A 114,094-nucleotide genomic window follows, 5' to 3' on the forward strand; every position below is an offset into this window, starting at 1 on the left:
CCAGGCCCTCTACAAGACGGCTCAAGAGTCCATAGGAGTAACCGAAGGATTAACCGGAGCCCGACACAGGTTAAACGCCTGCCTGGACGAAATAGCCTTTTACCAGAAGCAGATCGAGCAAACAGAAGCAGCCATGGCCGCCATCCTAGCAGGAATAGATATCGCAGGCAATTTATTAAGCATCCCCGGTATAGGCCTGGTAACAGTAGCCGGCTTTTTAGGCGAAATAGGCGAACCCCAAAATTACGAGCACTGGAAGCAAATCCAGAAACTCGCCGGGCTGAACTTAAGCGAACAAAGTTCCGGGAAAAAGAACGGGCAAAGCAAGATATCCAAACGCGGGCGAGCCGAATTAAGGAACCTGTTATACCAGGCCAGTATAACTCTGGTAGCCAAAAACCGTGAATTTAAAGCTCTATACCACTACTTCCTGACCAGGCGGGAAAACCCCTTAAAAAAGAAGCAGGCCTTAATAGCCATAGCCGTAAAATTACTGCGGGTAATGTACGGCCTGGCCAGGAAGAAAGAAAACTACGACCCTGACAAAGTATTAGGTGACTATCGCCGCGCCCAATTACAGCAAGCAGCTTAAAAATAAAAACCCAAACACAAGGTAAAAAGTCTTGGGTGGGGGAAGCCTTAATTCCCACCATAAGGGCATAGACCCTGCTCACAAGTACCAGGCATAACCCATCCGCCCTCAAAAGGCCGAACGAAGGAATGAAACAGGGCATAGACCCCGGGAGACATGATAGGGTAGCCGAGGGCCAGGAAGTGGTGAGGTTACTACCCAAGACTTAAAGATTAAGCCATCGTCTTGTTGTTGTAGACGATGATGTAAGCTTAGTCTGCCCCCTTAGACTTTATCGTAAAAAATTGAAAATCTAAGAGAGCAGGCGATTTAACGAGATAGAAGCAAATTATTGAGATAGGTGGCAATCGTGAGGGTATAAATACATTACCACTCTAGTCTTAAATCGTAAAAAAGAAATCATTTCCTTTTAATTCCATACGTTTAGCGATATACAAGATTATAAGGCGTTAATACTCACACGGGCTGCTAGGGAAGTGCAGGTGGTATCGAACTGCCCCGCATCGGTTCTACCGTGATTGTCCCAGAGGATACCTCAAAGGTCAAACACTTTTTACGACAAAATAAATGACCAACTGGAAATTTAACTGTTGGTCATATCATACAAAGTGGTATGGTGAATGTTATTCATGGGAGTTCCTCCTTCTGAGTTTTCTTGTTTGCTCTTACTACAAGATTCGATCCAGAGGATGGTAACTCCTTTTTTTTGAATAAAATATCCGGTTTTCGAAGCCAAGGCTTTTTGCCCTGAGTTTTTAAGGGGGAACTAAATATTCCACGCTTAAAAATTTCTCATTTCGTATCTTGACAATAGGGTCCACCTTACTGGGTCAATAAGTGAACCAAGGCCATAGTTCTTTGCACCCGCCGCTGCCGCGATGCCAAGCACAGTCCAGATAATCGGAAATATGAATTTTTCCATAACGACCACATTTATGTCCTTACTTTAACGCCCACGATTTTTTCCATAATCTCTACCATGCACAGGTTGTCGTCGTCACCGCGACCTTGACTCATGGCGGTGGTGTAAGTTTGGACAACGCTTGAACCAACAGGGAGGGGCACAAGCATTTGCTGGGCAAACTCCAGGCACATGGAGATGTCCTTATGCATCAGTTTGATGCTAAAGCCAGAATTGAGGTTGTTTTTAAAAACATAATCTGGGAAGCGCTTTTCGGTAGCGTAGCTCCTACCGCTACTGGCATTTAAGACGTCGTTTACCAATTTGGGATCCAGGCCTGCCTTCGCTCCTAAGACTAAAGCCTCAGCCGTTATGATAAAGCAAGTTGAGGAGACGAGGTTGTTTAGCATTTTTAGGATATGCCCGGCGCCGATGTCGCCGACATGGTAGATGTCGGTTGCCAGAATCTGGAGGATGGGCTTACACTTCTCTAATACAGCGGCATCCCCTCCCACCATCATGGAAAGCGTCCCCTTTTCGGCGGCGGCAACACCCCGGCTTACCGGCGCATCAAGCATGCTGACGTTTTTCTTTTTAAGCTCCAAAGCTATTTTTTGTGTACTGGCGGGCCTAGAGCTGGAGAGATCGATAAAAACAGCTCCGCTCTGGCAACCCTCAATAATGCCGTCCTGCCCAAAAACCACACTTTCGACAACGTTAGAATCTGGCAGTGAAGCCAGGATAAAATCTGAATACGCAGCCAACTCCTTAGGGCTTTTAGCTTCTTTAGCCCCCAGGTCTACCACTTGTTTTAGACGATTTTTGTTTACATCAAAGGCTATAACATCGTTCCCTTCAATGAGCCTTTTGCACATCCTCCCCCCCATTTGTCCTAAACCGATAAAGCCAATTTTGTAACTCATAACTTTAACCTCCTCGGAATTTTTATATACTTGCCCTAAGGTAAATATCCTTCTGTAGTTAAATCTGTTGGTTCAATTCTGAAACGATTTCTTCTTTAGTTATTAGTCCACCCATATCCTTAACTAGCACTCCTTTTTTATTTAGAATTAATACTCTAGGCAACCCCTCCTTTAATATATCTACCATTAGGGCGTCTTGAGCGACTTCTTTCTCTTCATAAAAGTAGCAATTAATTTTTGCTTGATACTCATCCCTTATTGCTGCCACTACAGGCAACATCTTTTTAGACGTTCACTTTCCCGGCTTATCGGAGTTTTCATCGACATACAAAAATATAAGCGCCGGGACTTTACCTTGAACATATTGCCAGTAAGGACCTCGATTTTGGACATATTTGTAGCCTAGTAACGAAAGGACAATGGCAAAGCAAAGGATAATGCCCATTCTCTTGTGCATTTTTATCCCCCTTAGTGCTTAGGCATTAACAAGTTGGGAATAAAAACGGAAATCTGCGGAACTAAAATTAGGATTACAATTCCTACGAACAATATAATTAGAAAGGGGTAAAAGGATTTCATGATGTCTTCCATGGACATATTGCCAAGTCTAGCGCCCACCACTAACCCTATTCCCGCAGGAGGGATAAAAAGGCCAACACCTATGGCTGCCACCATTACTATTAAGAAATGCAGGGGATCTATTCCAAACCGATGTACTACCGGTAAAAAAACTGGGGTAAAAATAAGCGCTGCAGGCACTCCTTCTAATAAAGACCCTGCAATTATCAGGGTAATCGTGACCCCTACCATAAACACAAAGGGGCTACTGGAAATAGATAAAAAGAAATTAGTTAATAGCTGCGGTACCTTCCCCAAGGCAAGAATATAGGAAAAAATGTTGGCAAAGCCTATTAGGACCATAATACTGGCCGTGCTTACAGCGCTCTCGATCATTATTCTCCATACATCCTTTATTTTAAGTTCCCGATAAACAAAAACACCAACTATAAAAGCATAAACAACGGCTATAGCGGCAATTTCAGTAGGCGTAGCTATGCCGCCCATTATGCCGCCAAAGATAATAACGGGCATAGCCAAGGCAATTAAAGAATCGATAAAAGACTTAACTACTTCTAGAAAAGACGGCCTAGGCTCGGCTGGAAAGTTATATTTTAACGCTTGGAAATATATAAGCAACATTATCAGCAAGCCAAGAAAAACCGCAGGTAACAATCCGCCCAAGAACAATGCTCCTACCGATTCATTAGCTATTCCAGCCAAGGCGACCATGAGAATGCATGGCGGGATAAGCATCCCCATTGCCGATGCGGCACAGATGACACTTATTGAATATTGGCCTGTATAACCTGATTTTTTTAAGCTCGGCAACATCATCGAAGACATCGCCGAAACATCAGCCACGGTCGAGCCTGAAATTCCGGAAAAAAACATTTCTGCCACTACTACTACCATTGCTAGGCCACCCCTAAAGTGGCCCACCAGAACTTTAGCTAATTTAACAAGGCGATTGGCAATGCCGCCGGTATCCATAAGGGCCCCTGCCAGAATAAACATGGGTATGGCTAAATAGGTGAAAAGATCTATACCTGTCACCGTACGGCTGGGGATTTGGCTAATAGGAAGGTGACTTATATATAGTGTTACTAATGAGGCTAGTCCCATTGAAAAGGCGATAGGTACATCTAAAACGACAAGGGCCAGGAAGACTATGACCAATATAAACCCGATCATGCAGCATCACTCTTTCCATTTTTATTTAGGTAATGTAGTAGTTGTTGGCCACAATAAGTTATGATTAGTATTGCCGCAACCGGAACTGCAAGAGCGCGCCACAAAAAAGATATTCTCAGGACAGGAAAAATCATACGGGAACTGGCCCTAACATAGTCAAAGCTAAAGTATAAAAGGGCCACCGCAAAGAATATGATTGATAAATTGGCGGTTATTCGCATATATCTTTGTATTTTAGCAGGCAATTTTGTGATTAAAGCTTCAACTTGAACATGGGCCTTTGTTTTTATACCTACGCCAACCCCCAAAAAGGACAACCAGACTAACATTAGGCGGGCAACTTCATCAGTCCAGGGGAGTGGTATCTTTAACAAGTAACGAGTAATGACTTCTATAAAAAGGACTATCGTTATACCAATCATTAATAACGCGAGGATAGCTTCCGGAAGTTTAGCGATATATTTGAGCGCTTTCATGAAAACACTCCTTTAAGGATGGTATGATGCCGATTATTCGGCATCATACCATTTAATTGGAGGGCTTTACTCCTGTGCTTTAAGTATGCGTTCAATATATGCAGGCGGAATTTTGTTTTCAAACTGTTTCCAAATCATAGGTGCAATATCTTGCCACACTTTCATTTCTTCTGGGGAAAGGTCGTAAAACTTAACCCCTGCCTTTAGGGCGTTTTCTTTCGCTTTGGCCATGGCGTCGGTATTGACTTGGATATTGTATTGTTCGGCTTCTTTAGCCGCTTTTTCAACAGCGTCTTTTATGTCCTGGGGCAGGGCATTGAATTTATCAGCCCGCATTAACAAAAGCTGTACCGGCGCTCCGTAATTGATGTTGGTAGAATACTTGGCGATTTCAAAATGACGGCCGTTGTCTGCCCAAGTCAGCTGCAGTCCTTCGCCGTCTATTATCTTTTGGCTTAGTGCGGTATATACTTCGGTAAGCGGCAGCGGCGTTGGAATGGCTCCCCAGGCTTTCCAAAGGGCAATTTCTACCGGCGTATTGACGGCCCTTACTTTCATACCTTTCATGTCTTCGGGCTTTTTTACTTCCTTGGTGCCCAAATAAACCCGGAATCCGCCGTTACCAGTCATCATACCGAGGATTTTTAAATTGTTTTCCTTTTCAACTTTCTGCCTGATTTCGTCGCCTATTGGCCCAAGAAGCACTTTCTCTAACCCTTTTTGGCTTTTGATTATATAAGGCAGGTCAAGCCACAGGAAGGCATCAGTAAAAGAGCCTATATTTCCGTTAGATGTTGTTCCCAGCTCCAAACTGCCATTAAGCACGCTTTCAACACAATCCGTTTCCTGGCAAACGCTGCCCCCCAATAGGGTTTGCACTTTAGCTTTTCCTTGGCTGTATTTCTCAACTAGTTCGGCAAACTTTATATACGCTTGCCCTGCGGGTTCATTCGGTTGGGCCGACGTCCCCAAACGCATTTCTATTGGTTTAGAGTATTCTATTGGTTTAGAGTTGCTGTTTTGGTTTTTGTCGGTGTTGTTACCACACCCCGAGACTACTAAACCAAGGGTTAAGATGGCACAAAGGATAAACTTTTTCATGTTTTCCACCCCTTTATTATCCCAATGTTTTCATTAAGTTTAAGGGCTTTTTTAAACACCAAAGGATCGTGACCCGGCACTATCATCCCTACCATCGCTTTAAGCTTTTGCAAAGCCGTTAGGGATTCGGTGAGACTGTAGAATATCCCCCCTGGCAGGTCTTCCTCTAAGTTGCGATACATTGGGCATACATCGCCGGCAATAATCACCTTATTAGTTTCAATTGCAACAATCTGGCTGCCAGGCGTATGTCCTCCCATCTTAATAGCCCAGACTCCAGGAGATATCTCCATATCCCCATCAATAACCTTAATTCCCGGCAATGATTGTAAATGGTGAAGATATTCCCTCTCTGGATAAAACCTATTCGCAGAGGGATACGAAAAAAGATGGCTTTTAATATAATCAAGTTCACTTTTTTGAACATATATTGAGGAAGAAGGAAATAGCTTTAATGACGAGCTATGATCCCAGTGTAAATGCGTTAAAATTACCTTTTCCACCTGGACAGGCTCTATTTTAATCATTTTCAGTAACTCTTCCGGGGATACGCAATTTGTCGCGCCCCGGTTTTGCCCCACTTTTGGGGGAAAACCTGTATCCACGAGAATAGCCTTTCCTGAAGCAACGAGGCACCAAAAGTAGTAATAAATCTTCTTTTCTTTTCCGGGGTCAGTTAAATACATAAAATATGAACTATCAGCAACTCTCTCGGCAACCTTGAGGATATAAATCTCACAACTTTCCACAGAGTTACCCCCATAAATCCATGATGACGTCTTCTAATCCTAGTTCCCTTAGCTTTGCTTCTTTGGGTATGCCGGTTTTTAAATCCCACCCCCTTATCTGGTAGTAATCGTCCTTCATTTTCTCCAGCACTTCCGGGGTAATGTAGAGGCCCTGGCTGGGACCGGATGGTATCGGCTCGGTTAAGAAGCGATTTGGCAAAGTATCGTTTTCTCGGCGTACCCCTTCCCGGACGTTAAAGGCTCTTTCTAAGTTCCAGACACGTTCGCCAAGCTTGCGAACATCATTCAAGTCATACCCTATTCCCGTCACGCTATTAATGGCTTTAACGTGCATTTCGGTGAGGTCAAAAAACCCTAAGAAGTTTTCAGCCATGTGGCACATGATCATCGAGTCTTCAAGGGCGGTCATGTTGTTGATTTTAGCGACATACTCTCCTTTGCCGCTAGGTGTCCGGCGGTCGATCTGGCCGCTGTATTCCCCTTTAGGCCGGGGGTCATGGTGACTGCCTCCCCTGGTGCTTACGGCATAACCAAGGCCCATGCCTTTTAAACCTCGTGCTGAGTGCCCCGCCGGCTCCAAGCCCCGCATATGGATGGCTAGGCTTTCCGCACCAAGGCGTATGGCTGCCCTGGCTGTTCCTTCCGCCAGGATGTCGCCCAGGCCCTCCCTCTTAGCCATTTTCTCCAGTAAAGCGATCATGGCCTCGTGGTTTCCGAAATTAAGCTCTAGCCCGTCAGTGTCGTTACGATTAACGATGCCTTTCTCAAAGCATTCCATTGCAAAGGCTATTGCTGCCCCCGCCGAGATGCTGTCAAAGCCTAATTCATCGCACAGCCTATCACCCAAGGTAATAGCTTCCAGACTATCAATGCCGCATAGGGAACCCAAGCTAAAAAGGGTTTCATACTCAGGACCTTCAGTTAAAGCACCCTTATAGGGGCCATCTTTGACCAGGCAAAGCTTACCACACATCATGGGGCAGTTATAACAGGCCTTGGATTTGATTAAAGTTTTTTGCCGCATGGCATCGCCGTCAATTCGACTTGTGCCTTCAAACTCTTCTACTTGCCAGTTTCTGGTGCCAAGGATGCCTGCCATGTTATTTGAAGCCATGTTAGGTGTAGTCCCGTATTCATAATAGCTTTTTCCGGCCACAGGGTGCTTCCTGATTATTTCCAGGATTTCGCCGGTCAGCTTAATTAGGCCGTTAAGATCAGAAACGGTAATATCCTTTGAACCTCGCACGGCGATGGCCTTCAGTTTTTTGGCTCCCAAAACTGCTCCCAGGCCACCCCGGCCAGCTGCCCGGACGCCGAAGAACACCCCTGCTATGCGGCTTAGTTTCTCTCCCGCCGGGCCAATGCAACCTACCTGGATGCTTTCATCGCCAAGATCTTTCTTGATGGCATTTTGGGTTGCATAGGTATATCTGCCCCAGATACTTTCGGCCGGACGGAGGCTAACGTTGTCGTCATCAATCCATAAATAGACAGGACTTTTCGCTTCTCCCTCGATGATAATGCCGTCGTAACCTGCAAATTTGAGCTCAGGGGCAAAGTTACCTCCCGCGTAGCTGTCAAAAAAAAGTCCAGTCAGGGGCGACTTACTAAAGACCCCTACTCGCGAACATAATGGTAAAATTGTCCCCGCTACCGGTCCCGTAAAGATTAAGACTTTATTCTCTGGCCCTAAAGGGTCGATCCCTGGGGCTAGTTCATGATAGAGAAAGTGCGCCGCTAGTCCATTGCCACCCAAAAACTTGGACGCCATTTGCTGGTCCAGCTCTTCTTTCTTAATATCCCCGCTCGTTAAGTTAACCCTAAGGATTTTACCGGCGTAGCCACCGTAAACAAAGCTCATCCTTTAGCCTCCCTCCGCAGGAAACAGTATGATTATTTCATCGCCTTCATGGAGCTTCTTCTGATAATTATCCGGTCGCACATCCTGTTGGTTTACCAATAACAGGAACGGCCAGTAACCCCCGGCAGATTTAAGCAAAAAACGCTCCATAGGCTTGCCGTACCTTTTTAGTAAAAACGCCAGGAAATCCCCTACCGTAGCCCCGTCTTCAAGCTCGAATTCCATATGCTTTTGGCCGACAATCTCTTTTAAGTCAGCAAAGGCAGAAAACTTAATCTTCACTTTGTATCCCCCAAGAGGCCAGCATGCGCCCCAATTTCTTAGCGGCGAAAGCCTCGCGCTTTTGCTCAGCCAGCTCGTTTAATTCCTTAACTCTTTCACCTCCAGGCGAATAGGTAAGAAAGTTACGCTGACAATAAGCTACACACTGGGGGTTACCACCACATAAGTCGCATTTGATAGCGACGTTACGCTCCGGATGCAAGGTAATGGCCCCGAAGGGACAGGCTTCCACACACAATCCACAGCCGTTACAACGTTTTTCATCCACTACCCATGCCCCTGATTTTTCGTGGTAGCTTATTGCCTTTAAAGGACAAGCGTCAGCACACGAAGCATTTTTACATTGTTGGCATACTACAGGAACAGGTTGTTCAGGAAGGCCATTTAGTACAACCCGGATGCGGCTTTTTTTAGGATTCACCGCGTGCTCATGGATGACAGAACACCAGATTTCACACATGCGGCAACCGGTACAATTAACAAGGTCGATTTTTAGCCGCCCCACTTGTGAGTTCCCCCTTTATTCAAGTAAGTAGGTTCTCGGAAACTCCCATTAAGCTAAACCCTGCCTAAAAATAATCCTGATGTCCTTACGTTATTTTATACGGACCATTCCTACGATAAAACAAAAGCCAGTACACTTGGCAATAGCTTATAACCTAGGCGTACTGGCTTTTACCCCTGTTCCCGCCCCGGCACTTCCCCACCACTGGCACCGGTGGAGAAACCTTTTTGGGGCTTCAAAGTAAAAGAGTAAACTGCCTCTCCTCTGCTGAAGAAGGCTTTTATCATTTTAGTTGTTTGGCAATTTAATATATTCGACGCCCTAAACAAGATTCCTGCATAAGAATAAAAATTTTTTTCCACGTTTTTGTATAGCTAAGGCAAAGCGTCTCCTTAATCTACCTGAGCATCTAAATCACATCTTCCTTGCCTCACATGCCTTTAATTGAGGTAAATTTCTTTGCTGCATCCTTCAACGCATAAATTACTGCTCGCTGTGAACTTCCGTGAAATCGCTTCTCAATTTCCTCAATCATGATATTGAGTTCCTCAAGAAGCTTCCTACCTATAAGTACCGACTTCACAACCCGCCTAGCTATTGGGGTTGCCAGAGTACAGTATGCGTCAACTATTTGCCCCGTCTCCGGTTCAACTTCAAGCCCTATTACCACCATCTTATAAAGTTGGTACGCTGGGATATCACTAGGTGGTTGAGCGTGCCCTGTAATATACCATGTCTCTTTGCTAAAACTTTTCATAGTTTTCTGCTCACCTCCCTCAAAATGCCTGCTCAAATTAGCGATATGCAACGAAAATAAACACTTCTATGTATATAGTTTCCGATGAAAAACTATCTTTTTACGAAATGCTGGCTTGTTGGAGAACCATGGTAAAAATCAAAGTATCATTATCATCCCTTTTCTCTCCCCATCTTCGTACTCTAGCAGGTCCTCGGTTGCAGTTGTGGACCATAATTCCCTAACCCACCGATATACTGGTACCCCTGTGTCCTTTGAGCCTGCTCCTGTCTAATCCATACTTGCGTTTGAGCACACTAATAGTAGTTTCTTCCCCAGCCCGCCAGTGCATAAGCTGCCTGAACCAGCTCTGTTTCTCATAATCCTTACGTTCAGCGCTAACCCTGCCCTTGCCGGGAAGGGCTACCCTTTTTACGCCGCGACTTTCAAGGGCTTCCTCGTATCGCTTGCTGCTAAAACCACGGCCAGCTACCACTTCTTGAGGGAGCACCTAAGCTTTCGGGTAGTTCGGTCAACAGAGCCAAGGAGAAGTCTTTCATCAGGAGGGTTGCCCTCCAATACCTGGTAGTAGGGAGTTCCTTCCAGGCGGAAAATATTACAATTGGCAAATCAAGAGGTAAAGTCACTTTGGATATTCTCCAAAAGCCTGTACTTCTTGGGTGTCAACTTGGACAACTTTGGCAATAGGATAGGTGATATTAGCTTACTAAACTTCACGTATCGATAGGCTCGGCACCTGGAAAACGAGCATAGGAATTTTATTAAGATGAAAGTCTAGACACAATTTATATCAACGTAATGGCGGCATCTATCTCCACGTACAACCCAGGTGCATACTGCTATTACCTTTCCAGCGTCGTCATAGGTTATTCTCTCTAGCAGTAACGCAGGGGAATCCTTTTTTACACCCAGCAATGAAGATTCAAATTCGTTCACTAACGTGGGTTCGATATATTTTCTAATCACTTCTCACTTTCAGATTATATTTGCGTGTTAATAGTTCATAAAAAACTGGTGCAACGGAAACCTCTTTCAATGTCAGGTCAGCACAAAGTGTGCTGTGGTTCTTCATTTACCAAACGCAACCTGTACCTCACCGTCTAGCGAAAGACGGAGCCTTATGCCAATAAGGCAAAACGACTCCAAGAGGTGAGGTCTTTATGGAAGAATTAATTCAACATTTATGGGAGAAATTCCTGCTGGTTGGCGAAAAGGTATTGGACGCATTGGAAGGAAAGACTACACAGCTCCAGGAGGCCCGTTACTTCAGTGGGCCATATAAAACCATTGAGGACCAGTGGTATGACGTATTGGATTATATAGATAACCGATACGACCTGGACCAGGTAGAGCGGATCTATATTACCGGGGACGGAGCGTCCTGGATCCGCAGCGGCATAGAAATAATACCCAAATCCATATTCGTCCTCGACCCCTTTCATCTCAGCAAATATATAATAGCGGCGTGGGACCCTACCCCAAATTGCAGGCAGCCATCTGGAAGCATATAGAAGACGGGAACCTGGAAGGCGTGCTAACGGTTCTCAACGAAGCAGAGAAGACCCATCCCCAACGTCGGCAAGCGGTAGCAAGGGCCAAGCGGTATATAGAAAACCAGTGGGACGGGATAGAATCCCAAAAACGCTACCGGGAAGAATTATTGGGATGTAGCGACCCCAAACCAGTCGTCGAATACTTGAGGATCTCAAAAAGCAGGATGAGAAAGAACTGGAAGCCATGACCGAACCGGAGGATAAAGACGATCACCGTAGCTGCAATAATCCCCAGGCAGACGGCAAACCTCAAACTAATGGGGCACAAGGGGAACAGGTTTTATAAAACAATAATTTTTCCCAAGTAACTTCTATGAGAAAATCCGGCGACCCAGATTTTCACGGGGAGAAATTCAGTAACGAAACCCATCGTTCCACTACCGACCCGGAGGCGCGGCTGTTCCGTAAAGGGGCCGGTAAAGAAGCCAAACTCAGTTATTTGGTGCACGACCTGATTGATGTTCGCTCCGGCGTTATCCTAGACACCAGGGCTCCCTGGGAAATTACACCGCGGGAGACTTTCTAGCGGAAGTCATCAATCTGGGCTATCATACCCTGGTTCCTATGGTGTCGGAAAAAACGGGCAGCCAGGGTCTTGGAAAATACCAGGGCGGCGGTAGTAATGCTGCAATTAAAAGTGGATCATCTCCGGCAACTTTTGCAACTATGTTTTCAGGTGCGGCTTGCCACAATTTAAAAAGTTTCTCACAACGCAAACCAGGGAAAAATATTAGCATAAGAAAATCTTTTTCGCTTCTTGGTCCAGGAACGTTTACGTCGCAAAGCGCCGATAATTATCTTGACATGCCAGACCCCTGATTAAGCAGCGGTAGTAATAAGGAGCTGCAGTAAAAAAGGTTCCTAGCCTTCCAGGCAGGTGACCTTTTTTGTTCCCTCTCCTGAGGGCGGGCGCAAGTTGTGCCGGATTTTAAAAGGGGAAGCAGCTCCTGCCTGGCTTCTTCCAGCGTTAGAGGTATAGTTACGGGTACCCCCTCCCGGGAAAGATGGGCAAAGAGCTCCACCAGGAGGGGCGGCTCCAGGTTGGCCTGACGTAAGATATTCGGCCGGGCAAAGATTTACCGGGGGCTGCCCTGCAGCAGGATCATACCCGCCCTGGATGTTTTCCCTTTTCGACCGGGGATCCAGGCCGTCAAAAGGCAGCTACTCTAGCGGCCGGTAGCGGCTGATGATGGCTTCGGCCACCTTAAGGCCGTCGACGGCGGCGGAGACAATGCCCCCGGCGTACCCCGCCCCCTCGCCAGCCGGGTACAGGCCCCCGGTACTGGCCTCATAATTTTCATCGCGCCAGATGCGTACCGGGGAAGAGCTGCGGGTTTCCACTCCGGTCAGCACCGCTTCCGGCAGGGCAAAGCCGTAAACCTTGCGGTCAAAGACGGTTATGGCTTCCCTTAAGGTTGCCACTACATAGGCAGGCAGGCATTTTTTTAAATCCTGGAGGGTTACCCCCGGACGATAGGTGGGCCTTACCTGGCCCAGTTGTTCCGAAGGCCGCCCGGCCAGGAAGTCGCCCACCAGCTGGACCGGGGCATGGTAATTTTCCCCTCCCAGCCGGAAAGCCAGGCGTTCCCAGCGGCGCTGGAACTCGACGCCGGCCAGGGGGTGCTCGTCGCCAAAGTCCTCCGGCGTTACTCCCACCAGCAGGGCGCTGTTGGCATTCTCCCCATCACGGGCGTAGGTGCTCATACCGTTGGTCACCACACCGCCGGGTTCCGAGGCGGCAGCCACCACGGTGCCCCCTGGGCACATGCAGAAGGTATAGGCCGAGCGGCCATCAGGTGCGTGGTAGGCCAGTTTATAGTCGGCCGGCCCCAGGCCCTCCACGCCGGCAAATTTCTTATACTGGGCAACGTTAATCAGCTCCTGGGGGTGTTCAATACGTACCCCGATGGAAAAGGGTTTGGGGCCGGCCTTTATCCCTCGCTCTACCAGCAGGGCAAAGGTATCCCTGGCGCTGTGGCCGCAGGCGAGGATGGCCACCGTTGCCGGCAGCTTTTCCGTACCATTTATAACCAGGCCTTGCAGGCGGTTGTCTCCTATTTGGATATCAGTAACATGGTTGTTAAAACGGACTTCGCCCCCTAGGCGGGTTATTTCGTTACGCATATTTTTAACTACAAGCCGCAGGATATCGGTGCCGATGTGGGGCCGGTAATAATAAAGAATTTCTTCCGGTGCCCCGAATCTCACGAATTCCTCCAGGACGAAGCGGCAGCGGTGGTCGTTAATTAAAGTCGTCAGCTTGCCGTCAGAAAAAGTCCCGGCCCCGCCCTCGCCGAACTGGACGTTGCAGCCGGGATCCAGGTGGCCTTCCTGCCAGAAGCGGGCCACCACCCTGGTCCGGGTATCCACATCGGCCCCCCTTTCCAGGAGGACGGGCCGGTAACCCGTGCGGGCTAAAAGCAGCCCGGCAAAAAGGCCGGCTGGCCCGGTGCCGATAATTACGGGACGGTGCGGGAGTTTTTCCCGGCCCGGTTTGACGGGCCGGTAGACGGGGTAAGCAGCCCGGGAGATGGTTTTATCGCCGGCATGCTTCTTTAAAAGGCGGCTTTCATTCTTAACCCTGGCATCCAGGGTATAGACCCAGTAGATCATCTCTCGGGAGCGGGCATCCAGGGACTGGCGGTAAATGGTAAAACCATGTAAATCCCGGGCCGGTATGCCGAGTTTTTGCAAAAGGGCGGCCTGCAGATCCGCTACTTTATCAGTTACGGGTATCTTGATACCTGTAACTCTAAGCACTGCTTCACCTTCTTTAATTTTAGCGGTTATAATTTTATTTTACCATTTGCCTGCCAGGCTTAAATATCCGGGCAGGGATAAAAAAAGACGGTCCGGCTACCCTCGTCGAAGGGATAACCTGAGACCGCTGGCAAAAGTAAAACGTTACTCCAACTCACGGGCAAGCTTCTGCCTTAAATAGCTGCTTCACCCATTTCACCGGTACGAATACGGACGGCATTTTCTATGTTATAAATAAAGATTTTACCATCGCCGATGGAACCGGTACGGGCTTCCCTCAAGATGAGGTTAATCGCCTCATCTACATCTTTATCCAGGACAACAATTTCTACCTTAACTTTAGGTAACAAGTCAATGGTATACTGGCTGCCGCGGTAGACTTCAGTTTTGCCCTTTTGCAGGCCGCAACCGGTAACATGGGTTACGGTCATCCCATTGATGCCGTATTTACCCAGGGCCTCTTTCACAGCTTCCAGCCTGGCCGGCCGGATAATGGCCTCGATCTTTTTCATTTTTTCCCCGCCTTTCCATTGAACTACGATCCTGCCTCAGTGAACTTGCGTACCCCGCAGGACGAAATCACCGTAGGCCTGGATACCGTGCTCGTAAATATCCAACCCTTCGCTTTCCTCTTCCTCAGATACCCGCAAACCTACGGTAACTTTGATGATGGCAAAAAGGATGGCTGCTGTAACTACAGTCCAGGCAAAAACTGCTACCACGCCAATTAACTGGGTGATCAACTGGGAAACCCCACCGCCGTAGAAAAGGCCTCCCTCGACGGCAAAAAGACCGACCATAATGGTCCCAAAGGCACCGCTAAAAGCATGGACAGAAACGGCGCCAACGGGGTCATCAACCTTTAAAACCTTATCCATAAATTCCACCCCCAGGGCCGTTACGCAACCTGACAGGAAACCGATAATCACAGCTCCCAGGGGACTGACGGCAGCCGTCCCGGCCGTAATGCCCACTAGTCCACCCAGGGTACCGTTTAAAGTCAAACTGACATCGGGTTTCCCAAAACGCAGCCAGGGTAGGATGAGGCCGCCAAAGGCCCCTGCCGCCGCGGCCAGGTTAGTCGTGACGGCGATGCGGGCAATGTCCGGCGTGGTACCGGAAAGGGTACTGCCCGGGTTAAAACCGAACCAGCCGAACCAGAGTAAGAAGACGCCCAGGGCTCCCAGGGTTATGCTGTGGCCGGGAATAGCCCTCACACTACCGTCGGGGCCAAACTTGCCGCGCCGGGGACCTACCATGGCCGCACCTACCAGGGCCGTCCAGCCGCCAACCGAATGGACTACCGTAGAACCGGCAAAATCGATGAAGCCGCGCTGGGATAGCCAGCCGCCGCCCCAGGCCCAGTGGCCAACTACAGGGTAAATGACAGCACTGATCACAAAGCTATAAATCAGGTAAGCAACAAACTTTGTCCTCTCAGCCATAGCGCCGGAAACAATGGTAGCTGCTGTAGCGCAAAAGACAGTTTGGAAAATCAGGAAAGCATAGAGGGGGATCTTCAGCCCCAGGTGTTCGAAGGTACCTGTTGTACCCCAGCCGGTGGTCCCAATAAAGCCACCGGCATCAACCCCAAACATGATGGCAAAGCCAACCAGCCAGAAGATGATGGAACCGGAACAAAAGTCGATGAGGTTCTTCATGACAATATTGGCTGCATTTTTGGCCTGGGTAAAGCCGGTTTCGACCATGGCAAAACCCGCCTGCATAATGAAAACTAGAAAAGAAGCTATTAAAGTCCAGACGGTATCAAGGGCAGTCGCATTGCTGGCAGCCGTCGGCTCCTCGGCCCAGGCTACAGAAGGGAGAAATAACATTACGCTTACAACGAGGAGAACCAGACCGATTCTACGTCTTGAAATTTGCATGGTTTTACCTCCCCCAAACTTTTTTAAACGAAATTACCAGCTCTTCCTAACCTGTTTGCCCATGGCTACCCCCTCCCTGGTGTTAAAGGGTTAAAAAGTAAAAGGCGCTACCCCAGGGGGCTTTCAATCCACCCTGATTAGCGCCTTTACTTGCTCCCAACATTAGGATAGTAATAAAGCCGCTATCTTAAAAATGATAGCGGCTTCATCGCCCCGTAAGCACCATTGCTTACGTTGTTTAACTGTGTCTTTATTATAATCACCAGCAATCCCGATGTCAATAATAAATTTTAAGTGGAGAAATCAGGTATTAATGCCTGGGGGCAGCAAAACCTGCTATTTTTAACGGCGCCACCAGAAAACGGCTACAACCAGAAGGGCCAGTAAAATCCGGTACCAGGTAAACAGGAGGTAGCTCCCATAGCGCAAGTACTGGAGCAAAAACTTAATGGCTAAAAAGCCGACGACAGCTGCCGTCAGGACCCCCAGGATAAAGGGCAGGTTGATAGCAGCCAGGGTTAAATCCTTTAACTGCAGCAGGGCCGCCCCGGCAATAATCGGCACCGACATAAGGAAGGAAAAGCGGGCTGCCGTCTCGCGTTTCATCCCAGTCAAGAGACCGGCGGACATGGTAATACCGGACCGGGAGACGCCCGGGATAATGGCCAGGGCCTGGGAAATACCCACAATAATGCTGTCGGCCAGGGTAATATCCTCCATTTGCCGGGTTTTACGGCCTACCCGGTCGGCCCACCAGAGGCCGATACCCATCAGGGTAAGGGTTAAAGCAATGAGCAGGGGCGAACGGAAAACTGTCCCGACCTGGTCTTCCAGGAGATAACCAAAGATGGCCCCCGGGATGGAGGCAACAACTAGGTACCAGAAGAGGCGGCCGTCCTGGCTCCTGGGTTGAAACAAACCGCAAATAACCAGTTCTATAAGGTCTCGCCAGAAATAAGCTACCACGGCAATCAGCGTACCCAGGTGTAAGGCAACATCAAAGGTTAAACCCTGGTCGGGCCAGCGAAAAAACCAGGGAAGCAAAACCAGGTGGGCGGAACTGGAAATGGGCAAAAATTCTCCCAGCCCCTGGACCAGGCCCAGGATTACTGCCTGCACGACATTCATTGCGTAATACTCTCCTTTGGCGATACGCGTTACAAAGCAAGTTTATCCTTACCCTGCCCTTATGTCAAGCATTCTCCTGCCTACTGGACCGTTATCAAATCCTTCAGATCGGCAAATTTTTTGGAGCCAATACCGGAGACATTTTGCAGGTCTTCAATCGTCCGGAAGGGGCCTTTCTGGTTCCGGTAGTCGATGATGCGCTGGGCCAGGGTAGGGCCAATACCAGGTAAACTATCCAGCTCCGCCAGGGTAGCGGTGTTAATATTTACCTTACCCCCTGTCTTAACAGTACCGCCGGCAGTACCCCCACCGGAAATTCCCGGCCCGGAAAAATTACCATTACCGCCCACCGCCCCTGCCTCCTCCCCCTGGCGGGGGACAATGACCTGCTGACCATCATTTAAAGGCGCTGCCAGGTTCAGGGCATTAGGATTGGCCTCCGGTAATAACCCCGCCAGGCTCACGGCTTCGTTAACCCTGGCGCCTGCGTGGAGTTCATAGACGCCGGGCCTCTGCACCGCCCCGGCCACGTGGACCTGGATGGTAGCCGGCTTCGTCGCAGCAGCCGCCTCCCCCGGAGCAGCGACAGGTTTAGCGCCACTGGTGGCCCCTGCTGCCTTTGCATCCCCCGGCACAACCGCGGGAAGTTTATCTCCCACCTGCCGCTCCTGCCAGCGGCCGTACTGGAGGCCGGCGCCAAAGAGGAGGGCCGCCACCAGGCCTAAAGCCAGCCAGCGTACGCGGCCGTCCCATTCCCACACGTGCATCACCTCGAAAGAGAGATTTCCACCAATAAAAATACAATACGACTCGTCTCGTCTTATTCCTGCCTCTGCCACCAAATTCTACCACCGGTAGAAGATAAAAAAAACGCCCCCGAAGGGGCCCTGTCATAAGCTATTATCCTGCATGCACCCCTGTAAGACAATTAACGGAAAAAGATCAGGGTGTCCAGGATAAAGAGAGGGATCAAAATACCAACCGACCAGGCCATATAGCCGAAAAAGCTGGGCATGCGGATGGCGTTCTCCTCCGCTATGGACCGCACCATAAAGTTGGGAGCATTGCCGATGTAAGTATTAGCCCCCATGAACACCGCACCACAGGATATGGCCATTAACATCTTGGGGGCTATTATCCCCAGTGTAGTCGGAACACCGGTAGCCGCTCCCAGACTGGTAGCAGTAGTCAAAAATACCAGGTACGTGGGAGCGTTATCCAGGAAGCTGGAAAGAGCTCCCGTGGCCCAGAAAAATTGAGCCGGGTGGGTTAAGCCCAGTTCAGCGCCGCGGGCGTGGAGGATGGCCAGGGCCGGGATCATGGTCATAAAGATACCGGCAAAAAGGGTGGCTACTTCCTTGATAGGACCCCAGGTAAAACGATTATCTTTACGAATAACCATAGGAGTAGTTTTCCATGACAGGAAAGCTGCCAGGAGAATTGCCAGGTCGCGGATTATATTGGTATAGGGCAGCACCACTGCTTCCTCGCCGTGCCGGTACAGGGTGATGCCGTAAAGGGCACCTGTTTTCTGGTCGGCGAAGGCAGGGTTCTTGGCCAGGATGCCGCTTAAAATAACCGCACCGACAATGATGCCCAGGTAAATAAGATTCTGCAGCCCTTCGACCCTCAGGGGATCCCGCCCGGCTTTCAGCTCAGGGACATCTTCTTTGCGATAAAAATAACTATCCAGGAAATAATACAATGACAGAAGGATTATAACATTGAATCCCATGGGCACGATCAATTTCATGGTCCAGAAGAAGGGTACGCCCCTTAAATAACCAAGGAACAGGGGCGGGTCGCCCACGGGTGTCAGGGAGCCGCCGATATTGGATACAAGGAAGATAAAGAAGATAATTATATGGGCCTTGTAACGCCGCCATTCATTGGCCCGGATTACCGGCCGGATCAGGAGCATGCTTGCTCCCGTCGTCCCGATCCAGCTGGCCAGGGCGGTACCTACCAGCAGGAGTAATACGTTTACGGCTGGTTTGCCCTGCAGGGTCCCGCGGAGAATAATTCCTCCCGAAACTACAAACAAACCAAAGAGAAGAATGATAAATGGAAGGTAATCAAGTAAATACACTTCCAGAGCATGGAAGAAGGCAATTCTACTGCCATAGGCAATTAAGAAGGGAATAAAGAAAACCAGGGACCAGAACACACTTACCTTCCACATGTTGTGCTCCCACCAGTGGCTGTTCACCAGCGGCCAGATGGCAATGGACAGCAGCATACCCACAAAGGGCAATACGCTCCACAAGGGCAAAAGATAACCCAGTTCACTCCCTGCAGATGCCCACGCCACCCCGCTCAAAGAAATAAAAGAACTAAACATGAGCAATAGTAACACCATTACTCTTTTAAAACTCATCCCCATTCGTCCTCCTCTCTTTTCGCTCCACATGTACAATATTCTATCCTAAGTTCTACTATTTTTCCACCAGTTTGGTTAAGAAAATGCCACCTTTAGCTCGCCCGGCGGGCCACTACATTGACCAGCTTATCCGGTACCACGATGACCTTAACCACTTGCTGGCCGGCAAGGAGACTGGCCACCTTTTCCCGCTTTAAAATAAGCTTCTCTACCTCTTCTTCAGGCAACCCCGCCGGAACCTGCACCCGGTCCCTCACTTTACCGTTGATCTGCACCACCAGGGTTACCTCCTGCTCCACCAGGGCCCCGGGGTCATAGGCCGGCCAGGGCTCCAGGTGGACGCTTTCCCGGCCCCCCAGGCCCTGCCAGAGCTCCTCGGCGATGTGGGGAGCAAAGGGGGCCAGCAGGGTAACCAGCTTCCGCAAAACCTCACCCATCAAAGGCAGGTTTTGTTCATTTGCCGGGACGGCGTCCTGGTAACGGTAACAGCCGTTGACCAGTTCCATAATGGCACTGATGGCCGTGTTAAAGTTAAAGCGCTGCTCGATATCCTCGGTAACTTTCTTTATGGTGGCATGGAGGAGCCGCCAAAGTTCGCGGTCGGCAGGTTTCTCAAAGGCCGGGGAGCCGCCGGCCTGGCGCACGGCGCCGGCGTAAGCAGCCACCAGGCGCCAGACCCGGTTTAAGAAGCGGTAACAGCCCTTCACCCCCTGATCGCTCCACTCCAGGTCCCGCTCGGGAGGGGCAGCAAAGAGGATAAAGAGGCGGGCGGTATCGGCGCCGTAGCGGTCAATTATTTCCTCGGGGCTGACAATATTCCCCTTGGATTTGGACATCTTGCTGCCATCCTTTAAGACCATCCCCTGGGTCAGCAGGTTCTGGAAGGGCTCCTCGACCCCTACCAGGCCAAAGTCGTACAGGGCCTTGGTAAAGAAGCGGGCATACATGAGGTGGAGGATGGCGTGCTCCACCCCGCCGATATACTGGTCCACATTCATCCAGTAGTCGACTTTATCCCGTTCAAAGGCCCGCTCCTGGCTGTGGGGGCTAGTGTAGCGTAGGAAATACCAGGAAGAACATACAAAAGTATCCATGGTGTCCGTCTCCCGCTGCGCCGGGCCGCCGCACCGGGGACAGGTGGTGTTGACAAACTCGGGGCAGTTCTTTAAGGGCGATTCCCCTGTCGGTTTAAACTCTACTCCCTCGGGCAGGATGACCGGCAGGTCTTCTTCAGGTACTGGTACCAGGCCGCAGCGGTCGCAGTAAATCATGGGTATGGGCGCGCCCCAGTAACGCTGGCGGGAAATCAGCCAGTCCCGCAGGCGGTAATTCACCCGGGCCTTACCTTTACCAATGCTCTCCAGGTAGGCAGTTACCTTTCCGATGCCCTCCCGGTTGGGCAGGCCGTTGAAGGGACCGGAGTTGACCATAATGCCGTCCTCGACGTAGGCGGCCGTCATGGTGGCGCCGTCAAGTTCCTGCCCTTGGGGCTGGATAACAACCTTGACCGGCAGGTTGTACTTGCGGGCAAATTCGAAGTCCCGCTGGTCATGGGCCGGTACCCCCATGACCGCGCCGGTACCGTATTCCATAAGGACATAGTTGGCAATCCAGATGGGCACCCGCTCATTGTTAACCGGGTTTATGGCATAGGCACCGGTAAAAACGCCTTCCTTTTCCTTCTCGGTAGCCGTCCGGTCCAGGTCGCTTAAATAGCGGGCCGCCTGGACAAAGCCGGCTACTTCCTTTTCCTGGGGTTTCCCCGCTGCCAGCTTCATTACCAGGGGATGTTCGGGGGCCAGGACCATATAGGTAACCCCGTAGAGGGTGTCCGGGCGGGTGGTAAATACCGGGATTTCCTCGTCGCTGCCTTCCACCCGGAAAATAACCTCGGCGCCGGTGCTCTTGCCGATCCAGTTTTCCTGCATGATCTTTACTTTTTCCGGCCAGCCGGGCAGCTTCTGCAGGTCGCTCAAAAGCCGCTCGGCATAATCAGTGATGCGGAAAAACCACTGCTCCAGGTCTTTGCGTATAACGGGGGTATGACAGCGCTCGCAGGCGCCGTCAACTACCTGCTCGTTGGCCAGCACCGTGGCGCAGGAAGGGCACCAGTTGACAGCGGCCTTTTTGCGGTAGGCCAGGCCGTGCTTGTACATCTGCAGGAAGAGCCACTGGGTCCAGCGGTAGTAGTTGGGGTGGCAGGTAGCCACCTCCCGGTCCCAGTCGTAGCTGATACCCATGGCATGGAGCTGGCGGCGCATGTTGGCGATATTGCTCCACGTCCACTCGGCCGGTGGGATCCCCCGGTGGATGGCCGCGTTTTCGGCCGGCAGGCCAAAGGCATCCCACCCCATGGGATGGAGGACATTGTAGCCCTGCATGCGTTTAAAGCGGGCTACCACATCGCCAATGGAATAATTGCGCACATGACCCATGTGTAAATTCCCGGAAGGATAGGGAAACATCTCGAGGCAATAAAACTTGGGCTTGTCACTATCTTCCGTTACCCGGTAGAGGTCGCTTGCTTCCCAGCGGCGCTGCCATTTAGGTTCAATTTCCTTAAAATTATACCTTGCTTCCATAACCAGTCACTCCCAAAGTTTACCCTAAAATAACTGCGCACCAAGCTGGCATTGTTTTTGCTCGCTCCAAACAAATGCCAGCCCGTTATTTTAATCCTTCTGCTGGTACCGCATCAGCGGCATAGCTATCTTGTGCTAAACGGCATCTATCTTAATCACCCTGGCATCCCGCCAGAGGCGCTCCAGGTCGTAGAAACGGCGCTCTTCTTCCTGGAAGATATGTACCACCACCGCGCCATAATCAAGCAAGATCCAGCGGGCAGCATCCCAGCCTTCCCGGTGCAAGAGCTTTACCCCGGTTGCATCCAGGAGTTCCTCTACCCGGCCGGCAATGGCCTGGACCTGGGTTGCCGAGGTACCGCTGGCGATAACAAAGTAATCGGCAATGAGAGTAATCCCCCTGAGATCCAGGATGACCGGATCCAGTCCCTTCTTTTCTACCACTGCCCTGGCCGCCAGCTCAGCTACCCGGGCTGCGTCCATCAATCAATAACCTCCCCTGGCCAGTAAAATGTAGTTGCGTGCCTCCACCGTGGCCGGGTGGAGGGGCTGTTCTTTATCCAGGACGTAAATAATACTGGCTTCCAAGGCCTTCAACAAAGCCGCCTCCAGGTCAGTTGCCGCTGCTTTACGAATGCCCTGGACACCGGCAAACTGGCGCCCGGGTTCAATGACATCAGCCAGGTAAATAATTTTATCCAGCGTCGTCATGCCCGGCGCCCCTACCGTATGCCGGGCCACGGCCTGGAGAATGGCTTTATCGGTTATCCCCAGCTCCCGTTCCAGGAGCAGGGCTCCCACAGGGCCATGGAGTAAAACGGGTAGCCGCCTTTCCAGGTCGCAGGTTATGAGCCCGGCAGCCCCGGCCAGGTCCAGGAGTTCCCCTGGCGGTAAATCCCGGGCGTAATCATGTAACAGGCCCGCCAGGCGGGCCTGTTCCGGGTCAACACCGTTTTTTACTGCCAGTCCGGCTGCGGTATCAGCTACACCCAGGCTATGGCGGTAACGCCCTGCGGGCAGCCGTGCTGCCAAAAGTTGCAGGTACTTTTTCACTTTTTTAACCTCCGCCTGGCAGCTAACAAAAACCCCCTATTTGTTAAAAATAGGAGGTCAGGCTCAACTCCGGGTCTTACGAACGGGCCCGGGCTTCGTTGACGGTTAAGACGCGATTACCAAGTTCGGCGCCATTCATGGCGGCGATCATGCGGTCGGCATCGGCATCGTTAACTTCCACGAAACCGAAACCCCGGGACCGGCCCGTCTGGCGGTCGGTAATAATCCGCGCGCTCAACACTTCGCCGTGGGCCGCAAACGCCCTGGCCAGTTCTTCCTCGGTGGTGGCCCAGGGAAGGTTGCCCACGTACAGGGTACGCACCAATGCACTTCACCTCTTCTTTGATGTTAGTAGTAGTATATAGTCCTAGCTCTTTTCATATACGCCACAGTCCCGGGGCCGGTACAACCCCTGGCGGTGGATATAATCTTCTACTGCCTCCGGGAGTAGATATTTAATTGGTTTTTTATTTTGTACTCGCCAGCGGATATCAGTAGATGATATGGCCAGAGCTGGGACTTCAATGAGATGAATACGGTGCCTACCCTCAACCGGTAACATGGGTCTGGACTCCCCTAGCCGGTTCAACTGAAAACCGGGGCGCGTGGCGGCAATAAAATGGCACTCTTTGAGGAGCCTGTCGACATCCTTCCACGTCAAGATTTCCAGGATGGCGTCGGCACCGGTAATAAAGAAAAGCTGGACTTCCGGGCCGTAAAAGCGGCGAAACTCATGTACTGTATCGACGGTATAGGAATAGCCCTCCCGGTCAATCTCGCTCCGGGATACTTCAAAGTAAGGGTTGCTGGCCGTAGCCAGGACCGTCATCTGGTAGCGGTGTTCCGGGTCACTGACCCGGTAGTCCTTTTTATGGGGAGGTCGCCCGGAAGGGACAAAGACCACCTTTTCCAGGGCAAATTCCCAGCGGGCGGCTTCGGCCGTTACCAGGTGACCGAAATGAATGGGGTCAAAGGTTCCCCCCATAATACCTACCCGCCGGTAATTGTTTGAAGCCGTCATAACTCCCTCCCGGTTCCCTATGCTGATATTTTAACAATTACTGACGGATCTGTCCACTACCAAAGATAATATACTTAAAAGTTGTGAGCTGTTCCGGGCCCATGGGGCCACGGGCATGGAGCTTCTGGGTGCTGATGCCGATTTCCGCTCCGAAACCGAATTCATAACCGTCGGTGAAGCGGGTGGAAGCATTGACGTAAACGGCGGCGGCGTCAACCCGGGCCAGGAATTCCCGCGCCGTCTGGTAATCATTGGTGACGATGGCCTCCGAATGTTTGGTACCGTAGGTATGGATATGCTCCAGGGCAGCTTCCAAGCTGTCGACCACCCGGACGGCCAGGATCAGGTCCAGGTATTCGGTAGCCCAGTCTTCTTCGGTAGCCGCTTCCGCCCAGGGGACATGTTGCCGGGTGCGTTCGCACCCCCGCAAGACAACCCCCTTTTCCTTCAAGGCCTCCGCCAGGGAAGGCAGGAACTCTGCCGCCACCTTTTCATGGACCAGCAAGGTTTCCATGGCGTTGCAGACGCCGGGACGCTGGGTCTTGGCATTGATAACGATGTTTCTGGCCATCTCCAGGTCGGCTGCGGCATCGACGTAGACATGGCAGTTGCCTACACCCGTCTCAATCACCGGCACCGTAGCGTTCTCCACCACCGTCCGGATGAGGCCGGCGCCCCCCCGGGGAATCAGGACATCCAGGTATTCATTGGCCCGGAGCAACAGGTTGACGGCTTCGCGGTCAGTAGTCTCAATTAACTGGATGGCCCCCTCCGGTATGCCGGCGGCCGTTGCCGCCCGGCTGATGACCTGGGTCAGGGCCCGGTTGGAATTAAAGGCCTCCGAGCCGCCGCGCAAGATAACGGCATTACCGGTTTTCAGGCACAGGCCCGCCGCATCTACCGTCACGTTGGGCCGGGCTTCATAGATAATGCCGATCACCCCCAGGGGAACCCGCACCCGGCCAATCTGCAGGCCGTTGGGCCGCGTCCACATGGAAGTAACTTCGCCCACCGGGTCGGGCAACGCTACCAGTTCCCGCAAACTTACGGCCATGTCTTTGATGCGCTTCTCGTTTAACAGGAGGCGGTCCAGCAGGGCCCGGGAAAGGCCCTTTTCTTTGCCGGCAGCCATATCCCGGCCATTGGCCTCCAGGATGAAATCCTTTTCCTCCTCCAGGGCCCGGGCCATGGCCAGCAGGGCTTCATTTTTCCTGGCCGTGTTTAAATTAGCCAGGGTACGCGCTGCTTCCCTGGCCAGCTTACCCTTAGCCTGCACTTCTGCGGCTACATTCATGGCAGCCACTCCTTTGTATATGAGATGTGAGTTCAAACCAGGACTATCATGTTATCCCGGTGTACGATTTCATCGTAATCTTTATAGCCTAAGATTTCGACAATCTCCTTCGTTTTCCTGCCCTGGATACGGCGAATGGCTGCGGCCGCATAGTTGGACATACCCCGGGCAATTTCCTTGCCGTCCGGATCGATTATGCTGATAATGGCTCCCTGGTCAAAGTCGCCGTAAACGGCCACCACCCCCCCCGGTAAAAGGCTTTTTCCGCCCTGGCAGATGGCCCTGACGGCCCCGCCATCCACCTGGACCTGGCCCTGGGCGGCCGGCCCGTAGGCCAGCCAGCGCTTGCGGGTATGGGTGCGGTGTTCCCGGGGGATAAAGATGGTGCCTACCTCTTCCCCGCGGAGGACGGCGCTGATTCTCCCACCCTCCAGCCCGCTGGTGATCACTACCGGAATGCCGAAGCTGGTGGCCAGCCGCGCGGCCTGGAGCTTGGTGGCCATGCCGCCGGTGGACCAGGTAGAACCGGCCCCCCCGGCCAGGGCTTCAATCTCCGGCGTAATTTCTGTAACACAATGGAGCAAAGAGGCATCTTTGTGGTTGCAGGGGTTGGCGGTAAAAAGGCCGCCGGTATCCGTCAGCAGGATTAAAATATCAGCGTCAACCAGGCCGGCCACCAGGGCCGACAGGGTATCATTATCACCAACCCGGATTTCGTCTACGGCCACGGTATCATTTTCATTGACTACGGGTACCACGCCCAGGTGTAACAGGGTGGCCAGGGTGTGGCGGGAATTGAGATAACGGCGGCGGTCAGCCAGGTCGTCCCGGGTTAAGAGGACCTGGGCCACCAGCAGGCCGTAATCGCTAAAGAATTTTTCATACATGTGCATGAGCAAACCCTGGCCCACGGCGGCGGCGGCCTGCTTTTCCGGCAGTGTCCGGGGTTTTTCCTTCAGTCCCAGGCGACCCATGCCGGCCCCCACGGCTCCGGAAGTAACCAGCACTACCTGGCGGCCGGCATTGACCTGGTCCACCAGTTCCCGGACCAGGCGCTCCATGCGTTCCAGGTTTAACTTGCCTGTTTTATGGGTCAGGGTGCTGGTGCCTACTTTAACTACCAGCCTGCGGGCCTGTTGTAGAGCCTCGCGGCACTCTCTCTCCGTCAAGGCCGTCACCCTTTCAAAAATAACTCTATTGCAGGCTGGCATTGGGTTCGCTCGCTTCCGACAAATGCCAGCCCGGTATTTTATTTTTCTTCCCTGTACTCAAACTCATATTTACCTATTCTTACCGTAGCGCCGGGGAAGACGCCGGCCCGGCGCAGGGCGGCATCGAGGCCCTTGTGCTGCAGGTAAACCTGGAGACGGCGGACGGCTTCTGCGTTATCCAGGTAGGTCATGGCCACCCGGCGCTCGATTTCTCTATTTTTGACCAGGAAAACATTACCTTCCCTGGTTACTGTTATCTCTTCCGGGGCAAAGGTTGTCACCTTTTCTTCCCCTGGTTCCAGCAAAGGTGCCGGGGGTGGCAGGTTTTTGAGCATGCCTGCCAGGTGGTAAAGGAGGGCCTCAAGGCCGGCACCGGTAGCGGCGGCAATGGGAAAAATAGGGTAAGCATCGCTTAAGCGCTCTTTAAGGTAAGCCACTTTAGCTTCCCCGCCGGGAATGTCCATTTTGTTGGCGGCAATTACCTGGGGCCGCCGGGCCAGTTCCGGATTATAGTGTTCCAATTCTCTATTGACGGCCTGCCAATTATGCAGGACCTCTTCGGCCGGTAAAGATACGTCGAGGACGTGGACCAGGACCCTGGTACGCTCGATGTGGCGTAAAAACTTTAACCCCAGGCCGGCGCCCTGGTGGGCACCTTCTATCAGGCCGGGTATGTCGGCCACTACAAAGGAGTTTTCTTCACCTACCCGGACAACACCCAGATTGGGGGTCAGGGTGGTAAAGGGGTAGTCGGCAATCTTGGGCCGGGCGGCGGATATACGGGAAAGCAGGGTTGACTTGCCGGCATTGGGCATGCCGATGAGGCCGGCATCAGCCAGGAGTTTTAATTCCAGGATCAGCCAGCGTTCCTCCCCGGGTTCGCCCTTTTCGGCAAAAGTAGGCGCCCGGTCCGTCGGCGAGACAAAACGGGCATTCCCCCGGCCGCCCCGGCCGCCAGCAGCCACCACTACCCGCTGGCCGTCCTCTACCAGGTCGGCAAGGACCTGTCCGGTAGCGGCATCCCGGACTACCACCCCTACCGGTACCCGGAGGATGAGATCCGGGGCACTGCGGCCGTGTTTATTTTTCCCTTGGCCATGCTGGCCCCGCTCGGCCCGGTAATGGGAACGATAGCGGAAATCGACCAGGGTTCTTAAGGACGCATCGGCTTCCAGGATTACGCTGCCGCCGCGGCCGCCGTCGCCGCCGCTGGGGCCACCACGGGGGACATATTTCTCCCGCCGGAAGGCGACGACGCCATTACCGCCGTCGCCCCCGCGTACGTAAATTTTAGCTTCGTCGTAGAACAAAGGGAATAACATTCCTCCGAAAATAGGGTTATGCTAAAATCGGTTTTAACTGTTTCCTCAAGAGTAGTCCCATTTCTCCCTTTTCCGGTTCCCAGGTGAAGGGTATCTGCCGGCGCCCGGCCAAGCCTGCCAGGTAGTTTACTGCACCGGCAGGTACGATTGCCGGTACTACGGCTTTAAAGGACAGGTAATAGCCTTCCTCCACCTCAGTCAGGCTAACCTGGAGGGTATTTCCCTCACCGGCCAGGGCCAGGGCTAGGTCCCAGGCGGCCTCCCAGAGGGTGAGGGCCTCTTTATCATCCAAAGCCACGTTCTCCATCGCGGTATGTACGGCTATTGTTAAGGTTATGCCCCGGGCAGCAGCCTGTTCCATTTTGAGAAGGCTTGCCAGGGCCAGTTCAGGTTGTTTCAGGCGCATGAGCCGGCCCACCTGCTCGATCTGAACGATTACCTCTTGCAAATATGATAAAGCCCGGTCACTTTTTTGCAGCTGGAGATAACCGGAGATCACCTGGAGGTGATTCAAAATATCGTGTCTTTGCCAGCGCAACAATGAAATGATTTGTGCGGCCTGCCAGGTCATTGCAGACACCTCGCCCCTTATTATTTTCGCATGCCAATGGCGGGGGCACCAGCTTTGAAGGGCCGGTCCATAGCAGAAACCCCTGGATTTTTCCAGGGGTTCTTGTTAGCTGGCATAAACGCTGACCTGTTTCTTCTCGCGGCCTTTGCGTTCAAAATGGACAACGCCGTCAATCAGGGCAAAAAGGGTATCATCTTTGCCAATGCCGACGTTGCGGCCCGGGTGGATCCTGGTACCACGCTGGCGCACCAGGATATTGCCGGCCTTAACAAACTGGCCGTCCTGTCTTTTTACTCCCAGGCGTTTGGCTTCACTATCGCGGCCGTTCCGGGAACTACCTACACCTTTTTTATGGGCAAAAAGCTGTAAATCCATGATCATCTGGCCCACCCCCTTAGTTTCGGAAGTCAGATGCTTTTATATTCTACTGCTACATACTGCCTGTAATCGCTGGCTATAGCCTTCAGCCCCACTTCGATGGTTTTGAGAATCACCCGGGCCTTCTCCTGCCCGGCGGGGCTTAAGCCTGCCGGTAATCGGCAGTCCAGGACACCATCCTGGATGCTTACCACGGGTTCCTCTTCCAGATGTTCCTTCAGGCTCAAAACTGCCGTCTGGGCCAGGGCCGATACGGCGGCACAGACGATATCCTCTCCTTTAGGCCGGTAACCGGCATGGCCGGTAACGGTAAAGCCCGTGAAAGTCCCGCCCGTTCCCTGCCAGAAGACAACCCTGATCATTGCACCTCAATTTTTTCAATCCGCAATCGCGTATAGGGCTGGCGATGACCCTGCTTGCGCCGGTAGTTTTTCTTGGGCTTGTACTTGAAAACAATTATTTTCTTGCCCTTACCCTGGGCCTCTACGGTGGCGGTAACCCTGGCCCCGTTCACATAAGGGGTGCCTACCTGCAAGTCAGCGCCTTCGCCGACGGCCAGCACCTTATCCAGGACTACCTTTTCGCCTGCGGCTACCGGTAGCTTTTCTACCCGGAGGACGTCGCCCTCGCTAACCCGGTACTGCTTGCCACCGGTCATAATAATGGCATACACCTGAATCCCCCCAAGCTAAGACTCGCCACCGCCAGGTACCTGTTAGAAGGGTTTTAAAACCTGCGGCGAGCGGTTTAAAACTCTGGTGCGGCTTTCTGCAGTGTAACACATCTTCCTAGTACCTGTCAAGCATCGGCTAAGAGCCGCGCCCGGGCAAAGGTGCGGTAAACCCGGGTAACCTCTACCGGCACTTCCTGGCCGAGGTAAGATGCGCCGCCGGGTATATCCAGGACAAAGCCGTCCACCCTGGCGATGCCATCACCGCCGTTGACCGTGTGCACCCCTTCAATGGTAACTTTAAGGACCTGGCCGGCTTTGACGGGGGTGGCCAGGTTGTTGATTTCGTCCAGGTCAAAGAGCTCCCGCACGTTTACTTCTTCCAGGTGGAAATTTTCCTTGCCTTTGATGATCAGCTTTTTCCCGGCCCGCCGCTCCAGGAGGCGCAAGTGGGCTCCCCCTGAGCCAATAAGCAAAGAAGCTACAGCCGGATTGGCCTCCACCAGCAGGGCCCTGGCCCGGCTCCCTCCGGCCAGTTGCAGGACTTTTTTCCTGGCCTGGAGGGCTACCGTTTCTTCCGACAGGACCTTGCCCGTACCGTGGCAATAGGGGCAGTCCTGCTGCAGCACATTTCCCAGTTCCAGCTGGTCCTTTTTCCGGGTCATTTCCAGGAGCCCCAGGCGGGTAAAACCCAGGATCTGGGTTTTGGTTTTATCCCGGGCCAGTTCTCTTTGCAGGACTTTTATTACCTGCTCCTGGTGGGCGGGATTTTCCATATCGATGAAGTCGACGACAATGATGCCGCCGATGTTGCGCAGGCGAAGTTGCCTGGCTACTTCCACCGCTGCTTCCAGATTTGTCGTCAGGACCGTGTCGGCCAGGTTGTGGCGGCCGACATATTTACCCGTATTGACATCAATGGCCGTCAGGGCCTCCATCTGGTCAATAACCAGGTAACCGCCGCATTTAAGCCAGACTTTGCGCTTCAAAGCCTCTTCCACCTGGTTTTGCACACCATAGAGGGCAAAAAGATCGGCGCCATCCCTTAACACCACCCGGCGCCGCAGGTCTGGTGCCCGTTCGGCCAGGATCTCAATAACCCTGTTGTAGGTATCCCGGGAATTGACCAGGAGCCTGCTGACATCTTCCGTGTATAAATCCCTTAAAATACGTAAAGAGAGTTCCACATCATGGTGGAGCAGCCGCGGGGCTTTGCTCCGCCGGGCCATCTCGCGAATACGTTTCCAGGTCCGGCTTAAGGCCCTGCTGTCTTCCCGTAGTTCTTCCAGGCCGGCGCCGGCGGCTGCCGTGCGGACGATTAACCCCATGCGGCGCGGTTTAACCGCCCGGGCTAGGGTTTTCAGCCGCTCCCTTTCCTCTTCACTGCCGATGCGGCGGGAGATGCCGATATAATTAACCGTGGGCATGAGGACCAGGTAACGCCCCGGCAGGGTAATCTGGGTGGTGACCCGGGCACCCTTGCTTCCCTGGGGTTCTTTGACCACCTGGACTAGGATCTCCTGGCCTTCCCGGACGACGTCGCTGATACGTCGCCGGCTGCGGGGGGGTATTTCTCCCTCCAGGGCTTCCAGGCCGGTAGTATCATCAACAAAAAGGAAGGCGTTCTTCTCCAGGCCAATATCCACAAAGGCAGCCTGCATGCCGGGTAAAACATTGGCCACCCGGCCCTTATAAATATTGCCCACCAGGCGCGCTTTGGCGGCCCTTTCCAGGTATATCTCCATTAAGCGGCCGTCCTCCAGGACGGCCACTGCCGTCTCCTCGGCATCAACCTGGATTAAGATTTCTTTGTTCACCCATCTCTACCTTCTCATAAAGCGCTGCATTTTCGCTTCCGGGCCGGTGACCGTGGGGTTAACAAGGTCCTCCGGGGCGAGCAACCCATCGCCCCGGCGGATAAACAGGCCGGTACGGGTTACCCGGTAGGGGCCCTCCAGGGCCATGGCACTTACGACCTCTTCCGGGCGGACAACCCCCCGGGAGCTACACTCGAGGAGCATCGCCAGGGTGGCTTCCGGCTTTACGGCCAGCTGGAAAACGCCCGGGCGGATATCCTTGACCCTGGCGCCATCTCTACCCGGCCGGCTCACCTGGACCTCCGGGCGGGAGAGGAGCGCCTCAGCCTTCTGCTGCAAAATTTTTGGGTCGGGCGGCTCCTCCCAGGCGACCCGGTAAGCAGCAGCATCAATAATGGCGGTCAGGGCCGGTGCCTGGTCGGGAATGGCAAAGACCAGCAAGATTTCCAAACCTGCCGGCAGCTCGGCTTGTAGCTTTTCTTTGACTTCGGCCGGGTCAAGGACCACAGTCAATTCCATGTCCAGGTATTCCGCCAGGCTCTCTATCCCTACCGCCAGGGCCGGGCCGAAGGCCAGGCGCGGGTGGGGGTTAAAGCCGTGGCTATAGGCCAGGGGAAGCCCGGCCCGGCGCATGGCCCGTTGCCACAGGCGGAGCATCTCCAGGTGGCCCAGGAAAACCGCCCGGCCCCCCTTGCTATATTTTACCCGTAACCGCACTATCCCGGGGCCCTCCTTTCAGGATAAGGTCAACCCCCAGACCGGGACAAACGCCACAGCCGGTGCAACGCCCCGACCGGCAATCAGCCGTTACCCGGCCCTCATAGGCCCGCCGGCGTTCCCTTTGTAAGAAGTCCTTGGCTATCCCAAAGTCCAGGTGGTCCCAGGGAAATACCTCATCTTCCCGGCGTAGCCGGCAGGCATAAAAGGCCGGGTCCAGGCCTGTTTCCCTGAAGGCCGCCTCCCAGCAGCCGTAATTAAAGTATTCCGACCAGCCCTCTAATCTCGCCCCCCGGCGCCAGGCCGCCACAATCGCCTTGCTCAAGCGCCGGTCGCCCCGGGAGAGAACGGCTTCGATAAAGCTGACCTCTGCCTCATGCCAGCTAAAGCGCAGTCCCGGCCCTCTAAGGTGGGAGCGCAGCAGTTTTTGCTTTTCCTTAATTACTTCCACCCGGTCCTGGGGTTCCCACTGGAAGGCCGTCCAGGGCTTGGGGACAAAGGAGGAAACGCTGACGGTGACCGCCGGTTTTCCCCCAGGCGCCAGCCTCCTCCCCTGGTCCAGGATGCGCCGCGCCAGGTCTACAATGCCCAGGAGATCCTCTTCCCTTTCCGTGGGTAAACCCAGCATAAAGTATAGTTTGATGGCCTGCCAGCCGGCCCGGAAAGCCTCGCCGGTGGCCGTCAGGATATCTTCCTCATTCACGCCTTTATTAATGACATCCCGCAGGCGCTGGCTGCCCGCCTCGGGGGCAAAGGTGAGGGTACTTTTACGTACCCGCTGGACGGCTTCCGCCAGGCGGACGCTGAAGGCATCCACCCGCAAAGAGGGCAGGGAAACGCTGACGCCCTGATCAGCATAGGTAGCTGCCAGGGCCCGCGCTAGCTCCTCCACCCGGGAGTAGTCGGCCGTGCTTAAAGAGGTAAGGGATATCTCCTCGTGGCCGGTGTGGCGCACCAGCTCTTCCGCCTGGCGCAGGAGGATGGAGAGGTCCCGTTCCCGTACCGGGCGGTAAATGGCCCCCGCCTGGCAAAAACGGCAGCCGTGGGTGCAGCCCCGCATGACTTCCAGCATCATGCGGTCATGGATGACCTCCAGGAAGGGGACAATGGGCCGGGTGGGAAAGTAGGCCTCATCCAGGTCCGGGATCACCCGCTTGCTAATTCGGTGGGGTACCCCCTCCTCCCGGGGTACTACCGTGGCCACGGTGCCGTCGCTATTATATTCTACTTTATAAAGGGAAGGTACATAAAAGCCGGGCAGATTGGCTATGATCTTTAAAACCCGGCGGCGGTCGTTAATTGCTCCTTCTTTTTTTAACCTGCCCACCAGCGCCAGCAGTTCGGGTAGGGCCTCCTCGCCGTCACCCAGGAGAAAAGCATCAAAAAAGGGAGCCACCGGCTCCGGGTTGGCCACCCCGGGCCCCCCGCCGATAACTAAAGGATGCTCCGGGGCCCGCTCCGAAGCCATAAGGGGTATACCAGCCAGGTCAAGGATATTAAGAATTGTAGTATAACTCATTTCATACTGGAGGGTAAAGCCCAGGACGTCAAAATCAGTTAAGGGCCGGTGGGATTCCAGGCTGAAGAGGGGTAGATGTTCTTCCCGCAGCAGGGCCTCCAGGTCCGGCCCGGGAGCGAAGGCCCGCTCCATGAGCATCCCGGGCCGCTCATTGACGGCGCCGTAAAGGATGGCCAGGCCCAGGTGGGACATGCCTACTTCGTAAAGGTCGGGGTAAACAAAAGCCATGCGCACCGGATTTTCTTCCCAGTTCTTGTGAATGGCATTCCACTCCGTCCCCAGGTAACGGGCCGGTTTGGTAACCCTGGTTAACAACTTTTCCCAATCAATGTCCTGCAATTCCTTCGCCTCGCGCTGCTCAATTTCCTGGTCATTAGTATAGCAGGAAATGAGAAAAAAATATACCCTGAAGGTTTTCTATCCCGCGCGCCAGGCAATGGGTATTGTAACAAATAGAAAAAGGCGGGGCAAGGCCTGTTCTACTTCCGGAGCAGGGCATCCAGGGTATTATTCCCCCCTTCCAGGAGTTCCTGCAGGATTTCCGTTTCCGTTAAGATACCTTCCAGCCGTCCCCCTTTACCGATGACTGCTACCAGGTTGAAGGAACGGGGGGAGAAAGAGCGCGCCACCCTGGCCAGGGTAAGAGCCGGGTCGGCCACCAGCCAGAAGACCTTGCCGGCTTTAAGTTTATTTTCTTTACCCCGCTGCCGCCAGAAATCCTGCCAGAACATATAGGGCGCCACCTCCCCTTCCCGCCGGGCAGCGTAATAGATAAAGAGGGCCAGGGCCAGGCCCTGGAGATCCACCAGCCGGAAAAAAAAGCCGGCGATACTCCCCAGGCCCAGGAGGAGGGCCAGAACCTGGCCTCCGTAAACTCCTTCCACAGTCGCCCGGTACAGCCCGGTGTACTTCGCCCTTAAGGCCCGGTAGATACGCCCCCCGTCCAGGGGGAGGCCCGGCCAGAGGTTAAAAAAGCCCAGGATAAGGTTGACCTGGCGAAAAAAAAGGAGCCCGGCCGGCTCAAAGTTAAGCAACAGGCCAAAAAGGGTTATCCCCAGGGCCAGAAAGAAACTGGCCAGGGGGCCGGCCAGGGCGATTAGGGCTTCGTCCATAAAACCCCGTCCCGGAGGCCGCGTCAAGCGTGCCACCCCACCAAAGGGAAAGAGTTCCACGCTTTTGACCTGCCAGCCGAGGCGGTGGGCCACAAGGGCATGGCAGCCTTCATGCCAGGCCACAGCCGTAAACAAGAGTAAGGCCTGGGGTAAAACCCCCACGAGAAAATAAAGGCCCAGGAGGAGCAGGAAATAATCGTTGCAAATTATCTCTGCCGTCCCCAGTCGTCCGGCCCGCATGGTTTACATCTTACCGGGTGTTGTTAATAAGGTGCTGGGGTCCACCGGGCGGCCATCCTGCCGTACTTCAAAATGGAGCTGGGCCACCGGGCCTTTGGCCAGGGTGGCAATTACGCTGCCCTTTTCCACTGCCTGTCCCTGGCTTACTTTAACATGGCCCAGGGTGCCGTACACCGTGACCAGTCCCCGGCCATGATCTATTTCCACCACCAGTCCCAGGGCAGGGTCCTCCCCGGCCCTGATGACCTTCCCCGCCAGGGCGGCCCGGACAGTTGAGCCACCCGGGGCCTGGATATCGATGCCATTATGGAAATACTGCTGGCCGGCGGCAACCATCCAACCGTAGGGGCGGCTGATATTCCCCGAAAGGGGTACAGCCATGGCCGGCAGGGCCGGGCTGGCGGTCACCGGGACAGCACCTGCTCCCGGCGTGAAGGAATGGAAAACCCAGCGGTCGTAGGCATCCAGCCACATCCCTGAACGTACCAGTTGGGCTACGGCCTGGGTATAGTCCGCCGCCGGGTCGGCCAGGTAATGGCGCAATCCCAGCTGCAGGGGCTGGACCACGGGGCTGTCCAGGCGAAAAAGTATGGTTAGGGCCAGCCATAACAGGCCGGCAAAGATCCCCTGCCGCAGCCAGCGGCGGGGAAAACGCGGCGGCGGTAAGGCCCGCCCCGGTCCTGGCCAGCTACCCAGGGGTGCCCCTTTAATTTCTTCCCAGTCCCAGCTATCCCGCACCTTGCGTCCCCCCGGACAAGCATTTTTCTTTTACTATATATATGCCTGGCCGGCGGAGGTATGACTAAATGCAAGTGCTAGAAATGTAAATCAACCTCCCCCCGGCGGGTTCGCTCCAGGCGCTCCATGGTCTCCTCCCGCAAGTTGCTATCGTCAATGGTGGCCAGGGCCGTGGCAATAGCCCTTTCACCGGCAGCCTTTAACTCCGGCGGCGCTTTTGTTACCAGGTACTCCTGGAAACTTAAGATGGCATTGGGCAGGCAGAATCGCTGGATGTCACCTTCCCGCGCCAGGCCGGTAAAACGTTTACCGGTACGGCCGGAGCGGTAACAGGCGGTGCAAAAACTGGGCAGGTGACCATGTTCCAGCAGCATGGTTACCATAGTGGGCAGGGAGCGGTGGTCGCCCACTTCAAACTGGGCTGCCGGGTCTTCAGCTTCAGCGTAGCCGCCCGGGCTGACACAGGAACCGGCGGAAATCTGGGATACGCCCATATCCACCAGTTCATCGCGGAGTTCCGGCCGCTCTCTGGTAGTCAGCACCAGGCCCACATAAGGTAAGGCCAGGCGGTAAACGGCAATTACCTTGCGGAAATCGGTATCGCTTAAAGGATGGGGAACCTCAGTTAAGGCTGCCCCCAGGGCCGGCCGCAGCCGCGGTACCGACATGGTATGGGGACCGGCGCCAAAGGCCTGTTCCAGGCTGCGGGCATGGCTGATGGCCGCCAGGACTTCAAAACGGTAATTATAGAGGCCCAGGAGCGGCCCCATGCCCACATCGCCAAACCCGGCGGCCATGGCCCGGTGCATGACCGTCAGGCGCCAGCCGTAGTCGGCCTTGGTACCTGTGGGATGCATTACCCGGTAGGTAGCGGGGTGGTAGGTTTCCTGGAAACACTGGTAAACGCCGGCCCCGGCCAGCTTCAAGCGGCGAAAGCCGGCAACCGTCTGGGGAGCAACGTTAAGGTGGACAATACGCAGGGGCGAATAGCGGTAAACCGCCTCGACAGCCTGGCAGAGATAATCAACATCGGCACCCGGCCGGCCTTCCCCGGCGACCAGGAGGACGCGCTGGAAGCCCTGTTCGGCCAGGGCCCGGGCTTCTTTACCAATTTCCTCCGGGCTTAAAAGCTTGCGTTTCAGGTCCCTGTTATCCCGGCGGAAGCCGCAGTAGAGACAGTTATTACTGCAAAGGTTGCTGATATACAGGGGAGCAAAAAGAACTATTCTCCGCCCGTAAACCCGCTCTTTAACCTCGGCTGCCGCCCGGTAAACCTTTTGCAGCATGGCGGCATCTTCTAAATTAAGGATAGCGGCTGCTTCTTCCAGGCTTAAACCCTTTAAAGAGCGGGCCTTACGTAAAATGGCTTCCAGGGCCGCTCCTCCGGGGGGCGGCGTTGCCAGGAGGGCCTCGATGGCTTTCCCATCAACTATCGCCTTCAGCTCGCCCTCATATTCATAGGCCGGTACACTCACAACAATCACCTCCGTAAAACAGAAGTCAGAAACAGGAAGTCGTACTAACTGCGGCCAATCATGCCCTCGGTAGGACTGCTGGGGCTGGCATAGGTTTTCTTGGGTATCCTGCCGGCGAGATACCCCATCCGCCCGGCTATTACTGCCTGGCTCATAGCCGCGGCCATGAGGACAGGGTCGCGAGCCTCAGCAATGGCCGTATTGATCAGGCAGGCCGAGGCGCCGATTTCCATAGCCAGGGCGGCGTCGGAAGGAGCGCCGATGCCGGCATCGACTACCACCGGGACATTGACGCGGTCGATGATGAGCTTGATGGCATCAAAATTGGGCAGGCCCTGTCCCGAACCTATGGGGGAACCCAGGGGCATAACCGTAGCCGCCCCGGCTTCCCCCAGGCGCCGGGCCACGACTACGTCCTGGGTGGTATAGGGTAAAACAATAAAGCCTTCCCGGACCAGGATGCGGGTAGCCTCAATGGTAGCCACAGGGTCAGGTAAAAGGGTTTCCTGGTCGCCGATAACCTCCAGTTTAATCATATCGGAAAGGCCGGCTTCCCGGGCCAGGCGGGCCAGGCGCACTGCTTCATCGACGGTAGTGGCACCGGCGGTATTGGGTAAGAGAGTGATCTTCTTCAGGTCCAGGTAATCCAGGAGGGATGGTCCCGGGGACTGGAGATTGATCCTGCGCACGGCTACCGTTACTATTTCCGCCCCTGAGGCCGCAATGGCCTGCTGCATGAGTTCCATGGTGGCATACTTACCGGTCCCGACCATCAACCGGGAATTGAACTCCCGCCCGGCAATGACGAGTTTATCGTCCATATTTATCCTCCTTCACAAGTTTCCTTTTTTTAAAGCTGCACTTACTGGATTCCTCCGGTGGACATCAGCCTCCCCCTACAAAGCGGATGATTTCCAGCTCATCACCTTCCTCAAGAACAGTTGTCGCGTAATCCTGCCTGGGGACAACCTGCCGGTTGCGTTCCAGGGCCAGGTAACGGCTCTCGATCCCCAGTTGCCGCAGCAGTTCTGCAACCGTCAGCCCGGCTGCTACCTCCCGCTCTTCACCATTCACCTTCAGGCGCATACATATATTGCCTCCCTCATTAGTAGTCTGTGATGCCGGCTGGTACTGCACTACTCACCTCTTACTTAGGGCCTGCTTTAATTCAGCTACAGCCCGGGCCGGGTCAGGGGCAGCCATAACGGCTGACATGACGGCCACGCCCCTGGCCCCGGCAGCAAGGCACTGCGGAGCCCTGGCGGCATTGATACCGCCCAGGGCGATAATTGGTATACCAACACTGGCCACAACTTCCCGCAAGTGCCCCAGACCCCTGGGGGGAACTCCCTCCTTGGAAGCCGTGGGGAATACATGACCGAACAGCAGGTAATCAGCGCCGGCCAGCTCCGCTTCCCGGGCGGCCGCCACGCTGTGCACGGAAACCCCTACGATTTTGCCAGGCCCTAAAAGCCTGCGGGCCACGGCCGGCGGCAGGGAGTTCTCGCCCAGGTGCACCCCGTCGGCGCCGGCGGCCAGGGCCACATCCAGGCGGTCATTGACCAGCAGCCGCGTTCCCGGCGGCAGGGCCTCCTTTATATCCCGGGTCAGGTGGTAAAGCTCCCTGCGGGGTAAATCCTTTTCCCGCAGCTGCAAGTAATCGACACCGGCCAGCTTGGCAGCCAGGTCTACCAAGGACCTGGCACCCGCCAGGCGGCGGTTGGTAATGACATATAGCCAGGCCAGGGGTAACACCTCCGTAAATTCAGATGTTTTGCTCCCAATAAAAAACCGGTGTGCCTCCTTTAGGAGGTACACCGGTTGTAAACGTTCACTCTCCCTCCGCAGGCATTACCCTGATCAGGTCAACGGGTCAGGTGCTCACTAGCCCTTTCTCAGCCCCTAACAGGAGCTCCCCTGTTAAGTTTTATATAATTTTACTATTGACAGATTCTTAACGCAAGGGTTATTTAAGGTTATTTACGCCGTATATTCCCACTTTACGCAATCACGTCTCTACAGGCGGTAATTTTCACCCGCTTTTATACTTCCAAACTGGAGGATGAAAAAGCGCCTGGAGGACATCACCTCCAGGCGCTTTTCTACCTTAGTAATCCATCCCGCCGGGCGGCATGGGAGGCGTCTTTTCTTCCTTGGGTATCTCGGCTACCAGGGCCTCGGTGGTCAGCAGCATGGCAGCAATGCTGGCCGCATTCTGCAGGGCGCTGCGGGTAACCTTGGCCGGGTCAACGATACCGGCTTTCACCATGTCAACATACTGCTCGGTGACAGCATCGAAGCCGATGCCGGGCTTTTCGTTGCGCACCCGCTCCACGATAACCGAGCCTTCCAGGCCGGCGTTGGCCGCGATCTGGCGCAGGGGTTCTTCCAGGGCCCGTTTGATGATCCGCACACCCACGGCCTCATCGCCTTCGGCCTGGAGTTTTTCCACCGCCGGGATGCAGTGGACCAGGGTGGCGCCGCCGCCGGGGACAATACCTTCCTCAACAGCAGCCCGGGTAGCGGCCAGGGCGTCTTCCACGCGGTGTTTCTTCTCCTTGAGCTCGGTCTCGGTAGCCGCACCGACACGGATGACGGCTACGCCGCCGGCCATCTTGGCCAGGCGTTCCTGTAATTTCTCGCGGTCGTAATCGGAATCGGTTTCTTCAATCTGCTTCTTAATCTGGGCAATGCGGCCGTCAATGGCCTCTTTCTTGCCGTAACCTTCGACAATGGTGGTCTTTTCCTTGGCAATCTTGACCTTCTTGGCCCGGCCCAGCATGTGGAGGTCGACATTCTCCAGCTTGACACCCAGATCCTCCGAGATGAAGGTGCCACCGGTGAGAATGGCAATGTCCTCCATCATGGCTTTACGGCGATCGCCGAAGCCGGGAGCCTTGACGGCAGCGCAGTTCAGGGTGCCGCGCAGCTTGTTGACTACCAGGGTGGCCAGGGCTTCGCCCTCGACATCCTCGGCAATGATGACCAGGGGTTTACCCGTGCGGACTACCTTTTCCAGCAGGGGTAACAGGTCATTGATAGCCGAGATCTTCTTTTCATGGATAAGTAGATAGGGTTCTTCAAATTCGGCTTCCATGGCCTCGGCGTTGGTAACAAAATACGGCGATACATAACCGCGGTCGAATTCCATACCTTCCACTACTTCTACGGTAGTGGCCGTCCCTTTGGATTCTTCCACCGTGATGACGCCGTCTTTACCAACCTTCTCCATGGCGTCGGCAATGAGTTCGCCGATACCCCGCTCATTGGCGGCAATGGAGGCTACATGGGCAATGCTTTCCTTGGATTCTACCGGGATGCTCATCTTCTTAATTTCATCCACAACAGCTTCCACAGCCCGGTCAATGCCCTTCTTGATGAAAACGGGATTGGCACCGGCGGCAACATTTTTCAAGCCTTCCAGGACAATGGCCTGGGCCAGGACGGTAGCAGTGGTTGTCCCATCACCGGCAACATCATTGGTCTTGGAAGCGACTTCCCGGCAGAGCTGGGCACCCATGTTCTCATAGGGATCTTTCAGCTCAATTTCTTTAGCTACGGTAACCCCGTCCTTGGTAATGACCGGGGAACCAAACTTGCGTTCTATGACCACGTTGCGGCCCTTCGGTCCCAGGGTGACTTTCACCGCCTGGGCAACAGCGCTGACACCCCTTTCCAGGGCGCGCCTTGCTTCCGTATCAAAGGCCAGCTGTTTGGCAGCCATGATTTCTACCTCCTTTAAATTCCTTTATTTTTCCTTAATAGCCAGGATATCGCTGTCACGGATGATCAGGTATTCCTGGCCTTCGTACTTGACTTCAGTGCCACTGTACTTGGCAAAGACTACTATGTCACCGACCTTTACTTCCGGCGCTACCCGGGTACCGTTTTCCAGGATCTTGCCCGGCCCGACGGCCACTACTTCCCCTTCCTGGGGCTTTTCCTTGGCAGTATCCGGTAAAACAATACCCCCCTGGGTTTTTTCTTCGCCGGTCAGGACCTTGAGAACGACCCGGTCGGCAAGCGGTTTGAGCATGAAAACTCCTCCTTTCACAGCATTTAGGAGTTGTTAGCACTCACCTCAGGCAAGTGCTAACAGCCAATTATTAATATACACAAGGGGTTCTCCCTTGTCAATAGTAATAACCCTAAAAAAGAATTTTTTGCCGGCGCAGGTTAACATTGAGAACCAGCCCCAGGGCCAGCATATTGGCCAGCATGGCGCTCCCCCCGTAACTAAAGAGGGGCAGGGGTATCCCCGTCACGGGCATAATACCTGTGGTCATGCCCACATTAACCAGGATATGAAAGGTAAACATGGAGGCCACGCCGCCCACCAGCAAAGCGCCAAACATATCCTTGGCCTGGGCAGCAATCCGGATCATGCGATAGAGGAGCAGGAAATAAAGGGCGAGAATACCCACGGTGCGGACGAAGCCCAGCTCTTCCCCGACTACTGAGAAGATAAAGTCGGTATGGTGCTCCGGTAGGAAATTGAGCTGCACCTGGGAACCCTGGCGAAAGCCGACCCCCCACCACCCGCCGGAGCCGATGGCGATCTGGGACTGGATGACATGGTAACCGGCACCGGTACCGCCCTGGCCGTCGTTATAGGGGTTGAGGACTACCACCAGCCGGCGCAGCTGGTAATCCTGCAGGGGCAGGGGCAGGCCAAAATGGAAGTGGGCGTAAAGGGCCAGTCCCACCAGGAGGAGACCGCCGCCGGAAATTAATAATAACAGCCTGGGGTTGGCCCCTCCTACATACAACATGCCAAAAAGGATGGCCAGTAAAACCAGGGCCGTACCCAGGTCGGGCTGTTTTAAAATTAGCAGCATGGGTACAGCTACATAGGCGAAGGGTAAGATTAAATCCTGCCAGCGGTTGAGTTTGCCCTGGCGTTTATCCAGGAAGCAGGCCAGGGTAATGACCGTTATGGTCTTGGCAAATTCGGAAGGCTGCAGGAGAAAAGGCCCGAGGTTGATCCAGCGCTGGGCTCCCTTGGCTTCATGGCCAATGAGCATGACTGCGGCCAGTAAAATTAAATTCAGGACATACAGGGGCAAGTGATAGCGTTTCAGTTGCGCGTAATCGGTAAGCAGTACCAGGGTTAACCCTGTGAGGCCAATAAAAATCCACGTCAGCTGCTTTTTAACATAGTAATAGGGATCTGTTGCCACGTTGGCCGCAGCGCTGCTAAGAACAGCCAGGCTGATCAACAACAGGGCAATAATGCTGCCCACAAAATAATAATCGAGGTTACGCCAGAGCCGGCGCTCAAACATCATTTTCCCCTGCCCTTCACGGAAGTCGAATGCAGGAAGTCGGAAGCTTGGGCGGCTCATCATCATGAGGGGAGCCTCAATTATTATATAACAGCAAACCCGGTCAGGCTATAACAAAATAGGGCAACTTTAACGTCAAAAGGAAATCCCCCGGCAAATCCGGGGGATAATTTCACGCTTTAACGGCCGTCTCCGGGCTGGTCTTAAAGGTTCGCTTGACCCTCAGGATGGGGATGTTGGCCACCAGGGCCACGGAATCGTTTTCCTGATTCAGGCTGACCTCCAGCCCCGTAGTATCGATATCCAGGTATTCAGAAATGACGTTGATTAAATCGTTTTTCAGGGCTTCCAGCAGGTGGGGGGAAACACCGGCCCGGTCATGGACCAGCACCAGGCGCAGGCGTTCCTTGGCAATTTTTTTGCTGGCCGTAGTATCCCGCCCGAAAAAACGCAGTAAAAATTCTAACACCCCGCTTGCGCCCCCTTCCTAGCCCAGGCCTATCAGTTTCCGGAGCCTGGCCATGAAGCTACTCCCTGCTTCCCAGTTCAAGAAGGGAACTTCTTCTCCTAAAAGGCGGCGGGAGATATTACGGTAGGCCTGGCCGGCCCGGGAATGCCTGTCCAGAACAGCCGGTTCGCCGCGGTTGGTGGAAATAACAATATACTCATCTTCCGGCACCACGCCGATGAGGTCGATGGCCAGGATCTCCAGCATATCCTCGATATCCATCATATCGCCTTTGCGCACCATATCCGGCCGCAGGCGATTGATAATCAAGCGCGGGGCTTCCATTTCGGCTGCTTCTAAGAGCCCGATAATGCGGTCGGCATCCCGGACGGCGGCAACTTCCGGCGTTGTAACCACCAGGGCCTTTTCCGCCCCGGCGATGGCATTTTTAAAGCCCATCTCGATACCCGCCGGGCAGTCAATCAACACAAATTCATATTCCTCGCGTAACTGGGCCATCAGGTCGATCATCTGCTGGCGGCTGACGGCCGTCTTGTCCCTGGTCTGGTTGGCCGGTAAAAGGTACAGGTTCTCCAGCCTTTTATCTTTTATTAAAGCCTGCTTTAAACGGCAACGGCCCTCGACGACGTCGAGAAGATCATACACAATCCGGTTTTCCAGGCCCATGACCACATCCAGGTTTCTTAAACCAATATCCGTATCAACCAGAACAACCTTCTTCCCCAGACTGGCCAGGCCGGTACCGAGATTGGCCGTAGTAGTCGTTTTGCCAACCCCGCCTTTACCGGAAGTGATGACAATCACTTCACCCATTTTGTTCCTCCTCTTCCTGGATCATGCTCCTGCTTAGCCATCGCTTTTCACCGCCGGGCTGGTATTTTTCAATGACGACTGCTTCATCCTGGACGCGGGCGATTTCTGGTTCTCCAGTTCCATTCTGGCCTTCATCATCAGGAGCCCTGGTAATGTAGCCGGCAATCCGCAGCTGGGTGGGCTGGAGCCGGAAGGCCATGACCACGGCCTTTTCATCGCCCTCAGCCCCGGCATGGACTACTCCCCTTAAGGTGCCCATGACAATGACATGGCCGCTGGCCACTATTTCCCCGCCGGGGTGGACGTCGCCCATGACTACCACATTACCGGGGTACTTGAACCTCTGGCCGGAACGCACCGTCCGGCAGACCAGAAAGGTGTGGTTGTCCGTGTCCGCCCCCGGTTTCCCCCTGGCAGCCGGTATCACTATCCCCTCTCGGGTGCCTGCCCCGGTGTCACCACCAGTTGAAGAAAACACGCCTCTTCTCCTCCTTGGTACCGGGCGGCAGAATCCGCTTCGGCTTTATTTAATTTTCTACACTGGTGAGGTAAATCCTGCCGCAGCAGGAAAAAAGACGGGGTCTTTTTTCCCCATCTTCTCAGCAAAAAAAGACACTCGTGGACATTATTCCACGGAAACGCCGTTAAAGGGTTTATTTAAGATCTCGGTAAGACCAAAATACTGGGCCAGGACTGCCCGGGCCACCACCCCGGCGGAATCGCCGCCGTGCCGGGCGTATTCGATTACCACTGCCAGGGCAATCTGGGGGTCATCATAAGGGGCGAAGGCGACAAAGGTACCATAGAAATCACTGTTTTTGTCATCACCGGCCAGGCCCGTCTGGGCTGTACCGGTTTTGGCCGCCACCTGGATATTGGGCGGGAAATCCCGGAAAAGAAAGCCTGCCGTACCTTCGCTGGATCTGGTCACTTCCAGCATGGCTCGCCGCACCTCGGCCATGACCTCAGGAGAAATGGTCACCTTCCCGGCTATCTCAGGCTGGTACTGTTTTTTTAACGAACCGTCGGCACCAATGACCTTTTCCACCAGATAAGGCCGCCAGCGGGTGCCGCCGTTGGCCAGGGTGGCCACATAATTGGCCAGCTGGATAATGGTATAGTTATTGGCTCCCTGGCCCATGGAGGTCAGGAAGGTATCAAAGGGCTGCCAGGTAGTGTCAAACTTATAATTAATCTGGTACTGGGCTTTAACCTGGTTTAGCTCCCTTTCCTTTTGTTTAAGGAGGTTATTCTTTTCCTCCGCGCTGGCCCCGGCCAGGAGTCCAGCATATTTCTTTTCAATCGCAGCCTCCTGGTTTTTCAACCACCGGTTCCAAACAGGGGCAAAGACTTCCTTTTTCCACGCCGGCGATGGTAGAATACCCGCAGCTTCGCCCTGGAGACCGATGGCCCCGGTAGGTTCTCCCAGGCCAAACTGGCGCGCCACCTCGTCGATTTTCTCGATGCCGGTCATATCCCCCGCCCACTGGAAGTAGGTATTGCAGGAGACGGCCATGGCCCGGTATAAATTTACATTGCCGTGGACGGCCAAGCAGTTAATGCCGCCCGGTTTCCAGTAACGGCCGGCATCATAAATGGTATCCGAGGGTTTAACGACTTGGGATTCCAGGGCCGCCAGGGCAGTGATGGGTTTAAAAACGGACCCTGGCGGGTAAACCCCCTGGATGGCCCGGTTGAAAAGGGGTTTCAGGCGCGGGTCGTTATAATAGCCCTGCTTCTTAGCGTAATTGCCGTTGACAAAATCATTGGGATTCATATCCGGCTTGCTGGCCAGGGCAAGTATCGCCCCGCTCTTGACATCCAGGACCACCGCCGCCCCGCCGCCGGCTTTGGGGTTCCTTTCCTTAGTAGCCGCAATCACCTGGTCCATGGCCTTTTCCAGGGTCTGCTGGAGTTTCAAGTCAATGGTGAGCTGTACGGTATCGCCCGGGGTGGGCGGCAAGGTTACCAGGTCCCGGACTTTACGGTTATAGGCGTCTACCTCCACCTGCTCGGCGCCCTTCTTGCCGCGCAGTCCCACTTCCCGGCCGCCCTCGTTACTGTATTCCAGGAAGGCTTCAATACCGCTCTTGCCAATTTTATCGTTGAGGCCGTAATTTTCTTCTTTCCTGGCTTCAAGTTCCTGCTGGGTAATCTGGCCGACGTAACCCAGGAGGTGACCGGCCAGGGGACCGTAGGGGTAATAACGCTGGGGTTCTTCAATAATATTTACCCCCGGCAGGTCCTTGCGGTGCTCCTCCAGCCTGGTGACCGTGGCTATCGCCCGGGGATCACTGGCCGGGAGCCTTTTGATCTCCGTTGGCTGGTAACGGAAAGGGTTATTCTTGATCAATTCTTTAATAGCCGCCGGCGTCAGCTCCGGGTCCTCCAGATAGGTGGAGAGGTTATTAATGACGGCATCCATGTCCTGGTTGGGTATACTACGGATGGTAATGACATACACCGGCTGGCTGGTGGCCAGGACCTGGCCGTTCCTATCCAGGATATCACCCCGCCGGGCTTCAATGGGGTTAATGCGGATGCGGTTCTCGGCCGATTGCTTGCTGAATTCCTGGGCATTGACAATCTGGAGAAAAAACAGGCGGGAGGTTAAGAGGATAAAGATAAAGATAACGATTGCCAGGTAGCCATTAAGGCGCCTGGAGAGTTTCAGCTTCCAATTTTCCTTTTCCTGGTCCCCCATGCTGCTCCCCCTTGATAAAAGCTATACCCCAGCAGGGCCAGGCTGCCGTTATAAACGGCCATGGGTAACACAACGTTCAGTAGCCCGGCCAGCCAGGGATATTTAAAACCGGCAAGATGCCCCACTAACAAAAATAAGAAGCCCTGACCAATGGTAGCCAGGAAAGCGAGGATAGCGGGTCCCAGGAGGTTATCCTGATTCAACCAATCCTTACTTAAACCCATCAGGTACCCGCTAACCATCCTGGTCAAGGCATTAAGGCCCAGAAACTTAGCCAGGTATAAGTCCTCCAGCAGCCCGTAGATAAAACCCAGGGCAGCTCCCCGGGGTGCCCCTTTGAGAAAGGCAAAAATTGCCAGGAAAACAGTTAGCAGGTCGGCCTTTACTCCTGCCATCTTAAGGGCCGGCAGCAGGGTTGCCTCCAGGATGAGTCCTGCCAGCCCCAGGAGCACCAGCCCCAGGAACTGCATCTTCAATGCCCCCCTTGATCCGGGTAATGACCAGGACTTCTTCCAGCCGGTCAAAGTCTACCGCTGGTTGGATAATGGCCCGTTTCATAAGCCCGTCGGGCTCGGGTAAAACTTTGACCACCGTTCCCAGGAGTAAACCCTTGGGGAAAATACCGCCCAGGCCGGAAGTGACGACTACCTGATTTTCCATCACCGGGGCATCGCGGGCGATATGAATCATTTGCAGGTAGCCGCGGTAATCCGGGCTCCCCTCGACGATGCCCGGCGTCCGGTTAACCTGGACCATGCCGCCCAGGGCGCCTTCGCGGTCCAGGATCAGCAGGACTTCCGCCGTCCGGGGTGTGACGGCAATAATCCGGCCGACCACTCCCTGGGAGGTAACCACCACCTGGTCTTTTTGCAGTCCCGCCCTGGAGCCAAGGCCCAGGATAAGGGTATGGTACCAGTTGGAAGGATTGCGGCCGATGACCGGGGCCACGGCAAAGTCAAAGGCATTGCGGTTTGCTTCCGTAAATTTAAGGAGGTTGCGCAGGCGGTTGTTTTCCTGGCGGTATTCTTCCAGCTGGATGTTGGCCGCCTTTAAAGCAGCTATTTCTTGCTTCAACGCCTGGTTCTCGGCCTGGAGGCGGCTGTAATCCCTGATTGCCGCCAGCCACGCCCCGGTTTTGTTTACCACCAGGGTAATACCCCTTTCGGCCGGAGCCAGGGCATCCCGGAGGCCGCCTTCTAAAATGCTTAAGTGCCCCCGTTCCAGGGCCGTCCAGCGCATGATGACATAGAAACTTAAGGCAGCCAGCAGCAAGATGAGAGGGGTCACGAGCTTCCGCCGGTGGGAGCCCAAAGCTCCTCCCTCCCTTTAACCTGATCGCTGCGCCGGTAAGAGCACCCGTTTCAGGACTTCAATATTTTCCAGGACCTTACCCGTACCTACAGCCACGGCCGTTAAGGGGTCTTCGGCCATATTCACAGGCATGCCCGTTTCCTGGCTCACCAGGCGGTCCAGGCCCCAGAGCAAGGAGCCGCCGCCAGCCAGGACGATGCCCCGGTCCATAAGGTCGGCAGCCAGCTCGGGAGGCGTCCTTTCCAGGCAGACCTTAATAGCCTCCAGGATGGCAGCCACCGGTTCCGCCAGGGCTTCCTGGACTTCAGCTGCCGTAATCTCAATGGTCTTGGGTAACCCGGTGACCAGGTCCCGGCCGCGGACGGCATAGGTGCGTTCTTTGCGGGCGCGGTCCTCTTCAGTATCACCAAAAAAGGCCGCCCCCAGCTCGATCTTGATCTCCTCCGCCGTCCGCTCACCAATCATCAGGTTATAGGTGCGTTTGATATACTGGGTAATGGCCTCATCCATTTCATCGCCGCCAATCCGAATGGAGCGGCTGGTGACAATACCTCCCAGGGAGATAACGGCTACCTCTGTGGTACCGCCGCCAATATCAACAATCATGTTGCCCGTCGGCTCGTAAACCGGCAACCCGGCACCGATGGCTGCCGCCATGGGTTCCTCAATGAGGTAGGCTTCCTTGGCCCCGGCCTGGAAGGCAGCTTCCCTCACGGCCCGCGCTTCCACGGCCGTAACGCCGGAAGGAACACCTACTACCACCCGCGGCCGTACCAGAAATCCCTTCGAAATGGACTTCTCAATAAAGTACCGCAACATACTCTGGGTAACATCAAAATCGGCAATGACCCCGTCCTTTAAAGGACGGATGGCGACAATATTACCAGGGGTCCGGCCAATCATCCGCTTGGCTTCTTCACCAACGGCCAGGACATTCCCCGTTCCCCGCTGGATGGCTACCACCGATGGTTCCCGCAGGACAATGCCCTTGTTACGGACATGAACCAGGGTATTGGCCGTTCCCAGGTCAATCCCGAGATCCCGGGCGAAGATCATACCTTTAGCTCCTTCCTGCTTAACTCGCACCCATTATAGTACATGATCAAATTTAAGGGCAACAGGATATAAATGGTGTCGCGTTAGCGCATGAGGGTCTTGTATAGCTATACATTATAATAAATTTCGTTCCTTAAAACTAATAAAGCGACCGTCGCCGATAATCAGGTGATCCAGCACCTCGATCCCCAGGATCTGGCCGGCTTCCACCAGGCGCCGGGTAACCTGGATGTCTTCCTGGCTGGGGGTAGGATCGCCGCTGGGGTGATTATGGGCCAGGATAATGGCTGCAGCACTGCGCCGGATGGGGTCTTTAAAGACCTCGCGGGGGTGGGCCGGGGAAGAATTAAGGCTCCCTACGGAGACATTGTCTATCCCAATCACCTGGTTTTTGGTATTCAGGGAAACGGTACGGAAATTTTCCCGGTCCAGGTAGCGCATTTCGTCCATGAGCAGGCCGGCTACATCCCAGGGGTTCTTAATCACCGTCCGGGAAAGGGTAAAGGCGGCCAGGCGCCGGCCAAGTTCCAGGGCCGCTTTCAGCTCAGCTGCCTTGGCCAGGCCAATGCCTTTTTCTTTTTGCAACTCTTCCAGGGAGGCACCGGCCAGGTACTGGAGCCCCTCGGGCCGGGAGAGCAGGCGGCAGGCCACGTCGATGGCCGTCTCGGTCCTGGTGCCCGTCCTGATGAGGATGGCCAGTAGCTCGGCATTGGACAGGGCCTGGGGCCCGGCGCTCAAAAGCCTTTCCCGGGGCCGCAAATCGGCCGGCATCTCTTTGATGGTTGTCCCCTTCTCTGCTCCCCCGGTCATTCTCCCTCTCCTCCCCACACATCCACGCCGAACTCCTCCAGGAGCTCCGCCACTTTCACCAGGGGCAGGCCGACGACGTTAAAGTAGTCGCCGTTTATCCTTTCGACCAGCAGGGCGCCGCGTTCCTGGATGCCGTAAGCCCCGGCTTTATCCAGGGGTTCCCCTGTGGCTACGTAGGCGGAAATTACAGCCGGTGCCAGCTGGCGGAAGGTTACTTCGGTGCTGGCGTGGGTAAACTTTTCTTCGCCGCCCGGGGCCCTGACTACCGCCACCCCGGTATAAACGGTATGGGTACGGCCGCTTAAAAAGGCCAGCATCGCCGCGGCTTCTGCCGGTGAGGCCGGTTTGCCAAGAACCTGCCCCTGACAGACGACAATGGTATCGGCACCGATGACCAGGCCCTCTTTACATGTACCAGCCACGGCCCGGGCCTTGGCCAGGGCCAGGGCCTCTACCCTGGCCGCCGGTGGGAGGTCCCTGAAGTTGCTTTCATCCACCTGGCTGGGGCGGACGTCGAAGCTTAAACCTATGCGTTGCAAGAGTTCACGCCGTCGCGGTGAGGCCGAAGCCAGAATTAATCTCTCCACCAGGCCATTCTTCCTTTATTTTTACCTCACAACCTTCATACTCCGGCGGAAGGCCAGGTTAAAGGTGAGGAGTTCCAGGTTGACGGAAAGGTCAACATTGCGGAGTTCGATGTGCTCCGGTACATTGAGCACCCGGGGGGCAAAGTTTAATATTCCCTGGATGCTTGTCTCAACCAGCTGGTCGGCGACGTCCTGGGCATATTCCGCCGGTACGGCAATGATGGCGATCTGGGCCTTTTCCCGTTCGATAATTTCCTTCAGGCGCTCCATGGGGTAGACTTCAACGCCGTTCAAGCGGTAGCCGATTTTATGGGGAGCATTGTCAAAAATGCCTACCACCTTAAAACCGCGCTCGCGAAAGCCACCGTACATGGACAGGGCCGTACCCAGGTTGCCGGCACCGATGATGACCACCGACCAGGTGGTGTTGAGACCCAAGATCTTGATGATATGCCAGTAAAGATCTTTTACATTATACCCCACCCCACGGGTACCAAATTCGCCAAAATAGGCCAGGTCCTTGCGCACCTGGGCCGGGCTCACGCCAACACCGTCGGCTATTTCCCCCGAAGAGATGGTTGTCACTCCCCGCCGGTCGACCTGGGCCAGGTAGCGGGAATAAACTGAAAGCCGTATAATGGTTGCCTCTGGAATTTTGAGGGTCTTCACCTTAACCTGCCCCCTTGATGGCTAAATATCACCTTGCACAAGTTATATTTTAAAGATATTCGCTACCGGCAGGTAAAATCCTCTTTTTTGAGCTTCTTAAGCCATTCTCTGGCGTCTGCCACCATGTACAATGATCCTGTTACACAGATGAGGTCAGACGGCCCGGCAATATGCAAAGCGCGGTTCAGGGCTTCAGGGATACTTTCAATAACTTCTACCTGTTCAACATACCGGCGCGCAAAGCCCGCAAGGGACTGCCACTCCCCGGCGCGGGGATTATTGGGCCGGGTGACAATTACCGCTGCAGCCTTTGGGGCCAGCTCGGCCACTACCTTTTCGCGCTCTTTGTCGGCCAGCATCCCCAGGACCAGGATTAGCTGCCGGTAGGAGAATATTTCTTCCAGGGCCCGGCGGAGAGTCCCAGCCCCGTCAACGTTATGGGCGCCATCGATGACTACCATGGGTTCCCGGTGCATAATTTCCAGCCGCCCTGGCCAGGAGGCCTGCGCCAGGCCATGACGGATATGAGCCGCCGTGACCCCAAGGCCATGGTGGCGCACGGCCGCTTCGACCACAGTGACGGCTATGGCGGCATTTTCCAGCTGGTGCCTGCCCAGCAGGGGGGTTCTAAGGCCTTTATAAGTTCCCAGCAGGCCCTGCAGGTCAAACTCGCCCCCGGCCAGGGACACCCGGCGTTCCTGCCAGGTGACATCCCGGCCCACGCGGTAAAGGGTGGCCCCCTTTTCCCGGCAGGTACGGCTGATCACTTCCAGGGCCTCGGGGCGATGGGCCGCAGTCACCACGATGCCGCCTTCCTTGATAATCCCGGCCTTGACCCTGGCTATTGCAGCTATATTGTTCCCCAGGTACTGCATGTGATCCATACCCACATTGGTGATGACACTTACCAGGGCAGAATCAATAACATTGGTAGAATCAATGGCCCCCCCGAGGCCGACCTCCAGGACCGCCAGGTCAGCACCCTCCTCGGCAAAATATTTCAGGGCCGCTGCCGTACTTACTTCAAATTCCGTCGGGTGTTCATAACCTGCGGCCACCATCGCCTCTAATACTGGCTTAAACCATGTCAGGAGGGCTGCCAGGCGCTCTTCTGGGATAGGCACGCCATTAATCCGCATCCGTTCGGTATAGGAATGAAGGTGAGGAGAAGTAAAAAGACCTATCCGGTAACCGGCCTGCTCCAGGATACTGGCAACCATGGCGGCTACCGAACCCTTGCCGTTGGTCCCGCCAATATGGATAAACCGCAACCGTTCCTGGGGCGAACCGCAGCGGCGGGTGAGCTCTTTAATCCGCTCCAGGCCAAGATTACAGCCAAACTTTGTCAGCTGCCTTAGAAATTCCAGTGCTTCCCTATAGTTCACCCCCTTCGCCTCCTAACCCTGGAGGAAGCTCAGGCGCTGGCTCAAAGCCGCTACCTTGCTCTTTAATTCCGCCGCCTTGGCTTCTTCCTTGGCCACAATGGCCGCCGGGGCCTTGGTGCGGAAGTCGACCCTGGCCAGTTTCTTTTCCACCTTTTCTAGCTCGGCCCGGGTATTTTGCAGTTCCTTCTCCAGGCGGGCCTGTTCCTTTTCCAGGTCAATGAGGCCGGCCAGGGGCAGGAAGACCTGTACGCCGCCGGTGACCGCCGTTGCCGCCCGGGCGGGTGGCTGGGGTAAAGCAGCCTTCACCTCCACCGGGCTGGCTGCCGCCAGTACCTCCAGGTAACCGGAGGCCTCCTGTAAAGTTTGCCGGTCTTCGCCTGAGGCCGTTACCAGGATGACCCCGGCCGACCGTCCCGGGGGTACATTCATTTCGCTGCGCAGGTTGCGGATGGCCCTGATGACAGCCATTACGAGTTCCATGGCCTTCTCCGCGTCATTGTCATCCCGCTCCGGCAAAACCCGGGGCCAGGAGCTGATCATGATACTCTCCCTTTTCCCCGGTAAGTGCTGCCATATCTCTTCGGTAATAAAGGGCATAAAGGGATGGAGGAGCTGGAGGCTTTTACCCAGGACTTCCACCAGGACTCCCTGGGCCACCTGCCTGGCTTTTTGATCCTTGCCGTACAGGCGGGGTTTGATTAGTTCAATATACCAGTCGCAAAATTCCCCCCAGAAAAAGTCATATAGGAGCCGGGCCACCTCGCCGATTTCATAGGCCTCGAGGCCCTCCGTGACCTCGCGAATAAGCCCGTTTAAACGGCTTAAAATCCAGCGGTCGGGCAGGGCCAGATCTTTTGGCTCAAGGGGAACGGGTTTAAAGTCCTCCAGGTTCATGAGGGCAAAGCGGGCCGCATTCCAGATTTTATTGGTGAAATTGCGGGTGCCCTCTAGGCGTTCGGGGTGAAAACGCAGGTCGTTCCCCGGCGTATTGCCGGTAACCAGCATAAAGCGCAGGCAGTCGGCCCCGTATTTTTCAATTACCTCCATGGGATCGACGCCGTTACCCAGGGATTTGCTCATCTTCCGCCCTTGCGCATCCAGGACGAGGCCATGGATGAAAACCTCCCGGAAGGGCACCTGGCCCATGAACTCCAGGCCCATGAAAAGCATCCGGGCAACCCAGAAAAAGATGATATCCCGGCCTGTTACCAGGACGGAAGTAGGATAGAAAGTTTTCAGTTCCGGGGTATCTTCCGGCCAGCCCAGGGTGGAAAAGGGCCAGAGGGCGGAACTGAACCATGTATCCAGGACATCGGGATCCTGTTCCAGGGCCGTACTGCCGCAGGCGGGACACTCCTCAGGATCTGCTACGGCGCAAATTTCTTCACCGCACTGCTGGCAGTACCAGACAGGAATACGGTGGCCCCACCAGAGCTGGCGGGAAATGCACCAGTCACGGATATTCTCCAGCCAGTTCAGGTATATTTTCGTGAAGCGTTCCGGGATAAAACGGACCTTACCTTCTTTCGCCGCCTGGATGGCCGGCGCGGCCAGGGGAGCCATGCGCACGAACCACTGGGGTGAAACCAGGGGCTCCACCACGGTGCCGCAACGGTAACAATGCCCTACGGCATGGGTATGGTCTTCCACCTTGACCAGGAAGCCCTTATTTTTCAGGTCTTCAACTATTCTCTGGCGGCAGGCGTAGCGTTCCATGCCCGCGTAGGGACCGGCCTCTTCCGTCATCACCGCATCCTTGCCGATGACGGTAATGGCGGGAAGGTTATGCCGGGCCGCCACTTCAAAGTCATTGGGATCATGGGCCGGGGTTATCTTGACGGCGCCGGTGCCAAAGGAAGGATCGACGTAGCTGTCGGCGATGAGGGGGATTTCCCGGTTAACCAGGGGAAGAACCAGGGTTTTCCCGATCAACCCCCGGTAACGCTCGGCCTCGGGGTTCACGGCTACGGCCGTATCGCCCAGCATGGTTTCCGGCCGGGTGGTGGCCACGGTAATACCACCGCTGCCGTCTTTAAAGGGATAGCGGATATACCAGAGACGGCCGGCTTCCTCTTCATGCTCAACTTCAATGTCGGAAATGGTGGTGTGGCAGCGGGGGCACCAGTTGATAATATAGTTGCCCCGGTAAATAAGGCCCTTTTCATAGAGGCGGACAAAGACCTCGCGCACGGCCCGGGAACAGCCCTCGTCCATGGTAAAGCGCTCCCGGCTCCAGTCGCAGGAGGTGCCTAAGAGGCGCAGCTGCCTGGTAATGCGGTTGCCGTACTCGTTTTTCCAGGCCCAGACGCGTTCCAGGAACTTCTCCCGGCCCAGGTCATACTTGCTCAAGCCCTCTTTGGCCAGCTCTTCTTCCACCCGGGCCTGGGTGGCTATGCCGGCATGGTCGGTACCCGGCACCCACAGGGTGGCATCCCCCCGCATGCGGTGCCAGCGGGTGAGGATGTCCTGGAGGGTATTGTCCAGGGCATGGCCCAGGTGCAGGCTCCCGGTAACGTTGGGCGGGGGCATAACTATGCTGAAGGGTTGCTGGCCTGCTGCCGGCAGGGGACCGCGAAAATAGCCTGCTTCAGTCCAGTAGCGGTACCATTTTTCTTCTACGGCTTTAGGATCGTAGACCTTATCTAGCGCAGCCAAAACGCTTGCCTCCTTACCTACAAAAAACCCCCATCCGCCCGGACGGACGAGGGGAGATAAGCCATAACGGCACTCTCTACCGTACTATCTTACCGATTTCTGGCTCTTACTGTCAAGTATTGTCTGTTATTCTTCCTTCCTCACCAGGGCTTCCTTCAGGACTTCATCCATATGCTCCACCAGGATGAAGTTGAGCTTGCGCCGGATATTGGCCGGGATGTCCTCCAGGTTTTTTTCATTCTCCCGGGGGAGGATAATGTTTTTGACACCGGCCCGGTGGGCCGCCAGGACCTTTTCTTTAATACCGCCTACCGGCAACACCCGGCCGCGCAGGGTTATCTCGCCCGTCATGGCGAGATTACCCTTCACCGGTACACCGGTGAGGGCCGAGGCCATGGCCGTAGCCATGGTAATCCCCGCCGAAGGCCCGTCTTTGGGGATGGCCCCCTCGGGTACGTGGATGTGCAGGTCATGCTTCTCATGGAAGTCTGCTTCCAGCCCCAGGGTGTCGGCCCGGGAACGGATATAGCTGAAGCCGGCGTATGCGGATTCTTTCATGACATCGCCGAGTTTCCCCGTCAGGGTAAGGTTACCCTTACCCTTCATGACGGAAACTTCTACATTGAGCACCTCGCCGCCGACTTCCGTCCAGGCCAGCCCGTTGGCCACCCCTACCACCTCATTCTGGAAGGCTTCCGTGTGCCGGTAACGGGGAATACCCAGGTACTCTTCCAGATTCCCGGCGGTAATTCTAACTGCTTTAGTTTTACCGCTGACAATATCCCGGGCCGTCTTGCGGCAAATGGTGGCAATCTGCCGCTCCAGGTTGCGCACCCCGGCTTCCCGGGTGTATTCCCGTACAATCCGGCGCAGGGCATTTTCTGATATTTCCAGCTGGTCCTTTTTCAGGCCGTGTTCTTTGATTTGTTTGGGCAATAAGTGCAAAGCAGCGATTTTAACCTTTTCCTCTTCGGTATAACCCGGGATGCGGATAACCTCCATCCGGTCGAGGAGCGGGCGCGGGATGGAGTATTCGACGTTGGCCGTGGTAATAAACATGACCCTGGAGAGATCAAAGGGAGCTTCAATATAGTGATCGCTGAACATATGGTTCTGTTCCGGGTCCAGGACCTCCAGCAGGGCCGAAGCCGGGTCGCCGCGAAAGTCGCTGCTCAGTTTATCAATTTCATCCAGTAAAAAGACCGGGTTCCTGGTACCTGCCTGCTTCATGCCCTGGATTATCCGCCCCGGCAGGGCGCCCACATAGGTGCGCCGGTGGCCTCTGATCTCGGCCTCATCCCGCACCCCGCCTAAAGATATGCGCACAAACTTGCGCTGCAGGGCCCGGGCAATGGATTTGGCCAGGGACGTCTTGCCTACTCCTGGCGGCCCGACAAAGCAGATAATGGGACCTTTCATTTTCTTAGCCAGCTGGCGGATGGCCAGGTATTCCAGAATGCGGTCCTTGACTTCTTTTAAGCCATAGTGATCCTCATCAAGGATGCGCTCGGCCACCTTTACATCCAGGCGGTCCCGGGTTTGCTTGTTCCACGGCAGGCTCAAAAGCCAGTCCAGGTAGTTGCGAACAACCGTTGTCTCAGCAACCATGGGCGGCATTTTTTCCAGGCGTTCGACTTCCTTTAAAGCCCGCTCCCGCACGTCTTTGGGCAGCCTGGCTGCTTCAATTTTCTGCCGCAGTTCCTCGGCCTCGGCTACCCTTTCATCTTTTTCCCCCAGCTCTTTCTGGATGGCTTTAATCTGCTCACGCAGGTAGTACTCCTTCTGGGTCTTTTCCATCTGCTTGCGGACGCGTAAGTTGATCTTCCGTTCCAGTTCCAGGATTTCCTTTTCCTTGGCCAGGATTTCGCACAGGAGGTTCAGGCGTTCTTTAATGTCTACAGCTTCCAGCACGGCCTGTTTATCAGTCAGTTTAAGGTTAAGGTGGGAAGCCACCACATCGGCCAGCCGCCCCGGTTCCTCCAGGCTGACGACGGCCACCACCGTCTCCGGGGGTATTCTTTTGGACATCTTGACATAGGTCTCAAATTCATCGATCAGGCAGCGCATGAGGGCTTCGATTTCGCTGGAAGTTTCGGCAGGCTCCGGGGCTTCCTCAACTTCAACTTTAAGGAAGGGATCATAGCTCAAATATTCCCTGATCTTTCCCCGCCGGATACCCTCAACGAGGATGCGAATGGTGCCGCCGGGTAATTTTAATAATTGCTTTATCTCAGCTATGGTCCCGGTAGTATAAATATCATCTTCCCCGGGATCGTCATCCTGGGCCTCCTTTTGCATGGCCAGGAAAATAACCCGGTCCCTTAGCATTGCCTCCTCAATGGCACTGACCGAACGCTCCCGCCCGACATCCAGGTGAATTACCGTGTAAGGAAAAACAATAACCCCTCGCAGGGGCAACAGGGGAAGGATTCGACTCAAACTTTACACCTCCAGGGTGCTCCCTCGTATATACTTTTATCTCTCCAGGTAATTATTCGAGTATATTCTACGGCATTATTCGTCTTATTGCAATAGCTTTAGCAGCTTAACGGGCGGGAGGGCAAAGGTGAAGCGCTTAAAACCTGGGGCCGGGCTTTGAAGCTTTCATGGCCGCTGACCTTTGCCCGCGGCATTAAGGCCTGTTCCAGGACCTCGTTGACCGTCTGCACAGGCACTACCTGGATATCCGGCAAAGAGCGGTATATTTCCTGCCAGTTATCTTTAGGAATGAGCACTTTTTTCGCCCCGGCAAGGCGGGCAGCTTCTACCTTGGCAACCACACCGCCCACCGGCCGGACGGCACCCCGGATAGAAACTTCCCCGGTCATGGCAACCAGGTTGTTAACCGGTATGTCCGTAAAGGCGGAATAAGCGGCCGTTAACATGCTGATACCGGCGGAAGGCCCATCTACCGGTACTCCCCCGGGAAAATTAAGGTGAATATCATAATCCCGTACATCTACCTGTAAGAGCTTGCGTAAGACAGTCAGGACATTATCCACCGCATTGCGGGCCATGCTCCGGCGCCGCACCCGGCGGCCGTCGCTACTTCCGCTTTCTTCTTCCTCGATGACGCCCGTAACGGTAACCTGGCCGCGGCGGTGGCCGGCAAAATTAACACTGGCTTCCAGCTCGACGAGAAGGCCCATATTGGGACCGTAGACGGCCAGGGCGTTAACCACGCCCACCTGGGGCTCAACTGGAACCCGGCCGTCCTGGCGCGGGGTATACTGGCAGCTGGTTACCACCCATTCCACATCCTCGCGGGTAATCTCCTGGCGCTTTTCCGTAATGGCCAGGCCTGCTGCCAGCTGCACCATGTTAACGGCTTCGCGGCCGTTGGTGGCATACTGCTTGATTACTTCCACGGCGGCCGGGGCAATGGTTAAGTTTATCTTCCTGGCCGCATTGCGGACGATGGTGCCGATCTCTTCCGCGAGCAGGGGGCGGAAAAAGACTTCCAGGCAGCGTGAGCGGATGGCGGCCGGGATCTCCTGGGGCAAACGGGTAGTGGCTCCTACCAGGCGAAAATCGGCCGGCAGGCCGTTCCGGAAGATATCATGGATATGGCTGGGGATATTGCTGTCTTCCGAACTGTAATAAGCGCTTTCCAGGATCACTTTCCGGTCTTCCAGGACCTTGAGCAGCTTGTTAATCTGGATGGGGTGCAGTTCGCCAATTTCATCAATAAACAGGATACCTCCGTGGGCGCGGGTGACGGCCCCGGGTTTGGGCTGGGGAATACCGGCCATTCCCAGGGGGCCGGCCCCCTGGTAGATGGGGTCATGCACGGAACCAATCAGGGGATCGGCAATGCCCCGTTCATCAAAACGCGAGGTCGCCCCGTCTACTTCCACAAACTGAGCCGTCTCTTTAAAGGGGGAGTGGGGGTTTTTCTTGGCTTCTTCCAGGACCAGGCGGGCCGCTGCCGTCTTGCCTACCCCCGGCGGCCCGTAGATAATAACGTGCTGGGGGTTGGGACCACAGAGGGCGGCCCGGAGCGCTTTAAGGCCCTCCTCCTGGCCGATTATCTCCTCAAAAGTAGTGGGCCGGGTCTTTTCCGCCAGGGGTTCCGACAGGGATATTTCCCGCATCCGCTGGAGTTTCTCCAGTTCTTTACGGGACTCTTTCTCGACAGCCACCCGGTTGCCCTGCTGGTTGCGCAAAAGGTTCCAGAAATAGAGGCCGATTATCACGGCAAAAAATATCTGGATAAAGCTTAAGAATCCTCCCAGACCCTGACCCCATTCATACATTGGTCTTTACTCCTTTCCGGATATCTCTATCACCTAAAGTTTATCCGGAAAGGAAGATTTTATCCAAAAAGGCGGTGGCTTGCCCGCCACCGCCTTGCCATCAGGCCGTTTCTTCTTTTTTCTTCTTCCTTTCTACCGTCAATAGCAGGGGTTCTTCCTTACGCAGGACTACATCTTTAGTGACGATACACTTGCTGATGTTGCTCCGGGAAGGTATTTCATACATTACGTCCAGCATTATCTCTTCCAGGATCGCCCTTAAGCCCCGGGCACCGGTTTCCCGTTTCAGGGCCTCTTTAGCAATGGTCCGCAGGGCGTCTTCTTTGAATTCCAGGGTGACCCCGTCAATTTCAAACAACTTCTGGTACTGCTTCACCAGGGCGTTGCGTGGTTCTGTCAGCACCCGGACCAGGGCATCTTCGTCCAGGGCATCCAGGGTGACGATAACCGGCAGGCGGCCGACAAACTCGGGGATTAACCCGTACTTCAACAGGTCGACCGGCTGGACCTGCTTTAAGATATCGCCCACCTGGATATCCTTTTTGCCGCGGATTTCCGCACCAAAGCCCATGGTCTTCTGGGAGATGCGGTTTTTGATAATTTTATCCAGGCCGTCGAAGGCACCGCCGCAAATGAAAAGGATATTGGTGGTATCCAGCTGGATGAACTCCTGGTGGGGGTGCTTGCGTCCCCCCTGGGGAGGTACGCTGGCAATGGTCCCTTCCAGGATCTTGAGAAGGGCCTGCTGGACACCTTCACCCGACACGTCCCGGGTAATGGACGGGTTTTCCGACTTGCGGGCGATTTTATCTATTTCATCGATATAGACGATACCCTTTTCCGCCTTCTCCACATCGTAGTCGGCCGCCTGGATGAGCTTTAACAGGATGTTCTCCACATCCTCGCCCACATAGCCGGCTTCCGTGAGGGAAGTTGCGTCGGCAATGGCAAAGGGTACATTCAGGATCCTGGCCAGGGTCTGGGCCAGGAGAGTTTTACCACTACCGGTGGGCCCGAGCATGATGATGTTGCTCTTCTGGAGTTCGACGTCATCCATCTTCATGCCCAGGTTGATGCGCTTGTAGTGGTTGTAAACGGCTACGGACAGGGCCTTTTTGGCCTTATCCTGGCCGATGACGTACTGGTCGAGGATTTCCCGGATCTCTTTGGGTTTGGGCAACTCACCCATTTCCAGGTTCAGGTCCTCGCTCAACTCTTCCTCGATTATCTCATTGCATAGCTCAATGCATTCGTCGCAAATATAGACACCAGGGCCGGCGACCAGCTTTTTGACCTGGTCCTGAAGTTTACCACAGAAGGAGCACTTCAGCTGGCCCTTATCGTCGGTGTATTTATACGTGATGTTAGTTCACCTCGCTGTCCCTATTTACCGGGCAACTCGCGCTTGGTGATCACCTCATCGATTAAACCGTACTCTTTCGCTTCCTGGGCGGTCATGAAATGATCGCGGTCGGTGTCCCTGGCGATCTGTTCCACCGGTTTACCGGTAATATCGCTTAAAATACGGTTTAATGTATCCCGGATGGCCAGGATACGCCTGGCATGGATTTCGATATCCACAGCCTGCCCCTGGGTACCACCCATAGGCTGGTGAATCATGATTTCACTGTGGGGCAGGGCAAAGCGCTTACCTTTAGCGCCGGCAGCCAGGAGAAAAGCGCCCATGCTGGCTGCCAGGCCGACGCAAATAGTTGAAACATCGGGGCGGATATACTGCATGGTATCAAAGATAGCCATCCCGGCCGGGATGGAACCACCCGGACTGTTGATATACAGGTGGATATCTTTATCGGGATCTTCTGCCTCCAGGAATAGCATCTGGGCAATCACCAGGTTGGCTACATGATCGTCGATGGCGCTTCCCAGGAAGATAATCCGGTCTTTCAGCAAGCGGGAATAAATGTCGTAGGCCCGCTCGCCCCTGTTGGTCTGCTCAACTACTACTGGTACCAGGATTGACACTCCTTACCCACCTCCGTGGTAAAAATTCCTTCCACAACCTCTTCCCCTTAATAGTCTTCTTTCCCTAGCCTTCAGTTGCAGCAGTTTCTCCTGTCTCCCTGCTTTCTCCTGTCTCCCTGTCCCCGCCTTCCCGGGGTGGTACCGCCACACTGTGCTCTACCAGAAAATCAATGGTCTTTTTAATCATTATATCGTATTTCAAGAAAGACAGGTAGTCAAGATTCTGTTGCAATTCAGCTGGATCCTGGCGGGTAATCCTGGCCATCTTTTCAATTTCATCCCGGAGTTCTTCTTCTGTAGCCTCGATATTTTCCGCCCTGGCGATAGCTTCCAGCACCAGCTCGGTCTTAACGTCCTTTTCCGCCTCCGGCCGGAAGTCCTGCTCCAGCTCATCCATATTCTTTCCCGTAGCATTCAAAAATTCTTCCAGGGTTATCTTCCTTAATTGCAGGTTGCGTTCCAGTTCCCTGATGCGGGTTTCGATCCGCCGTTTAACCATGACTGCCGGTAAATCCACCGTGGCTGCCGCCACGGCCTTTTCCACTACGGCCCGCCTTACGGCAGCATCAATCTCCTGCCGCCGCCTCTCTTCCAGCCGGCGGCGGATATCCTGGCGCAGTTCGGCCAGGGTCTCGCACTCGCTGACATCTTTAGCGAATTCATCGTCCAGGGGGGCCAGCTCTTTCCGTTTAATGCCCCGGATGGTAACCTGGAAGATGGCTTCCTTGCCCGCCAGGTCTTCTTGATGGTAGTCGGCAGGGAAGGTCACATTAACGGTACGTTCCTCGTTTACCCGGGCGCCCACCAGCTGTTCTTCAAAGCCGGGGACAAAAGTACCCGAGCCCAGTTCCAGAGGGTAATTATTGCCTTCTAAACCTGGATAAGGCTCACCATCTACCGTTCCCTTAAAATCAATGCTGACAATATCCCCCACTGCCGCCGGTTCATCTTCGATAATCTTGAGGGTCGCATTGCGTTCCTGCAAGTTTTTCAGGTAGGCGTCGATATCCTCTTCGGTAACTCTTACTTCCGGCCGTTCCACTTCGAGGCCCTTGTAGGTGCCCAGGTGGACTTCCGGCTTGACTTCTACTCTGGCCTTGAAGATTAAAGGCTCGCCTTCCTCCACCTTGACTATTTCCACTTCCGGGCGATCGATGGGTTCCAGCTTGTGTTCGGCCACTGCTTCTTCATAGGCCGGTGGAATAACAATTTCCGCTGCCTCATTATAGATAGGCTCTTTGCCGATATACCGTTCCAGGATAAAACGCGGAGCCTTACCTTTCCTGAACCCCGGGATGTTTACCTGCTTTACCAGGCGGCGGTAAGCTTGATCCAGGGCTTTCTGCACCCTGGGGGCTTCCACTTCAATTTCCAGAAGTACCTGGTGCTTATCTAACTTCTCGACGGTTGCCTTCATTAATTACTTGCTCCTCCCTGCTCCCGACTACTGGACGCCATTCATTATGACCATCCATTTAGCTTAAAATACTATCAGGCTTTTATTTCGCCGCTTTGCCTGGCTTTTCCTGCCGCCCTTATGAAAAAATAAGCCAGTAGAATAACACCTCGGACAGGTAAATACCCGATCCGAGGTTGCCCAAGCCAAAAATATGGAGCGGAAGACGGGATTTGAACCCGCGACCCTCGCCTTGGCAAGGCGATGCTCTACCGCTGAGCTACTTCCGCCCGTTATTCAGGCACTACCACGCTTTCCGTAGCGATATATTAGCAGATAGCCCCGGTTCTGTCAAGTTTTCTGCCCGCCGGGCTGTGACAATTTAACTCACCGGTCAGGTTGAATAATCTCCCCATCAGCCACGTTAATCAGGCCTCTACGCTCCTCTTCAATCTCTTGTAAGAGATTGTGAACCAGGATGTTAACCTGGCCTTCGATTAACCTCAAGAGATAGTTTTTATAGGTTGCTGGCAAATTCTTGCGGCGCAGGTAATCGTCCAGGAGGGCTTCCAGTACTTCCTGGTTAACAAGTTTATCCCGGCAGGTCATCTTATTCATTAATTTACCCCTTCCCGGCAATGATCACATGCGCGCAGCAACCGTCATAAATAATAAAAAATAAAGGACAGCCCGCATCGCTAAAGGCCGCCCCTGTCTTAATGCTAAAAATATAGCAGCATCAAAGTACCGGCAGCCTGGCGATCTTAGCTCTTCCAGCCTTAGACCCATGGCTTTGCGTCCCCCCCTTTCGGTGGGGTTTGCCTTTAGCGGTAACATTTTACTACGCTATTCGACATCTATGCCTTTTTTACTGCAAAATATACCAATTTTTTGTGGCTAAAAAAATAACCCGGTGCAATCCGGGTGTGGTAAGGTATATATTTAATAAGGAGGTCAGAGGGCTTTGCTCGACTTTATAATAGCACCCCGCCGTTATAATTGTATTAAGCCCTCTTTAAAAATGAATTAAATTTAAACTAAGGCTGGATTAAGTGCCGGACTTTTGCCGGTTAACGATCCTCAATTTGCTCACCCCTGGCCAGGCTCTCTAAGAGCTTCACCCGGCCGGCGACGTTGTTGAGGTGCTCCAGCATGGCATTGCGCGCTTCCCGCGGCCGTCTTTTGCTGATGTTTTCCAATATTTTCCGGTGTTCAATCACCACCAGGTCCCGGTGCCATGGTAAGGTCCTGCCGTAGCGTAAACTTAATTGAAAATACTGCCGTATGATATGCTCGATAGTGGTAGCAGTCTGGATAAAAATAGGATTTTTGGTAGCTAAGGCTATGCTGTTATGAAACTGGTAATCAGGTTCGATGGTAATTTCTCCCCTGGTTATCTCTTCTTCCAGCCTTTTTTCTGCCGCTTCCATGGCCTCAAGGTCCGCCTCGTCGCTCCTTTCGGCTGCCAGGGCAGCAGCCTCGGCTTCTAGCGCCCGGCGAAACTCCACCCAGGAAAGGAGCTGCTGGTATTCCACTTCGTTTAATTGTGCCATCAGGTCCTCCGGTTCCAGGGGAAAGCGCTTGACATAAATGCCATTGCCGTGTCTTATCTCCAGGATGCCGCTGGAAGCCAGGACAGAGAGGCCTTCCCTTAAAGTAGGAGTGCCCACGCCAAACATTTCGCTCAATTCTTGAACGGGCGGCAAGCGGTCCCCTACTTTATACTCCCCGGTTTTGATCAACCGGGTAATGCGCTCTACCACTTCTTCATACATTTTCTTCTTGCGTATGACTAGCCCGTTTTTCATGGTTATTCACGCACCCATACCAAAATGTTCCCACTAAGACCTCGCTGTCCTCTTACCCGCAAGTTAAGGCCGCTCGCGGTGTTATGCAAGTTTAAGCCTTTGAACCAAGGTCCAGGCGACTTATAGCCGGCCTGGACCTCCCACTATAGTACTTCTAATGCTTTCTAGCCTCAACCTGCGCCAGTTTTTCGTAGAAGCGTATGATAGCCCCATGGTCCGCGTCACCCAGGCCGTCAACCTTCAAGGCCTGCAGAATTTCCATAACCACCGAAGTCAGGGGCAGAGGTACTCCCACCTCATGCCCGGCAGCCAGGGCATTGGCCAGGTCTTTGATATGCAAATTAATCCGGAAACCGGGCTTGAACTGACCGGCCAGCACCAGGGGCGCCTTAGCGTCCAGGACCGTGCTCCCGGCCAGGCCGCCGCGGATGGCCTGGTAGACCAGTTCCGGGTCGACGCCGGCTTTGGTGGCCAGGACCAGGGCCTCGGACATGGCGGCAATGTTCAGGGCGACAATGATCTGGTTGGCCAGTTTGGTCACATTGCCGGCGCCGATGTCACCGACGCGGACCACGGAAGATCCCATGGCCTTTAATATATTATAACATTCATCGAAGTCTTCCTGCTTACCTCCGACCATTATCGACAGGGTACCGTCGATGGCCTTGGGTTCACCACCGCTCACCGGCGCATCCAGCATACGCACGCCCTTTTCGGCCAGCTTACCGGCTATTTCCCTGCTGACCAGGGGGTCGATGGAGCTCATATCGATCAGGATGGAACCAGGGCGGGCTCCCTCAAGCAAGCCATCCGGCCCCAGGACAGCCTCCCTGACGTGGGGGGAATTGGGCAGCATGGTGATAAATTTATCGCAGCGTTCGGCCACCTCCCGGCAGGATACGGCCGGTTCCGCACCGGCGGCAACCACTTCTTCTACCGCTTCTCTGATGATATCATAGACCACCAGCTCATAGCCAGCCTTCAGCAGGTTTTTACTCATAGGTTTGCCCATGATGCCCAGGCCGATGAAGCCAATCTTACTCATCTTTTTACCCCTTTCGCTAGAATTTTTGCTTGCTCTTAATACCGCCAGGCGCCACCCTCTTTATGGGGGCTAACGCACTCCCCAAATTAACCCAGGCTGTACCCGTACTCCGCCACCCAGTCTAAAGATTTGCGGGTGTCCGGTACCGGAATGTATTCCAGGGACACATAACCCTTATAACCGGCGTTGTCCAGCTCCCGCAGCAAGAAAGGATAATTAATCTCGCCCGTTCCCGGCTGGTGCCGGCCGGGGTTGTCGGCGATCTGGATGTGGCCGATCTTTGGCAGATGCTCGCGCAGGATAACCGTTAGATTTCCTTCCTCTTTCTGGGCGTGATAAATGTCGTACTGTAAATAAACGTTGGGCATGTCAACCTCGGCAAGCAGTTGCAAAACCTGTCCGGTCGTGTTAAGTAAGAAACCCGGTACGTCGTAATGGTTTAAGGGTTCCACCATGAGGTTTAAGCCATGTTCTCCCAGAACTCCAGCCGCATAGCGGACGTTGTCCACGAGCGCCTGCCACTGCTCTGCAAAAGTGAAGGCGTCTAACCTCTTGCCGGCCAGGCAGTTCAACCGCGGTACACCCAGGGCGCGGGCCCAGGTGACGGCCTGCTTTACTCCTTCCCGGAACTCATCCTTGCGCTTCGGGTCAGCGGCAATGCCCCGCTCGCCAGCGGACCAGTCGCCGGCGGGCAGGTTGAAGAGCACCACCTCGAGGTTGTTTTCTTCTACCGCCCCTTTAATCGCGTCCATGCTGTACTCATACGGGAAAAGAAACTCCACTGCTTTAAAGCCTGCTTCCCTGGCGGCCTTAAAGCGCTCCGGGAAAGGCACTTCGGTGAACAGCATGGTTAGATTGGCGGCGAATTTTGGCATATTTTTAACGCCTCCTTTTAGGTTATATCTCGTCCATTTGATATGGTTCTTTACGACATTTGCTTAACCCCCTTTCACTGAAACCAGGAACCAAACGGGTATAAAAAACCCTGGTAGGGAAGTTAGCTATTCAAAAATAAACCCCGTACCGCAGTATTGCTCCGTTTAAAGCTAATATATTTTCCGCTTTGCAGTATTCCGTCAAGCCATTAGAACTGGAAATAATATAGCCTCCTCCCTTGCCCACCTTCTCGAGCTTCTCTTTGGCCTCTAATACCGTCTCTTCGGGAGTACCCATTGTTAAGGTATAATGCAGGTCCATGTTGCCAATCAGGCAGAGCTTATCTCCCCATTCTTCCTTCACCTGGAAGATATCAACGGCACCGTGCTCTAGATTGGCAATGGCACAGATGTTTAACTCTTCCACCAGATCTTTAAGCATAGGCAGAGGATTGCCATCAGTATGGTATATCCTGGGAATGGCTATATGATCAACGACCTTTTTCATATGGGGCAGCATATATTTCCGAAAGTGTTCCGGCGAAAACATCGGTCCCCATTTAAAAGCTATGTCCTCGGAAATATAGGCTGCATCGAAACCTAAATCATTGACCAGCTCAATGACCTTAATGCACCACTCGCCGATCAATTCCATACTCTCTTCGATAAAACCGGGGTCGTCATAAAGGGCATAGGAGAAGTTTTCATATCCCATGCTGTTGTACGTGTTGCTTAATCCCACCCTGATACCGGCAATGGCCGCCAGGCCGTTTTGCCGGGCAAAGGACAAAAGTTCTTCGGCACCCCTGTAAAAATCCGGATTCTCAGGGTCGGGCAGAAATTCCTTTAAAGCCTTTAAGTCGTCCCTGGTCTTGAGCAGGCCTTCCTTCAATTGTTCTACATCGCCGTTCTTTTCCATGATGGCATAAAAGGGGGGCCTGAAGTTATACGTTATGGTATCGAGGCAGAGAATTTTATATAAATCCGGTGGGGTGCGCCAGCCCGGCGGTAAATCGGTCTTGCGCCCGACAATCCTGTCGGCAAGACCCCGGTGAACGTAACTCTCAAACCACGGCACCCTGTCGGGCTGCTGTCTTTTCAATGCAGTAAGGAATCTTTCTCGGGAAGACATGGGCTTCATGGAAATATCTCCTTTCAAAAAATAAAGCTATCTACGGGAAGGGAAGGGTTACAACCTTTTATTGCAATGTTATATTCAGGTCTTTAATCAGCTTGCCGAAATAGTCATAGGCCTCTTTGAAGAATTTCTGATATTCTTCGGGACCCATATAAAGGATGGGCTGATTGAGATTCTTCATCGACTCTTTAAACTCGGGATCTTCGCTTACCTTTTTCAGCACGCCAGCCAGATAATCAACCACTTCTTTAGGAGTTCCGGCCGGAGCGGCAATACCCTTCACCGAGCCCCAACTGTAGAAGTTTATGCCCTGTTCTTTTAATGTCGGCACGTCCGGGAAGGCGGGATCGCGCTCCGGTAGATCTACAGCCAGAGGACGCAGCCTGCCAGCCTGAATATGTGGCGCCACTTCGTTGCCGGAACCGCCGCCTACGATGGCATGCCCGCCGATCAGGTCGGTAATGGCCTGGGCGCCACCCTGATGGGGTATGGGAACGATGTTAATGCCAGTAACTTTGCCGATCCCGCGCATGGTGATATTGACGTTGCCCGTAGCCGTCGATACGCTGGCGGTGACGGGCTGATTACTAGTTTTAGCCCAATCAATAAGCTCCTTCATTGATTTAAACTGGGAGTTGCCAGGGACACAAATAATGGTTGAGTGGATCGACATCCTTGCAATAGGCGTGAAATCCTTCAGAGGATCGTAGGGTACTTTTTGCAACTGGGGACCGATCAAGTCTTCCCCTGAACCGTAGCCTATCATTAAGGTGTAACCGTCGGGCTTGGAAGTTTTGACAAATTCCCGACCTACAACAGCGCCAGCGCCCGGTTTGTTAACAATCATGACGGGCTGCGGGCAGTATTTGGTCCACACCTTTTCAATGGCCCGGGCCAGGGCATCGGTAGAACCGCCTGCCGCATAAGGAACGATAATGGTGATGGGTTTTTCTGGATATTTACTGCTTGTTGCCGCAGCCCCTTCGTTCTTCTCTTGAGAAGGGGTATTGTTCTGAGTAGCAGATTTACCGCCGCAGCCGCTGGCAATAAGGAGCACCAGCAGGGCGACCATCAACAGACCCAATATTCTCCAGGCTTTCTTACGATACATTTTAATTCTCTACCCCTTTCCATTAAGTTTATTTCCCGTAGATAGCTTTACGAAGGCTGTATTAAACTTCGCCGGTGCTCATTTCCGGCGAAACCTTCGACCTTTTTCGCTGACGTAACGATTGCAGACCTTGTGCAATCACCAGAGCTATAAAGATAGCGAACAAAGTCGCCGCTATTGGTCGGGTAAAAAAGATGGCCATACTGCCGCCCGACATCAAAAGAGACTGCCTTAAAGAATTCTCAATTATGGGGGCAAGTACAAAGGCTAAAGGTAACGGACCCGGCTCAAAATCGAGTTTGCGCATAAAATAGCCCAGGAGGCCGAAGAACAGTAAGGCATATATATTGAAGGTATCGTTGGCAATGCTGTAGACGCCTACACAGGTGAACAATACCACCGCCGGTGCCAGAATCCCAAAAGGAACCTTCAAAAGTTGAACCCAGAGACCCACAAGGGGTAGATTGAGGGCCAACAACATCAGATTGCCTATATACATCGAAGCGATAACTCCCCAAAAGACGTCGGCGTGCTCTTTTACCAGGAAAGGTCCGGGTGTTACCCCCTGGATCATCAGCGCTGCAAAAATCATGGCGATAGAGGCATTACCGGGGATACCCAGGGTTAACAGGGGTATAAATGAGGCGCTAGAGGCAGCGTTATTCGCGGATTCCGGACCTGCTACACCGCAGATGGCCCCCTGGCCGAATTCTTCCGGTTTCTTGGAGCACCTCTTTTCCACGGCGTAGGACGCCAAGGAAGCAATTACGGCCCCACCGCCGGGAAGGATGCCAACGAAAAAGCCGATTAACGAACCGCGAATAATCGCCCATTTCGCTTCTATGAAATCTTTTATGGTAGGAAAAACTTTGCCGATTTTTGTAGTTACAATCTCACCTTTAATGTTTTGTTCCAGGCTATATAAAATCTCGCCGATGCCGAATACCCCCATGGCCAGAGTTACAAAATCAAAACCGCCTTGAAGGCCTATAATTCCACCGGCAAAACGGACCTTACCGGTAATGGGATCAAGACCGACGCTCGCCAGCAAAAGACCGATGAGTAAGGCAATAAGCCCCTTTACTATGGACGATCCCGAAAGAAATACCGCCAGCAAGAGCCCCACAAGGGTGAGGGCAAAGTACTCCGGGGGCCCAAAGCGCAGGGCAAATTCGGCCAGGGGAGGGGCGACTATGCTCAAACCAATCACCCCGATAGTGCCGGCGATAAAAGAGCCAATGGCGGCAATTCCCAACGCCGCTCCTGCCCGACCTTTCAAAGCCATTTTATAGCCATCTATCGCGGTAACTACCGATGCCGCCTCACCCGGCAAGTTAAGGAGAATCGAAGTCGTCGACCCGCCGTACATCGAACCGTAATAAATTCCGGCCAAAAAAATTATTGATGTCGCCGGTGAACTCATTTTATAAACTACCGGTAAGAGTAGTGATATTGTAGCCGCCGGGCCGAGGCCGGGAAGGACGCCGATGGCCGTGCCGAGCAAGCAGCCTAAAAAGGCAAATAAAAGGTTGTAGCCCTGCAGGGCAATGGAGAATCCGTTAAAAAGACCTTCAAAAATGCCCATTACTTGCCCCCCTATAGAGCGAAAATGCCTGCCGGAAGCGGGACCCCCAGCATATGCTCAAAAATTAAATATAATGAAATGGTCCCGAAGACGGAAATAACCAATGTTTTCAACCATTTTTCATGCTCCAAAAGCTTTTCCCATACCAGAAGAAATATAAAAGTAGCAAGTAAATATCCTAATTTTTCCATAATAAAGCCGTATAATCCTATAATTATGACAGCTATTAAGGGATTTACCCATTGCAGGGGTTCCCAAAAAGGTTGCGGCCGGTCATCAGCACCCAAATTACTGATTACCAGCACCAGGCTGAATATTACCATCAGTAAACTGTACCAAAAGGGCAAAAAGCCAGAATCCGGATTATGATAATTTCCAAGTTTAAGCACCATAACAGAGTCGACCATTATAGCCACGCCAACGATGATTAAAAAGACGCCCGTGGTCCTTATATGTTTCTTCACCGCCACCACCCCCGGCTGGATAAAATTATAAGAGTTGCTGTTTTCGCAAAATGGGCAGAGTAAGAAGGGCATCCGGGATTATAATTACCCTCACACCGGTTCTACCCGCAATTTCCCTGTTCACTGCCTCCTGCAAAGTAGGCATGGCTTCTAAATATATCTTTTTTAATTCTCCTGCAGGAATTTCACAATCGGTCACAACCACCCGCGCCTGTTTTAGAACCCAAGCCAAAATTAGTGCTTTTTGATCCCCGGGGGCAAAACCCTCCTTCGCGGCATGTTCAATAATGTCGTCAGGCCCACCGGACGCGGCCATCCACTCCACGTAGCCGGGGTGGCCGAAGCCGTCTTCACAGCTGGCCGGGATAATGATCACCCCGCCTTTTTTCACCACCGGCCGGGGCCCGAAGACAGACGTGTTGGCTGCCCTGGTGGCCTGGTAGAGGTCGCGGTTTTTGGGGTAACTAACGCCGGCAATGACAATATCCGCCTGATGATTGATCTCCACCTCATACATGGCCCGCGCCGTCTTGACGCCTTCCAGGAAAGCCGCCACCGGGTGCCCGGCCACCACCCGGACCAATTCTTTATTGCCGGTCTGGACTACGTTGACGATAAAGTCAAGGCCAATAGCCAGTGTGGCCTCAGTTAAAAAATCCCGGAAAGTATTGCCCTCAACCACCCCCAGACGGGTTTCTGCCATTATCTCGAAATTATGGGTTGCCGCTATAGTCTCCGCCCCGGCTACACCAACAGCCACGCTTTTTACGCCGCCGCTGTAGCCGGCCAAGAGGTGGGTCTCGATAACCCCGGTGGAGATTTTAATATCTGCTGCGGCCACATATTTATTGACTACCAGAGGTATGCCTCTTTTGGATTTTCCGAGGTGCACCAGCCCCCCTTTATCCCAGGCGTTATGGTTGACGAAGCGCAGGCGGGTGACGTTTTCCTCGCCAAACATGTCAACAAGCTCTTCGCGGGTATTGGGCCTGTGGGTCCCGGTAGCCACCACTACGGTGATATCATGAAGGCGGATACCGCCAGCCAGCAATTCTTCTATTAAAACAGACAGGATAATTTCCTCCGGTAGTTTCCGGGTAATATCGGTAACGATTATAGCCACCTTCTGCCCTGGTCGCACCATATCTTTCAGGCGCCGGCAGCCAATAGGGTTGGCGACAGCCTCCCTGATCGCCCGTTCCGTGTCGGGAAGGATCGGCAGCTTCCGGGACTCAACGACGGTCACATCTACTCCATCCGGTATCTCAAATTCCACCATTTTTTTACCATTGGGGACGGAATACCTGGCCACTAATAAATTCCTCCTTGCAGTCGACCCGCCACGTCCTATTTTGTCCTGCAAGCAACCCCCTTTAGGCCCTTTGCTTAGCAGGTAAATTTTTACTGCTGTTGCTTTAAAACTTCCGTGTTAACCACAAATTGTGGCTCTCGGCCAGTGAGTACCTCAACTACCCCCCGGGCCGCGCCGGTAGCCATCCTGACCACGCATTCCTGAGTCAGGGCCGCGCTATGGGGAGAAAGCAGCACATTATCGAGCTCAAATAACGGATGATTTCGTGAGGGGGGCTCTTCCTCGAAAACATCCAGGGCGGCGCCGGCAATGGCGCCATCTTTAAGAACGCGATACAGAGCCTCCTCGTCCACCACGCCACCACGGGAGAAGTTCACCAGGAAAGCCGAAGATTTCATCAGGGCCAGCCTGGCGCCATTTACCAGGCCCCTGGTCTCAGCCGTGAGGGGAGTGTGAATGGATATAACATCAGCTTCCCGGAAGATGCGGTCCAAATCCTCATATAATACGGCTCCATTTTTCGCCGCCACTTCGGGCCGCACATAAGGATCGAACGCGATTACCTGCATGTTAAAGGCGGCGGCAGCCTTCCTGGCTACCATGCTCCCGATCCTGCCCAAACCTATCAGGCCCAGCACCTTGCCGTCCAGGTCCACGGCCTTGTATTCATTCCTGGCTTCCCAGTCGCCCCGGCGGGTGGCCCGGTCCATAGGGAGCACCATCTTGGCCAGGGCACCTATGGCGGTAAGGGTATGCTCAGCAACGGAAACGGCATTGGCATCCGGCGTATTGAGTACCAGGATACCCCTTTCCGTAGCTGCCCGAAGATCGATGTTATCCACGCCCACCCCGTGGCGGGCAATGACTTTCAGGCTGTCGGCAGCCGCAATTATTTCCCGGGTGAAAGGCGCCGTGCGCACGATAACGCCTTCCACACCCTTGATCTCGCGTTTAACTGTTTCTACCGACGGGTCGGGAGCGACCCGCACCTCGAACCGGTCGTCAAACACCTTCAGGCCGCTTTCGTGGATCGGCTGGACGATCAAGACTTTTTTCTTCATATGACCTTTCGCACCACCCTATGCTTTAACTACGCCCATATCCTGCAAGACCTGCCGCAGGCGAGCCCGGTTTTCTTCAGTCAGGGGACCAACGGGCCGGATGGCCTTACCCGCGTCGATGCCGATCATATTCAAGGCTTCCTTGATCACCACGGGAAAGGTGCCCAGTTCAAAGGCCAGGCGCAGCGGTGCCAGGCGGTACTGGGCCTCCAGGGCGCGCCGGTGATCGCCGGCCATAAAGGCTTCATAAATTTCTACCACCAGGCGGGGTTCTACGTTGGCCGTGGCCGTAATGGAGCCGGTACCGCCGTAGCAGAGGGTGGCATAGATGAGGGTGTCCCGGCCGGCCAGGACAGAAAAGTCCATATCCCGCGTGACCCTGATGTATTCGGCCGTGAGGGTCATGTCGCCGCTGGAGTCCTTGATGCCGACAATGTTGTCTACTGCGGCCAGCTCTTTGACGGTTTCTACCGCAATAGGCACCTTGGTCCTGCCCGGATTGGAGTAAAGCAATACCGGCAGGTCGGGGACGGCCCGGGCTATGTCCAGGTAAAACCCGATAACCTCCTTCTGGCTCAGGTTGGTGAAAAAGGGCGTCAGGATGGATACGGCGTCAACGCCCAGGTCGCGGGCCATTTTAGTCGTTTCTATAGCTTCCTTCGTTGTCAGTGCCGCCGTACCTGCGTAAACAGGAACGCGGCCACGGGTTTCGTCGATCACTATTTCAATAACTTTCTTCTTTTGTTCCATAGTGAGGGCAAAAAACTCGCCCTGGCTGCCTACCGGGAAAAGGCCGTGTACCCCGCCGTCAATTAAATGATTGACCAGCTTGCGCAGCGCGCCTTCGTTGATGTTTCCCCACTCGTCCGTGGGCGTGGCCATAGCCGGGATAATGCCCCTGGGTACAAATTTTGCCATTGCTTTTACCCCCATGATTTATCGTATCTAGCGCCGCGAGGCGACGTAGTCTTTTAATTCGGTAGTATACCTGCGGCCCGTGTCAACGATCATGCTGATATCGTTGGAGTAGGCTATCAGCCTCATACCCGCGTCGATCCACCTTTTGGCGCTTTCCATGTCATAGACGTGGATACCCGGCGCCACGCCGTGATCATTGCAAACCCGGATAAACCGCTCGAGGGCGGTGGTAATCCGCGGGTCATTGGTCTGGCCAGGTATGCCGTAGGATTGGGTAAGGTCAGCAGGCCCGATAAAGGCCGCATCCACTCCATGTACACTTACGAGTTTTTCCAGGTCGCGGATGGCCGTTTCGCTTTCAATCTGGATGACTATTAAAGTTTGTTCATTGGCCAGCTTAATATAGTCGGCTGTTTTTACCGGGGCAAAGTTGGAATGGGCACGCCGCAGGGCCATGCCGCGCTCGCCCAGGGGGTAATACTTAGTGTACTCAACAATCTTCTTTACTTCTTCTTCGCTCTCTACCTGGGGGATTAAAAGCCCCTCCGCCCCGGCATCGAGGGGCCGGGACAGGGCCAGGCGCGACAGGCCCGGTGTCCTAATAATTGTCACAATGTCAGAGGCTTTGGAGACAGCTATCATGTCGGCCACGGTTTCAATGCTGTAGGAAGAATGCTCCATGTCAATGTAGACGAAATCATAGCCGGCTGTGGCCAGCATGGTGATAATACCCGGTCCCCGGACTTCGGAGATCATGGTGCCAATAACTACTTCGCCATTGGCCAGGGATTTTTTTACTTTGTTCTCCCGCACAAAGGTCAGCTCCTTACTATGAGATCACTTTATTATTTTGTGATTTGATGTGTCTGTCAATTATAGCTATTCGACGTTGATACGAAAATTCCTCCTTGCCTGGAAAAAATTTTTTAAAGCCAGGGATAAAACCTATTCCCCTATCCTTTATAAATCCTCCATTCCGGCCCCAGTTTTAATGGCCGCCAGGCTTTGTTCTTCGCTACCTTAAGCCCGCGCCCGTTTATGGCCTCCTTCAAGGCCGCTCTCTTTGTCACCCCGCTTAGCCGGGCCGCAAACCCCGGCGAGCACCCAGATAAGGTTAACGATGAGGAGGGCGGCGGCTACGTAAAAAACTGACTGGAGACCAAAATGGGCTGACCAAAACCCCGCAACAAGGGGCCCGGAAAAATTACCAAAGAAAAAGGCGCTGGAGGTCAAACCATAAACGCTGCCTCTTTTTTCCGCCGGGGTAAGCAACCCTATTAAAGAGTTAGTCAGGGGCAGCAGCCCGCCCAGGAAAAAACCCTGGATAAAGCGCAGGGACATTAACAACCAGATATTCATTGTCATGCCCTGGGGAAGGTAAAACAAAGCCGCACACAGCAAGTTAAGAATTAGCAACCTTTTATATCCCGCCCGGGGGGCCAGACGCCCAGCCAGGGCGGCGCCCAGGACCGAAGAAATGCCCTGAACGGCAACTGCTACCCCGGAAAAGGTATTGAGGGCCGTAGAGGACCCCACCAGGGTTCTCACGTAGAGGGGCAAAAGGGGCTCCACGCCCCGGGTGGCAAACTGGGAAAGGAAAATCACGGTGAACATGACCCAGATGTAAGAAGGCCAGGAGAAAAAGGAGGAGGTCGTTGCTTCTCTATTTTCTTTGGGTTGGCGGGGTTCAAAACGCTCATGGATGGCATAACTCGCGAGCAAGGTGGCCATTACTGCCATGAGGCTTCCCAGCTGCAAGACGCGGCGGTAGGGCAGGAAGTCGGAGAGAATTCCGCCTAATAAGGGCCCCAAAAGAAATCCCAACACCTGTCCTGCCTGTAATAATCCCAATGAGTAGCCTAAATAATTCTCCGGTACGCTGGTGGCTATGAGGGACATGGCGGCGGGTGAAAAACCGCTGAAGGACCCCTGGAGGATGCGAAAAATAAGGACTTGATAGATATTGGTGGCCAGGCTGGTGCAAAAAGTAAAAAGGGCAATGCTGGCGGCAGAACGGATAAGCATGGGCTTCCGTCCATAGCGGTCGGAGAGATGGCCCCAAAAAGGAGAAAGGAGCCCGGTAAAGAGGGAGGTTATGCCTAACAAAAACCCGCTCCACCTGCTCAACTCCCCCGCCCCGGTAATACCCAGCTCGGCAATATAAAAGGGTAAAAATGGAGTAACGATATGGAAAGTGGCCGTCACCATTACTTGTACGGCCACGGCGCTGTACAGGTTGGCTTTCCAACTGTTCATATATCGGTCCCCTTCAATCCCGGGCTCCCATATACCGGAATAAATATAAGTTGATGGGGTTTTTTACGTATTTTGTAACGGTATATTTCAGAGCTGTCTCGCCGTCTTTAATATCTTCATCACCAATACCGGTGCCGCCCGGACGGAATGTACGTATATAGGGATTATTCCTGGTATATTTCCGGGTTAATTATATGAGCCGGCTTCTGTCCTTGCAGGACAGCGATAACACCCCGGGCCACACCGGTTGCCATACGAATCATGGCGTCCTCGCTCACCGCGCCCATATGGGGACTTACCACAATGTTATCTAACTCTAGTAAGGGCTCACCGGCCGGCGGCGGTTCTACAGGGAAGACATTCAGCCCAACACCGGCAATCTGCCCCTTTTTTAGGGCCCGGTAGAGGGCGGGCCCGTCAATAACCGGCCCCCTGGCCTTATTGACCAGGATGGCTGTCTTTTTCATTTCCGGTTCAACCGCTCGCTATTAATCAGGCCCCGGCTTTCCGGCGTTAAAGGACAGGTCCTCCTTGCTAATTTTTGGCTGCTAAAATAGGCACCAGCCGGTGAGAGTTTTTAATTACCAAAATGCTGGCCTGTGTACCGTGCTTGGCCAGGGCATATTCCAGGGCCGCGGCCACGGTGGCCATGGGCTTGATATGGACCTGGCGGGTTATATCCGGGTCTAATTTCGTTTCAGCAAAGATAACTTCATGGTCGCAGAGGATCTGGGCCGTAGCGTAGGCGCGGTGCATTCCCGGCCGGTCTATTTTCGCCGTCTTCAGTTCCCGCACCACCTCTGCCGGTGTCGCCTTGCTCAAACATTCAAACATCGTTTCATTATATATCCCCTCGGCCATGGGAGAAACGACGATTATCGTCCCCCACTTTTTAACGCAAGGGTACTGGACCCCGTTACCGGCCACTACCCCCAGGGCCTCGGCGGCGACATGGTACAGGTTGTTATCTTTGGGATGACCGGCAGAAACGATTACGATGTCTGCCGGAGCGGGGAAATGGGCTTCATAAACACTGCGTGCCGAACGTTCGATCAGGGCCCGGTGGGCCAGCTCTACCTCACCGCAAATGACGTCAATAATTTCTTCTTTTTCATTAACTACGGCGTTGATTAGCAGGTCCAGGCCCGCCAGCCGCGCTACATCGTAACCAAATTGAATAAAGGGATTGCCCTCAACCTTGCCCAGCCCGGTGCGCGGGTCGTCCAGGGTGGCCGGGGTATGGATACTGCTTATTGTTTCACTTGAAGATAACCCTACGGCTATGGCCTTGCCGCCGCCGCTGTATCCGGCTATGGGGTGCGGTAAAATCGTGCCAAGGGCGATCTTGAGATCAGCTTCATAAAAATAGCGGTTCACCAGGGCCGGGTAACCGCCCGAGGTCCGGCCCAGGTCGACCAGAGGACTGGAATCGGAAAAGTGATTGATGACGCGGACACTGTTAACTTTATCCCCCACCATGGCGGCGATTTCTTCCGTACTAGCCGGCCGGTGAGAACCCGTGCCTACAATAATCGTAGTATCCTCGTCTTTAATTCCCGCTTCGTTTAGCTCCCCAAATACTACCGGCAGGATCCATTGCTCAATATTGGGCCGGGAAGCGTCGGAAATGGCAACGCTAACTTTCATACCCGGGCGGGCGAGTTGTTCGAGGGGCCTGGCACCCACCGGGGCAGGCTAAAGCCTCTTTGATTACCGCGTCAACGACAGGTAATGGGTGCCAATGATGGCGGCTCCAGGATACCAATGATGTTTTGGTCTGGGACTTTAATGGATAGAAAACCGGGTCCGTGGGGCATTTGAATTTTCATAGAAACTAATCCTCCATTTACTTCTTAGACTAATTTATTTAAATTACTGTCTTGAGCTGAACTTTTTTGCAAAAAGTTTGCACCAGTTGATAACAATAAGGAGCCAATGTGTCAGTCTATATTTAGTCTATATTTAACTATGCGCTCTCATCACTAAAATTCCTGCTGTTGATTTATTTTTTTTCAACAAAAATTTCTATCAACCCTCGCATCTCTGGCAAGCAAACAAAAAAGCTGCCCCGGCCGGCAGCTTGGTTAACGAAAGCTAATTGGTAAAACCCAAATGCTCTGGTAGCTTTTGCAGGAAAGAAGCGAAGATACCCAGGCCCTTCCTGGCCTCCGGGTTGTTTAATTGCCGCAGCAGGCTCAATACGCTTTGCGGGGATTTATCCTTATTTTCTCGAATGGCCTCTTGCATAGCGGCCATCATACCTGTCACGAGCCTGTCTCCCTGGAGCATTTGTATCCGGTCCAACATGGATAAAGCATTAACAGCCTGTTGTAAAATCCCCGTGACCACCCCGGCTGTTAACGAATCCTTCATAGCCTGGGCCATTCTCCCAAGCTCCAGCAAGGTAGTCATCGTTCCCGTCTCCTGCAGCTCTCTAATTTCTGCGATTAAGCTGCGGAGGTTGCTGCCGGCCCTGGCGACCTCCCGGAAAAGATCCAGCATCTCCGGCCGGTTAAATTCATCGGCCATTTCACCAAGCCGGACTAAATTGGTAACCATATTCTGGATAACAGGCGGTTCCAGGGAATCTATACCGGCGCTGATAAGGTCCAAAATTTCCCGCGAGCGTCCGGGTAGTTCCGGCTCCGTACTGGTAGTTCCCACTATTTTCCTGGCGGGTTGGGCCATCCTTCCTCACTCCCCCCTTATAAAATCCCCCGGGCAGACAACCAGTACATTTCGTTATAAGAAAGCTTAAACCAGTGCAGCATCTCTGAGGGCGGCACCGGCTGCGGCGGTTGCTTATAATTAAAGGTGATATACGTGGCCTCGTTTAACCCGGTCTCAATGAAACAAAACGCCTTGCCGTTATAACGATGGGTTGCCGGCAGCCCCTTTAATTCACTGATTAAATTTCTCACGACTACGTCGGCTTCATAGTGGGCGGTTGAACCTGCCTTGCTGACAGGCAGGTCAGTGGCATCGCCGATCACATAGACACAATCCTGCCCTTCCATCTTTAAACTGTAACGGTCGGTGGGGATAAAGCCGTCTTCATCGCCCAGCCCGGAATCTTGAATTACTCTAGCTCCCCGGTGGGCCGGGATAGCAATCAGCAAATCATAGGGGTGCTCGGAACCGTCCATGTTGTAAGCAATTCTCTTTTCGGGGTCAACCTTTTCCAGGTTAAAAAAGGTTTCATATTCAATACCACGCTTTTCGAATTCCTTTACGGCCCATTTAGCAACAGGTTCCAGGGAATGAACGCGGCCGATGGGGTAAGTGTACTTTAGCTGCACTTTGTTGCGGATACCGGCTTCCCGGTAGTAATCGTCAGCCATGAAAATGAACTCCAGGGGTGCCACCGGGCACTTATGGGGTACGTCGATGGTTACTAGCAGGGTGCCGCCCTGGAAATTCAGCATTTCATACCGTAATCTCTCCGCGCCTTCCGGTGTATAGAAAGTGTGACCGCCTGCCGCCAGGCCCGGAACCGATTCCATATCGGGGTATGACCCCGTGGCTATTACCAGAAAGTCGTAGTCAAAAGACTGCTTGCCGGTAATAACCCTTTTCCTGTCAACATCGATATGGCGCGCTGCGTCCATAACGAAATTTACTTTGGGATGCAGCAGGTATTTCTCTTCCCTGGCAAACTGCTCCAGGAAGCCTTCATTGAAGGCCATGAACAGGAAGCCCGGCTGGTAAATATGCTTGCCGGTATCACCAATCAATACTATTTCCAGCTCGCCGTTATAAACTTCGTTTTCCATAGATTTTGCCAGCCGGTTGGCCACCATGGTACCGGCCACGCCGCCGCCGACAATGATGATGCGCCTGGTCACGTACGACACTCCCTTAAGCAGTAAGCTTTAGTGAAGACCCGGCAGGGCGGGCGCAGGGAATTAAACTTTAGTTTACCTGCGCCCCCCTCCGGCCGTTAACATCCGGCCAGCAGCTATTTTGTTTTCTTGACAGCAATGCGCCAGAAATCTCCATCTTCCCGGCAGTATACAAGCTCGTGTCCCATTTTGTTGACCCATTCCGGTACATCTTTGGCCGAGCCGTTATCACTGGACAACAATTCATATACGTCCCCTATTTGACCGCGCTTAATCGCTTTTACCAGTTCCATCAACGGTCCGGGACAATAAGAGCCCCGGGCGTCAATAGTTTTTGTGATATTTACTTCGGACATGTTATCCCTCCAAATAATCTTACTTACATTACAATGACCTGGCTGCCGGCTGCTTTACCCAGGAATGCCGTAACACCGATTACGTCATCAAAAATATCTATGAGGTCTTCCTTCTTCCACTCCATCAAATCCATGGCCATGGCGCAGCCGTATACCTTCAGGTTACCCATGTCTTTCGCATTTTCTAGTAGCTGGTAGAACAGGTCGACATTCTTATTGAGCATTTCCCGGCCTACCTCACCGGCGGTTTTAAACTCCCTGGCACTGATTACATCTTTGCGAAAAGCCTTTAACGCCTCCATAGTTACGAAAACGTTGACTTCCATCCCCGACATGGAAGCTACTGAGCTTACCAGGCACCCTGCTTGTAACTTTTCCAGTTCTCCTGAGAGTAGGATAACGGACAGTTTGGGTTGTTCCATGGATAATTCTCCTTTCTATTTTGTTTATACCCGGTCTTGAACTAGTTGTTATTTTTGCAAACTAACCCTTTACCATCCCATCACAACCACCTCCAAATAAATAATATTCGCCAGGAAAGAAAAATTTCCTCCCATGCTTTAAAATTTCTTCGCATAAAATATTTTTGGCGAAGAAAAGGGCAAAAAAATTATTCCAGCTGGGCCTGTTTAAATACCTCTATAAATTTCAAGAGAAAGCGCAGCTGTTTGTCATTTAAATAACAGATCTGCCTGAGTACTGCCTGCACGTTCTCGTTCAGCAGCAGTTCCCTTAAATCCGGACCCATGGAAGCCAGCATTTCTTCCAGCTGGTCACGGGCTATAAGCAGGTAACATGGGGAAATACCAAGGGCTTTGGCTATTTTTTCTATAGTATTAAGGGAGGGCTGCACTTTTCCTGCTTCAATCTGCCCGATCATTGCCGGCGAGAGGCCCGCCTGGGCTGCCAGGGCGCTCTGGGTAAGCCCTAGGGATTCGCGGACATCTTTAAGTTTTTTCCCGATCCAGTTTTCTGTATGGCTTACCAGCAGGGAGAGGGGGACTTCCAGGGCGGACGCAATCTTACTCAAAGTATCGGCGGCGGGGTGCAGGACACCCCTTTCAATTTCGCTTAAATAAGTGAAAGAAATACCTGTTTTCGCGCTCAGGTCCTTGAGGGAAAGACCTTTTTCCTGGCGCACCAACCGGATTTTATCTCCCAGACCGACGCTGTTTTCGGCGGGTATAAGGGTTTCCCGGGGAATATTGAGGGCAGAGCAAATTTTATCCAGGGTTTTAAGGGAGGGGCGCTTATGCCCTCTTTCGATTTCACTTAAATATGAGGGGGAAATCCCCGCCCTGCCTGCCAGGTCGTCCAGGGTATAGCCCCTTTCTTCACGGAAATGCCTGATCGTAGAACCTATTTCCATGGTAATCAATCCTTTGGGGTAACTGCCATACATTTTTTTCCAAACGTCATATAAGAGATCCGTTTAAGCCTCAAAAGAAGTTATTCCATTTTACGCTAATACCTCCTCGGGTCTTACGCGCTCATTTGAACCTTACGCGAATATTATATCGCAATCTGGGAGGTAAACAATATGGCAAAGCACAAAGAGAACTAAGGTCATCTGCACAGCGGTATAGTTCTGTTCCCAGAAGAACTGGGCGTTGGTAATCAGGCGCGAGGCGTCGTCGATAAAGGCGATAAGGTAAGGGCCGTACATGATATCCCCCTGCCAAAGCTCATTCACCCCCTGGTGGGCAAAGCGTTTGATTTCCTTTTCCCCAGCATCGGCCGCGGAAGATACCGCCAGGTCCGGGTGCTGGGCCAGATAGCGGTAAAGGTGGATAGAGAAACCTTAGCAGGGACAAACACTCGTGATTACGGGCTGGAAGGTACTACCTGTGGTGCAAAAGTGGTACAAGAATAAACTTCCACGAAGTTTCTCAGGCGAAAAGTGCACACCCTTGTTCCCTAAATTCCTGAATCTTTCTAGAAAGGTCGTCTTCGGTACAATCAAGATACTCAGCCAGGCATGTCAGGCATAAGTACCGTTTAGTGGACCGGCCAAGCAGTTTCTTGTTCAGAGCCACAACATCCTTTACGACCGGCCGGTCACAGTTATAACAGAGTTTGATCTGCACAGCAGACACCTGCCTTTAGAAAAACCTTTGAATATCTTAATGCGAACTGGTTATCGCCCCGGCAGTTACCCAGGAAAATCCATGTCCAGAATTGGCAGGAAGATACTCGATTAGGTATGAGCACCGTGGCCTTACCGAATTTGGATATCAGGTACGGCGTCGCTATACTCACTGTCCATCAGGTGGAGTTGGCGCCTGATAATGCCACGCATCTGCCGAGCAAGCTCCAAACAGTACGTCCGAAATTCTTCCCTGTCAATATCCTCTACGTGCTTGACATGCGGGAAAAGCAGTTTCAGGAAGCCGGAGCAGATACGTTTGATGGCCGTAGTGTCGCGAGTGTCACCTGACCTGGGGATTCCCAAAAGAGCATCCACGAGAGCCGGGTAAATAATCTCGCTCCTTAACGAATGCATAACTTCCGAGAAATACTCCACATTGAGGGCCCACCCCTCAGCCTTCATGTTTTCCCGCATCCGCGGTATATCCCAGCCCCTGATGAAACCATGAAAGCGGTCAATAAGTGCTGATTCTTGAAAAGCATAGGGCAGCTCGGTGAACATATCGGCGTCTTCGCGCATCTTTTCCTCGGGAATGTTACCCATCAATACCAGGCCGGCATCCCCTACACCTCTATAATCGCCCACGCGGTATTCACCTGACTCCATGTACCCCTTCAATGCCCCTCTGATTTCGTCAATGTCGGGGAAGCTGATGGTCTGCACTTCGTCAAAAGCCACATAGTCATAGCGGCTTACTAGACCAGGGGTTTTGCGCGAGACATCATAAAACAAACGGGCGCGGCTAATACTGCCGCCGCTTACCAGCCAGCCGTACTTGGATAGCTGTGACATCATGTAGGACTTACCTGTGCCCTTGGGGGCTAATTCAATCAGGTTAACACGATTTTCTACAAATGGTAGGAGCCGGCTGAGAAGGGTAAGTTTCTGGCGGGTATCCAGGAACCCGGCGGGATTATAATCCACCGCCAGGAGCAACATATCTATCCACTCGTCCAGGGTGAACTCCTTTCGCACCTCTTGATAAAACTCCACGTCCACCTTATACGGCTTGAATGGTTTGAAATCAGTCATATAGATGGCCCCATCGCCTTCTTTTCCTGTCAGCCCAAAAGGGCTCCACTCGCACTCGATGACCCCCCAGGTTTCGCTGTCAGCCAGAAGCTCCTCGCGGTTTTGGCGTAGTACCCGGTCGTCGACGATGGCCTCATACTTCCGGTTGGGAAAACCCAGATCGGGCAAGCTAAACATCCCCTGGCCGGTGCGCACATCCAGCTCCACCCGTAATTTGGCCAGGAATCTGACCCGCTGCCCGTCTTTAATCATTCTACTTTTTAGCAGCTCCCAGTCCTTCTTACCTGGGATATTCTTTCTCACATACTCTCCGACTTCATCAAGGTTCACCTTCCCACTGTCATCGGCAAAACGCATGACCATCCAGTCGCGCAAATAGGAAGGTATGCTTAAGGAGGAAAAGAATTTGTTCTGGGTGGGATCCTTATAGACGGCCATATCCTGGAAATAAGTCCTGATTTTATCCTGAACGGTGCTACTAACATTCATATACGGGCATCACCTCACAATCCAAGATCATTCTGGATAATGCCCTTCACTGCTTCAAAGGCTATTTCCCCTACCAACTGGCTGGCGCTGTACAACTTCCCAGTATACTTGCCTGCCTTCCAGCCTTTCAGTGGAAAAGACCAGGTAAAATCTGCGGTGCTTTGACCTGGCAGGACACGACCGGCCACCCGCAACTCAACACCAGCCACCTTGCGGTTGCAACTCACGGTGAGGACGCCCTCACCCCTGGCATTCAGCTTGACCTTCGCCGTAACTAGCTCAAATCGCGGTTGGGTCTCTGCGCTTGTTTTCCGGACAATAATTACCGGTGTCAAGCACTCCTCAGGGGTGGCGCCACTGTGGACCTCACCTGGGGAAGCGCTGCCACCTCTGAACCGGTTATGGGTAAGTAAATACGCAGCCCCTTCTTCCATTACCCACATGTCGTTGTAGCTGCCGTCCAGGTTATCCTCCTTCAAGAAGGCATAGCGACCTCGTACCTCAACTCTCGCCCCTTCCGGTGCTTCCACCTTGGCCTCGCTGGTGGCGGCGAACCGACTGAGGCCGTGATCAGATGTAATAACCACCGCAGGGCATTGGGACAGCAATACCTGCGCGCGGTAGGCCACCTCTTCGATGACCTCCACCGCCTTCAGGTAGGATTGGGGGAATTGATAGGCGTAATGGTGAGCAATATCATCCAGGCCCCGCATCACCTCCTCGCCGTCTTCCCACTCCCTATTGGCCTCAGTTATGGTAGGCAGGTTGGCCCTAGCAATTATCACCTCGCACTCGACCTGGCCGCTCATGGTCAATAACTGGGTTAACAAACCCATCCACTCCGCTCCCATGGCGTCAACCCAGAGTACTTTTGCGCCAGCAGAGCGCTGCCTGGCGAGAAGATCGCTCCTTGTCGGGTAACTCCAGAGCAATTGCTGATCAGCCCACTTGCTTATCAGGATGGCCAGCTCCTCGTCAGCCCGGTCTTTCAGGCGGCAGCGGTTATAGGCGGAAAAATAGGCATCAACAAATTCGTCACCAGTTATGGCAGGCTGCAAATACCACGTTAACTTCGAGAAGGCCACTTCGAGATACTCCCACCAAAGGTCGGGGGCATACCCCGCCAGAAGTTCGCCGGCACACAGCACAAGCTGTTCCCGCTCGGCCACCGATAGGTCGGTTAAAACCGCCACCCGGTCAAGGGGGTCCGTAAGCTCACGGTAACGTTCCCAGAATTCGGCCGGCATGAGGTTAACGCCAAGGCGTTCTAAAAGCTCTTTTCGCTCCCGGCTAAAGGATAGCGACCTGGGCAAGGCAAAGATGGTCATAACGGCATTATAGCTGAAGTCGCTCAGGCCACTACTCCTCCCTAGAACATGATGCAGGTAAGAGCCTGGTCTGCTTCGCGCCTTGCTCCACAACCACACAAGCCATCGTCCGCGCTCATCCAGGTCCTGCCACAAGGTAAAGAGCTGCTGAGCGTTATATCCGGCCACATTCAGTAACCGCCCAGCCACCAGGTCCAGACTATCGCCTTCCCGGACCTGATCAGCCAGCCACTCCCAATCCCCGGGAGAGCCCCATTCTTCCATGAGTTCCTCCCAGCTAACATTCCTACGGACATAGTCAAAGCTGGAAGGATAGACACGTACGCGGCATTCGCTCCACACTCGGCGCACCGGCAACCAGGCTGCCATGGCCGTTATCAGCCAGACTTTGCGGACACTGCCCCGTTCCCACTGAGATAGATACTCTTTTATGCCCTCCGCCACCGGTCGTTCCCCAGATCCAGCGGGAAAAGGTGCTACAATAATCTCGGAGCTGCCTTCCCCTCTAAGGGACCATATGTCGGGAAGCAGTCCTTCCCGATAGCGTGAGACACGGCTTATTTCGGGAAAGAAAAACTCCTCCGCCGACAACAGCGGTATATACAGCCGGCGTATCTTTTCCGCCGGCCACTCGGCCAGGTAACGAATCACTTCGGCGCTTTCTGGATCGAGCCGGATGCACTCGGCTAACGGGATTAACAAGACGCTGTGGCAGCCTGACGCCTCCTCCTTTAGGTATTTCTGTAGCCGCGTCATATCGGGAAAGACGTCTGGTCCACTGCAGAATTCGGACAGGCGAGCCACCCGGTCCACCTCGTAGGTCAGCTTAAGGACCAGGTCATCCCAGGCCCGGCACCCCTGAACGAGAATAAACCGGGTGGCGAAGCGCTCTCCTTTGACACCCTCAGCCCGCAAGTGGGCTATTAACTCGTCCACGCTATTGAAGTCTATCATCGGTATCCCCCGCTTAACTTTACCTCGTCTCCTTTTTAAGTGTGGCCAGCAGTCGGGCCCCGACAAGGGCGTCCTCAGCCGCTAATTGCTTGAGGAACTGTTTCATATCGTCCGGCGATATGGATTCAATAGCCTTTAGGACCTGGGGATAAGCTGTCGCCTGGTAGTTATCGGTTACCCACTGGCGGACCAGCCGGTGGATTTCGCTTAGCCGCATGGGCCAGCGGTAGACACTCCCATTAAGGATACTACGAATATACGCCTGTAGTTGACCCGCCATGCCCGCCTGGCGCACCAAGTCGGCATAGTCGCCGGCAGCCGCCTGGATAAATCTGTCCAGGACATATTGCTGATTCTGCAGGTGGGCAAGCTCAGCCGCGTGCTCGGTCAAATAGCCCATCATCTTGTCTATATCCATCTCAGTCAATTTATGGACATCCTCAAAGCGAACAAAGAATTCATGATGGTCCTGGCCCTCCAGCACCCACTGGATGGGAGTACCCCTTTCCTCGCTCCAGCGCTCCGGCGAGGCCGAACCCGTGAGTTCCCGCCAGCGTTGCTGCAGTTGGGCTATCTTTTTATGCCTGGCCTGCTGCGCTAGGGCCTGCATGATGGCTGCCCTGACCTCGTCTTCGGTCGCTCGGGACAGGTCGGGCAGGGCAGCATATAGCTCCGCGGCTTCCTGATCGCTAAGGCTGTACCCCGTGTATTTCCGGACCAGGACACCGGCCACGGAAGGGCCTCCACTCAGCAGGGATACCAACTGGCCGCTCAAGCGGCGGATGTCCTCCGCGCGGTTATCCTTGATGCCCTGGCCCGGACGGTAAAGCAGTTCGTAAAGGTAATCAATGAGACCAGCAACTTCGGGTGATTGGCCTTCTTTATAGCAAAGAAGAGGTAACTTGCCCTTGAACCAGCTAGCACGGAAATAGTTACGCAGCTCGCCCAAATCCTGTTTCTCCACCCCGCACAGGCCGTTCAGCGCATCCACCAGGTCGAGGTCGCGGACGACTTCGGGTAGCTTCTCCTTCACCCGCTCCTCGCTCCACAGGTAGACATCCTCGTTAAGGAGGGCCCGCAACCGATTCATTACCTGGGGAACATCAAGACGCAGGGCCGCCATAAGCGAGGTTAGCCGGGGAGCGTGGACCTCCCAGAACTTCTTCATACCTACCTGCGCCCTATCCCTGCTCAGCAGCCGAGACAGCTCATGGCGCACCGGCTTAACGGCCTCGACGGCCGCCTCCATCTCCCGATCTCCGAGTTCATCATGAGCGTAAGCCAAAATTTCGCCCAGCGTTCCCACGGCTCGCGCCATATCACGCACCAAACCCGCAGCGGACGTTCCCCGGACATAATAGACAAGAGTCCATAAAGGATAACCCATTTCCATAACTGTCCTGCGCATATTTTTCCGCGTTTCTTCAGGGTAGGCTGCCTGCTCCGGGGTGAGGCGGAAAACGTCGCGCGCCATATGGCAGAAACGCTCTCCCTGAGCCGACATTTTCCGGATCGTATAGTTCTCTGAAAGCTTGAACCCTTTCATCACCTGCTCGATAAGTTCCGCTAGCTTGTTGGGATTGAGGGGCAACGAGTTGGTGCCGTCGGAGTAATAATAGCCCTGGGCATAGTTGCGCAGCAGGAAGGCGAAAAGCAAGATGCCGATGGGTGACGGCATGAGGCCATAAGGAGGTTGCTGTAAGGCTTCCCACAATTGCTTCAGGCTGACATGCTCCCGGGCGGCAAAAAAGCCGTTCACCATGCTTTGCATCTGGCTCAAAGGATGGTCAGGGCGGCCGGCGGTTTCACCGTCCCAAAAACCTTGAATTCTAAGCTCGTTCACCACATTCTTGTATGGCTGCTGAATATTCTGGGCCACCTTGAGGCCTATTTCCGCACCAGCCCTGCCCCAGGCGTGATCATACAAGGTAGCAGTTTGGCTCAGTTTCTCAGGACCGTAGCGGAAAACCGAAGCCACAATATCCCCCAGGTATTCGGTAATAACCTCGCATCCTTTCAGTTCCTCCTGCCGGCCCTGGAAAAAGGCCCGGATCCGCCCTGTGTGCATCGCAGCGAGCCACTCGGTCACGATATTCTTAGCCTTGGTGTCATAATACTTTTGGGTTTTGCTGTCCCGCATTTCCTGGTGATACCAGGAGTGAGCCTGGTAATCGAGCCACTCGCGCCACCGTTTGGCGCCAAAGGCGGCCTGGCTGATCAATATACAATAATTGGTATGGGCCGCGCTTATCTCCGTAGCCAGGTCTTCCGAATCAATCAAATGTTCGTCCTCCTGAGCGACCACCAGAATTACCCCTACCTCGTAAGGCCTTTCCACGCCCTGGAGAACGCGCTCGCGTCGCAGCTTCAGTTCCCGGGCGGAAACGATCTGGACCGGATGGCGCAATTTGGCTGCTCCCTGCAAGGATAGCAGTCCTTTGAGTTCAGAGGCAAATCCGGCCTCGGGGCCTCCGGCCTTAATCATTTTTTCAAAGGTAAGGACGGCTTCAGCCCGCCGCCGACATTCCTCCAGCTTGGCCTGGTCAATGGTGGTGGTGGGCATGATATACTCGCAGTCATTACCCGCCGGCACAGCAAGCATGATGCCCCGGGCGCAAAGGCCGTCCGCCACTTCCCCCACGCGTTGATAAAGTTCGGTGCCAACAAACATGCGCTTGAGGACCGACAGGCTCGGTTTGAGCAAATCATAAGCCCCTTGCGTTTGCCTCCACAAGGCAATAAGCAGCAGCATGACGCGGAATACCCGCAATTCTTTCTCGCTCAGGCTATCCCTGACGGAACGATAATAACTAAGAAGGTCGCTTATGGCTTCGATGCTTTCAATCTTAATGTCCTCAAAGAAGTACTGCCACAGGTAATCAGGTGTCAACCAGTACCAGTAGTCCTGCGGATAATTGGCGATAAACCACTGGAAAGATCCCGGGGCCTCGGTTTTTAGGAATTGGAACAGAGTGCGCTGGCTCGAGCTGTAGAGCGACGAAATGGTAGCCAGAAGATAGGCGGTGAAGGGGTGGATGGGGGCCATGCGCTTGAGGTCGTCCTTGTTAACCCGCTCGCCCAGGACATTGATATGCAGCACGGCCACATCCACTTGACTCCAGAGGGAATCCAGCTTCGCCTCCCACTCATTCCGGCGGTCAGGATGGGCCTCAATCACATTGGCGATAAGTTTATAAGCCGTGACCGGCGTCATTTCCAACTGGCAGTTATGGAACCGGTCGAGGAGTTTTTTTCGCGTGTCCTCGTCAATGCGCGTGAACTGATTTAGGGCGCGGTGGGTGACGAGGAACAGGTAGAAGGGCATGTCAACCGTAGCCTGGGCCAGCTCTTGTAGCGGTGTTACCGGCACGTTGTTGGCGAAGAACTCCGTAAACTCGTCCCAAATGAAGACGATACCCTGCAAGTTGTTGGCCACGATGACTTCCTTGATCCAGGCCTTAACAGCCGCCGGGAAATCAGCCAAGGCCAGCCCTTCTTCCTCCAGCACGGCCGCCACCTGTTCGCCCAGCTTTACATCGCCGGCGCGCAGGCGCTCAATCACTTCGTCGGCCGTAGCCGCGGTCCGAAAGCGGCCGCGGTACTTGGTGAAAGCCGCTTCCCAGTTGAAGATGCCGCTCGGGTCACTCAGCTTGTTCACCAGTTGATCCATGAGGCTTTCACTAAAGGCATTGGTATAACCCTGAGCCCGCAACTGGTCTTTGATCGCCTGCTGCACTTCTATCATCAGGCTGCGGCTCGAGGTGATATGTCCCGACGCCGAACGGTAGATGACCAGGTAGCGGTTGTTTTGGCGCAACGCCTTGAACCGTGGCCATAGAGGCGTCAAGATCTGGTGTTTTTGAAAATAGTCCTCGATGGCCTTAGGATCGTCTTCCAGCAGGTGCTTGATTACGAAGGAGGCGAAGGTCTTGCCCGTTCCGTAGGCCCCAGTAAGCCAGAGGGAACGCTTGTCACCGCCATGCGCCCGTTCCAGGGCGGCGATAAGCTTCTCCAGCAGGTTTCGCATTTGGGCATGGGGAATAAAGAACTTCCAGTTCCCCTGGTGGTTTTTGTCTACATCCTCGGAGAATACCGGGATGAAGTCTTCGCTTACAGCCAGGAAATCACCATATCGCCACACTGCCACTCCTCCTTTTCGGCCAGGCATATCGTTACGCCGTGCTCGTCAATCTTAAAATAATCCTGGTCCAGGACGGTCAGACGATTCAAAACAAACTGCCGGCTGCAGTCGAAAACCACCCAGGGACAGGTAAGGTCGGCGGCCCACGGCAGCCTGGTCCGCCCCTGCTGCAGGTAAAGTCGCTCCATAGCGTGGATTAGTGCAGCGTCACCAGGCTGCCCACCGCGGCGGACAAGGCGGCGCGGTCTCTCCCCGCTCACCTGCCCCCTGGCCTAACTCGCTACCCACCGGAATCCGCTCTAGCAGTCCCGCCAGTTACATGATAGCATTGGTTGCCGTCCGCTCTGCCAGGCGGGGCATCGCCTGTCTGAGCAGCGCCTTCAGTTCAGTGATAGTCCACGCGCCCGGTCCCAGGTGCGCGTACCAGCGGGCGGTGGGAAAAGCGAACACCACATTGACCCAAAGCAACTCCCACAGGGGCAGCAGGCGTTTCCCCGCGCGGCAAACTGTGTCCCCACGGGGGTTAGGCGACCGTCACCATCCTCGATACCGGCTGCTTTCAGCCAGGTGGCCAGGGAAGCTACTGCCGGTTAACCAGGATTGAGCGGTGGCGCGGTCGAACAGGTATAGTTCTAGCCACTCCTGCCGCAGACCAAAATGTTGGTGCAGAGACCAGCCTCTCTCGTGACCCCAATCAAGCAAGATCAAGCACCTCAACCGCCTTATAGGCATGGTCCAGGAAAATGTTGTCCAGGTCCCGCACAATGTTAACGCGGATGAGGCCGTCGCCCCGGGCGGACAGGCCCCTGAGGATACCCTCCAGCGTCTCCCGGCGGACGCCAAACAACGTGTATGGCCCCTCATCAGCGCCCTCATACAACTCGCGCACGGTCAGCTCGTACCGCCCCGTCTTTTCCGCGTACCGGTAGAGGGCGTAGAGAATGGCCACCGGATCGGGGTCATGCCATCCCTTTTTGTACAGGGCGCCGCCGGTGCGCTTGCCAGGCTCTACTTCTTCGCCCAGCCCTAACCCGTTGCCCAAAGGCGTCTTTGTAAGTAAACCAAAAAGCGCTGTCATGGCGTTCCGCCTGGTAGTCTCGCTCTGGGAATAGGCTTCACCCATTTTGATCACCCACTCGGCTTTGGTCATGGTCGCCCCCCAGGGAACGGCAGTGAGGTACCACCTTACAGGCGTCGAGTTGCGGGCCAGGTTGGTCCAGATGACGGCCCAGGTCACCAGATCGCTTGCTCCCCGCCGGGCCAGCTTTTCCCCCAGGTCGGTAACGGCCAGGGATCTCTTGCTACTGCCACTTGTTATCAGTTCGGCATGTTTGAGCCACAGGAGCATGGCGTTAAACTGCCGGTTGCCCAGGCTGTTGCTGCTAACCCAATCCATGGGCGAGGCGAGGAAAGCCGCGAGCCACCCCTTTTCCATCCCAAAGTGCTCGTAGGTGTGCAACGTCTTCTTCTGATTGCCATTCATGCTTAAGCCTCCCTCGCTTGTTGCTAGGGATTTGGCGGTGAGGCAAGCTTCCCCGTGCAGGTCGAGGCACAGGCCGCAGGCCAGGCAATCGTCGCTGACTCGTACCTGCTCATGGGTGACCAAAGCCCCGGTAGGGCACTCTACCTGGCAGGCCTGGCAGTGGCAGCAATAGGCGCTCTTGAGGGCCACGGCGCGAAAGGCTTTGAGAACATAGCGATCGGCGTACGCCAGGCCGTCTACCTCCACGCTGACGCTGTTGTCGTTACGCCGAACGACATAAGGATACACGGTGCCGCCCCGCTCGATGTGCCCCTGACCGGCGCCGGTCCGTGCCAGGCGGCCCAGGGTTTTGGCCCATTCCTGCCAGTCTTCGGTCGGCTGGCGCAGGGTAAAAATAACCCTACCACCCTTTACCTGCTCGACCACCCGGTTGCCGCCGCCGGGAAGATAGCGGCCGCCAGCCCTGCCTTTCCAGTTTCCTTCCTCCAGGTACCTGTCTGCTTCCTTGGGACAGACTCCTGAATTAATGGCATAAGTACGTAATTCATCAATGAAGCATCTCATATCTTGCTGATAAACTTTCCAACTAATAATATCCCACCATGAGGAAGCCATGGGGCATACCGCACAGCCCACGCGGGTGACGCCGTGACGGTAGGCCCGGTTCAGCAGCAGGCGCCGGTCAAAGAGGTACAAGAAGACCTCCCCCGCGTTCCAGGCAATAATGGGGCTGGCGTTGATCTGCGTCTTGTGTTTGCCTCCCGGGGTGATGGACATGTAGGTCGACCGGCCGGCGCTTTCTTCATGGCGCACGCCGTCGAAGATCAGGGCCTTTGCCGCCGCTTTGCCGGCCAACTGGCGCAGAAGCAGCAGAGTGGGTACCGATTTGTGCACGGAACAGCACCAGCGGTGAATACGGCTGGGAGGGCCCATTTCCCGCCAGCTCGTCCGGGCATCCTTCACACTCCTGGCCGTGTGGAAGGTCAGGTGGGGCCACCGTTCTCTGGCTGCCTTCACGGCCAGGTATGTATCGCGAATTTCCATCCCTGTGTCGCCAAAGACGACGACGAATTGATCCGGCTCCAAGACCCGCTGGACGAGGTCCAAGGTTACGAGGGAATCCTTACCCCCGGAGAAAGCTACTGCTACGATATCCACCCTTTTCTGCTTCCGGGTATAAGTTTGGTAGATAAACTTGAGTGATCTCTGTACCAGCCCCTGAAGGAGAGGCCCATTTTTGGCCACCATAGCCTCGACCTTGACCGGGTCCAGGGCCAATCCCGATCGGTGAATCTTAAGTTCAGGCCTGGAAAACAACCCCCCTCCCTCAGCCTCCGCCACCAGTTCACCCCGGTAGTAATACTTCCGGCCGCCAATGGCCCACAACAGGGGTTCCTCCACCCGGGGATAACTCCAGTGCCGGTCGAAGCCCAGGAGGTCAAGTTCCTCAAAAAACACGGGACGGATCTCGCTCCCGACCCCGGTCTCCCTGGTATCGGCCAGCAAGATGCCGCCTGTATCGTTATCCCATTGAATCTCATACATGGGAGACTATACTTCCTCTTTTCTACTACTAACCCAGCAAATCGCGCAGCTCGTTTGAGCGCTTGTGATGCCTTAGCCTCTTAAGGGCCTTGGCTTCGATTTGGCGTATGCGCTCGCGCGTTACACCAAAATGCTGTCCGACCTCCTCCAGGGTTTGTGGCTCATGGCCGTCGAAACCAAAACGTAACCGCAAGACCTGTTCCTCTCTAGGTTTCAACGAGGCCATAAGTTTAGCCACAACCTCTTGTAACAAAGACCAGTTCAGGTCGTGATCCGGCGACGCCCCATATTTCTCCAGGAACCACGTCGGATACGTTCCCATTTCTTCCCATTCGGCCAGCGTGGCTTCCCAGGACAATATAGGCTGGGACACAGCCTGCAACTCGCGCACCCGCCATTCAGGCAAATCCATTTCACCAGCGATTTCTTCTGCTGTTGGCTCTCGCCCGTGGACCTGGTAGAAATCGTCGTTTATGTTTTGCAGCCGCCTGACGGTTTCTAACAAGTGAGCCGGCAAACGAACAGCCCGGCCGTGGTCGGCAATAGCCCGGCTAATAGTCTGGAAAATCCACCAGGAAGAATAGGTACTAAGACGGAACCCGCGGCGCCAGTCAAATCTTTTCAGCGCCTTCATCAAGCCAATACACCCTTCCTGGAATAGATCGAGGAGGTCCATACCTAGGCCGACGTAATTTGTGGCCAGATTAAAAACATGCCCCAGGTTGGCTTCAATCAGGCGTGACGCAGCCTTCCAGTCGCCCTCCTCGGCCAGGCAGGCCAGCCGCCGTTCCTCGCTAGCTGTCAGCTTTTTTTGCCGGCCAATATCCTGCAGTAACATCTGCACCCCGAGATCAGCGAAAAGATCCGGCTCCTCCTCGCCTTGCATCTCATTATCTTCTTCGGAAGCATTACGGTACACCTGGGATAAGTCAACCTCCGGAACATCAATCCCCTTTGAGCCCAAATAATCAAATAGCTGGCGAACTTCAAACGATGATAGACGACAGTCTTCAATAAGGGTTAGGATGTCTTTAGCGGAGAGCGGCCCCGTTCCCGCCTGGAATAACAAATTATCGATAGCTTCTTCGAGGCACGAAGCTGGTTCAGGTTGCTCCAGGTCTTCTTCCAGGTAATAGTCATACCTCTTGTGCCGTCTTCTGGGTACCACTTCCGGCCGCTGCGGGCTCTCCGGAGTGACTTCCTGGTAACGCTGCCAGTTCCTGTTCACGACCTGACTGTCCGGTAATTGATCAACAAGCTCTATCCCTTCAGCGATCAGGCGTTCATAGACCCAGTCGAGGGCTTCCATGGAGACATCGCATTCGCTGGCGCGGAACATGTCAATTATGCCCTGGTAGGTGATGTAGCCGCCTTGCCTTTTGCCAAGCGTTACCAACTGCTGGCAGCACCGTTCCAGCGCCAGACCTTCCTTCGCCATAACCCTTTCCTCAATTAAGGTGTTTGCCAATTGATAGATCCACGACGGTGTAGGTTTTGACCGCTCAAGCACCCCTACCGCCCGTGGTTCTCACCCGAACCAGGCATGGAAGGTCCCCCTCTAAAGCAGTTGATCTAGGTGGCGGTTCGCAAGTTGTTTTATCTGATTTTCCCGCTTCTGTTAGCTCCTGTCCGGGGAACCTCCGTCAGCAAATTCTTGCACACCAGCCCCGACCGCCTCCTGCCCCCTGGGCTGGCACACGTCTAGCCGCCTGACATCCACTGGCTCTTCGTTGCAGCCGAAGGATGCCGTCAGGAGCATGGCGACCAAGAGCAAGAGTATTATTCCGCTCAAGGGAGAAGGTTTTTCTTTCGCACTACGGATAGATCTGGTATAAGGGGCCGTAGGAAAATCTTGTTTTCCTCAGTTGGGTTGATTCGCCATTTATGGAAGAATTCCTTCCGGCCTTTACCGAAATCCGCCTTTATTCTTATAAGCCAGGGTCCTGCGGTAAGTTTTTTATCTCTGGGTTATCCACACTTTTAGGTCGGGTTTTTGCCCCTCCAGCCCGGCAAGAGCGTCATGTTCGAAGCCAGTAAGCCATTTGTAGATAGTGGGCCGGGAAACCCCAGCTTTTTAGGCCACCGCCCTTGGCAAGCTGGGATTTCACTGTGTTTCGCCAGCTCATCCGAGCGGTCTAGCCTCGTATGGGGTTCTTGTTCATCGGGCCGTGGCTTTGCCTCCGGCTTCCTTCGGATTCCACCACGCGATGGACAACCTAGCCTTTGGCTAGCAGACGAGTGCTGCCTCACCTGCAGTGGCCTTTCACCACTAAGTTAACACCCAAGCCGGGCACAAAAAACACGCCTGGTTGGACCGGCCTTACGCCCAATTGAAAAATCGTTTCAGGGAAAAAGCCATCTTCCAGGCGACATCCCTAACTGTCCCAAAAATATGATATAATTACATCTGGAAGAAGGTGTTCCTGTGCCGGAAAATGAATGGAAACCCCGGCCTTCCCACCACCCCCACGACAAGGGTTACAGGCAGCTCCTGGCCGACAAAAGGGTGTTCCTTGAACTGCTAAAGACCTTCGTCCGGGAAAACTGGGTGGCGGCCATTGACGCAGAGGACCTCATCCTGGTGAATAAGTCCTACGTCCTCCAGGATTTCAGCGAGAAAGAAGCCGATATTGTCTACAAGCTTAAGATCCGGGACAAAAACGTCATCTTTTATATCCTGCTGGAGCTGCAGTCAACGGTAGACTACCTGATACCTTTCCGCCTTTTGCTCTATATGGTCGAGATCTGGCGAGAAATCTACAACAACACCCCGCAGAACGAGCGGGAAAGCAAGAATTTCCGCCTGCCGCCCATCATCTCGGCGGTGCTCTACAACGGGGCTAATAACTGGACAGTAGCCAGCACCTTCAAAGAAATGATAAGCAGTTACCAGGAGTTTGCTGGGTATATTTTGGACTTTAGTTACATACTGTTTGATGTCAATCGCTACAGCGAAGAAGACCTTATCAAAGCTGCCAATGTAATCGCTAGCATATTTTTACTGGACCAAAAAGCCAGGCCGGAAACGCTAGTAATGCGCCTCCAAAAACTGGCTGGAGCAATAAAGACCATGACTCCCGATGAGTTCCGTCACATAACAACCTGGCTGAAACACATTATCAAACCTAAAATGCCTCCCGGCGTACAGGCAAAAGTGGACTCCATCCTGGATGCCAACAATCCCATGGAGGTGGAACAGATGATTAGCAACCTGGAAATAGCTCTGGATGAAATGAAGCAAGAAACTCTATTGCAAGGAAAGTTAGAAGGAAAGTTAGAAGTAGCCAAAAACTTACTCCTGCTTAACGTCGACGTCAACACCATTATCAGAGCCACGGGGCTGAATCTGGAAGAGATAAACACCCTAAGAAGACAACTGGAACATTGATCTTTTCTAGGTTCTTAACTATTGCCGGCAACATCCCCCTGGAGTTTGCCATAAGTGAGGCGGCCCATGCCACTCACCCCAGGTCCTGCGGCAAAGGGAAAGAATCTGGACCCCGCCATTACCTGAAGGCTTTAGAACGAAAACGAAAGCCACGCAAATCTAATGCACATAGGCAAAGAAAAATCCGGGCTTCCAACCCGGAAAATATGATTGAGCTTAAAGATGTGGTGCGGGCGAGAGGACTTGAACCTCCACGGATATTCTCCACCAGATCCTAAGTCTGGCGCGTCTGCCGTTCCGCCACGCCCGCAAAAAAATGGTGAGCCATCGGGGAGTCGAACCCCGGACACCCTGATTAAAAGTCAGGTGCTCTACCTGCTGAGCTAATGGCTCATAGATACTGGCTGGGGCGGCTGGATTCGAACCAACGAAATGACGGATCCAAAGTCCGTTGCCTTACCGCTTGGCTACGCCCCAGCAGAGGATAAAAAAATGGGGTGGGAGATGGGACTCGAACCCACGACCCCCAGGGCCACAACCTGGTGCTCTGACCAACTGAGCTACACCCACCATATCTTCCTATCTTTGCTGGCGCGCCTGGCAGGGTTCGAACCTGCGGCCCGCGGCTTAGAAGGCCGCTGCTCTATCCAGCTGAGCTACAGGCGCTTGATTCCTGGAGCGGGTGATGGGAATCGAACCCACGTAACCAGCTTGGAAGGCTGGGGCTCTACCATTGAGCTACACCCGCGCGCAAAGGATATTATACCGCAAAAACTGCTTCAAGTCAAAAACAGTTTTTGCCACTGCCGGGCAAAATCATTAATATCTTGTATCACCTGCTTTATCGCCCGGCCACAGCCGGCTTAAAACCGGCCAGAGGTTCTGGACGGCCCGGGCCCGGTGGCTGAGATTGTTTTTAATTTCCTCCCCCAGTTCGGCCAGGGTTTTACCGTATTCCGGCAGATAAAACAGGGGGTCATAACCGAATCCGCACTCACCCCGGGGCTCCAGGGCGATGAAGCCTTCCAGGGTGCCTTCAGCCAGGTAAGTGTCTCCTCCGGGAGTTACCAGGGCCAGGGCACAGCGGAAACGGGCCGTACGTTGTTCCCACGGTACACCGGCTAAAAGTTGGAGCAGTTTAGCGTTATTCCGCCAGTCATCGGCTGGTTCGCCGGCAAAGCGGGCGGAATAAACCCCCGGCGCTCCATTAAGAAAATCCACTTCCAGACCGGAATCATCCCCCAGAGCCGGCAGGCCGGTGCCTTCTGCCACCGACCGCGCCTTCAAAGTGGCATTTTCCGCAAAGGTCTGCCCCGTTTCCTCAGGCATACGCAAATCCGGGAAATCCCTTAAGGTTGCCACAACCACATCCAGTCCCCGCAAAAGCTCCCGGAATTCCCTGGCCTTCCCTTCGTTACCGGTAGCTACGACTATCCTACTCATGGCCTGTCCCTACCTGGTCCGCCAGGGGCCCCAGGACCTGCCGCTGGATGGCAATTAAACTGGCTATCCCTTCCCCGGCCAGGTCGAGCATGGCGGCCATTTCTTCCCGGCTGAAGGGTTGCTTTTCCGCCGTACCCTGGATCTCTACCAGCTGCCCGGAACCGGTCATAACTACATTCATATCAACACTGGCATGGGAATCTTCCTCAAAATCCAGGTCCAGCAGCAGTTCACCGTTGACCAGTCCCACGCTGACAGCCGCCAGGAAATCCTCGAGGGGCAGCCGGGGTATGGTCCCGGCCGCCACCAGCCTGGCCAGGGCGTCGGCCAGGGCTACGAAACTGCCGGTAATGGCTGCCGTCCTGGTACCGCCGTCGGCCTGGAGGACGTCGCAATCAAGCCAGATGGTCCTTTCGCCTAAAATGGCCGTATCGACGACGCTGCGTAACGCCCGGCCGATGAGGCGCTGGATTTCCTGGGTGCGGCCGCTGATGCGGCCCCGGGTCGCTTCCCGGACGGTCCGCTCTTGGGTTGATCGCGGCAGCAGGGCATACTCGGCTGTAATCCAGCCCCTGCCGCTGTTGCGTAAAAAGGGTGGTACTTTTTCTTCGACGGTAGCACTGCAGATGACCCGCGTATCGCCCATGCTGATCAATACCGAGCCTTCAGCGTACTTAAGATAATGCCGTTCTATCGTCACCGGGCGCAACTCCCTGGGGTTACGCCCCTTTGCCCTGGTCAAGGCCATGGTCGCCACCCCCTATTCCAGTTCCAGCTTCCTGGCGCCTTTGAGTTCCGGCCAGCCGACCAGTTTGAATCCCACCTCACTGAACGCCCGGGCATCCCCGCTGACAAAAAAATTGTGGGCCTGGGAGAAGTGGGGCAGCCTTAAACCGCCGCCGGCGGCCAGGACTTCCTTCAGCTCCCGTACCGTAGCTGCCGCCGGGTCGATTAGAGTTACGCCCGGGCCGGCTACTTCCTGGATAACGGGTGCCAGGAAGGGATAGTGGGTACACCCCAGGATCAGGGTATCAATTCCCGCCTCTACCAAGGGTTCCACGTACTCCGCCACTGCCGCCTCTACCTGGGGCCCGGAAACCAGTCCGGCCTCTACCAGGGGTACCAGTTTGGGACAGGCCCGGGCAAAAACCTGGACTTCCCCGGAACGGGCGAGGAGGGCTTCCCGGTGGGCATTGCTGGCCACGGTAGCTTCGGTGGCCATGACGCCGATGCGGCCATTTTGTGTTGCCCGCAGGGCTTCTATTATTCCGGGTTCAATTACCCCGATAATCGGGACCTGATACTTTTTTTGCAGGTAAGGCAGGGCTACGGCGGAAGTAGTATTGCAGGCATCAACAATAGCCTTGGCTCCTTTTGCAATTAAAAAGCCGGCAATGGCATCGGCAAAACCTATCAGCTCGTCTACAGTTCGGGAACCATAGGGTACATGGGCCGTATCACCATAATAAATAATTGTCTCAGCCGGCAGTTGCCGGGTAATTTCCCGGGCAACCGTCAAACCCCCAACTCCGGAATCAAAAACTCCCACTGGCTGGACGGGCTGCACCGCCCTCAACTCCTTATCGAGGTCCTTATCTTAATATAAAGACCAGCACCTCATATTATATGCTTGCAGCTTAAGCGTTAATGTCTATTTTCCTTTGCTCCGGTAACGGCAAAAACCACCATGAGTGGTTCTTGCTTCATGGACAACCACAAAGGCACCTGGATCCCAATGATTTACCATTTGCTGGATTTCATTTAACTGTTTACGGGGAAAACTAAGGTTTAAAATGGGATGGCACCCATCCCGGCCCTGGCCCTCAGTTATAGTAACTCCGAAGCCGGCTGCCCGCAAAGTTTCAGCCAGTTCAAGGGGATTATGGAGGGTAATTACCTGGACCGTCACCTGCCCCAGGGCCACCTTTTCTTCAATAATACTACCAATAATATTTCCTGTGGCAAAGCCCATGGCGTAAAAAATAAGGCTCGCCGGATCGTTTAAGCGGTCAACTACATATTTTAAAGCCACCACATAGATGGTAACTTCAAAGAGCCCGATACCGGCAGCATAAAAGCGTTTACCCCTGACTAAAAGGAGCATTCTTAAAGTAGCCAGGCTGACATCGGTAACCCGGGCCAAAAAAATTAAAAAATACCCCCCCACCAAGGCCAGCACCGGTATCCCCCCTCAGCAGGTTGCCGTTGCTCCCCCATTGTAACAAAGAAGCAGGGAGCCTGCAAGTCACTGCAGACTCCCTCACGGGGCTAATTAGCGGTAAAATTAATTACCGTCAAAGTAGGCACTGATCCCCTTAAAAATACCCTCCGCTACCCTGGCCTGGAAAGCCGGGCTATTCAAAAGCTGTTCCTCGGTGGGATTGGAGATAAAGGCCGTCTCGACCAATACTGAGGGCATCTCGGTATTGCGCAGGACCGAGAAATTGGCCTCCAGGACACCCAGGTCTTTCCTTCCGATAGCTGCTACCAGGGCAGACTGGATGGCAGCAGCCAGGCGCCGGCGCTCTTCCCTTTGCTGTCCGAGAGCCGTGTCCGGCGGGGCATAGAAATAGGTGGACGTGCCGGAAGCATCGGGGCTATAGGATGCATTGGAGTGGATGCTGATAAAGAGGTCGGCACCCAGATCATTGGCGTAATAGGCCCGGCCCGCCAGGGTATAGGGGCAGGTCTCGCCATTGCGGGTAAGATAAACGCTGGCCCCCGCACTGCGAAGCAGGGCGGCAAGTTTCTGGGCCATAGCCAGGTTGACGTCCTTTTCCTTAACCCCGGTAGGGCCAATGGCACCAGGATCAGCGCCATTCGTATCTGTACCGTGACCGGGATCAATGACTATCTTACTGCCCTTGAGGGAAGGCTTTTCTAAAAGAAAGATCATCCCGCCCTGATCGGCAGCCGGCCGGGCGTTCATCCGGGCAGCTCCGTTAAGGTCAAAGACGATGCGGACGGTATCCGCAGTATACTGCCCCAGGCGCACCCTGGCCAGGGGAGGCCGGTTAACCTCCACCGTTTCCTGCCCTTCCGGTACGGCCAGGACGGCGCCCGCCACATCGACAATCAGGCGATTATTCCAGCTGGAAGTCTTATAAGTAAAAACCCCGCTGGCTTTAACGGTAACCTGGAGGGCATCGCCTGCTGGTACAACCGTTACCCCGGTAATCTGGAGGCCGGGTTGTTGGCCACCAGGCTCACCTCCCGGCGGTTCGTAGGGCGCAAAGGTGGCCAGGGCGCTGGCCAGCCAGCCGCGCTGGCCGTTAGCCATTTCCACCTGCCACCAGTCACCTTTTTTCTGCCAAATGGGCAGTTTGCTACCGGCGGCAGCCGTACCCACCTGCTTTTCCACCGGGCTTGGGCCGGCCAAAATTGCCACCGGCCGGCTGCCGACAACCGCAAGGCCCAGGGGTTGTCCGGCCGGCGGCTGGCCGTCGCCGGGTAAGGGGTTCCCGGCCGGGGGCTGAGTTCCGCCCGTAGGCGGGTTTTCACCAGGCGGCCCGCCATTCCCCGGTAGGTTATTATCATAGACCGGCTCGGCATAGGCAGCTGAAACCCAGCCTTGCCGGCCGCCATTTAACTGTACTTGATACCAGCCGGGAGCCTCGCCTGTGAACCTTAGAACCGTCCCCCGGGGGAGGACATCGAGGATATTATAATCCAGCCCCGGGCCGGACCGGATATTAACATAGCTGCCCGTCAGGCGCACCTGGCTGGCACCCTGTACTGTTCCCAGGGTGATCCTGACTGTCTGGGAGGCAGCATTCCAGTCCACCTGGCCGCCAAAGGCCTGGGAGATGAAACGGACCGGCACCATGGTGGTATTACCTTTTAACACCGGGGTGGTATCCAGCAGGATGGCCTGTCCATTTACAGAGGCCCGGCGGCTGCCAATCCACATTTTTAAAGTTGTTGCTCCCCGGTTAACGACAATACCCTGTTCTTCTTCTACCCAGTCCACCCTGGCACCCATATACTCCATAACAAAGCGCAGGGGTACCATGGTGCGGCCGTTGCCGTCAATATAAGGCGGTACCGCCGGGTCAACCCGGGTACCGTTAAGGATGAGGGTAACACCGGGGACGGCTGTGGCCGGCAGGGCCTTTAAGCCCAGCGTTAATATGTACATTAACACCAGCAGTAACAATAAAAGACCCGGCCGGCCGGTCGATATACGCCTGTCCATCACCCTTCCTTTCTCCTTTCATTTTTTGCGGCTAACATAGTATTCGCTGCCCGCAGTTCCTTTCCTCCCGCAGTGGCCATTTTTTGTTGAAAAAACAAAAATGGTGCCCGGAGAGGCACCATTTATTTGACACTTTTAAACAAATGCTTACTGGGCTTCCTTTTTGATTAAGCTTTCATTACGGCTCATGGCTGTCGAAACATCGACATGGCCGGCAATAGTTTTAACAAACTGGCCGTCCACCAGGAACTGGACCTGCTTGACTGTCGGAAACTGGGTCAGGGTATTAACGATAGAATAGACGGTTAAACTTTCCCCCAGGGAGCCGCCGCTGTGGTTGGCCACCAGTTCCTTGCTGAAATCTACCCTGGCCAGGCCGTCGGGGCGGATGTTGATATCTTTTAGGACCGTTCCCCTGGGAATAGTCGGCAGGAGCTGCGAACCCGGCCCCGGTCCTTTAATGAGTTCCTCTATGGCTGCCCGGGCAATACCCTCTACCAGCGGGAGGGTGCGTTGCTCGGCCACCAGGTAATTCCCGGTGGGGTCGCTGAAATAGAGGACAACCTGGGTGGTTTTGGTGCTTTCTTTCTTTTCCTCGGCCCCGGTTGCCGGCGTGCTGGTTTCCGGCGGCGGCAACTGGACCTGGACCTGGGACCGTGACTTGCCTGTCAACCCGTCTATAAAACCGCAACCGCTCGCCAAAGCAACTACAAGCAACAAACTCACTGCAACTGCCAAGTACCTGCCTGCCCGCAAAAAAATCCCTCCTTTCAATCCTGCTATAACATAAATATCAAGGAAAGGAGGGATATATTCCTGATTTTTACGCCCTACCCAAAACTTCCCGCAGGGCCTGGATAAAGCGTTCATTCTGCCGCGGTGTACCTATTGTCACCCGCAGGTAATTATCATAGCCAAAGATATCCCCGGTACGGACAATTACACCTCTTTTTAAAAGCTCCTGGAAAACAGCGCGGCTGTCCCGCTGGATGTCGACAAAGATGAAATTGGCCTCTGTAGGAACATACTGCAGGCCCAGGGCTGTAAACTGTTCGTAGAGGTACTGTTTGCCTTCTATATTTATCTCCCGGCTCTTCTTGTAATGGGCCTCATCCTTGAGGGCGGCAATGGCCGCCGCCTGGGCTAAGAGATTAACGTTAAAAGGCTCCCGCACCCGGTTCAGGTTCCTAATAATTTCCGGTGCGGCCACGCCGTATCCCACCCGCAGGCCCGCCAGGCCGTAAATTTTAGAAAAAGTACGCAGGACAATGACGTTGGCCCGCCCGTGGCGGACATAGGCCAGGCTGTCAGGATAGTGCTCGGCCGTTACGTAATCGGCATAGGCTTCATCCAGAACCACCAGGACGGAAGGAGGTACTTCCTTTAAAAAGCTGTCCAGGACCATCTGGCCGACAATGGTACCCGTGGGATTGTTGGGGTTACAAATAAAGACCATCCGTGTCCGGGGCGTTATACTGGCGGCCATGGCCTTCAAGTCGTGGCGGAAACTGCGGCAGGGGACCTTGATGGCTCGACCGGCCATGACCTGGGCGGCAAACTCATACTCGGAGAAAGTTGGCTCGGCGACGACTATTTCATCTCCGGGGTTGACGTAGGTCTCGGCCAGCATTTTTATTATCTCATCGGTTCCGTTACCTACAATGATGTTCTCCGGGGAAACACCCAGTTTTTCCGCCAGGGCATTTTTCAAGTAATAGCAGTTCCCGTCCGGGTACAGGTAAACCCTCTCGCTGGCCTCCCGTAAAGCCTGGACGGCATCCGGGGAAGGGCCCAGGGGATTTTCATTGGACGCCAGTTTAATTACATCCTGTACCCCCAGTTCACGCTGGACTTCTTCAATTGGTTTCCCGGGTACATAGGGCTTAATGGCCAGGATGGCTTCCCGGCATGCAGGTACAGTGGCCAATTTTAATTTCATCTCCTTCGCTATAAACGATAAATTTTTTCCCCTTCCAGGATGGTTATACCCCTCCTCTGGAGGATGGCAATAGCTTTATCCAGCTCTTCAACGCGGAAGATCACCAGGGCACCGTTATCGCCCTTACCGATAAAGGCATAGAGGTATTCGATGTTGATGCCTGCTTCTTCCAGGATAGACAGGATGTTGCTCAACCCTCCGGGCCTGTCCGGCATCTCCACCCCCAATACCTCGGTAAGGCTGACGGTGAAACCAGCTTCCTTCAAGGCGTGGTAGGCCTGTTCTGGATCGTTGACGATGAGGCGTAAAATGCCAAAGTCAGAAGTGTCGGCAATGGACAGGGCGCGGATGTTGATCCCCCGCCCGGCCAGCAGGCGCGTTACTGCCGCCAGCCGGCCCGACTTGTTCTCCAGGAATACCGAGAGCTGTTTGATTTTCATAGACTCGCCTCCCCTCATATCTTCCGCTTGTCAATCACCCTAACTGCTTTCCCTTCGCTGCGCTCGATGGTTTTGGGCTCCACCAGGGTGACTTTCACGCTGATGCCCAGGGTACTTTCCAGCTCGTTGACCAGCCGTTTTTCCAGCTCTTCCAGGCCCCGGACTTTATCGGAGAAAAGGGAATCCGAAACCTCAACCTTGACCTCCAAGGTATCCAGGGCTCCCTGGCGGTCCACAATGAGGAGGTAATGGGGCTCGGTACCGCCCATTTCCAGGAGAACGCTCTCCACCTGGGAGGGGAAGACATTGACCCCACGGATAATGAGCATGTCATCCGTCCGCCCGGTGAAGCGGGCCACCCGGACGTAGGTGCGGCCGCAGGAACACGTCCCGGGGATCAGGCTGGTAATGTCCCTGGTCCGGTAACGGATGACCGGCAGGGCCTCTTTGGTGAGCGATGTGATGACCAGCTCGCCCAGCTGTCCCGGCGGCACCGGCTTCTCCGTCACCGGGTCAATGACTTCTACCAGGAAGTGGTCGCCAAAAACATGCAGGCCGTTCTTCTCCTGGCACTCAATGCCCACGCCGGGACCGATAACTTCGCTCAGGCCGTAGATATCAACAGCGCTGATCCCCAGCCGTTTCTCGATCTCCTGGCGCATGTTTTCCGACCAGGGTTCGGCACCAAAAATACCGCACCGGAGCTTTAACTCCCCGGGGCTGACACCCATCTCCGCCATTACCTCGGCTAGATGCAAGGCATAGGAGGGAGTACAGGTAAGAACCGTACTACCGTAATCCTTCATGATCATTATCTGGCGCTTGGTATTACCGCCGGAGATGGGGATAACAGATGCACCCAGGCGTTCTGCGCCATAATGAATCCCCAGTCCGCCGGTAAAGAGGCCATAACCATAGGCGTTCTGGATAATATCGTGACGGGTTGTCCCTCCGCAGACCAGGGCCCGGGCCATAAGCTCGGCCCAGACGTCAATATCATGGCGGGTATAACCGACCACCGTCGGCTTGCCGGTCGTACCCGATGAAGAGTGGATGCGTACCACTTCGCTCATGGGCACGGCAAACATGCCGAAGGGATAATTGTCCCGTAAATCCTGTTTGGTGGTGAAGGGCAATTTGTGGAGATCATCCAGGCTTTTAATATCGCCCGGCTCCAGGCCGATGGCCTGGAAGGCTTTGCGGTAAAAGGGCACGTTAAAAAAGGCTCTTTTGACCGTCGCCTGGAGGCGCTCCAGCTGGAGTTCCCTTAATTCTTCCTCCGGCATACACTCGTATCTTTCATTCCAGTACAAACCGTTCTCCCCCATATATGAGAAGTGAGAAGTGGGAAGTGAGATCTTTGGTAGAAACTAGCTGCGCCAGTTTCTATTTAAATACCTGTCTTCGTGATAACCACCCATCTTCAGGGTTTCCACCATCCGGACATACTAAAGATATTTCCACATTAAAGCAGGGATTCCTGCTATAAATTTAGCGGCGGCTATTTTTCTTGCCGTCATAGCTAAATACAGCCGTCTTGCCGTCAATGACGGTTTCCAGGTGGACCGGCCGGCCCCACAACAGGTAAACATAGGGCAGGGTCTTTTCCAGGTACGGGACATCCAGTTCCAGGCCTTCATAGCAATGCTTGAGGTATAGTTCACCCCGCCGCTGGTAGTCACCATCCTCGACGACGATATAGGGAAAACCACAGTTGGTCAGGCGGCCGACCAGGCCATCCCGGACCTTTTCCCAGTCTTTCTCCACCACCACCCATTCCGACCCCACCTTCTGGTAGAGGAAGAGGTCCAGCTCTTCGACCAGTTCCCTGGTCAGGTAGTTGCGCAGGAAGGAAATATCGTTTTCACAGGTACGGACCTCAAAGATTTTGGCCCGGCCCTCCCCACCTTTGCGGCCGTATTTTTCCCGCTCTTCCTGGCTGGGATTATCCCAGCGCTTTTCGATATCCTCAAAAATCTTGCTGCCCACATAATAGGGATTGATTTGCATTTTGCCCGGCTGGCTGACGCTGGCATGGAGGTGGGCAAATTCGATGGTTTCTTCTTCTGTTAAATCCAGTTCCCGCATAATGCGGGCGTGCCAGTAGGTGGCCCAGCCTTCGTTAATAATCTTAGTTTCCATCTGGGGCCAGAAATACCGCATTTCTTCCCGGACTATAGCCAGGATATCCCGCTGCCAGTCCTCCAGCTCGGGGCTGTTGTTCATGATGAAGGCCAGCATATCCTTCGTTGGCCGCGGTGGTATCTTCCGGATACGTTCCCTGGGCTGTTCCTTCGGTTTGCCGTCCAGGGCCCAGAGGTCATCATAGGGTGTCTCCGGAGGGCGGGAAGGGCCCTTTTCCTTTTCCCCCTCCTCTTCCGCTACCGGAAAGACGGCGGGGGGCTCGATATGTTCCTGGATGGACAGGGCGGCGTCGAGGAAAATCTCTACTTCCCGGTGGCCGTATTTAAACTCGTACTCCCTGATTTTAGCAGCATGGACGGCCATGGTTTCTACCATTTGACGGGAGGTTGGGGCAAAATGAACGTTATTTTTAAAAAAGTCACTGTGGGCAAAAACATGGGCAATAACCAGTTTATTCTGGATCAGGTCGTTACCCTCCAGCAAGAAGGCATAGCAGGGGTTGGAGTTGATGACCAGTTCATAGATGCGGCTGAGGTTGAAGTCATACTGGAGCTTCATCTTATAGAAGTGTTTACCGAAAGTCCAGTGGGTGAACCTGGTTGGCATACCGTAGGCGCTAAAGGCATAGATCACATCAGCCGGGCAGAGTTCAAAACGCATGGGAAAAAAGTCCAGGCCAAATTTCCTGGCCTGGTCGTGGATGGCTTCGATGGCTTTAGCGAGGGCCTTAAATTCTTGTTCCACCTGATTCCCTCCCTCTTGCGCCGGCAAAAAACTGCCGTAATGCCTGGTAGACCTCGCTTTTATCCTTGATGGCCACTGTCACCAGGCGTTCATCCTTGATGCGTTTCAGGACGTTCATCAGGGTGCTGGTGCGGTAATAGGGGTTAACAATCTCCCCGTAGCCCAGGAGATTTACTTTAGGCAAGAGCAGCTGGACGGCTTCCAGGCAGGTCTCGTTGTCGCTGGGAAGGTTATCGCCGTCCGTAAAATGAAAGGGGTAGATATTATAATCGGCCGGGGGATAGCGCTTGTCAATAATCTCCAGGGCCAGCTGGTAGGCCGAAGAACAGCGGGTGCCGCCGCTTTCGCCCTTGGCAAAGAATTCTTCTTCGGTTACTTCCCTGGCCTGGGTATGGTGGGCAATGAAGACAATTTCCACCTGCTGGTACTTGCTGCGCAGGAAACGCACCATCCAGAAAAAGAAGGTCCGGGCGATATACTTCTCATAGGTCCCCATGCTGCCGGAGGTATCCATCATGGCCAGGACCACGGCACTGGTCTCATAGCGCATTTTTTCCTCCCAGGTTTTAAAACGCAGGTCCTCCGGAATGATGCCGCCAATGAAGAGCTTCCCCTTCATGGCATTGCGTTTGAGGTTCTCCAGGAGGGTGCGTTTTTTATCCAGGTTACCCATGAGGCCTTTGCGGCGGACGTCGCGAAATTCATAGGTGGGTGAAGCCAGGATGGGTTTTTTCTTCTCCTGGAGATTAGGTAGTTCCAGGTCCCGGAAGAGCATTTCCTGGACTTCCTCCAGGGTGACCTCGGCTTCGTAGTAATCAACTCCCGGCTGGTCGCCCGCTCCAGGGCCTTTACCGGCGCCATCAGGGGCCTCGCGACCAATGACCGTTCCCTTCTGGGTACCGCCGCTGCCCTGGCCAACGTTCCGGCCCTGGTTGTAATTGAAGCGGAAGTGGTACTCCTCCAGGCTCCTGATGGGCACCCGGACCACCTTTTTGCCCTTGCCCATGATGATGCTTTCTTCGGTGATAATCTGGGGTAGATTTTTCTTGATGGCTTCCCGCACCTTTTCCTGGTGCCGCTGCTGGTCCAGGTAGCCTTTCCGGTGCAGGGACCAGTCTTCCCGCGACAGACTATACTGGGTATCCACGGCCATCACTCCGCACTTAGCGGTTTAAGAGACTGCCGGTGTATTTCAACAGCTCGTTTGCGCACACCGGGCAATAGCCATGCTGAGAAATGAGGCGGTCGATAACGGCATTGATGCGCTTCAACTGTTCCGGGTCCGGCGTCCGGGTGGAAGTGGTAATCTTGATGATATCCTTCATGTCGGCAAAAAGCTTTTTCTCAATAGCCTCCCGCAGGCGCTCGTGGGAATTATAATCGAAGGTCTTGCCCTTGCGGGCATAGGAAGAAAGGCGGATGAGGATCTCTTCCCGGAAGGCTTTCTTGGCGTTTTCCGTAACACCGATCTGCTCCTCGATGGAACGCATGAGTTTTTCATCGGGGTCCAGCTCTTCATCGGTAATGGGGTCGCGGACCTTGGTCTTGTTGACAAAGGCCTCCACATTATCCAGGTAGTTGTTAAACAATGCCCGGGCTGATTCTTCATAGGAGTAAACAAAGGCCCGCTGGACTTCCTTCTTGGCGTATTCGTCGTATTCCTGGCGCGCCAGGGCAATAAAATTAATGAGGCGTTCCTTTTCTTCTTTGGTAATGGAGGGGTGCTGGTCCAGGCCGTCCTTCAAAGCCCGCAGGATATCCAGGGCATTGATGCAGCGGGTATCGGCAGTTATCAGGGCGCTGGAAATGCGGTTGATGACGTAGCGGGGGTCGACGCCGCTCATGCCCTCCCCCTCGACTTCATTCATGAGTTCCAGGACGTCCTTTTGCTTGAAACCCTCCACATCCTCGCCGTCATAAAGCTTCATCTTCTTTAAGAGGTCCATACCCTGCTTTTTCGATTCCTTCAGGCGGGACAGGATGGAAAAGATGGCTGCCGCCTGGAGGGCAAAGGGGGCAATGTGGACGGTAATATCGCTCTGGCGGATTAGTTTTTGATAAATCTTTACCTCATCCCGCACCTTCAGGTTATAGGGAATAGGAATGACCATAATCCGGGACTGCAGGGCTTCATTCTTGGGGTTGCTGATAAAGGCCCGGTATTCCGCTTCGTTGGTGTGGGCAATTATTACCTCGTCGGATGTTACCTCATAGCACTAAACCGCCACTGCTTGTTCTGCTTGATTTTCCCGGCTATTTTGGCCGTGCTCTGGTGCCGCCTTCTTTTCAATTAAGCATTCTACAAGGACTGCATATAACCTTCTTTCCTCCTCGGGCGTCGGAGGCCTCGATGGCATGTGAACCGTTATGGTGCCGAAACGGTTTTTAATTTCCATGCGGACCACCTCAAGAATATACATATGTGGCCAAACTTGCCAACCCGGCCTGTCCTTAAAAAGAAAAATGCCGGGTATAACCCGGTATTTTATGGTAGGAGAGGTCTTTTACCGCCGCCCTTGCCTTTCTTAAAACCTCTAACTGAAGGTATATTACCCATTGCCGATATTATTAACGGCAGGTCCGCCGGCCGGCTGGTAGGGTCCAATGTGCATATGTACTTATTGCGGTTACCGTCCAGTTCATAGGCGCTCCCGGCCCACTTCAGCCAGTCACCGCCGCCCACCTGCACCCTCCTGGCTGACATCTCAGCGGCATTGACGGCCTGCTGTTGTTGGAGCCAGGCCATGATAGCGGCTTCTTCCTCGCTGGTAGACCTTTGAGTGGTACCACCATGTTCGCCAACCCTACGGTTAGCAGTAAGTCCCAGGCGTTTTCTGGCCATAGCTACTGTACTTCGTTTAACTCCTAATTCATTAGCTATTTCAACATCGGTCATTCCTGCGGCATGGAGTTCTTTAAGCTTTTCAAGGTCTACAAGGAGCGGCCTACCCCCGGGGTTTTTGACATTTCCCGACGGGCATACTACCCCCATATATTGCCCCTCCGGCAATTTAATCCTCTCCCTGGATATATTTTTATGCTTTTAGGCAAATTACCCAGAGGTTAGTTGACTGTTGCCTCCACTTATTTCTCCTCCCTGAAGCTTATTGCTTATGGAAGGCTTTGGCATGTTGATGGCGAATATAAAATCGTTAAACGGCTTTATTACTCTACCGCTTTCGTTTTTTTATTCTCCATCTGTGCCGGTAGGGGTTAGAGTGTTATATGACTCTAAGTACTCATTTTGTTCATAAAAAAGCCATTCAACGGTCACACCAAAGAACTTTGCCAACTGCATTTTAATATGTTTGCGGGGTTCGCGATCCCCTCTTTCAATACGAGCAATCATACTTTGAGATATACCAATGATTTCGGCCAACTGCTTTTGTGTCAGGTTAGCTTTTTCTCGTAATTCTATTAAACGCCGGTTTTTCATTATTAACTCGCCTTCCATTACCCGAGGTAATCCTCTTTAATTGCTATTATAAGTACCTATGGTAATGTTGTCAAGGTGTAGTTCAAAAAAATATTTCCAATGGTCATGCCTATTTAATATTACTAACGGTCATTATATAATTAAAGAGGTGAGTAAAATGGCGACTTTTGGGGAAAGGCTAAAATCTCTTAGAGAACAAAAAGAATTATCCCAAGAAGCTCTAGGGAAAAAATTTCATTTAAGCCAAAGTATTATTGCTCATTATGAAGCTGGCAGGAAACAGCCTAGTCAAGATATTCTTCAACGTCTCGCCGACTTTTTCAACGTCAGTGTAGATTTCCTTTTAGGCAGGACAGACGACCCTAACCCTGGCCAGCACCGTTCTACTATAGAAGAAGATTGGCCCGAAGTAACAGACGTGCTGCGACGCTGTGGGAAGAAACCAACACCTGAAGAACGCCGGCGCATTGCCAGAATCATTAAAGCAGCAATAGAGGATACGGATGATATTTGATGGGTAAGAAAAGACCAAGAAGGGTTAGGAAGGCACAGGCGATAGCAGCCGCCAGGTTTTTACGGCAACAACTTGGATTAGTGGAATACAATGGCATTGACGCCAGGCAGGTTTTAAAGCAGGTCGCAGTTTTAAAGATTTTTAGCTCTTCTCAAGACCCTGACTTTATTCATGAAGAAGGATTTACCCGCTCCTTGGGAAATGGAAAGTACGAGGTATATGTCAATCGCGATCTTCCTGAAGGCCGCGACAATTGGACTTATGGCCATGAAACGGCACATATTGTGCTCAAGCATCATGAAGAATTCGATGTTGACAACCTGCTGCCTTTTGAACACTGGATATTAAACCGGGAGGCCAATATATTTACTACGGAATATTTGATGCCTGAGGATAAATTTCGTCAAGCCGTAAGATTTCCATTAACTATTAGCGAAATAGCTCGGTTAAAGAATATCTTCAAAGTATCCTGGCAAGCTGTAATAAATCGGTTAGATGAACTACATATCTATCCCAAAGCCAAAATTGAACAGCTATTTTGTGAACAGCGACGTGCCAAAAAGGAAGTTGAGATGGCCATAGCTACGGTAGCAGTGGCCGAAGAGAAAGGGCAGGTTTATGCCATGCAAAAAGACGTATTAAGAATTAACCTTGACGAAAATATGCGATTCACTATTTGCCCTAGATGCGGCAATACGGATTTCTCTGAAGGCGCATCTTACTGTAAGATGTGCGGGTTATTCCTATATAATGATTGTATCGAGTGCCATGCCCACAATGTCGCCGATGCCCGCTACTGCGAATACTGTGGAAACGAAACAACACTTTTTAAGGCAGGCATCCTAAAGCCTTGCGATGATGCTACTTTATACATAATGCTGGAGGAACTTCTTTCGCGGGAAGTTGTGACGGAGTTTGATCAGGAGGGCAACTTGCTGGCAATAAGAGCAAAAACTGAAGAAGATGACTTACAAATTAGCGAAGAAGATTTACCGTTTTAATGGGAGAGGTTGAGAACGTAAAAAGTTTCGTCCTCGGCACTGGGGCGAGTTCCCGGGAAAGACACGGGTTTGCTTCACAAAAACCATGAGGGAAGATGGTTCTCTATACTATCACATGAGCGTTTCCGCGCCCTATTAAAGGGTTAAACCACCTGATGGTAACAGCACTATTGAAATTATTTGATGCCCCTTCTACTGTTACGGAAGTGCCACCGGGCATTAACCCCAATGTACGCCATTTCTGCTGGCCGGCGAGTGAGGGTAAAGTGCATTAATACCTTACCGTTCAGGCCTCTTATAGTGCATACAAACGCAATATTTCGCTATGCCCTCTTTTCGTTCCGTTAGGAATCAAAAAGCACCGGCATACCGGTACTTATTGGATCTCCAAGCTTTTAAGAAACCTCTCAACCAGGCCTTCCCCCAAACGGAATCCTTTATTTTTTAAGGTATCCACAATTGTAGGAACTTCTTTGCGATCAATTAAATTCTTGCTTACCGCCAGGTTGATTACACCCAACACTCCTAACACCTCAAACCCAGCTTGAATTGCAATACGCCGCGCCTTCTTTTCGTCAATTAAAAGCAGGTTAGCATTGAGTTCATTCCCTAATACCAAAACCTCAGCTTCACCTGGTCCCAATACCGTCGTCAAGAAGGCCACTTCTCTATTTGACTGCACTTTATGAACTATCAACCACCCAGCTTTCACAGCGTTTTCTACTTCTTGAACGCCAGTGCCTCCAGAACCTCCTTGCAAAACTTCCTCATAAACCATTTCCGGTATAAAAACCTTACTCCATAGCTTTTTCACCAAATCTAACTGCCGCAAATGGGACAAGGCTATCAGCATGGAAGTATCAGCTATTACTTTCACGCGCCAATAGCCTCCTTACGGTTTCCAGGTCGTATTCTAATTCTTCTTCATCATAATTTAATGTGATACCCATTTCGGCAAGGACATCCAAAAATGCTACATAAGATAACCCACTGACTTGAGCAGCTTTCCCCAAAGAGATTTTCCTTTCAGCATATAACGCTGCAGCTAATCTCTTCAATATTTCCCCGGCCAGATCTTTCTTCCATCCCAAACTTTCATAGACATCATCAGGTATTTTCACGACAACCTCTTTAGCCATTTCAATCACCTTCCTTACCACCATTTTACCCCAGGCCTGCCAGTTTATCAATATTGCCTACTGCACACCCTGATCTTCCTATCCCCCCGCCCTTTGCCACCCCCCTTCCCTCC

General features: G+C 53.8%; 110 protein-coding genes, 7 tRNA genes, 3 pseudogenes, 2 riboswitches and 1 other annotated feature. Of the genes and pseudogenes, 8 read left to right on the forward strand and 112 right to left on the reverse strand.

From position 1 onward, the window contains the following. On the forward strand, nucleotides 1-592 hold a 592-nt coding region (locus MOMUL_RS09455), incomplete at its 5' end, for a transposase (protein ID WP_153018339.1). 933 nt (nucleotides 593-1,525) lie between these two features. Here the strand turns inward: MOMUL_RS09455 and MOMUL_RS09460 are convergent. The 11 genes from MOMUL_RS09460 to MOMUL_RS17875 form a co-directional block, all read right to left on the reverse strand. Next, nucleotides 1,526-2,464, reverse strand: coding sequence for an NAD(P)-dependent oxidoreductase (locus MOMUL_RS09460; protein ID WP_330219197.1), 939 nt, complete (start codon nucleotides 2,462-2,464; stop codon nucleotides 1,526-1,528). Between the two features lie 10 nt (nucleotides 2,465-2,474). Further along, the gene (locus MOMUL_RS09465; RefSeq protein ID WP_062284434.1) at nucleotides 2,475-2,696 is read right to left on the reverse strand and encodes a hypothetical protein; all 222 of its coding nucleotides are present in this window, start codon (nucleotides 2,694-2,696) and stop codon (nucleotides 2,475-2,477) included. Between the two features lie 188 nt (nucleotides 2,697-2,884). Continuing rightward, a complete protein-coding gene (locus MOMUL_RS09470; RefSeq protein WP_062284436.1) occupies nucleotides 2,885-4,168 on the reverse strand; it encodes a TRAP transporter large permease in 1,284 nt (427 codons plus the stop codon). Then, nucleotides 4,165-4,644, reverse strand: a complete 480-nt coding sequence (locus MOMUL_RS09475; protein ID WP_062284437.1) for a TRAP transporter small permease — start codon at nucleotides 4,642-4,644, stop codon at nucleotides 4,165-4,167. Before MOMUL_RS09475 ends, MOMUL_RS09470 begins: the two co-directional genes overlap by 4 nt. 66 nt (nucleotides 4,645-4,710) lie before the next feature. Next, nucleotides 4,711-5,745: a TRAP transporter substrate-binding protein gene (locus tag MOMUL_RS09480; RefSeq protein ID WP_062284439.1), complete on the reverse strand. Its 1,035-nt coding sequence runs from the start codon at nucleotides 5,743-5,745 to the stop codon at nucleotides 4,711-4,713. Further along, nucleotides 5,742-6,494, reverse strand: coding sequence for an N-acyl homoserine lactonase family protein (locus MOMUL_RS09485; protein ID WP_062284441.1), 753 nt, complete (start codon nucleotides 6,492-6,494; stop codon nucleotides 5,742-5,744). Before MOMUL_RS09485 ends, MOMUL_RS09480 begins: the two co-directional genes overlap by 4 nt. A 4-nt stretch (nucleotides 6,495-6,498) precedes the next feature. Then, nucleotides 6,499-8,355, reverse strand: a complete 1,857-nt coding sequence (locus MOMUL_RS09490) for an aldehyde ferredoxin oxidoreductase family protein (RefSeq protein WP_062284443.1) — start codon at nucleotides 8,353-8,355, stop codon at nucleotides 6,499-6,501. 3 nt (nucleotides 8,356-8,358) lie between these two features. Then, complete coding sequence (locus MOMUL_RS09495) at nucleotides 8,359-8,637, reverse strand: MoaD/ThiS family protein (RefSeq protein ID WP_062284445.1); 279 nt, start codon at nucleotides 8,635-8,637, stop codon at nucleotides 8,359-8,361. Next, nucleotides 8,627-9,142, reverse strand: coding sequence for a 4Fe-4S dicluster domain-containing protein (locus MOMUL_RS15795; protein WP_084785573.1), 516 nt, complete (start codon nucleotides 9,140-9,142; stop codon nucleotides 8,627-8,629). Before MOMUL_RS15795 ends, MOMUL_RS09495 begins: the two co-directional genes overlap by 11 nt. 430 nt (nucleotides 9,143-9,572) lie before the next feature. Then, nucleotides 9,573-9,899, reverse strand: a complete 327-nt coding sequence (locus MOMUL_RS09505) for a DUF3870 domain-containing protein (RefSeq protein WP_062284448.1) — start codon at nucleotides 9,897-9,899, stop codon at nucleotides 9,573-9,575. A 774-nt stretch (nucleotides 9,900-10,673) separates the two neighbouring features. Continuing rightward, the gene (locus tag MOMUL_RS17875; protein ID WP_084785575.1) at nucleotides 10,674-10,865 is read right to left on the reverse strand and encodes a UTRA domain-containing protein; all 192 of its coding nucleotides are present in this window, start codon (nucleotides 10,863-10,865) and stop codon (nucleotides 10,674-10,676) included. Between the two features lie 194 nt (nucleotides 10,866-11,059). Here MOMUL_RS17875 and MOMUL_RS09515 point away from each other — a divergent pair. Further along, a pseudogene (locus tag MOMUL_RS09515) lies at nucleotides 11,060-11,499 on the forward strand (UPF0236 family transposase-like protein); the annotation flags it as partial. A 44-nt stretch (nucleotides 11,500-11,543) separates the two neighbouring features. Here MOMUL_RS09515 and MOMUL_RS17330 read toward each other — a convergent pair. Continuing rightward, nucleotides 11,544-11,720, reverse strand: a complete 177-nt coding sequence (locus tag MOMUL_RS17330; RefSeq protein WP_236713067.1) for a hypothetical protein — start codon at nucleotides 11,718-11,720, stop codon at nucleotides 11,544-11,546. 66 nt (nucleotides 11,721-11,786) lie between these two features. Between MOMUL_RS17330 and MOMUL_RS09520 the strand changes: the two are divergent. Next, nucleotides 11,787-11,945: pseudogene (locus MOMUL_RS09520) on the forward strand (IS5/IS1182 family transposase); the annotation flags it as partial. A 71-nt stretch (nucleotides 11,946-12,016) separates the two neighbouring features. Beyond that, nucleotides 12,017-12,271, forward strand: coding sequence for a hypothetical protein (locus MOMUL_RS16645; protein ID WP_161484996.1), 255 nt, complete (start codon nucleotides 12,017-12,019; stop codon nucleotides 12,269-12,271). A gap of 342 nt (nucleotides 12,272-12,613) precedes the next feature. Here the strand turns inward: MOMUL_RS16645 and MOMUL_RS09525 are convergent, their stop codons facing one another. The 69 genes from MOMUL_RS09525 to MOMUL_RS16650 all read right to left on the reverse strand — a co-directional run bounded on the left by MOMUL_RS09525 (nucleotide 12,614) and on the right by MOMUL_RS16650 (nucleotide 82,169). Beyond that, nucleotides 12,614-14,212 carry an NAD(P)/FAD-dependent oxidoreductase gene (locus MOMUL_RS09525; RefSeq protein WP_062284453.1) on the reverse strand — a complete coding sequence of 533 codons (1,599 nt, stop codon included), beginning with the start codon at nucleotides 14,210-14,212 and terminating at the stop codon, nucleotides 12,614-12,616. A 173-nt stretch (nucleotides 14,213-14,385) separates the two neighbouring features. Beyond that, complete coding sequence (locus MOMUL_RS09530) at nucleotides 14,386-14,724, reverse strand: P-II family nitrogen regulator (protein WP_062284455.1); 339 nt, start codon at nucleotides 14,722-14,724, stop codon at nucleotides 14,386-14,388. Between the two features lie 36 nt (nucleotides 14,725-14,760). Beyond that, a complete protein-coding gene (locus tag MOMUL_RS09535) occupies nucleotides 14,761-16,047 on the reverse strand; it encodes an ammonium transporter (RefSeq protein WP_236713072.1) in 1,287 nt (428 codons plus the stop codon). Nucleotides 16,048-16,440: 393 nt separating this feature from the next. Beyond that, the gene (uppP, locus tag MOMUL_RS09540) at nucleotides 16,441-17,226 is read right to left on the reverse strand and encodes an undecaprenyl-diphosphatase UppP (RefSeq protein WP_062284458.1); all 786 of its coding nucleotides are present in this window, start codon (nucleotides 17,224-17,226) and stop codon (nucleotides 16,441-16,443) included. Between the two features lie 80 nt (nucleotides 17,227-17,306). After that, nucleotides 17,307-17,987, reverse strand: coding sequence for a ComEA family DNA-binding protein (locus MOMUL_RS09545; RefSeq protein WP_062284459.1), 681 nt, complete (start codon nucleotides 17,985-17,987; stop codon nucleotides 17,307-17,309). Between the two features lie 167 nt (nucleotides 17,988-18,154). Continuing rightward, the gene (locus MOMUL_RS09550) at nucleotides 18,155-19,609 is read right to left on the reverse strand and encodes a sodium:proton antiporter (RefSeq protein WP_062284461.1); all 1,455 of its coding nucleotides are present in this window, start codon (nucleotides 19,607-19,609) and stop codon (nucleotides 18,155-18,157) included. Between the two features lie 89 nt (nucleotides 19,610-19,698). Then, nucleotides 19,699-22,188 carry a leucine--tRNA ligase gene (gene leuS / locus MOMUL_RS09555; protein ID WP_062284462.1) on the reverse strand — a complete coding sequence of 830 codons (2,490 nt, stop codon included), beginning with the start codon at nucleotides 22,186-22,188 and terminating at the stop codon, nucleotides 19,699-19,701. A gap of 135 nt (nucleotides 22,189-22,323) precedes the next feature. Next, nucleotides 22,324-22,671, reverse strand: a complete 348-nt coding sequence (rsfS, locus tag MOMUL_RS09560) for a ribosome silencing factor (RefSeq protein WP_062284586.1) — start codon at nucleotides 22,669-22,671, stop codon at nucleotides 22,324-22,326. A 3-nt stretch (nucleotides 22,672-22,674) separates the two neighbouring features. Beyond that, a complete protein-coding gene (gene yqeK, locus MOMUL_RS09565) occupies nucleotides 22,675-23,241 on the reverse strand; it encodes a bis(5'-nucleosyl)-tetraphosphatase (symmetrical) YqeK (RefSeq protein ID WP_062284464.1) in 567 nt (188 codons plus the stop codon). 76 nt (nucleotides 23,242-23,317) lie between these two features. Beyond that, nucleotides 23,318-23,563, reverse strand: coding sequence for an RNA recognition motif domain-containing protein (locus tag MOMUL_RS09570; RefSeq protein ID WP_054936377.1), 246 nt, complete (start codon nucleotides 23,561-23,563; stop codon nucleotides 23,318-23,320). A 45-nt stretch (nucleotides 23,564-23,608) separates the two neighbouring features. Then, on the reverse strand, nucleotides 23,609-24,262 hold the full coding sequence (gene nadD, locus MOMUL_RS09575) for a nicotinate-nucleotide adenylyltransferase (RefSeq protein WP_062284465.1): 654 nt from the start codon (nucleotides 24,260-24,262) through the stop codon (nucleotides 23,609-23,611). Between the two features lie 37 nt (nucleotides 24,263-24,299). After that, nucleotides 24,300-25,556 carry a glutamate-5-semialdehyde dehydrogenase gene (locus tag MOMUL_RS09580; protein ID WP_062284467.1) on the reverse strand — a complete coding sequence of 419 codons (1,257 nt, stop codon included), beginning with the start codon at nucleotides 25,554-25,556 and terminating at the stop codon, nucleotides 24,300-24,302. Nucleotides 25,557-25,588: 32 nt separating this feature from the next. Further along, nucleotides 25,589-26,767: a glutamate 5-kinase gene (gene proB, locus MOMUL_RS09585; protein WP_062284469.1), complete on the reverse strand. Its 1,179-nt coding sequence runs from the start codon at nucleotides 26,765-26,767 to the stop codon at nucleotides 25,589-25,591. 38 nt (nucleotides 26,768-26,805) lie between these two features. Continuing rightward, nucleotides 26,806-28,077: a GTPase ObgE gene (gene obgE / locus MOMUL_RS09590; protein ID WP_062284470.1), complete on the reverse strand. Its 1,272-nt coding sequence runs from the start codon at nucleotides 28,075-28,077 to the stop codon at nucleotides 26,806-26,808. 28 nt (nucleotides 28,078-28,105) lie between these two features. Then, nucleotides 28,106-28,660, reverse strand: a complete 555-nt coding sequence (locus MOMUL_RS09595) for a Spo0B domain-containing protein (protein WP_062284472.1) — start codon at nucleotides 28,658-28,660, stop codon at nucleotides 28,106-28,108. A 105-nt stretch (nucleotides 28,661-28,765) separates the two neighbouring features. Continuing rightward, nucleotides 28,766-29,035, reverse strand: coding sequence for a 50S ribosomal protein L27 (gene rpmA / locus MOMUL_RS09600; RefSeq protein ID WP_054936379.1), 270 nt, complete (start codon nucleotides 29,033-29,035; stop codon nucleotides 28,766-28,768). A gap of 32 nt (nucleotides 29,036-29,067) precedes the next feature. Then, nucleotides 29,068-29,400, reverse strand: a complete 333-nt coding sequence (locus MOMUL_RS09605; RefSeq protein ID WP_062284473.1) for a ribosomal-processing cysteine protease Prp — start codon at nucleotides 29,398-29,400, stop codon at nucleotides 29,068-29,070. Beyond that, a complete protein-coding gene (gene rplU, locus MOMUL_RS09610; RefSeq protein ID WP_062284476.1) occupies nucleotides 29,397-29,711 on the reverse strand; it encodes a 50S ribosomal protein L21 in 315 nt (104 codons plus the stop codon). Before rplU ends, MOMUL_RS09605 begins: the two co-directional genes overlap by 4 nt. Nucleotides 29,712-29,719: 8 nt before the next feature. Continuing rightward, nucleotides 29,720-29,796, reverse strand: a sequence feature (ribosomal protein L21 leader region). Between the two features lie 40 nt (nucleotides 29,797-29,836). After that, nucleotides 29,837-31,525 (reverse strand): Rne/Rng family ribonuclease, encoded by a 1,689-nt coding sequence (locus MOMUL_RS09615; protein ID WP_062284478.1) that lies wholly within the window; start codon nucleotides 31,523-31,525, stop codon nucleotides 29,837-29,839. Nucleotides 31,526-31,531: 6 nt separating this feature from the next. Then, nucleotides 31,532-32,242 (reverse strand): TIGR03936 family radical SAM-associated protein, encoded by a 711-nt coding sequence (locus tag MOMUL_RS09620; protein ID WP_062284479.1) that lies wholly within the window; start codon nucleotides 32,240-32,242, stop codon nucleotides 31,532-31,534. Beyond that, a complete protein-coding gene (locus tag MOMUL_RS09625) occupies nucleotides 32,220-34,100 on the reverse strand; it encodes a TIGR03960 family B12-binding radical SAM protein (RefSeq protein ID WP_062284481.1) in 1,881 nt (626 codons plus the stop codon). The genes MOMUL_RS09620 and MOMUL_RS09625 overlap by 23 nt, the downstream gene beginning before the upstream one ends. Before the next feature lie 140 nt (nucleotides 34,101-34,240). Beyond that, nucleotides 34,241-35,113 (reverse strand): M50 family metallopeptidase, encoded by an 873-nt coding sequence (locus MOMUL_RS09630; RefSeq protein WP_062284483.1) that lies wholly within the window; start codon nucleotides 35,111-35,113, stop codon nucleotides 34,241-34,243. A 3-nt stretch (nucleotides 35,114-35,116) separates the two neighbouring features. Beyond that, entirely contained in the window at nucleotides 35,117-35,851 is a 735-nt protein-coding gene (locus MOMUL_RS09635) for a murein hydrolase activator EnvC family protein (protein WP_062284485.1), read from the reverse strand. A gap of 77 nt (nucleotides 35,852-35,928) precedes the next feature. Then, on the reverse strand, nucleotides 35,929-37,326 hold the full coding sequence (gene hydG, locus MOMUL_RS09640; protein WP_062284487.1) for a [FeFe] hydrogenase H-cluster radical SAM maturase HydG: 1,398 nt from the start codon (nucleotides 37,324-37,326) through the stop codon (nucleotides 35,929-35,931). A 44-nt stretch (nucleotides 37,327-37,370) separates the two neighbouring features. Next, nucleotides 37,371-38,147 (reverse strand): thiazole synthase, encoded by a 777-nt coding sequence (locus tag MOMUL_RS09645; RefSeq protein WP_062284489.1) that lies wholly within the window; start codon nucleotides 38,145-38,147, stop codon nucleotides 37,371-37,373. A gap of 64 nt (nucleotides 38,148-38,211) precedes the next feature. Continuing rightward, complete coding sequence (gene thiS / locus MOMUL_RS09650) at nucleotides 38,212-38,412, reverse strand: sulfur carrier protein ThiS (protein WP_062284491.1); 201 nt, start codon at nucleotides 38,410-38,412, stop codon at nucleotides 38,212-38,214. Nucleotides 38,413-38,466: 54 nt separating this feature from the next. Continuing rightward, nucleotides 38,467-39,081 (reverse strand): thiamine phosphate synthase, encoded by a 615-nt coding sequence (thiE, locus tag MOMUL_RS09655; protein WP_062284588.1) that lies wholly within the window; start codon nucleotides 39,079-39,081, stop codon nucleotides 38,467-38,469. Between the two features lie 63 nt (nucleotides 39,082-39,144). Next, nucleotides 39,145-39,255, reverse strand: a riboswitch (TPP riboswitch). A gap of 178 nt (nucleotides 39,256-39,433) precedes the next feature. Further along, nucleotides 39,434-41,050, reverse strand: coding sequence for a chaperonin GroEL (groL, locus tag MOMUL_RS09660; RefSeq protein WP_062284493.1), 1,617 nt, complete (start codon nucleotides 41,048-41,050; stop codon nucleotides 39,434-39,436). 24 nt (nucleotides 41,051-41,074) lie between these two features. Continuing rightward, nucleotides 41,075-41,362, reverse strand: a complete 288-nt coding sequence (groES, locus tag MOMUL_RS09665) for a co-chaperone GroES (protein ID WP_054936265.1) — start codon at nucleotides 41,360-41,362, stop codon at nucleotides 41,075-41,077. A 112-nt stretch (nucleotides 41,363-41,474) separates the two neighbouring features. Further along, a complete protein-coding gene (gene rodA / locus MOMUL_RS09670; protein ID WP_062284494.1) occupies nucleotides 41,475-42,611 on the reverse strand; it encodes a rod shape-determining protein RodA in 1,137 nt (378 codons plus the stop codon). A 172-nt stretch (nucleotides 42,612-42,783) separates the two neighbouring features. Continuing rightward, the gene (gene minE / locus MOMUL_RS09675; RefSeq protein ID WP_054936267.1) at nucleotides 42,784-43,080 is read right to left on the reverse strand and encodes a cell division topological specificity factor MinE; all 297 of its coding nucleotides are present in this window, start codon (nucleotides 43,078-43,080) and stop codon (nucleotides 42,784-42,786) included. Between the two features lie 18 nt (nucleotides 43,081-43,098). Beyond that, nucleotides 43,099-43,893, reverse strand: a complete 795-nt coding sequence (gene minD / locus MOMUL_RS09680; protein WP_062284496.1) for a septum site-determining protein MinD — start codon at nucleotides 43,891-43,893, stop codon at nucleotides 43,099-43,101. Continuing rightward, a complete protein-coding gene (minC, locus tag MOMUL_RS09685; protein WP_084785578.1) occupies nucleotides 43,886-44,371 on the reverse strand; it encodes a septum site-determining protein MinC in 486 nt (161 codons plus the stop codon). The genes minD and minC overlap by 8 nt, the downstream gene beginning before the upstream one ends. 147 nt (nucleotides 44,372-44,518) lie before the next feature. Beyond that, nucleotides 44,519-46,597 carry a penicillin-binding protein 2 gene (gene mrdA, locus MOMUL_RS09690; protein WP_062284497.1) on the reverse strand — a complete coding sequence of 693 codons (2,079 nt, stop codon included), beginning with the start codon at nucleotides 46,595-46,597 and terminating at the stop codon, nucleotides 44,519-44,521. After that, nucleotides 46,564-47,067 carry a rod shape-determining protein MreD gene (gene mreD, locus MOMUL_RS09695; RefSeq protein ID WP_054936270.1) on the reverse strand — a complete coding sequence of 168 codons (504 nt, stop codon included), beginning with the start codon at nucleotides 47,065-47,067 and terminating at the stop codon, nucleotides 46,564-46,566. Before mreD ends, mrdA begins: the two co-directional genes overlap by 34 nt. Next, a complete protein-coding gene (mreC, locus tag MOMUL_RS09700) occupies nucleotides 46,994-47,908 on the reverse strand; it encodes a rod shape-determining protein MreC (RefSeq protein ID WP_062284499.1) in 915 nt (304 codons plus the stop codon). The genes mreD and mreC overlap by 74 nt, the downstream gene beginning before the upstream one ends. Before the next feature lie 15 nt (nucleotides 47,909-47,923). Then, on the reverse strand, nucleotides 47,924-48,964 hold the full coding sequence (locus MOMUL_RS09705) for a rod shape-determining protein (RefSeq protein ID WP_062284500.1): 1,041 nt from the start codon (nucleotides 48,962-48,964) through the stop codon (nucleotides 47,924-47,926). 114 nt (nucleotides 48,965-49,078) lie between these two features. Next, nucleotides 49,079-49,774, reverse strand: a complete 696-nt coding sequence (radC, locus tag MOMUL_RS09710) for a RadC family protein (protein WP_062284502.1) — start codon at nucleotides 49,772-49,774, stop codon at nucleotides 49,079-49,081. Continuing rightward, nucleotides 49,771-50,361 (reverse strand): Maf family protein, encoded by a 591-nt coding sequence (locus MOMUL_RS09715; RefSeq protein WP_062284504.1) that lies wholly within the window; start codon nucleotides 50,359-50,361, stop codon nucleotides 49,771-49,773. The genes radC and MOMUL_RS09715 overlap by 4 nt, the downstream gene beginning before the upstream one ends. 21 nt (nucleotides 50,362-50,382) lie before the next feature. Beyond that, nucleotides 50,383-51,030, reverse strand: coding sequence for a redox-sensing transcriptional repressor Rex (locus tag MOMUL_RS09720; protein ID WP_062284505.1), 648 nt, complete (start codon nucleotides 51,028-51,030; stop codon nucleotides 50,383-50,385). 62 nt (nucleotides 51,031-51,092) lie between these two features. Then, nucleotides 51,093-52,415 (reverse strand): bifunctional folylpolyglutamate synthase/dihydrofolate synthase, encoded by a 1,323-nt coding sequence (locus MOMUL_RS09725; protein WP_062284507.1) that lies wholly within the window; start codon nucleotides 52,413-52,415, stop codon nucleotides 51,093-51,095. 12 nt (nucleotides 52,416-52,427) lie between these two features. After that, complete coding sequence (locus MOMUL_RS09730) at nucleotides 52,428-55,070, reverse strand: valine--tRNA ligase (RefSeq protein ID WP_062284509.1); 2,643 nt, start codon at nucleotides 55,068-55,070, stop codon at nucleotides 52,428-52,430. A 126-nt stretch (nucleotides 55,071-55,196) separates the two neighbouring features. Beyond that, nucleotides 55,197-57,509: an endopeptidase La gene (gene lon, locus MOMUL_RS09735; protein ID WP_062284510.1), complete on the reverse strand. Its 2,313-nt coding sequence runs from the start codon at nucleotides 57,507-57,509 to the stop codon at nucleotides 55,197-55,199. Nucleotides 57,510-57,607: 98 nt separating this feature from the next. Continuing rightward, a complete protein-coding gene (gene lonB / locus MOMUL_RS09740) occupies nucleotides 57,608-59,326 on the reverse strand; it encodes an ATP-dependent protease LonB (protein WP_062284512.1) in 1,719 nt (572 codons plus the stop codon). 100 nt (nucleotides 59,327-59,426) lie between these two features. Next, complete coding sequence (clpX, locus tag MOMUL_RS09745; protein WP_062284514.1) at nucleotides 59,427-60,689, reverse strand: ATP-dependent Clp protease ATP-binding subunit ClpX; 1,263 nt, start codon at nucleotides 60,687-60,689, stop codon at nucleotides 59,427-59,429. A gap of 20 nt (nucleotides 60,690-60,709) precedes the next feature. Beyond that, on the reverse strand, nucleotides 60,710-61,309 hold the full coding sequence (gene clpP / locus MOMUL_RS09750) for an ATP-dependent Clp endopeptidase proteolytic subunit ClpP (protein WP_062284515.1): 600 nt from the start codon (nucleotides 61,307-61,309) through the stop codon (nucleotides 60,710-60,712). Between the two features lie 64 nt (nucleotides 61,310-61,373). Further along, nucleotides 61,374-62,726, reverse strand: coding sequence for a trigger factor (gene tig / locus MOMUL_RS09755; protein ID WP_062284517.1), 1,353 nt, complete (start codon nucleotides 62,724-62,726; stop codon nucleotides 61,374-61,376). A gap of 194 nt (nucleotides 62,727-62,920) precedes the next feature. Then, a tRNA-Gly gene (locus MOMUL_RS09760) sits at nucleotides 62,921-62,995 on the reverse strand. A gap of 97 nt (nucleotides 62,996-63,092) precedes the next feature. After that, nucleotides 63,093-63,323 carry a hypothetical protein gene (locus MOMUL_RS09765; protein WP_062284519.1) on the reverse strand — a complete coding sequence of 77 codons (231 nt, stop codon included), beginning with the start codon at nucleotides 63,321-63,323 and terminating at the stop codon, nucleotides 63,093-63,095. Nucleotides 63,324-63,451: 128 nt separating this feature from the next. Further along, a riboswitch (cyclic di-GMP riboswitch) is annotated at nucleotides 63,452-63,538 on the reverse strand. A 237-nt stretch (nucleotides 63,539-63,775) separates the two neighbouring features. Further along, nucleotides 63,776-64,513, reverse strand: a complete 738-nt coding sequence (locus MOMUL_RS09770) for a FadR/GntR family transcriptional regulator (RefSeq protein WP_062284520.1) — start codon at nucleotides 64,511-64,513, stop codon at nucleotides 63,776-63,778. A 154-nt stretch (nucleotides 64,514-64,667) separates the two neighbouring features. Then, the gene (gene garR, locus MOMUL_RS09775) at nucleotides 64,668-65,558 is read right to left on the reverse strand and encodes a 2-hydroxy-3-oxopropionate reductase (protein ID WP_062284522.1); all 891 of its coding nucleotides are present in this window, start codon (nucleotides 65,556-65,558) and stop codon (nucleotides 64,668-64,670) included. An 86-nt stretch (nucleotides 65,559-65,644) separates the two neighbouring features. After that, nucleotides 65,645-66,433 (reverse strand): hydroxypyruvate isomerase, encoded by a 789-nt coding sequence (gene hyi / locus MOMUL_RS09780; RefSeq protein WP_062284524.1) that lies wholly within the window; start codon nucleotides 66,431-66,433, stop codon nucleotides 65,645-65,647. A gap of 130 nt (nucleotides 66,434-66,563) precedes the next feature. Beyond that, nucleotides 66,564-67,511: a uroporphyrinogen decarboxylase family protein gene (locus MOMUL_RS09785; RefSeq protein WP_161484997.1), complete on the reverse strand. Its 948-nt coding sequence runs from the start codon at nucleotides 67,509-67,511 to the stop codon at nucleotides 66,564-66,566. Nucleotides 67,512-67,632: 121 nt separating this feature from the next. Beyond that, on the reverse strand, nucleotides 67,633-68,682 hold the full coding sequence (locus MOMUL_RS09790) for a tripartite tricarboxylate transporter substrate binding protein (RefSeq protein ID WP_084785579.1): 1,050 nt from the start codon (nucleotides 68,680-68,682) through the stop codon (nucleotides 67,633-67,635). 61 nt (nucleotides 68,683-68,743) lie between these two features. Further along, complete coding sequence (locus MOMUL_RS09795; RefSeq protein WP_062284530.1) at nucleotides 68,744-70,267, reverse strand: tripartite tricarboxylate transporter permease; 1,524 nt, start codon at nucleotides 70,265-70,267, stop codon at nucleotides 68,744-68,746. Between the two features lie 11 nt (nucleotides 70,268-70,278). Continuing rightward, the gene (locus MOMUL_RS09800; RefSeq protein ID WP_054936291.1) at nucleotides 70,279-70,731 is read right to left on the reverse strand and encodes a tripartite tricarboxylate transporter TctB family protein; all 453 of its coding nucleotides are present in this window, start codon (nucleotides 70,729-70,731) and stop codon (nucleotides 70,279-70,281) included. A gap of 25 nt (nucleotides 70,732-70,756) precedes the next feature. Beyond that, entirely contained in the window at nucleotides 70,757-72,043 is a 1,287-nt protein-coding gene (locus tag MOMUL_RS09805; protein ID WP_062284532.1) for a nickel-dependent lactate racemase family protein, read from the reverse strand. A gap of 89 nt (nucleotides 72,044-72,132) precedes the next feature. After that, nucleotides 72,133-73,104, reverse strand: coding sequence for a hydroxyacid dehydrogenase (locus MOMUL_RS09810; RefSeq protein ID WP_062284533.1), 972 nt, complete (start codon nucleotides 73,102-73,104; stop codon nucleotides 72,133-72,135). A gap of 18 nt (nucleotides 73,105-73,122) precedes the next feature. Next, a complete protein-coding gene (dapA, locus tag MOMUL_RS09815; RefSeq protein WP_201786501.1) occupies nucleotides 73,123-74,022 on the reverse strand; it encodes a 4-hydroxy-tetrahydrodipicolinate synthase in 900 nt (299 codons plus the stop codon). A 27-nt stretch (nucleotides 74,023-74,049) separates the two neighbouring features. Next, nucleotides 74,050-74,835, reverse strand: a complete 786-nt coding sequence (locus MOMUL_RS09820) for an HpcH/HpaI aldolase family protein (protein ID WP_062284537.1) — start codon at nucleotides 74,833-74,835, stop codon at nucleotides 74,050-74,052. Nucleotides 74,836-75,042: 207 nt separating this feature from the next. After that, nucleotides 75,043-76,278, reverse strand: coding sequence for an MFS transporter (locus MOMUL_RS09825; protein WP_062284538.1), 1,236 nt, complete (start codon nucleotides 76,276-76,278; stop codon nucleotides 75,043-75,045). A 164-nt stretch (nucleotides 76,279-76,442) separates the two neighbouring features. Beyond that, complete coding sequence (locus MOMUL_RS09830; protein WP_062284540.1) at nucleotides 76,443-76,745, reverse strand: NAD(P)-dependent oxidoreductase; 303 nt, start codon at nucleotides 76,743-76,745, stop codon at nucleotides 76,443-76,445. Nucleotides 76,746-76,812: 67 nt separating this feature from the next. After that, entirely contained in the window at nucleotides 76,813-77,964 is a 1,152-nt protein-coding gene (locus tag MOMUL_RS09835) for a lactate racemase domain-containing protein (RefSeq protein WP_062284542.1), read from the reverse strand. A 408-nt stretch (nucleotides 77,965-78,372) separates the two neighbouring features. Next, on the reverse strand, nucleotides 78,373-78,966 hold the full coding sequence (locus MOMUL_RS09840) for a helical membrane plugin domain-containing protein (RefSeq protein ID WP_062284543.1): 594 nt from the start codon (nucleotides 78,964-78,966) through the stop codon (nucleotides 78,373-78,375). A gap of 17 nt (nucleotides 78,967-78,983) precedes the next feature. Continuing rightward, the gene (locus tag MOMUL_RS09845; protein WP_062284545.1) at nucleotides 78,984-80,123 is read right to left on the reverse strand and encodes an NAD(P)/FAD-dependent oxidoreductase; all 1,140 of its coding nucleotides are present in this window, start codon (nucleotides 80,121-80,123) and stop codon (nucleotides 78,984-78,986) included. Between the two features lie 113 nt (nucleotides 80,124-80,236). Beyond that, nucleotides 80,237-80,476 carry a sulfurtransferase TusA family protein gene (locus MOMUL_RS09850; protein WP_054936299.1) on the reverse strand — a complete coding sequence of 80 codons (240 nt, stop codon included), beginning with the start codon at nucleotides 80,474-80,476 and terminating at the stop codon, nucleotides 80,237-80,239. A 23-nt stretch (nucleotides 80,477-80,499) separates the two neighbouring features. After that, nucleotides 80,500-80,898: a DsrE/DsrF/DrsH-like family protein gene (locus MOMUL_RS09855; RefSeq protein WP_062284547.1), complete on the reverse strand. Its 399-nt coding sequence runs from the start codon at nucleotides 80,896-80,898 to the stop codon at nucleotides 80,500-80,502. A 188-nt stretch (nucleotides 80,899-81,086) separates the two neighbouring features. Beyond that, entirely contained in the window at nucleotides 81,087-81,878 is a 792-nt protein-coding gene (locus tag MOMUL_RS09860; protein WP_236713070.1) for a helix-turn-helix domain-containing protein, read from the reverse strand. A gap of 99 nt (nucleotides 81,879-81,977) precedes the next feature. After that, entirely contained in the window at nucleotides 81,978-82,169 is a 192-nt protein-coding gene (locus MOMUL_RS16650) for a transposase family protein (protein ID WP_161484998.1), read from the reverse strand. 6 nt (nucleotides 82,170-82,175) lie between these two features. Between MOMUL_RS16650 and MOMUL_RS16655 the strand changes: the two genes are divergently transcribed. Continuing rightward, a complete protein-coding gene (locus tag MOMUL_RS16655) occupies nucleotides 82,176-82,349 on the forward strand; it encodes a hypothetical protein (protein WP_161484999.1) in 174 nt (57 codons plus the stop codon). Between the two features lie 345 nt (nucleotides 82,350-82,694). Here MOMUL_RS16655 and brxL read toward each other — a convergent pair whose 3' ends face one another. From brxL to MOMUL_RS16665, 8 genes are all read right to left on the reverse strand, one after another. Beyond that, nucleotides 82,695-84,146 carry a BREX system Lon protease-like protein BrxL gene (gene brxL / locus MOMUL_RS09865; RefSeq protein WP_062284548.1) on the reverse strand — a complete coding sequence of 484 codons (1,452 nt, stop codon included), beginning with the start codon at nucleotides 84,144-84,146 and terminating at the stop codon, nucleotides 82,695-82,697. 14 nt (nucleotides 84,147-84,160) lie between these two features. Further along, nucleotides 84,161-86,428 carry a BREX-4 system phosphatase PglZ gene (pglZ, locus tag MOMUL_RS09870; protein ID WP_062284550.1) on the reverse strand — a complete coding sequence of 756 codons (2,268 nt, stop codon included), beginning with the start codon at nucleotides 86,426-86,428 and terminating at the stop codon, nucleotides 84,161-84,163. Between the two features lie 19 nt (nucleotides 86,429-86,447). Continuing rightward, a complete protein-coding gene (locus MOMUL_RS09875) occupies nucleotides 86,448-90,569 on the reverse strand; it encodes an ATP-binding protein (RefSeq protein ID WP_062284551.1) in 4,122 nt (1,373 codons plus the stop codon). Beyond that, nucleotides 90,539-90,829 carry a hypothetical protein gene (locus tag MOMUL_RS09880; protein ID WP_062284553.1) on the reverse strand — a complete coding sequence of 97 codons (291 nt, stop codon included), beginning with the start codon at nucleotides 90,827-90,829 and terminating at the stop codon, nucleotides 90,539-90,541. Before MOMUL_RS09880 ends, MOMUL_RS09875 begins: the two co-directional genes overlap by 31 nt. A 55-nt stretch (nucleotides 90,830-90,884) precedes the next feature. After that, the gene (locus tag MOMUL_RS16660; protein WP_161485000.1) at nucleotides 90,885-91,037 is read right to left on the reverse strand and encodes a hypothetical protein; all 153 of its coding nucleotides are present in this window, start codon (nucleotides 91,035-91,037) and stop codon (nucleotides 90,885-90,887) included. Between the two features lie 226 nt (nucleotides 91,038-91,263). Next, on the reverse strand, nucleotides 91,264-93,597 hold the full coding sequence (locus MOMUL_RS09885; RefSeq protein ID WP_062284554.1) for a phosphoadenosine phosphosulfate reductase domain-containing protein: 2,334 nt from the start codon (nucleotides 93,595-93,597) through the stop codon (nucleotides 91,264-91,266). A 28-nt stretch (nucleotides 93,598-93,625) separates the two neighbouring features. Continuing rightward, on the reverse strand, nucleotides 93,626-95,035 hold the full coding sequence (locus MOMUL_RS09890) for a sigma-70 family RNA polymerase sigma factor (protein ID WP_062284556.1): 1,410 nt from the start codon (nucleotides 95,033-95,035) through the stop codon (nucleotides 93,626-93,628). A 180-nt stretch (nucleotides 95,036-95,215) separates the two neighbouring features. Continuing rightward, on the reverse strand, nucleotides 95,216-95,356 hold the full coding sequence (locus MOMUL_RS16665; RefSeq protein ID WP_161485001.1) for a hypothetical protein: 141 nt from the start codon (nucleotides 95,354-95,356) through the stop codon (nucleotides 95,216-95,218). A 666-nt stretch (nucleotides 95,357-96,022) separates the two neighbouring features. On the opposite strand from MOMUL_RS16665, the gene MOMUL_RS09895 reads away from it, so the two are divergent. Beyond that, on the forward strand, nucleotides 96,023-96,985 hold the full coding sequence (locus MOMUL_RS09895) for an Rpn family recombination-promoting nuclease/putative transposase (protein ID WP_062284558.1): 963 nt from the start codon (nucleotides 96,023-96,025) through the stop codon (nucleotides 96,983-96,985). A 225-nt stretch (nucleotides 96,986-97,210) separates the two neighbouring features. Here the strand turns inward: MOMUL_RS09895 and MOMUL_RS09900 are convergent. The 21 genes and pseudogenes from MOMUL_RS09900 to MOMUL_RS10000 form a co-directional block, all read right to left on the reverse strand. After that, a tRNA-Leu gene (locus MOMUL_RS09900) sits at nucleotides 97,211-97,295 on the reverse strand. A gap of 7 nt (nucleotides 97,296-97,302) precedes the next feature. Further along, nucleotides 97,303-97,378: transfer RNA gene (locus tag MOMUL_RS09905), tRNA-Lys, on the reverse strand. Nucleotides 97,379-97,386: 8 nt separating this feature from the next. Further along, nucleotides 97,387-97,462 (reverse strand) — tRNA-Gln (locus tag MOMUL_RS09910). Between the two features lie 16 nt (nucleotides 97,463-97,478). Continuing rightward, nucleotides 97,479-97,555, reverse strand: a tRNA-His gene (locus MOMUL_RS09915). Nucleotides 97,556-97,574: 19 nt separating this feature from the next. Further along, nucleotides 97,575-97,651 (reverse strand) — tRNA-Arg (locus tag MOMUL_RS09920). Nucleotides 97,652-97,659: 8 nt separating this feature from the next. Then, nucleotides 97,660-97,733: transfer RNA gene (locus tag MOMUL_RS09925), tRNA-Gly, on the reverse strand. 71 nt (nucleotides 97,734-97,804) lie between these two features. Next, a complete protein-coding gene (locus MOMUL_RS09930; RefSeq protein WP_062284560.1) occupies nucleotides 97,805-98,428 on the reverse strand; it encodes an XTP/dITP diphosphatase in 624 nt (207 codons plus the stop codon). Beyond that, complete coding sequence (gene rph / locus MOMUL_RS09935) at nucleotides 98,421-99,176, reverse strand: ribonuclease PH (RefSeq protein WP_062284562.1); 756 nt, start codon at nucleotides 99,174-99,176, stop codon at nucleotides 98,421-98,423. Before rph ends, MOMUL_RS09930 begins: the two co-directional genes overlap by 8 nt. A 12-nt stretch (nucleotides 99,177-99,188) precedes the next feature. Then, a complete protein-coding gene (gene murI, locus MOMUL_RS09940; protein ID WP_062284564.1) occupies nucleotides 99,189-99,995 on the reverse strand; it encodes a glutamate racemase in 807 nt (268 codons plus the stop codon). 84 nt (nucleotides 99,996-100,079) lie between these two features. After that, nucleotides 100,080-100,607: a DUF2179 domain-containing protein gene (locus MOMUL_RS09945; protein ID WP_064774381.1), complete on the reverse strand. Its 528-nt coding sequence runs from the start codon at nucleotides 100,605-100,607 to the stop codon at nucleotides 100,080-100,082. 105 nt (nucleotides 100,608-100,712) lie between these two features. Next, nucleotides 100,713-102,623 (reverse strand): N-acetylmuramoyl-L-alanine amidase, encoded by a 1,911-nt coding sequence (locus tag MOMUL_RS09950; protein WP_153018347.1) that lies wholly within the window; start codon nucleotides 102,621-102,623, stop codon nucleotides 100,713-100,715. 147 nt (nucleotides 102,624-102,770) lie between these two features. Next, nucleotides 102,771-103,379, reverse strand: a complete 609-nt coding sequence (locus MOMUL_RS09955) for a GerMN domain-containing protein (protein ID WP_062284567.1) — start codon at nucleotides 103,377-103,379, stop codon at nucleotides 102,771-102,773. 67 nt (nucleotides 103,380-103,446) lie between these two features. After that, nucleotides 103,447-104,550 carry a histidinol-phosphate transaminase gene (hisC, locus tag MOMUL_RS09960; protein WP_236713071.1) on the reverse strand — a complete coding sequence of 368 codons (1,104 nt, stop codon included), beginning with the start codon at nucleotides 104,548-104,550 and terminating at the stop codon, nucleotides 103,447-103,449. Between the two features lie 20 nt (nucleotides 104,551-104,570). Next, nucleotides 104,571-105,002, reverse strand: coding sequence for an ACT domain-containing protein (locus MOMUL_RS09965; RefSeq protein ID WP_062284570.1), 432 nt, complete (start codon nucleotides 105,000-105,002; stop codon nucleotides 104,571-104,573). A 14-nt stretch (nucleotides 105,003-105,016) separates the two neighbouring features. Further along, nucleotides 105,017-106,315 carry a phenylacetate--CoA ligase gene (locus tag MOMUL_RS09970; RefSeq protein ID WP_062284572.1) on the reverse strand — a complete coding sequence of 433 codons (1,299 nt, stop codon included), beginning with the start codon at nucleotides 106,313-106,315 and terminating at the stop codon, nucleotides 105,017-105,019. Between the two features lie 178 nt (nucleotides 106,316-106,493). Then, on the reverse strand, nucleotides 106,494-107,891 hold the full coding sequence (locus MOMUL_RS09975) for a SpoVR family protein (protein WP_062284574.1): 1,398 nt from the start codon (nucleotides 107,889-107,891) through the stop codon (nucleotides 106,494-106,496). Then, a complete protein-coding gene (gene yhbH / locus MOMUL_RS09980; protein ID WP_062284575.1) occupies nucleotides 107,875-109,044 on the reverse strand; it encodes a sporulation protein YhbH in 1,170 nt (389 codons plus the stop codon). Before yhbH ends, MOMUL_RS09975 begins: the two co-directional genes overlap by 17 nt. 10 nt (nucleotides 109,045-109,054) lie before the next feature. Beyond that, nucleotides 109,055-110,098: pseudogene (locus MOMUL_RS09985) on the reverse strand (protein prkA); the annotation flags it as partial. Between the two features lie 9 nt (nucleotides 110,099-110,107). Then, a complete protein-coding gene (locus MOMUL_RS09990; protein WP_161485002.1) occupies nucleotides 110,108-110,311 on the reverse strand; it encodes a hypothetical protein in 204 nt (67 codons plus the stop codon). A gap of 65 nt (nucleotides 110,312-110,376) precedes the next feature. Next, on the reverse strand, nucleotides 110,377-110,883 hold the full coding sequence (locus MOMUL_RS09995) for a GcrA family cell cycle regulator (RefSeq protein WP_062284579.1): 507 nt from the start codon (nucleotides 110,881-110,883) through the stop codon (nucleotides 110,377-110,379). Between the two features lie 195 nt (nucleotides 110,884-111,078). Beyond that, nucleotides 111,079-111,327, reverse strand: a complete 249-nt coding sequence (locus tag MOMUL_RS10000; protein WP_062284595.1) for a helix-turn-helix transcriptional regulator — start codon at nucleotides 111,325-111,327, stop codon at nucleotides 111,079-111,081. A 157-nt stretch (nucleotides 111,328-111,484) separates the two neighbouring features. Here MOMUL_RS10000 and MOMUL_RS10005 point away from each other — a divergent pair, with 157 nt between their 5' ends. Both MOMUL_RS10005 and MOMUL_RS10010 read left to right on the forward strand, forming a co-directional pair. Further along, a complete protein-coding gene (locus MOMUL_RS10005) occupies nucleotides 111,485-111,841 on the forward strand; it encodes a helix-turn-helix domain-containing protein (protein ID WP_062284580.1) in 357 nt (118 codons plus the stop codon). Next, nucleotides 111,841-112,842 (forward strand): ImmA/IrrE family metallo-endopeptidase, encoded by a 1,002-nt coding sequence (locus tag MOMUL_RS10010; RefSeq protein WP_062284582.1) that lies wholly within the window; start codon nucleotides 111,841-111,843, stop codon nucleotides 112,840-112,842. Before MOMUL_RS10005 ends, MOMUL_RS10010 begins: the two co-directional genes overlap by 1 nt. A gap of 376 nt (nucleotides 112,843-113,218) precedes the next feature. On the opposite strand, the gene MOMUL_RS10015 is transcribed toward MOMUL_RS10010, so the two are convergent. Next, complete coding sequence (locus MOMUL_RS10015) at nucleotides 113,219-113,719, reverse strand: PIN domain-containing protein (RefSeq protein ID WP_062284583.1); 501 nt, start codon at nucleotides 113,717-113,719, stop codon at nucleotides 113,219-113,221. Beyond that, nucleotides 113,703-114,032: a UPF0175 family protein gene (locus MOMUL_RS10020; protein ID WP_062284585.1), complete on the reverse strand. Its 330-nt coding sequence runs from the start codon at nucleotides 114,030-114,032 to the stop codon at nucleotides 113,703-113,705. Before MOMUL_RS10020 ends, MOMUL_RS10015 begins: the two co-directional genes overlap by 17 nt. Between the last annotated feature and the right edge of the window lie 62 nt (nucleotides 114,033-114,094).

The organism is Moorella mulderi DSM 14980, from assembly GCF_001594015.1.
In the GTDB taxonomy this organism is placed as follows: Bacteria; Bacillota; DSM-521; order Neomoorellales; family Neomoorellaceae; genus Neomoorella; species Neomoorella mulderi.

What these genes read in the sequence shown, in the direction of transcription:
- nadD (WP_062284465.1), bottom strand. Translation starts at nt 24,262, where the DNA reads ATGACGGCTTCAAACAATTACCGGCGGGTAGGTATTATGGGGGGAACC.
- MOMUL_RS09770 (WP_062284520.1), bottom strand. Translation starts at nt 64,513, where the DNA reads ATGAAAAACGGGCTAGTCATACGCAAGAAGAAAATGTATGAAGAAGTG.
- minD (WP_062284496.1), bottom strand. Translation starts at nt 43,893, where the DNA reads ATGGGTGAAGTGATTGTCATCACTTCCGGTAAAGGCGGGGTTGGCAAA.
- MOMUL_RS09645 (WP_062284489.1), bottom strand. Translation starts at nt 38,147, where the DNA reads ATGGACGATAAACTCGTCATTGCCGGGCGGGAGTTCAATTCCCGGTTG.
- MOMUL_RS09810 (WP_062284533.1), bottom strand. Translation starts at nt 73,104, where the DNA reads ATGAAGAAAAAAGTCTTGATCGTCCAGCCGATCCACGAAAGCGGCCTG.
- MOMUL_RS09580 (WP_062284467.1), bottom strand. Translation starts at nt 25,556, where the DNA reads ATGAATGTAGCCGCAGAAGTGCAGGCTAAGGGTAAGCTGGCCAGGGAA.
- rph (WP_062284562.1), bottom strand. Translation starts at nt 99,176, where the DNA reads ATGGCCTTGACCAGGGCAAAGGGGCGTAACCCCAGGGAGTTGCGCCCG.
- yhbH (WP_062284575.1), bottom strand. Translation starts at nt 109,044, where the DNA reads ATGGCCGTGGATACCCAGTATAGTCTGTCGCGGGAAGACTGGTCCCTG.
- MOMUL_RS09850 (WP_054936299.1), bottom strand. Translation starts at nt 80,476, where the DNA reads ATGTCCGAAGTAAATATCACAAAAACTATTGACGCCCGGGGCTCTTAT.
- MOMUL_RS09930 (WP_062284560.1), bottom strand. Translation starts at nt 98,428, where the DNA reads ATGAGTAGGATAGTCGTAGCTACCGGTAACGAAGGGAAGGCCAGGGAA.
- MOMUL_RS16665 (WP_161485001.1), bottom strand. Translation starts at nt 95,356, where the DNA reads ATGCTCCTGACGGCATCCTTCGGCTGCAACGAAGAGCCAGTGGATGTC.
- MOMUL_RS09595 (WP_062284472.1), bottom strand. Translation starts at nt 28,660, where the DNA reads ATGACCTGGCAGGCCGCACAAATCATTTCATTGTTGCGCTGGCAAAGA.
- mrdA (WP_062284497.1), bottom strand. Translation starts at nt 46,597, where the DNA reads ATGGGGGACCAGGAAAAGGAAAATTGGAAGCTGAAACTCTCCAGGCGC.
- radC (WP_062284502.1), bottom strand. Translation starts at nt 49,774, where the DNA reads ATGACCGGGGGAGCAGAGAAGGGGACAACCATCAAAGAGATGCCGGCC.
- MOMUL_RS09605 (WP_062284473.1), bottom strand. Translation starts at nt 29,400, where the DNA reads ATGATCAGGGTTGTCTTCTGGCAGGGAACGGGCGGGACTTTCACGGGC.
- MOMUL_RS09795 (WP_062284530.1), bottom strand. Translation starts at nt 70,267, where the DNA reads ATGGGCATTTTTGAAGGTCTTTTTAACGGATTCTCCATTGCCCTGCAG.
- rodA (WP_062284494.1), bottom strand. Translation starts at nt 42,611, where the DNA reads ATGTTTGAGCGCCGGCTCTGGCGTAACCTCGATTATTATTTTGTGGGC.
- MOMUL_RS09965 (WP_062284570.1), bottom strand. Translation starts at nt 105,002, where the DNA reads ATGAAAATCAAACAGCTCTCGGTATTCCTGGAGAACAAGTCGGGCCGG.
- garR (WP_062284522.1), bottom strand. Translation starts at nt 65,558, where the DNA reads ATGAGTAAGATTGGCTTCATCGGCCTGGGCATCATGGGCAAACCTATG.
- MOMUL_RS10000 (WP_062284595.1), bottom strand. Translation starts at nt 111,327, where the DNA reads ATGAAAAACCGGCGTTTAATAGAATTACGAGAAAAAGCTAACCTGACA.
- rpmA (WP_054936379.1), bottom strand. Translation starts at nt 29,035, where the DNA reads ATGGATTTACAGCTTTTTGCCCATAAAAAAGGTGTAGGTAGTTCCCGG.
- MOMUL_RS09535 (WP_236713072.1), bottom strand. Translation starts at nt 16,047, where the DNA reads ATGTTATTTCTCCCTTCTGTAGCCTGGGCCGAGGAGCCGACGGCTGCC.
- leuS (WP_062284462.1), bottom strand. Translation starts at nt 22,188, where the DNA reads ATGGAAGCAAGGTATAATTTTAAGGAAATTGAACCTAAATGGCAGCGC.
- proB (WP_062284469.1), bottom strand. Translation starts at nt 26,767, where the DNA reads ATGCCAGCCTGCAATAGAGTTATTTTTGAAAGGGTGACGGCCTTGACG.
- thiS (WP_062284491.1), bottom strand. Translation starts at nt 38,412, where the DNA reads ATGCGCCTGAAGGTGAATGGTGAAGAGCGGGAGGTAGCAGCCGGGCTG.
- MOMUL_RS09480 (WP_062284439.1), bottom strand. Translation starts at nt 5,745, where the DNA reads ATGAAAAAGTTTATCCTTTGTGCCATCTTAACCCTTGGTTTAGTAGTC.
- MOMUL_RS09840 (WP_062284543.1), bottom strand. Translation starts at nt 78,966, where the DNA reads ATGGCCCAACCCGCCAGGAAAATAGTGGGAACTACCAGTACGGAGCCG.
- MOMUL_RS09990 (WP_161485002.1), bottom strand. Translation starts at nt 110,311, where the DNA reads ATGTATATTCTTGAGGTGGTCCGCATGGAAATTAAAAACCGTTTCGGC.
- MOMUL_RS09490 (WP_062284443.1), bottom strand. Translation starts at nt 8,355, where the DNA reads ATGAGCTTTGTTTACGGTGGCTACGCCGGTAAAATCCTTAGGGTTAAC.
- MOMUL_RS10005 (WP_062284580.1), top strand. Translation starts at nt 111,485, where the DNA reads ATGGCGACTTTTGGGGAAAGGCTAAAATCTCTTAGAGAACAAAAAGAA.
- MOMUL_RS09475 (WP_062284437.1), bottom strand. Translation starts at nt 4,644, where the DNA reads ATGAAAGCGCTCAAATATATCGCTAAACTTCCGGAAGCTATCCTCGCG.
- MOMUL_RS09890 (WP_062284556.1), bottom strand. Translation starts at nt 95,035, where the DNA reads ATGGCGAAGGAAGGTCTGGCGCTGGAACGGTGCTGCCAGCAGTTGGTA.
- MOMUL_RS10010 (WP_062284582.1), top strand. Translation starts at nt 111,841, where the DNA reads ATGGGTAAGAAAAGACCAAGAAGGGTTAGGAAGGCACAGGCGATAGCA.
- lonB (WP_062284512.1), bottom strand. Translation starts at nt 59,326, where the DNA reads ATGTATGAATGGGGTCAGGGTCTGGGAGGATTCTTAAGCTTTATCCAG.
- MOMUL_RS09825 (WP_062284538.1), bottom strand. Translation starts at nt 76,278, where the DNA reads ATGAACAGTTGGAAAGCCAACCTGTACAGCGCCGTGGCCGTACAAGTA.
- dapA (WP_201786501.1), bottom strand. Translation starts at nt 74,022, where the DNA reads ATGGCAAAATTTGTACCCAGGGGCATTATCCCGGCTATGGCCACGCCC.
- MOMUL_RS09995 (WP_062284579.1), bottom strand. Translation starts at nt 110,883, where the DNA reads ATGGGGGTAGTATGCCCGTCGGGAAATGTCAAAAACCCCGGGGGTAGG.
- groL (WP_062284493.1), bottom strand. Translation starts at nt 41,050, where the DNA reads ATGGCTGCCAAACAGCTGGCCTTTGATACGGAAGCAAGGCGCGCCCTG.
- hyi (WP_062284524.1), bottom strand. Translation starts at nt 66,433, where the DNA reads ATGCCAAAATTCGCCGCCAATCTAACCATGCTGTTCACCGAAGTGCCT.
- rsfS (WP_062284586.1), bottom strand. Translation starts at nt 22,671, where the DNA reads ATGGACGCAGCCCGGGTAGCTGAGCTGGCGGCCAGGGCAGTGGTAGAA.
- uppP (WP_062284458.1), bottom strand. Translation starts at nt 17,226, where the DNA reads ATGAATGTCGTGCAGGCAGTAATCCTGGGCCTGGTCCAGGGGCTGGGA.
- MOMUL_RS09830 (WP_062284540.1), bottom strand. Translation starts at nt 76,745, where the DNA reads ATGAAAAAGACAGCCATCCTGGTCAATAAGGCCAGGGGGCCGGTTATT.
- MOMUL_RS09950 (WP_153018347.1), bottom strand. Translation starts at nt 102,623, where the DNA reads ATGGACAGGCGTATATCGACCGGCCGGCCGGGTCTTTTATTGTTACTG.
- tig (WP_062284517.1), bottom strand. Translation starts at nt 62,726, where the DNA reads ATGAAGGCAACCGTCGAGAAGTTAGATAAGCACCAGGTACTTCTGGAA.
- groES (WP_054936265.1), bottom strand. Translation starts at nt 41,362, where the DNA reads ATGCTCAAACCGCTTGCCGACCGGGTCGTTCTCAAGGTCCTGACCGGC.
- MOMUL_RS09530 (WP_062284455.1), bottom strand. Translation starts at nt 14,724, where the DNA reads ATGAAAAAGATCGAGGCCATTATCCGGCCGGCCAGGCTGGAAGCTGTG.
- MOMUL_RS16645 (WP_161484996.1), top strand. Translation starts at nt 12,017, where the DNA reads ATGGTGTCGGAAAAAACGGGCAGCCAGGGTCTTGGAAAATACCAGGGC.
- MOMUL_RS09765 (WP_062284519.1), bottom strand. Translation starts at nt 63,323, where the DNA reads ATGAATAAGATGACCTGCCGGGATAAACTTGTTAACCAGGAAGTACTG.
- MOMUL_RS09465 (WP_062284434.1), bottom strand. Translation starts at nt 2,696, where the DNA reads ATGTTGCCTGTAGTGGCAGCAATAAGGGATGAGTATCAAGCAAAAATT.
- MOMUL_RS09790 (WP_084785579.1), bottom strand. Translation starts at nt 68,682, where the DNA reads ATGTATCGTAAGAAAGCCTGGAGAATATTGGGTCTGTTGATGGTCGCC.
- MOMUL_RS09550 (WP_062284461.1), bottom strand. Translation starts at nt 19,609, where the DNA reads ATGGGGATGAGTTTTAAAAGAGTAATGGTGTTACTATTGCTCATGTTT.
- brxL (WP_062284548.1), bottom strand. Translation starts at nt 84,146, where the DNA reads ATGAATGTTAGTAGCACCGTTCAGGATAAAATCAGGACTTATTTCCAG.
- pglZ (WP_062284550.1), bottom strand. Translation starts at nt 86,428, where the DNA reads ATGATAGACTTCAATAGCGTGGACGAGTTAATAGCCCACTTGCGGGCT.
- MOMUL_RS09885 (WP_062284554.1), bottom strand. Translation starts at nt 93,597, where the DNA reads ATGTATGAGATTCAATGGGATAACGATACAGGCGGCATCTTGCTGGCC.
- MOMUL_RS09855 (WP_062284547.1), bottom strand. Translation starts at nt 80,898, where the DNA reads ATGGAACAACCCAAACTGTCCGTTATCCTACTCTCAGGAGAACTGGAA.
- mreD (WP_054936270.1), bottom strand. Translation starts at nt 47,067, where the DNA reads ATGCAGTTCCTGGGGCTGGTGCTCCTGGGGCTGGCAGGACTCATCCTG.
- MOMUL_RS09505 (WP_062284448.1), bottom strand. Translation starts at nt 9,899, where the DNA reads ATGAAAAGTTTTAGCAAAGAGACATGGTATATTACAGGGCACGCTCAA.
- MOMUL_RS09470 (WP_062284436.1), bottom strand. Translation starts at nt 4,168, where the DNA reads ATGATCGGGTTTATATTGGTCATAGTCTTCCTGGCCCTTGTCGTTTTA.
- MOMUL_RS09630 (WP_062284483.1), bottom strand. Translation starts at nt 35,113, where the DNA reads ATGCGGGCCGGACGACTGGGGACGGCAGAGATAATTTGCAACGATTAT.
- MOMUL_RS09860 (WP_236713070.1), bottom strand. Translation starts at nt 81,878, where the DNA reads ATGTATGGCAGTTACCCCAAAGGATTGATTACCATGGAAATAGGTTCT.
- MOMUL_RS09705 (WP_062284500.1), bottom strand. Translation starts at nt 48,964, where the DNA reads ATGATCTTCGCCCGGGATCTCGGGATTGACCTGGGAACGGCCAATACC.